This is a genomic window from Desulfosporosinus lacus DSM 15449 (assembly GCF_900129935.1).
GTDB lineage: Bacteria > Bacillota > Desulfitobacteriia > Desulfitobacteriales > Desulfitobacteriaceae > Desulfosporosinus > Desulfosporosinus lacus.
Window position 1 is genome coordinate 1 of the sequence record NZ_FQXJ01000012.1, and the last position, 115,343, is coordinate 115,343.

Sequence of the window (115,343 nt, forward strand, 5' to 3'; positions counted from 1 at the left end):
ATATGCTATACGGTTTCCTGATTTGCCCGGAACCAATAGTCAGGGCAACGATCTTGCAAACGCTATTTATATGGCACGTGATGCCTTAGCGACTTGGTTAGATTATCTCATAGACGAAAATGAGGTCATCCCAAATCCGTCAAGGGCAAGGGATATTCCTTTAGATGACGGACAGTTTACGACAATGATAGATATCGATATGACAGCCTATCGCCGGCATAAGAGTTCAAAGGCTGTAAAGAAAACACTATCGATTCCCTCATGGCTTAATGAAGAGGCGGAAGCTCACAATGTGAATTTCTCAGCCATTCTTCAGGAAGCCTTAAAAGAACATTTAGGAATTCAAACAAATCATAAATAATAAATAAGCAGCCTTAATCGGCTGCTTATTTTCCTTTGTGCGCCACGCATGGCGATTAACATAAGAAAAAATTTATAATATTATTTCCTTAATTTCTTTAATAGTTAAACCTTGTTCTTCTTTCATTAAACGAATTTCCTCTAGCCGTTCAATAGCTCGAACTCGCGGATATTTTCTAGCCATTCTCGTATCCTCTTGTTCAAATGGAAGTAATCCCTCTTCTGTATAATATTTAATAGTGCTGTATCGAACTCCAGAGAGTTGCACGAGTTCACTCATACCCACATACTCCGAAGCTAATATTATATCTAGATTTCTTCTTCTCCCCATTTTTATCTCCTATGTTGTTGCAGCACAAGCAGCAATTAATACATACCTATTTCATGGTCTTGGATTGCTTTCTCAACTTCTCTCCAGTAGGTGTTGAATTTGTAACAGTAATAGTATCATTGTCTTCAAATTTAATTTTGCCATCGATCAACAATTCTACGAAACATGTCATTACTGTATATAATGGAATATACTGGCGAAAAATTGATTTTAGTCTGTTTGTATCACGGTCTAAAGCTAGTAAAGCAAATTCTTGAGGAATGGATAAATTGTTTAACATGATGTAAACCCCTTTCAGAAACTTTACTTATTACTTACTACTTATTACTTGCTATATAGCAATTGATTAAATAAGTCAAATGTATGGAATCAATAAAAATAAGGAGGGAACTGCCGGGATCGCAGCGAATGGATATGGAGGATATTTCAGATCATGGAGGCTCAGCTTCCGGAAAGGATAGTAGGATGTCGAAGAAATATATTATGTTAAGACCTGAAGAAGAGACTGCAGCGGAAGCGGAATCAACTCTCAAAGAGATGATTTGCTTTGGGGAAAATTCCAGTAATTATCGCTTTCCGGATATGGAGGTCAATGATGAGAATCAAAACAAATTGCAGAAGCTGGTAGATGAATACAGCGCCCTGATTGGCCAGGAAGAGAACAAGGACCTGGATCTGAAGGCATTCTTTGCAGGGAAACAAATCAACATTGAGCATGTGGATGAATTTGAGGAGCCGCGGGATGTATTCATCCTGCTGGTCTATTTCAAAGAGGTCTGCAAGCTTACGGATTTTGAGCCTGTAGCCGTTATTGAGACATTTGCCTAGTCCGGTATCTGATAATGAACTTTGGAGGATTTGAAATGTTCAAGGTGCTTTCAGTTCATTTGACAAGTCATAAGCTAAAATACATAGCCTTAGTATCATTGATGATTTCAGCAATTCTCGTAAAGGAAGTTCTGATCGATGTGGTTTATATTGGTAAGCAATATGAGAAAAATAGAATTATCACTCCTTGGGGTGAAAAAATAAAATCGGGTAATCTTTCAGTGGATTATTCATTGGAACAGGCTTTGATAGATATTGAGGCTCTTGGCTTAAACACTGTCAATGTACCGGTTCAAATTGATATTCCATCATTAACGGCAAATTCAGCAACAATAAACACGGAAAGTAAAAAGAAAGCTACTCAGCTAATCAAAAAGCTTAGGTATCAGGGAATCAATGTGATATTAGAGCCCTACCCCTACATTAAAAACGGGGAACTTTATGAAACACAATTAAATCCTGATGATAAAGATGAATGGTTCAGGAATTGGAAAGAGGGAGTGCTCAAGCCACTTATTCAGGATATAGCCAAACCTTACAAAGTTTATGCTCTTTGTATAGGGTCTAATTTTGACAAGTTTGAAAAGGAATATGCTCTTTGGAATGATGTAGCAAATTTTGTTCGAACAAATTACCAGGGGCGTATAACATATAAGACAAATTGGTGGTACACCGCAGAATGGGACACCGAAAAGAACGGTCTACACGACACATATACAGCGAAACTAAATAACCCAGTTCTTGAAAAAGTTGATTTTATTTCAGTTGCAGCATACTTTGAACTCACTGATCAAGACACAAATACTGTGGAGAATCTAGTAAGTTCGATTTACAGTACCAAAATTTTCAGTAGACACCAGAATATTTATGAAGAGCTGAAGAAATTATCGACCCAATGGAATAAACCGATTTTTTTTGGCGAGCTAGGTTTTCCAAAACGGAATAAAGCGATGGTTCATCCTTGGAATCCAGAGCCTTCAACCATACTTAATGAGCAAGAGCAAGCAAATGGATTCCAAGCATATAAAGAAGTATTCGAGAAAGAGAGTTGGAATTTGGGTTTATCAGTTTTCGCAATTGGCAAAAACGATGAGTTTAAAAACTATTATCCAAGTGACCAGAGCATCAACGTCATTAATAGTTGGTACAAATAGATGCCATTAAGGAGAAATGCTTAGGTATGCTTTGGGTCGTGTTCCTTCATACGACAGCGAATTCCCGAAATTTGAGATGGTATGCTGATCTAGCCTCAATGATCAGGGAATATAACGAGTGTATTCCGAACCTAAATACATCAACGGTACCACCGAAGTGCAACGGCCAACATCGCCCCCTAATACGACATAGCCTGCTCCTGAAGGCAATACTGACAGTACAACCTTTGAAAGGGAGATTGTATATGAAATGGAATGAGCAATTCAACATTAACCGGGAGCCGTCTTATGAAGACATTAAACAATATATTGGAGAAGGAGAACCGATCTGGTCGGAACTTCTTTCAAATATTGAAAATGCATATCAGGTTCAACCAAAAATGTCTTACAGTAAATGTTCGGCACAGCCAGGTTGGAATCTGAAATATCGAAAGAGTGGTAAGTCACTATGTACGCTTTATCCAATGGAAGGGTTTTTTATTGGGCTAGTTGTGGTAGGGGCAAAAGAGGTAGAACAAGTAGAAATGGAGTTAGGAACATTTACTCCCTATGTGCAAGAATTATATGGTAAAACATCTTTTTCCTGTGGAGGACGTTGGCTAATGATAGAAGTAAAAGACAAATCTGTGATCAATGATATACAGAGCCTAATAGCAATAAGAGTAAAGCCCAAGAGATAAAGTCATGAGAATGATTCAGACATTCCAATAGATCCATGCAGTTTTTGTCCGAACCCTCTCTCTTACAAACCCATCCGGAGAGATATCTTTGAGATAATTCTTAATTAGCTTGTTTTGATCATCAGCGGGGTCATTTTTAAGTTCAAAAAGTGTGCCATAATAACTATGTGCTTCTTCGAGTGAGCGGACATGCTCTCGATCCGTATCCACATAGGTAATGTGGGGATAATAGCCCATTAGCCAAAGAATATTAAAAATACAATAGACTGTATTAACATAAAATTTTGGATCCTTAAGCTGAAGGATTTCCGCGCGAATAACGTCCTGAACAGAGTCGGAACGACTCACGAAATTTGACAAAAAGCAGTATCCCTTGCTGGCGGCAATCATCTTCTCCAGGGTGGCTTGATCATGGATTCCTGGACTGTTGATGGCCGTAACTAAGTCAAATCGTTTTTTCCAACCGTATTCCTCAAGATTGACGTCATCCCAATTTAAGTTTTTAAAGGAGATATTGGTCAGGTTGGCGGCGGCAGCATTTTTATGGGCATGGTCCAGCATTTTAGAGGATATGTCCAGGCCGGTAACCTCACTGGATGTCTTAGCAAATTCAAGGGCAAATCCTCCCGGACCGCAACCTATGTCCAGAACACTGCTGTCTTTAGCAAAAAGATTATGATCAGACATGAATTCAAGAATTTTCCCAATTCGTTGGTCAGAAGTTTTTGGGGAAACTAATTTATTGAACTCATCGGCTCGATTGTCCCAAAAGGTCGTCGCTGAGGCCCTGGCAATCTTTCCTTCGCTCCACAGATCGGTATAATATTGTAGATTCATTTCCTTACCACCCTCTCGAATAGTCCATGAAGCAGTCCAGGCACACTTTTTTGCCGTCATTGATTCGCACCTTGTGCTCGGGAGCGCCTTCTCCGCAATTCTCACAAATTACGGTAGTAAAGAGTCTGGCCTTTTCGGGCAACTCAAAGGACGGTTTGGAGAAGTTAAAAAGTTCTTCGGCAGGTGAGTTCAGAAGGTATTCTTGACGTTGCCGGCGATCCATTTCTTCATTTAAAGGCTTTACTATCATTCTCAGGCTTTGGCCATTGGAGCAGTTAAAAAAGCTGAAGGCCATTTTGCCTGTGCCTTTGTACAGAAGATTCCCCTTACCAAAAGTACAGCCGGTGATCACCTGTACAGTATCAACTCCGCAAGCGTCGTTTTCAGTGACACAGACAATTTCCTCATCCGCAGAAAACCGAATGCCCAGCTTCTTAATGGCGGCTTCACACGCTTTGTAGCCGATTGCCAGCCCTGGGCACTCATGCCCATGAAATTCTACTGCTTTTTCCCACTGTGTTAACTCTCTGCACATACATTTAATCCCCCTTTTTATATAATAAAAAAGACCAAGGGAAAACTGACCTATCAAAGTCAGACCTCCATGGTCTTCACCAACATCTTCATGATCTTGTGTGCTTATGATGATATTTAGTATTCTACAAGATTCCATGAATTCCTGCCGGACATATGTTCAAAATAATTAAAAGAATCAGTAGAGGAAAGCAAGGTTCTGCAGTATTTCGCAGAAACTGTTTTCTGACAAAATATTTCGGACTATACATATTTTGTAGTTTTATGGTAAGATGAAATTAACTGAATATAGGGATAAGTGATTCTTTCTTGAGAGAAAGAATTGAAAAGGGAAGTCAGGAAAAGCTGACGCGGTACCCGCCACTGTAAAAGGGAGTCTTTTCACAAATGTCACTGGAAAGTATTTTCCGGGAAGACGTGAATAGATAATGATCTTAAGCCAGGAGACCTGCTTATGCCAAAGATCAAACTACCTACGGGATTGTTAGGGGGTGTGCCTGTGTTGTCAGGAGTGCTGTTGTTGCCTGATACGGATTAAGCTCTTAACCCTTCTATTGGTGAAGGGTTTTTTATTTTACTCTAAAAAAGAATACTTATTATTCTCTGCGGATGCTGCACAGCCCGACCCGAGTCTGCTTTTCATCATCTGTTGGCGCCGCAGCAGCGGCATTGGGACCAGGCAGAAAGAAAGTTTAACTTTCAGATGGGAAGTTAAACACCTAAAGGGAGATGAAAATAAATGGATTTAGAGTATTTTGACAAGCTCTGGAGCAAGGATCAGGCTTCCATGGAAGAAAGCAGGATGGGGTGGGACTTTAGGGCCAAAGAGTTTAAGGAAAATAAGTCTCAGGAAATGGTCAGAAATGTTATCAAGTTCTTTATGGACAAAGGGATGCTTGCTCAGGGGTGTGATGTCATAGATATTGGCTGTGGGGCGGGGAAATATGCCCTGGAGTTCTCCAAAACAGCAAAAAGTGTGACAGCGCTGGATTTTTCCCCTAAGATGTTGGAATTTGCTCGACAAAATGCCGCGGAAGAAGGGGTAACTAATGTGGAATTTTTAGAAATGCCTTGGGAAGGAATCGATTTAGATGCCCTGGGGTGGAGAAAAAAGTTTGATTTTGCGGCGGCGATCATGAGTCCTGCTATTAACAGCAGAAAAAGCCTTGAGAAACTGATCAATGTTTCCAAGGGCTATTGCTTCATGAGCGGACACTTAGACAGACATGAACAGGTTAAAGAACAAATCGAAAAAGATGTCTTAAAGCGGGAGCCAAGGGTCATCGATTATAGCAGGAATGTGTACTGCAGCTTCAATATTCTCTGGCAAGCCGGAATTTATCCGGAGCTGGCCTATTACGACATGAAAAAAGAAAACGTCCGGTCTCTTGAAGATGCTTTCAGCTATTACAGTTCTCAATTCCAAGGGAAAAATGAACTAAGCAGCGAGGAAAAACAGGAGGTTAAGCAGTATTTGACGACAATCACAGAGGATGGAATTGTCAAGGATCGTTTCCAATCAAAAACTGTCTGGCTGTACTGGAAAAACAAGTAAATGAGGAGGAGATTACACATATGTGGAAAGGATATTTCAAAAAGCTTGCAGCAGTCATGTTAATTGCGGCAGTTACTCTTACTGTTGCCGGATGTGGGAAGCCTTCCGAATCGGCTTCGGCCGGGACTGACCCCACCTCCTCCGGATCTGCAAAAGTAGAGGTCTTAAACCTCGCCGGTGGGGATAATGGTTATCCCTCTCCCTTCACTCACAGCTCCAGAGGGCCGGGCTTTTCCAAGATGTGGTTGGTTTTTGACAGTCTGCTGGAACGAGGGGAGAAAGGCCCAATTCCCTGGCTTGCGGAGAAGTGGGAGATATCTTCTGACGGAAAGGAATACATCTTCACACTCCGGGACAATGTGCAATGGCAGGATGGACAACCTTTAACGGCAGAGGATGTAAAGTTCTCCTTTGAATACTTTGCCAAATATCCTCCCGTTGCTAATGAAACACTGATTGATGGAAAGAGCTTCATTGAGAAAATTGAGGTTTTGAATCCGAAAACCGTCAAAATAACAGTAGAATCTCCCTTGGCCGTGGCCCTTGGAAAGATAGGCGCGACCAGGATCATACCTGAACATATCTGGAAAGAGGTGACTGAGCCTCAGAAAAATATGACTAAGGAAGCCCTCATCGGCTCTGGCCCCTATGTCTTAAAAGAGTATGACAAAGAGCAGGGAATGTATAAGTTTGAAGCCTTTAAAGAGTACTGGGGTCCCCAGCCGAGTGCGGAAGTGATCCGATTTTTGCCTATTTCTGCCTCCGGCAACTCTGCTGCCGCTAACAATATTGTGTTGGCCTTTGAACAAGGGGGCTTAGATATTGCCGAGATAACCCCGGATATTTTGGCGAAGTACCAAGACAAGCCGGACTATAAGGTCCTGGAGAATCCCTCCTTTTTCGGATATCGTTTGTTGCTCAATATGGAAAAACGAAGTGAATTAAAGGATTTGCAAATCCGCCAGGCTCTGGCCTATGCCATTGATGAGCAGGAATTAGTGGAGAAAGTGTTCCGAGGCGCGGCAGTGCCGGCCAGTGCCGGCTACCTGTCTGCAGAGCACATCTGGTATAACCCCGAGGTGAAGAACTATGAATTCGATCTTGAGAAGAGCAAACAACTGCTGGCCGGGAAAACCCTGCGCTTCAAGCTGTTGCTTGGCAATTCTAATGAAGAAATCCGCATTGCCGAGCTGATGAAAATAAGTTTGGCTAAGGCAGGAATTGAGCTGGAGATTAAGAGCGTCGACACTAAAACAAGGGACGCCGCTGTTAAAAAAAATGACTATGAATTGGTTTTGAACAGCGGAGGGGGCTTAGGCAATGATGCGGATGTGCTGAGAACTGTCTATACCAGGGAAGCATCCGCGCCGGGCAGCGTCACAGGCATACCGGGGTACAGCAATCCCGAGCTTGAAAGGTTAGCCAAGGCTCAACTTTATGAAATGGATCCGCAAAAGAGGAAGGAGATCGCCCTTAAACTGCAGGAGCTGATTGCCCAAGAAATACCTCTTCTTCCCCTGATCAACACTACCGGTTATGTAGTATACAAGCCTGTCAAGTATGAGGGCTGGAAATACATGTATGACCATCACAATGTTACCCACTCCAAAATATCCTTTGTTGATGTGAAATAGGCCATGAAAAAGAGGGTGCTTTGGAAATGGACGGAATATCTCATGACGTTCCTGCTGATTATTACCCTGAATTTTATGATTCCCCGGCTGATGCCGGGGGACCCCTTTACGTTCTTGTCTGCTGAGGAGGAGGGGCAGGTTTTCATTTCCTACAGCCAGGAGCAGATCGACAAGTATAAAGCTTATTACGGTCTGGATAAACCCCTCCCCGTCCAGTATGGCAACTATCTTGTTAATCTTTGCCGTGGGGATATAGGGTACAGTATCTATTACAATGTAAGTGTCTTAGAGATGATTGGCAAGAGACTGCTCTGGACTGTGGGGATTGTGCTGGGAGCTATCCTGATCAGCACTGCGGCAGGTACGGTGATGGGGTGTTTTTCCGCTTGGTACAGGGACAGTCTCTTGGACAAGTTATTATATTTTCTCATGATTACAATATCCGAAATACCGGCTTTTTTGGTGGGGATACTGCTGCTCTTCATACTCGCAGGTCAGTTCGGTTGGTTTCCCCTCTTTGGAGGCATGAGTTCCTTCGCCCAGTATGATACCTCTTTGGAAAGGGCCAAAGATATCCTTCACCATGCTTTTTTACCGGTTCTGACACTTTCACTCACCAGGGTCGGAGGGTTTTATCTTCTTTCCCGCAACAGTATGTTAGAAGTTCTGGCCAAGGATTACATGCGGACAGCCAGGGCTAAAGGCTTAGCAAGAGTTCGGATTATTTTTCGTCATGCTCTGAAGAATGCTTTGCTGCCCGTGATTACGCGAGTCTTTCTCAGCTTGGGAGCTATGTTTGGCGGTGCAGTTCTGGTGGAAAATGTTTTCAGCTATCCCGGACTTGGCCGTTTGATGAGGGAAGCTGTCATGCTTCGGGATTATGTTTTGATTCAAGGGATCTTTTTATTTGTGGCCATATTGGTGTTGACCATGAATCTGCTGGCGGATACTGTTTATAAGAAATTGGATCCCAGGGTGAATTATTATGATGGATAAAAAAATGCTGAACAGTAATTTGCCTATGATCAATACCGGCTCTGAGCATGGTCACAGCAAATTTGCCGGATTACATTTACTGGTGAGGGCTGTGAAAAAATTCTCGCCAATAGGCAAGGCAGCTCTTGTGATAGCCGCTATAATCGTTATGATGGGTATTTTTGCGGAGCATTTATCCCTCTTTTCCAACAATCTCCCTTCGGGTTATGCCCTGGAAGCCCCGGGAAAAAGCCATTGGCTGGGGACAGATGACCTGGGAATTGATCTCTGGGCCCAGATTTGCTATGGAGCAAGGGTAAGCCTTATGGTAGGGTGGGGAACAGCGCTATTAGCGGGAATAGGAGGAAGCCTGATTGGGGTTGTTTCGGGTTACGCCGGAGGGATTACAGATAAAGTAATCATGCGCCTTACGGATTTGATCATTGTTTTGCCGGAACTTCCTATGATGATTGTCTTGGGTGCTTTTTTTGGTCCCAGTCTGAAGAACGTTATCTTGGTGCTGGCCCTTTTTTCCTGGACAGAACCCGCCAGGATTGTGCGTTCCAAAATTCTTTCTATCAAGCAGGAGCACTATGTCAGAGCGGCCAAGAGCTATGGTGCAGGTGTCTGGCACTTGATAAGAGTGCATTTTTTACCAAGCCTTCTGCCCTTAGTCCTGGTAAGTATGATTCGCCTGATGGGAAGAGCCATAGTGGCTGAAGCCGGACTGGCCTTTCTCGGTCTCGGAGATCCTCTGTCCAAAAGCTGGGGCCTTATTCTTAATCATGCCATTAACTTTAAGGGAATTTACTTCACAGAATTTTGGAAATGGTGGGTTGTGAGTCCTATCACGGCAATTACACTGATGGTGGTCTCCATCGCCTTTATCAGCAGGGAACTGGAAAAACTGGTCAATTCAAAGATGTGAGGGGATGCTGAGTTTGAAAAAATCGGTTTTAAAGGTAGAAAATCTGTCAGTTCATTATAAGACCGACAGCGACCAAGTCTTAGCAGTGGAGAGTGTCAGCTTTTCTCTGGAAGAAGGAAGCTGTCTGGGGATTATCGGTGAGTCAGGCAGCGGCAAAACCTCAGCCGCCATGGCCATCATGGGTCTTTTGAGCAAAAAGGCAGAGATTTCCGGGCAGGTTTGTTACTATGATAGAGAGCTGGACGGTCTTTCTGAACAGGAATGGCAGCAATACCGCTGGAAGAAGATAGCCATGGTCTTCCAGAACGGTCTGGATGTCTTGAACCCTGTCCTTACGGTGCAGGAGCAAATCTATGAATGTCTAAGGCGGCATACTAAGCTTTCCAAACAGGAGGCTAAGGACAGGGTAGCGGGGCTTCTGGAGATGACAGGTCTGGATCCGGACTGGGGGAAAAATTATCCCCACCAGCTTTCCGGCGGAATGCGCCAGAGAGTATTGATTGCTATGGCCCTGTCCTGTGATCCTGAAGTGCTTCTTGTGGATGAACCTACATCTGCTTTGGATGCCGTGGCCAAGGATGAAATTATTACACTGCTGGCCAAGCTTAACAAGGAACGACGCTTGGCCATGCTGGTAGTTTCCCATGAAATCCCGGTAATCATGAAACTGACCTCCAAGGTGGCAGTGATGTATGCAGGGCATATTGTGGAAGAAGGCATTACTAAAGATGTGATCAAAAATCCTCAGCATCCTTATACCCGGGGCTTGCTCTACTCTGCTCCTTCCCTCAACCCCTATCGTGACTTGTGGGGCATACCTGGAGAAACGGGTGTCAGTAAGAAGGAACAGTGTTGTTTTTATGGAAGGTGTAATCAAAAGCTGGAGCTTTGCAGGACAAAGGCCCCTTTGCTGGAATACGTCTGGGTGGAGAGAAAGGTGGCTTGCAATCAAGGGGGGATTGTGACCCTACTTCAGGGCCAGGGTATCTGCAAGAACTATGAATTTAAGGGTGAGACTGTGAAAGCCTGCGCTAACTGCGAAATCAAGATTCGCTCGGGAGAAATAGTGGCCTTGATCGGGGAATCCGGCTCGGGAAAGACTACCTTAGCCAGTATCTTAGCCGGGATCAGCTTAGCCGATGAAGGGGAAGTTCGGTTCCTGGGGGACAGAGTGCAAGGCAACAATTTTACCTCCCGTATCAAGGGAATACAGATGGTCTTTCAGGATCCCTTTTCTGCAGTCAATGAGCATTTGACCGTCGGACAGGCGGTGAGAGAACCTTTGGATATATTGAGGCTGGGGAGCAAGGAAGAACGCAGAATGGCAGTCCTTAAGGCTTTGCAAGATGTGCAGTTGCCGAGAGATGAGCTGTTCCTCGACAGAAGATGCCATAGGCTCAGTGGTGGACAGCGGCAGAGGGTGGCTATAGCCAGGAGTTTGGTTATGGAGCCCAAACTCTTGATTGCCGACGAAATAAGTTCTATGTTGGATTCTTCTACTCAGGCTAATGTCTTAAGATTGCTGAAGGGATTACAAAATTCCTTAGGGTTTTCCATGTTGTATGTGACCCATGACCTGGCTTTGGCTCGCAAAATAGCGGATAGGGTGTACGTCATGCAGAAGGGGAGAATCATCGAGCATGGGACGATTGCGGATGTATTCAGTTCGCCCAAAGAGAAGTACACTTGCAAATTAGTTCAGATGATGATTTAAGATGGGTTATAGAGAGGGGAGATAGTTTATGCGTATTCACCGCCGAAACATTTTGTTGCCTAAAGATTTCACTTAAATGGCCCAAGGGATAAGTCTGTCTTTTTTAAGAATACCGAGTTTAAAGAAAGGTAATTAGATTAATTTTGACGAAGTAGTATTATTCAGATTCTTCCAATTTGCTTGGATTAATCTAGTTTTCACTTCAAAATTAATATAGGCAATCTTTTTAAAGGGGAATTCAGAATTGAATCCCCATAGAAGGCTGTGGCGGCTTCGTTCAACAATAGTGTATCTGAAATTGAGGGTGAAGCGAGATTATGGAATCAACAGAAATTTTAAGGAGAGCTTTTTGTGAAATATTCAGGTGAAGATTTTTGGAAGAACTATATGGAGAATTGGTTTGGGGCAGAAATCATTAGCAAATGGAGTGAATATGCAACTGAAGTAAGACAAAGGGAGTGGTCAAAATAAGTTGCTTAAAACCATATAATGGGAAGGTGCCTGCGTGCGGATGCTTTTGTGGTGGATGCCCCAATTTTATACGGGATGTAAGACCTTGCCTGGGAGCTTCCTTCACAGATAGATGTGAAGGTTGTACTTCATATCATCTATGTTGTAAAGAAAAAGGAATTAATCATTGTTATGAGTGTGAAAAATACCCATGTAAGAGATTTAAGAGTTTTTCTAAAAGGTGGCTCAAATATGGACAGAATTTCATTGAGAATCAGGAATTGTTAAAATCAGTAGGCGAGGTTGAATTTATAAGGATATGGAATTCTAAGATGGATAATAAGGATACATAGCATGTTGCGAATGAAAAAGCCATTGATCAAAATAAATTTGATAAGCAGGGATTTCCAAGTCATTGTAGAAGTAGTTAATGATTGAATAAATAAATAATTTAAAATGCGCGTAACGAGTATACTTTCTGATGGAAGTATTAAAAAGGGAAGTCAGTAAATCTGACGCGGTCCCGCCACTGTGATAGTGAGCGGCCTTATATAATGTCACTGGGTAACCGGGAAGACATAAGGCGGCGATGAACTTAAGCCAGGAGACCTTGTTCGTTACAGATCAACACAGGAACCTACGGAAGATAGGGGAGGTGCCGTTTATGTCGGGAAGCCAGCGAATGCTGTCCGGCTAGCGAAGTCAACCATATCCCTTTACAGGTGTCTGTAGAGGGTTTTTTGTTTTCTCAGGAAAAGAGATTGAACGTAGATATGTGTAAATACAAAGTGTATGGGAGCGAATTGTTATGATTACAGCCACTGTTCATAGTTTAGAAGGTGTTGTCTGCAGACTGGGGCTAGACCCACTCACAGCTAACCGCTTTATGGAGGAGTGGTTACAAACTGCACGCGAGGTATCTTTTGAGGAGGCTAATGAGGTAGCTTGTATATTGAACAAAATGAAAGGATGTAAGTACTACTTAGCCCCAGATCCTACCCAAGAGGGTTATCAAGTCGTGCTGATCGTGAGGAGAAATCGAGTAATTACTATTCTAACTCAGATAACTAATTCCTTTTACGGTGTACCTGAGGCTAAGACGGTGGATGGTACACGTATGATTAGGACATTAGGGGGAGAGATGTATGAAGACTATGGCAATTGGGTTAGACAACTTAGAAAAAGACGCGAAAAGTCTTTTAATAGAAAAAAACTCAGATTCTAAAAATCAAAAGCAAATTCTGAGGGTGGGATGGTTACTGATATCACTAAATAGAGTTTGTTAAGCATAACTAAAAGGGTTCCAGAGGAAACCAGCCTGCAAGCTTAAATGTCTTGTTCAAGCGGGATCTGCTTCAAAAATGCGAATGCGACTTGCAAGCGGAGGAGAACGCGCCGTCTGAGACAACCGATACATTGCTGTCTTAATGATTAGTGATGTTAAGTTGTCTCTTTATTTTATGGTAGCGTTGTATATCTAATGAAACTAGATACTTGAGGAAAGGAGAAAGAAGCATGCAACCAGGGCTTGTTCATATTTATACCGGTGCAGGGAAAGGGAAGACAACAGCAGCAGTCGGATTAGGGATTAGGGCCTACGGACAGGGACTTAAGGTCCTCATGGTGCAGTTTTTAAAAGGATGGGATACTGGAGAAATGAAGGTCATCGCCGGTTTAGGGTCCTACTTTCAACTCTTTCAATACAGAGCAAATGGCAAATTCACTTGGGGAATGTCAGATAAAGAATTAGGAGGACTAAAAGGAGAGATGAGAATTAGTCTTAACTATTCTACTGAGGCGGTCATGAGCGGGGAATGGGATATGATTATCATGGACGAGATTATGGCCGCTGTGAACTATGGGTTCCTGCCAATGGCTGAAGTAGTCGAGCTTGTTAAGAAGAAGCCACTAAAACTAGAGCTCGTTCTGACAGGGAGGGATGCCCCGAAAAAGCTCATCGAGTTAGCTGATTATGTCTCGGAAATAGTTGCTCGCGAACATCCTATTGAAAAGGGCATAATAGCGCGAAAAGGAATAGAGTATTAAATAAAAGAGTGACCAAGATAAGTTACAGGAGATTGAAAAGCGGAGGCAAGTGCTACAAGATGCGCGAGAAGAGATATTAGGGAAATTTATATCAGAAAGGGAACAGCGCTCTCAGTGGCTGGTTAAGCTTCTAGATATTGATGACGAACTTGAAGAATTATCTTCTCAGCAAAGCAAATCGATCTGATGAACATGAGTTTTCGGCAAGAAACTGAAGTCCAAAAAAGTAATAAAAAAAGAAGGAATTTATAAATTAATGTAGAAATACCAATATCAAACAAAATACATTAAAAATTTGACCATGGAGGTCTGACTTCGCTACGAAGTCAGCTTCCTGGTCTCTTTTTTTACTGAAATTAAGGGAGCGATGAAAAGATGGAGAAACAAATTCAAATGGATTGGGAGCGTTGTGTAGAGTTTCACGGACATATTTGCCCTGGGTTGGCAATCGGTTTCCAAGCGGCCCAGATTGCCTTAAAGGTGTTGCCCAACTTCGAGGGGGAGCCGTACAATCCGAAAAGCGGAGTGGTCAGCATCGTGCAAAACGACGCCTGTGGAGTGGATGCTGTGCAGACCTTGCTTTCGAGTACCTTTGGCAAAGGAAATCTGATGTTCAGGGATCATGGAAAGCACGTTTTTAGTTTCATTCGCCGTCAGGATGGGCGTGGTGTTCGTGTAGCTCTAAAATATGGCGCTATGGAAAATGAACGACATCAAGCTTTACGGGTCAAAATGATGGACAACACTGCAAGTGCAGCTGAGGCTGAAGAATTTTATCAGCTTCACGGAGAGATTTCCAGGCACCTGGTGGAAGCACCGCCGGAAGAGCATTTTGATTGGCGGGAAATCACATTTGAGCTACCCAAGGGCCCAAAACTCAATCCAACGGTGCAATGTGCTTTCTGCGGTGAGGGAGTAATGGAGCAGCGGGCGAGTGTTCGTGATGGACGCATCGCCTGTCCGGAGTGTGTGGAACAGTATGAATCACGACTCCTTGTCTTAAATAAATAAAGCTCGCTTTTAGTAAAGTAGCTTTTCATGGGCAAATACGCTTTTGAGAGGATGAGTTTAATGAGAAAACTGACATCGCTACTTTTGATACTAATGACGTCCTTATTACTTTTAACGGGATGTGGAGGATCTTCAAGTACGAAGGAAGGGGGAACAGTTCCGACCACAGCTCAGGCTCATAAACAAAAAATTACGGATCTGGTCGGCAGAGAGGTTGAACTAACGGTCCCTGTCCAAAGGGTGGTGGCCATTGGACCGGGTGCGCTCCGGTTAGTGACTTATGCCGAAGGAGCGTCTATGGTGGTCGGGATCGAAGAGACTGAGAAGAAACCTAACCCAGGAAGATCCTACATGCTCGCTTATCCCGACTTGAAGAAACTCCCCAGTATCGGGCAGGGAGGCCCGGATACTGCACCGAACGAGGAAAGCTTAGTCAGCGTCAAACCGGATGTGATTTTTGTCTGTACCCTTGTAGATAAAGAGAAGGCTGATCAATTACAAGCCAAAACAGGTATTCCGGTAGTCGCTTTAAGCTATGGGGATTTAGCGACGTTTGGTGAGAATCTATACCGTTCCCTAAATATAATCGGCTCGATCATCGGCAAGGAGAAGAGGGCACAAGACGTTGTGACCTATCTCAAACAAAATGAAAAGGATTTGGCAGATCGGACGAAGGGTATTCCAGAGGGCGAAAAAGCCAAAGTTTATGTAGGCGCTGTGAGCATGAAAGGAGCGCATGGGATTGAAAGCACTCAGGCCCAATACCCTCCATTTAAGTATATTGGGGCAAAAAATGTCGTTGATGAAACAGGCAAAAACGGAACTGTTATGATCGATAAAGAAAAACTCATCAGCTGGGAGCCGGATTTTTTGTTTCTTGATGCAGGGGGGTATGCACTAGTCACAGAAGATTATAAGAAAAACCCTGCTTTCTACCAATCCCTGCAGGCTTTGAAAACTGATCGAGTCTATAACTTGATTCCCTTTAATAACTATAACCCCAATATCGACACAGCATTTGCAGACGCCTATTACGCAGGAAAAATAATCTTTCCTGAACAGTTTAAAGACATCGATCCGATCAAGAAGAGTGATGAAATTTATCAGTTCCTGCTGGGTAAACCCCTGTATGCGGATATGGATAGGGATTTTGGCGGCTTCAAGAAGTTGGAGCTAGGAAAATGATATGAGGTGATTTGAGTTGGTTGGCAATGAGATCGTGCCTGAAGGCGGAGTAAGCCATTATCTGAGATATACATGGAAGAAGAAATTAATTATGTTAGGTCTGTTGGGGATGACTGCAGTGCTGGCACTTTATGCCATCAGCGCCGGCTCAGCTGAGCTTTCGCCTTGGCAGGTCTTACTGACCTTATTCGGCCAAACCGAGGGACAGTCTCAGATTATCATTTGGTCAATCCGCTTACCCCGTGTGTTGGCAGCGATGGTGGCAGGGATAGGCTTGGCAGTTGCCGGTGCGGTCATGCAAAATATCCTCAGAAACCCCTTAGCTTCTCCGAGTACACTCGGGATTGCTCAAGGCGCAGCCTTTGGGGCTGCACTGGCCATCATTGGTTTGGGAGCAGGAAGTACTCCCAGTACAGGCGGGGGAGCGCTGCTGATTAACAACCCTTATATTGTCACAATTTTCGCCTTCGTGGCGGCAATGCTTACGACCATGATCATTCTCTTTTTAGCTCAATATAAGGGAGTTTCACCGGAGTCCATGGTCTTAGCCGGGGTCGCTTTAGGGTCTCTCTTTTCGGCAGCCACTATGCTGTTACAGTATTTTACCAATGATGTTAATGTAGCGGCTATTGTCTTCTGGACTTTTGGCGACATTGGAAGAGCATCCTGGGGGGAATTGGGGATTATGTCCTGTGTCGTCTTTGGCTCCTTGCTCTTTTTCTTGTTTAACCGCTGGAATTACAATGCTCTGGACAGTGGAGCAGAGACAGCCAAGGGTCTAGGTGTCAACGTGGAAAAAACAAGACAGTGGGGGATGTTTTTCGCTTCTTTGATTACGGCTACAGTCGTTTCCTTTTTAGGAATCATGGCCTTCATTGGTCTCGTGGCTCCTCATCTTGTGAAGCGCTTGATTGGCGGGGACAATCGCTTCCTCATTCCTGCATCTGGGGTGGTGGGTGCTTTGCTGCTTCTGGCTGCGGATACTCTGGCCAGGCGGATCATCGCCCCCGTGGTCTTGCCTGTAGGAGCAGTAACCTCCTTTCTCGGGGCACCGCTCTTTCTCTATCTGCTGGTGAGGGGGTCTAAGTTGCGATGATCTTATCCGTCAAAGGGATCGAATTTAGTTACAGCTCCCGAACAATCTTGGATAAGGTGGGCTTTTCTGTGCAAAAAGGGGAGTTCCTCTCCATATTAGGGAACAATGGCGCTGGAAAATCCACGCTACTCAAGACTTTAAACAGGATTTTGCTGCCGAAAAAGGGCAGTATTCTATTGGACAATCAGGAGGTGTCTAAGCTTAGTCGCTTGGCAATAGCTCTAAAGATGGCGTATGTCTCACAGCACTACGAGAGCAATCGCCAGACTGTCTTTGACGCTGTGCTTTTAGGCCGCAAGCCTCATATAAAGTGGGAGGCGACGGCGTCAGATTTGGCGCTGGTGCAAGGATTATTGGTAAAGACTGGTCTAAAAGAGTTTGCTCTTCGCTACTTAGATGAATTGAGTGGAGGGGAACTGCAGAAAGTCGTGATTGCCAGGGCCTTGGCTCAGGAACCCGAGGTTCTCTTATTAGATGAACCAACCAGTAACTTGGATCTAAGAAATCAAATCGAAGTGTTGAGAACCATTCAGGCCGCTGCTAAAGAGAAGAACATTGCAGTGGTTGCTGTGATGCACGACCTAAATCTGGCCTTGCGTTTCTCAGATAAATTTTTGTTATTGCAGAACACCAAGGTCTTTGCTGCGGGAGGATCGGAAGTGATGACAGCTGAAAATATCTCTCAGGCCTATGGGGTCTCTGTTAGTGTGGAGCGGGTACAGAACCAAATTGTTGTGATTCCAAGTTAAAGAATAAGTTCAAAGGGGTTGTCCTAAAATAATAAAACACAAGCGTCCTCACTCCACTTTGATAGTGAAAGGAGGACGCTTTTTGATTGTTGTAACCACTTGGGATTTTGGAGGCTGAGTTTTCAACACAACCTCTTTTTATACTAGAAGCAACGTTTGGTTAGGCCAGACCCAATAACATTGTGACGGTCAGATCAGAATATCATCAGTCTGAAGTTGATAGCTCCCTAAGGATTCAAACTTTCTTTAGGGATTTTTGGTTGGCATTTTCGCAGGTAAGATGCAGGTGGTAAGATTTTCAAGGGGCTTTGGAGCGTCGAATTCATGTTGCGGACTTTTGGAAAGTCGTCTTGACCATAGCTGGTATGCATTAATCACCTCCTTATAAAACAGAAAAGACCCTGGAGGAATAACTAGACTTAAAGTCTAGTCAAGACCTCCATGGTCTTTAATATTTAGCAATTTGTAGTTAGGGCATAGTATTCTACATAAATATTATAATTCCTTCTTTGGTTACAATAATTATTTTCAGTTATTTCTAAGACTTCTCTAATATCTTAGAAGTGGTTCAAGCGGTAAGTGACCGAGTTGCGGTGATGCATCAGGGCAAGTTGATAGAAATGGGGAGCAGGCAGCAGATTTTCAGGCAGCCTCAGCATTCTTACACTAAATATCTGACTAGTACCATTTTAGAGATGCCAACTTCAATAATGAGAAATGATGTCGCTTGTCAATGAGTTAAGTCATTGGAATTCTCGGCAAGGGGATAAGATAATTTGGCAAAGTATAATTTTTTCCTTGCAGGAAATCTCAGATGATTGTAGAATTGTATCAAGTAAATATATTTGTAGAGCAAGATCATGAAGGTCTTTGCAAAAACCATGGAGGTTTGACTCATTAGGGTCAACTTTGTGGTTTTTTTGTTTATTCTGAGTGGAAGGGAGAGTTACATATAAGCTGAATAATCAAACTTTTTAGAAAATTATCCCGAGAAGACTAAAATATGATATTATTTATAATAATTGGAGGGATACTTATGCATATGGCAGATGCCTTGATTTCACCGCTGGTAGGTGGAACCATGTGGGTGGCAACAGCGGGTGTTGCGGCCTATTCGATTAAGAAGATTCAATCCGAGATGGATGAAAAGAAGATTCCTTTGATGGGAGTTATGGGAGCGTTTATCTTTGCTTCCCAGATGATAAACTTCACGATACCAGCGACTGGCTCAAGTGGTCATATTGGAGGAGGTTTACTTCTTGCAATCTTGCTTGGTCCGTATGCGGGTTTCCTGACTATTGCTTCCGTTCTCACAATCCAAGCGCTGTTTTTTGCAGATGGAGGCTTGCTGGCCTTAGGGAGCAATGTGTTTAATATGGGCTTTTTCTCCTGCTTTATTGCCTATCCCTTGATCTATAAAGGGTTTATGGGAAGAGGGTATACTACAAAGCGCATTTTCTTTGCTTCGATCCTTGCAGCGATCATAGGGCTTCAAATGGGAGCTTTCGGGGTCGTGTTAGAAACCCTCTTCTCTGGTAAGACCGAGTTGCCTTTTGGGACATTTGTACTATTAATGCAGCCTATTCATTTGGCAATTGGGGCAGTAGAAGGCCTTGTCACAGCTGCTGTTGTAACCTATATTTGGAACGCCCGGCCGGAAATTCTTGAAGGGGCTGCCTCTGGAAGAGCTCTAAGTAATGTCTCCATAAAGAAGGTGGCTGCAGGACTGATCGCAATTACGCTGATTACTGGAGTAGGATTATCCTGGTTTGCCTCTTCCAATCCTGATGGCTTGGAATGGGCCATGATCAAGACTGCCGGCACAGCCGAACTGGAGGCTCCGGATGGCCTGCATCAGCAACTATCTGACCTACAGACTAAAACAGCCTTTTTGCCTGACTATTCCTTTAAGACACCGGAGGATGAAACGGAGCTGGGTGCCGGAGAAGAGGAAGAAGCATGGCCGGCCATAAGCGGCGGGACGAGCACTTCCGGAATAGTAGGCGGTGGGCTGACTCTGGCCTTAGCGGTCCTTGTGGGAGTGGGTATCAGTTCGCTGAAGCGAAGAAAGTATGGAGCTAATTCTTAAATCCGTCGTTTAGTTGACGGCGGGCGACCAGACCGCCCTTCCTAACCCTTGTCGCAGGTATAGTTTTATCAATTCCGAGACTCCCACTTCTTTAAGTGGGTGTTCCGATTTCTACTTCGGTGGGGGTAGAATCCCCTACCGAAGCCCCGATGTTCAGCTTTAGCTGAACGAGTTCACTGATAAAATTGGATTGGATTGTTGATATGGCAAACATCATGAATTCATTGTATAATATGCGGCTTCTTGATGATTTGGCTCGGCAGGAAACCGTGATACACAAACTGCATCCACTTATGAAATTATTAACCACAGTTAGTTATTTAACTGTGGTTGTATCCTTTGGAAGATATGAGATTGGTGGTTTACTGCCATTGTTGCTCTACCCAGTAATAGTCTTTACTTTGGCAGAACTGCCTGTTAAGCCCATACTTTTAAGGATCTTACTTGTTTCTCCATTTATTATTGGGATAGGTATACTAAATCCTTTCTTCGATCATCAAGTTTATTTACTGGGTGGAAGAGAAATCTCCAGAGGGTGGATTACCTTTCTTTCAATTTTGTTAAAAAGCGGACTAACTGTAACCGCAGCCCTGCTTCTTATAGCGACCACGGGAATGGACCGATTAGCAGGGGCCTTAAGGATGTTGAAAATTCCTCGTATATTTGTGCTCCAACTGCTCTTAACTTATCGATATATTTCTGTGCTGATGGAGGAGGTAGCCCGAACCTTAAGGGCGTATTCTTTACGGGCTCCTAGACAAAAAGGTGTCCATCGAAGTGCCTGGGGCTCATTGGCCGGACAACTTATCCTCCGCACCTTTGACAGAGCTCAGCGAATTTATGAAGCAATGTGTTTAAGAGGGTTTACAGGGGAGTACCATACAGGAGGGTTCAAAGAAATTAGAGTTTGGGATTTATCCTATTTTATCGGATGGGTATTTTTCTTTGCGGTGGCGAGAATGTACAATATTCCGATGTTAATAGGTTCATTGATAACGGGAGTGATAAGATGAGTCATCATAAACTTGAGGTCAAGGATTTGCATTATAGTTATCCTGATGGACATAAGGCGGTCAAGGGGATGTCCTTTTGTATCCATCATGGGGAGTCCGTGGGAATCATAGGAGCGAACGGGGCAGGAAAATCCACACTGCTGATGTTGCTTATGGGAGTGCTTTTTCCAGACCAGGGCGAAGTTTGTGTCGGTGATGTCCATGTCACTAAGAAGACACTTCCGATGATTCGCCAAAGTTTGGGTATGGTTTTTCAGGACCCTGATGACCAGTTATTCATGAATACTGTCTACGATGACGTAGCTTTCGGACCTCGTAACTATAAACTTGATGAAAAGGAAGTTGAAAAGCGTGTTTTCAATGCCTTAGAACTAGTGGGCATCCTTCATTTAAAAGATCGCGCCCCCTTTAAATTGTCAGGCGGAGAAAAGCGAGCCGCGGCTATTGCCTCAGTGCTTTCGATGCAACCCGATATTTTGATTATGGATGAACCTACAGCGGCTCTTGATCCTAAATCCAGACGAAAAGTTATGCAGCTCCTTACGAGTTTTAAGCATACAAAAGTTATTACCAGTCATGATTTAGACATGATTTTCGAAATGTGTGACAGGACTATTGTTATTAAAAATGGTGAAATTGCGGCGGATGGGGTGACGTCTGAAATTTTGGTGAATGCCGAGTTGATGGATGACTGTGGCCTTGAGATACCATTGTCACTGCAGAACTGTCCCGTTTGTGGGACTGAAAAAGTTTAATACTGGCTATTCAGCTAATATTCATGTAGAAAATCCTCTATATTCATAGAAGCGTTTTTGTATAATCCTTCATAAATACAACTATATATTCACTTGTGATGTGTCAGCCCTGTTTCTTGTACATGGCTGATATTTTTTTTATATAGAATAATGGCGAGCCGCAAAAGAAAGAAATTAAGGGAAAATCTTAAGGGGATTTCTTGCAAATAAGGTAAAATAAAAAAATCAAGACGTTGATGAAGGTTACATGTTTTTGGTTTAAAACGGGAATTTTATATTAAGAGTAAAACAATGAATTTAGCGGAGGTGCCTTGTAAATGCCAATGATTAACTTTGATGGACCTGTCCTAACTATTGATCAAAAGAGGAGTCTGATTCATGGAATGAGTCAAGCTGCTTCCCAGGCCTTGGGAATTCCTATGGCAGCCTTCACAGTTACCTTAGATGAACACGAATACAGCAATATGGGTATTGGTGGGGAAGTGCTAACCGAAACTGCCTATTGGGATAAATACAAAGAGAGAGATTAACATTTAATTTCTAAGATCAAAAAATAAGCGGCCTCAGGGAGGCCGCCTATTTTTTGATCTTAGAGGTTGTTCTAGTGAGTTGGGCGTACAACGGGGCCGCCTCGTTGCACGCCCAACTTTATTTCGAGAGCTTTTTAGGACTGCTATTTTATTTACACAGTTTAATGAAATTGTGATAAGATGATTCTTAATAAGGAACCAATAAAAATAATTAAGGAAGTTTTGCACTTGAAGAGGGTGTAGAAAATATGTAGAAGAGAGAAGGGGTGTCCAATGCCGACTAAAAGAGATGTAGAACAAGTTTTAGAGAAAAGGGATTGGAATCAACTTAGTATTTGGGCTAAAGAACATAGGAATGTCTACCGACAATTAATGACCCGAATTTATGTTAAGGATGGGCTTATATTCTGGAGAGCTGTAGATGCCTTAGGTTTTTTAGTTCGTGAAATCGAAAAGGAAAAGCCCACATTTGCGGTAGAGCTTGTAAGACGCTATTTTTGGATGCTTAATGAAGAATCTGGGGGGACGGCTTGGAATGCATCTGAGGCCATAGGGAGTCTCCTTGCTCATTGTCCGGGGACTTGTGGACATTTTAATTGGATGCTTTCTGGGTTGTTAGAAGATGAGAGCTTAAGGGATGGAGCACTATGGGGATTAGCGCAATTGGCACAGACTGCCCCACAGTTAGTATATCCTCTGGAAGAACGCATAAGCCCCTTCTTAGAAGCTAAAGAACCCTTCGCTCGGGGATTGGCTGCCTTGATTTATGCCCTGATGAGAAAACCAGCGGATGACTTTGAACTTTACCGTGAACAAGGACCTAAATGGAGCGTTTCCAAAGAGCTGGATCAGCGCTTAAAAAATGATCAGCACCATCTTGAAATTTATCAAGATGGCAATTTTGTCAGTTATACTGTTCAGGAACTCTGGCAGGTTCAAACTCTTGCGTTTTGGTCTGAGCAGATGAATATCAAGGATATGGAGGTTGAAATAACGGTTGCCTCCACTGAGGAGGGGTTATGTTGGTTAGGACTTGGCTCGATGGTTGAGGAGGAACAGTCCTTGAGAACATGGGCAGCACGCTGGTTCCCAAAGGGGTTTTTGATTCGAAAACGCGAGCCTAATACAGAGGCTTTTCGTCAGTTGCAAGAGTATTTGACAGGGAAAATTAAGGACTTTAGCATCCCTCTTCATCAAGTCGGTACCCCTTTCCAACTTCAAGTTTGGAAAGAGCTTTTGCGTATACCATATGGAGAGACACGCAGTTATGGTGATATTGCTGCGAGAGTGGGTAATCCAAAGGGGCAAAGAGCGGTGGGCATGGCCAACAATCAAAATCCAATTGGAATTGTGGTTCCCTGCCATCGAGTGATCGGCAAAAACGGAAGTTTGACAGGGTATGCCGGGGGGTTAGACATTAAGGAAAGGCTGTTAGAATTGGAAGGTTTTATCCGAACCTAAAGGGGAAGCTTAAAGAATTATTGATCTTCAGTTGAACGAGTTCACTAGAGACGGTTAATAAATAGCATCTTAAACAACTCGGGAAAATAAATAGATAAATGAGAAGGCAGGGAACAGATATGGAGAACAAATCCCTTTTTACTGGAGTCGAACATATTGGAATTAAGGCCTTGGAAATGGAAAAGGCCATTCGATTTTACACAGAAGTACTTGGCTTTAAGTTTTTAAACCGGATTAAACCAGGCGAGGTGGAATTGGTCTTTCTGGAATTAGGGGGTACCGTTGTGGAGTTGGTGGAAGTCGTTAACGGCCAAAAGTTTGAGGATGGAGTTGTCAATCACTTGGCAATCCGTGTATCCGATATTATGAAGGCTATTGATCATTTAAAAGACCATCAGGTTGAGTTGACTGCTTCGGAACCCATGTCGATAGGAGAAGGACGGTATAATTTCTTTTTTCGGGGTCCGAGCGGAGAAAGACTCGAGCTATATCAGGTGTAACCAAGAAGGTCCGCATAATAATGTTGATCAAAGATGGCCGGCCCGCCTCCAGTGTGCCAAAAGACAATCTTCTCAGGGAATTCTTGGCTTTTCTGTTGCATCAGGTGTTTAACTGCTGCCACACCTTTGGAAGTGTAAACGGGGTCAAAAAGGATGCCGTCAGTTCGAAAACACTCAATGATGACCTTAGAAGACTCTGGAGTGGGTAGGCCGTATCCCGGTCCGATAAAATTAGCAGTAATTTCAAAAGATGGCAGCGAACAAGGAATATGAAGCAAATCCAAGACCTCGGCAGCAAGTTTTTCAACCTGTGTATGAAGTTGATCCGAACTTTGGATTACATTGACTCCCAGTACGCGAAGAGGGTGTGGGAGAAGAGCATTGGCGGCGATCAACCCCGCTAGAGTTCCGGCGCTACCGACTGAACAAATCAGGGTATTTGGGGCCCATCCTTGTTCTTCAGCTTGTTTAAGCAGTTCGAAAAAAGCGAGAAAATATCCCAACGATCCGAGAACATTAGAGCCCCCTAGAGGGATTGTGTAAGGATGGAAACCCTGTGATTTCTTTTCAGTGGAAATGCGGTTTACTGCTTGATCAAGAGGTTCTTCTCCACAAGCTATAATTTCTGCCCCGGCTAGACGATCCAGAAGCAGGTTGCCACCCCATTCAGTGGGTGTCTCTCCTGGAATAACAATCACGGGTTTAAGCTTTAACATTGCGGAAACGACAGCTGTGAGACGAGCATGATTGGATTGAGGTGCACCCGATGTTATAATGAGATCTGCCTTTTGACTTAGTGCTTCAGCCATCAGGAATTCAAGTTTGCGCAGTTTATTCCCTCCAAGGCCGTAGAGAGTCAGGTCGTCTCGTTTCCAATATAATGCATCCTCACCCCAAGCAAGGCGGCTTCTTTCAAGGGGTGTAGGGCCGCCCATCAAGGGGATGCGAGAGGGAATGGGTAAGCTTTCCAGTAATGATTTGTACATTTGACACCTCCTGGGATTATCATTCTATCAGTTATCAAGGAATCCCTTCTTGAAATCCCTTCAGAAGATTTAATAATCTTGCAATGCCTGCTTTATGTGGTAATATTATCCTGTACCTGCCTGCCTTTCGTATATTTACAATTGATGTTTAGGGTCAATAATTGGAGGGGTTTATTTACATTACAAGGGGACCAAAGATATGGTCGACCAGATATATATACCGAGGATGATAAGATTAAGGTATCTATTTTTTCGGATCTCTTGGTTGATTTAAAACCGATTTTTGATAGTATCAGCAGCTAAACAAGATCATTATAAAGAATGGAAGCAACTATGCAAAAGAAACGATATCTTACGTTTAATGAACACTTGCGCAATCGATTTAGGGAGAAAGTTTTTAAGGTCTCTTTGGACGCTGGATTTACATGCCCAAATCGAGATGGAACTTTGGGGTGGAGCGGGTGTGTCTATTGCAGCGAGCGAGGATCCGGGGATTTTGCCGGAGATCAGAAGTTATCCCTTCATGATCAATTTGTTGAAGTTTCAGAACGGATGAAGAGGAAATGGCCAAGCGCAAAATATATCGCTTATTTCCAAGCGTATACCAATACCTATGCCTCGTCGGAAAGGTTACGCCAGGTTTATGAAGAAGCCCTGGCAGAAGAAAATGTCATTGGATTATCCGTCTCAACAAGGCCGGACTGCTTGCCGGAAGATGTGCTCGACTATCTTGAGGAACTGAATCGGCGGACGTATTTATGGGTAGAGCTGGGTTTGCAAAGCAGTCATGATCGAACTATGGAATGGATTAGAAGAGGTCATGATTATTCCCAATTCCTTAAGGGTCTAGAACAATTGCGATATAGAGGGATACGGGTTTGCGCTCATATAATTCTAGGCTTGCCTGGAGAATCAAAAGCAGAAATGCTGGAAACAGCGCGGGCAGTTGCCGGTCTGCCTATACAAGGGATTAAAATTCATTTGTTACATGTGCTCAGGGGCACTCCATTGGCAACAATTTATGACAAGGAGCCATTTGAACTCATGACGAAAGAGGACTATGTCTCTCTTGTTGTGGATATTCTAGAAATTTTACCGCCAGAGATGGTGATTCATCGTTTGACCGGAGATGGCCCCCCAGATGATCTAATCGGGCCTCTTTGGAGTCGGAAGAAGTGGGAAGTTCTCAATGCCATCGACGCTGAGTTAGAACTCAGAGATACATGGCAAGGGAAAAGGGCAGAGAAATAGCGACCCTGAAGGATCGCTAAAGAGAAGGAGAAATGTGAAGTGAAGTTCGGATTAAGGCCTAAGCTTAGGCCGTGATAACTGATCTGGCTGCATGGATGCATTATAACAGGAGTTTTTAGGCTTAGACTGGGGTGGTGTGAGTTTAAAGCTAGGTGCTAAATTCAAGTAACGTTTAAGATCTGAATTTGTAGCAATTATTCGTTGGCTTATTTGATCATTATTGAGACGTTCCATGTTGCACTCACCCCCTTGTTCTTATAACTATTTCTATTATGGGGTTTCGTACTGGACAAGTTTTCCTTCCCAAGTACGTAAAACTGCTTTGTTTTCATCAAGAGATACCAGGTATTGCGGTAATATGGGTGTCTTACCTCCGCCCTTCGGGGCATTTATAATATAAGTTGGCACCGCAAGGCCGGAAGTATATCCTCGTAACTGATCCATTATGGCAAGTCCGTCTTGAATCCGAGGAACAAAATGGCGTGTTCCCTTGACGTTTTTGGCATGGAAGATATAATATGGGCGAACCCTGATTTTGAGGAGTTCATGATTTAGTTTCTTCATGACCTCTGGTTGATGGTTTATGCCTTTGAGTAAAACCGCTTGATTACCCAAGACCACCCCGGCTGCAATAAGTTTGTCAGCCGCTTTTTTAGCATCTTCAGATACCTCTTTGGGGTGATTAAACTGTGTGTTAATATAAAGGGGTGGATATTTAGCTAATATTGAGCACAGTTCGTCCGTTATGCGCATAGGAAGAGTCACTGGAGCCCTTGTGCCAAGTCGCTTGATTTCTACGTGAGGAATTGAGTGAAGTTCTCCCAGAAGCCAATCCAGAGTGAGATCACTAAGAAGCAAGGCGTCTCCGCCAGTTACTAAGACGTCTCGAATCTCGGGATTTGCGCGAATATAATCTAGAGCTGCTTTAAGTTCTGTTCTTTGTGTATGAGTATCGGTTTCCCCAATATTACGTCTGCGCTGGCAGTGCCGGCAGTACATAGCACACATATTTGTGACATTTATAATTAACCGATCCGGATATCTGCGCGTAATCCCGGGAGCAGGAGATGTGATTTCTTCGCCCATAGGATCATCTTCGCCAAAGTCTTCGACGAGTTCAGCTAATGCAGGCAATCCTTGAAGCCGAATTGGGTCCAGAGGGTCCGTATCACTCATTAAACTTAGATAATAAGGGGATACAGCCCAACGATAGGTTTTTCCTACGCGGTCAATTTCCTCACATTGATCTAAAGTTAATCCGGGAAGCAGAGCCCTCAAGACATGGGGGTCTGAGATTCTATGCGCCATTTGCCAGTGCCAACTTTCCCAGTCTTCAAGTGTGGCGTTGAAATAGCTTAGAATATCTGCACGGCGGGATTCGTAGGTTTCTGTAAGCGAAAATCCTGTAGGAACTTTTTTCGAGTTGTTGAGATATGGAATAACCATTTGTTTAAGCTCAACTGCGCGCTTAAGCGCATATTGTCGAAATGTACCTGAACGTTCTTGGAGTTCGACAGCCATATATATTCCTCCTTTATCTGTTTCCAGTTGAAACTTAATTCATCCAGATGTGCTTTTCTCTAGTAATGGGGGTGTTTTGTACGCCATCCGTGGCCCAACGCATAAGTGTCGCTAGGGCTACCGCTTGGGCGGAAGCTTGGCGCTTAGCCACGCATTCTAAAAAACAAAAAAGAACCAATCAAATCATCGGTTCCCAAAAGAATTAAACGCGAAATATCACGCTAACGTGTTTCAACGCTTACGAGGTTAGCTGTCGGGTTCGAGCTGAAAACTGCTCTACGCCATTTTGGCGATTCACCCCAAGAAGTGGTTCCCCCGTTTTCCTTTTGGAAATTCAGCAAGGTAAAAATATTTATTTTACTGACAACCTTATATTAACACAAGAGTTGTTACCTGTCAATAGCATGATGTAACCAAGATTTGGCTATGTTATAATAGGTTAGAATTCGAGTGGATATTTTATTATTAGTTATTCAAACCATGAACTATGAACCAAGAATCAGCGAGATTGGATAAGGGGTTGACATAATTGGAAAAGGCTCGGTATCAGGAAATTGCAATCGATATAGCTCACGCAATCATGATGGGAGAATATCATGAAGGGGTGAAAATTCATGGCCGTTCGACGTTAGCAGGACGGTATAATGTTTCTCCAGAAACTATTCGCCGGGCCATCGCAGTTTTGCAAAATGTCGGTGTAGTTGTGGTCAGTCAAGGAGTAGGGATCACCGTAACCTCAAAGGCCATGGCAGAAAAATTTGTTAAATCCTTTGATCAAAAAGGGGAAATTCAAGTCTTTGTTGAAGATCTTAAGAAGCTTATGGATCAAAGGCGTGAAATTGACATAAAGATTGAAAGTCATCTTAATAAATTCCTAGGTTATACTGACCGTCTAATGTCTCGGTGGCTGGATGTTGGAGAAATCGAAATCGGAAAAACATCCCCTGCCATTGGCAAGACTTTGAGAGAATTAAAAATTCGAGAGCGAACAGGGGCAACTATTGTGGCGGTGGTTCGAGACGGATTGGAACAATTTTCTCCAGACGCCAGCTTTGTCCTGCGTGGAGAGGACGTCCTGCTGGCAGCAGGTTCAGCAGAGGGGCAACAGAAGCTAAGGTCAATTTTATAAGTTGGATGGAGTAAGTTAAAAATGTATCCTGGCATTGATATTATAGAAATAGAACGAGTGGCACAGGCGTTTAAACGTCAACCTAGACTAATTGAGCGCCTTTTCACAATTCGAGAGCAGGAAGCCTTAATTGGGAAAGGTATTCAAAGTTATGCAGCACGTTTTGCTGGAAAAGAGGCAGTTCTTAAGACTTTGGGAACTGGCTTACAAGGATTGTCTTGGCATGATATAGAGATTTTGAGTAATGTAAAGGGAGAACCGCAAGTTTTTCTTAGTCTTAAAGCAATGGATCAGGTATCTGCCAGGGGCGGATCAGAAGTTCGAGTTAGTTTATCCCATAATCGAACTCAAGCGATGGCGTTCGCAATTTTAAGCTAATATAGAGAACTGGGGTGGGGAAAGTGCGTGTGGTCAATGCAGAACAGATGCGGCAGATAGAAGAAAATGCCATTCATCATTATGGTATTCCGAGTTTGCTCCTTATGGAAAATGCAGCCTGGGCAGTCGTCGAAGAGATTCGACGTTGTATCCCCAAAGGGAAGGAGGGGCTAAACGGTCGAAAAGCAGTGATTCTTGTTGGCAAAGGAAATAACGGCGGAGATGGTTTGGCTGTTGCTCGACATCTGGTTTTTCAAGGGATGGATGTTACGGTTTTAGTATTTGCTCCACTTAAGGAATTAAAGGGAGATGCAGCTTTAAATTTGCATCTTTTTCAAGGCACCACCGGTAAATTATTTGTAATCGAAGGAGAGAAACAGCGGCGGTTAACACGATTGGCTTTGGCGCAAGCAGATGTCGTTGTAGATGCACTTTTTGGAATTGGAATGCGTGGGGCTTTGCCTGGCCTGATTGAAGAATATGTGGATGAAGTGAACTGTGCTCCCGGTTGGGTGGTTTCTATTGATATTCCCAGCGGGGTTGAGGCTAATACCGGTAAAGTTTATCGAACTGCGGTTCGAGCCCAAACTACAGTTACCTTTGGGCTCCCCAAATGGGGCCTTTTTCTCGGTGAAGGGCCCGAATATTGTGGACGGGTTGTAGTGGATCCCATTTCTATTCCAGAATCCTACCTGGTAGAAGAAGGAATTTCTACGTTTGTATTGATGGATGATGATGTGCGTGATATGATCCCTATTCGTCATCTCAAAGGGCATAAAGGAACCCATGGAAAAGGTATTCTTGTGGCAGGGTCTAAAGGGATGAGCGGGGCATCAGTGTTAGCAGGACAAGGAGCTTTGCGAAGTGGAATTGGGTTGTTACAAATCGTTGCTCCACAAGGGATTGCGAAAGAAGTGGATGCAAGCATCACGGAGGCAACTGTTTGGTCTGCGCCTGGAGAAGATTTCTTGAATGAAGAAGCTTGGCAGGTAGTCTTAAAACAATCTGAGAAAGCTAAAGCCCTTGCTGTAGGTCCGGGTCTAGGTGAGAATATAGAGTTTATTTCTGTTTTAGAAGAAATTCTTAAAAATATTAGTTGCCCAATTGTCTTGGATGCTGACGCCCTTAATCTCATAGCATTAGAACCGGGTCTGTTGAGTTTGAGAAATGGAAGAGGCGGGTTGATACTTACACCTCATCCCGGTGAAATGGCTCGACTCTGTCAATGCAGTGTTGAAGATATTGAGCGGAATCGGTTAGATATTGCGGTGGCAAAAGCAGTTGAGTGGGAAGCTGTGGTCGTTTTAAAGGGTTCTGTGACTATTATTGCTTCCCCTGATGGTCGTGCTTTCTTTAACCCAACCGGAAATCCCGGACTTGGCGCAGGGGGGACGGGAGATGTTCTTACCGGCAGTATTCTTGCTTGGTTAGCCCAAGGAGTTTCACCGCTGGAAGCGGCTTGTCTGGGCGTATATTTACATGGTAAAGCAGCGGATGAGTTAGCAAAAGAGTTTGGTTGGTCTGGATTTACGGCCTCGGAAGTAGCAGATCAAATTCCTAAAGTGAGGCGTGCATTAGAGTATAAGGGCTTAGAGGGAAAGAAGGGATAAACTATGGGAGGGAGACCGGTCTGGGCTGAGGTGAATCTGCAAACCCTTAGAGAAAATTTCTACAAGCTTCAGACATATACCAAAAGTGAAATAATGCCGATCGTAAAGGCGGATGCTTACGGACATGGCGCGATTCCTGTTGTAAAAACGCTTATAGCCTGTGGTGCACAGCGTTTTGGAGTTGCTCTTTTGCAAGAAGCCCTGGAAATTAAAGCGGCGTTTCCTGAGGTTACGGTCATGGTCATTGGTGCTACGGAGGGGAATGAGTCGGATACTTTAGTTGAAAGAGATATTATTCCCACTGTTTTTCAATTAGCTCAGGCTCAGGCACTTTCCGAGTCAGCTGTGAGGCTTAACCGAAGGGCGAGACTACATATAAAAATTGATACAGGGATGGGGAGAATTGGATTTTGTGAGACCGACGTCGCTGAGATTCTAAGGATTGCCGATTTACCCAATCTGTTTATTGAAGGTATTTTCACACATTTTGCGACTGCGGACCAAAGAGATTTGTCATTTGCCAGAAAACAGTTAAAATGTTTTAAGACTGTTTATGAAGAGCTAAAGAGGGCCGGGCTTACTATTCCGATCCGCCATGCGGCTAATAGCGCGGGGATCATTCAATTACCGGAATCACATTTTGAGCTTGTTCGTCTGGGAATTAGCCTCTATGGACTCACTCCATCTTCTCAAATTGACGGGAATATTGGACTAGAGCCGGTAATGGCTTGGAAAGCCAAAGTGTCACATGTCAAAACTATCAATACCGGAGAGACTGTAAGCTATGGCCGCACATTTCAAGCGGCTTACCCTACCGTTGTGGCAACTGTCCCGGTAGGTTACGCGGACGGAATGCGCAGAGCTCTTTCCAATCAAGGGGAAATGCTGATCCATGGAAGACGTTCAACAATTATAGGGCGGATCTGTATGGATCAGTCTATGCTGGATGTAACGAAGATTCCGGGAGTAAAAGTAGAGGATGTCGTAACTATTTTAGGAAAAGATGGCAACGAACAGCTGACAGCGACAGAAATGGCTGATTGGATGGGTACCATTAGCTATGAAGTGGTTTGTGGAATTTCTAAACGGGTTCCGCGAGTTTATATTGATCCAAGGGAGCATTGATGCGATCCCTTGTTTCATGTCCGAAGTGATCTAATTATTAAAAGTCAAACTCTTTGAGACATAAAACCCTTTGTTGCCTCATAAATTGTGGCAAGGGGGTGCCATGTCTATGTTTGATCTAACGACTGGGTTGAGTTATGCCTTTTTTATGCTTTGCCTGGTGCTCGGGTGGGGTGCCGCTGGAGCTTTGGATTACGATGGTATCCTGCGTCGTTCTACATCCCGTTGGGGGAGATTTTTACTGCGTATAGGCGTAGCGCTAGTATTGGCTGAGGGATTTCGAATTTTCTTAAGCTTTGTCTTGGGGCCGGTACTCGATCTGGTTGTAAATAAAAGTATTAATGGATTTAAAGCTTTTTAAATTTCACGTACAAGACTTGATCTGTGAATTGATTTAGGTACAAAATGAGCCCCTCCAGAATTGAAGTGAGACTACACTTCAATTCTGGAGGGGCTCTTCGAAGTCCTATCAACCTATAAGAAACCTAGGCCGGTATAAAACCAAAATACATAAGTACAATGATTCCGAATACAACTCGGTAGTAACCAAAGGGCTTAAAATCCTTTTTGCTAACGTAACTCATGAATCCGGCAATTACTAACCAAGCTACTATAAATGATATGAAAAATCCGAAAGCTACCACTAGAAACTCATGTGAGTTGAGGGCGAGTCCATTTTTTAACAATGTGTAACCAGAAGCAGCGACCATAGTAGGAATGGCTAAGAAGAAGGAAAATTCTGCAGCTACGACCCTTGAAGCACCTAATAACATGGCCCCTATGATGGTTGAGGCTGAGCGTGAGGTTCCTGGTATCATAGCTAAACACTGGATAAACCCAATCAAAAGAGAAGTTCTGTAAGTGAGTTGTTTCATGGATTTAATATTGAAGGCAGGTTTCTTGCTTTCAATATATAATAAAATTAATCCGCCGATTATGAGGGCTATAGCGACAACTGTCGTATTAAACAAAAGTTCTTCTATGTAATCCCCTACTAGAAATCCAATTCCAAGGGCAGGGAGAACCCCGACCAGGGTCTTTTTCCATAGCTCAAATATTTCTTGATTTTTGGCTGACTTATAATTGCCGAAGGGAATAAGTCTATGCCGAAAGTAAACAACGACGGAAAGAATTGCCCCCAGTTGTATCACTACATCGAACATATTTGCAAATTGTTCCGTAAACCCAACAAACTGGTTCACTATGATTAGGTGCCCTGTCGAAGAAATCGGGAGGAATTCGGTAATTCCTTCTACGATCCCTAAAATCAAGGCGCTGACATAATCGTTCAAAGCATCATCTCATTTCTAAGTATTGATCACACACCTGACCATTATCCCATAGTTTTAATAAGCGAGTCAATGAATACAAGCCCGTAATTATTGGCAGGAAACGACAAATTAAATAGATTAAAAAATAATATTAACATCTGAGTATCTCATGGTAAAATAGTCATATTCAAATAATTATTGAATTCATAGTCTGCCAGTAGCCCGGAAAGTGCTTGCTAGGGTTTGGGTGGTTGAAAAGATAGGTTTGTTTTGAGTGGATTTTGGTTGATAATACACATAAGAGTGCTACAATGTATGAGATAACAGTGAACTCGTTCAACTAAAGCTGAACATCGAGACTTCGGTGACGATAGTCTCCAGTACGATACTCTCCACTGGAGACTATCGTTACCGAAGTAGAATAAGGAACACCCACTTGAAGAAGTGGGAGTCTCGGAATTGATTAAAGGAGTAAACATGAAGCGAACATGGCGTTTTTGGCTTGCCTTATGGGCTGGTAAGATAATAACTATGGGGCTGTTAGTTACAGGGAAAAAAGGGACGACCCTGCCCGGAAAGATTGCCAACTGGATTGACCCGCAGATCATGCGCCACTTGAGTGTGGCCTATACTGATGGAATTATCATGGTTACCGGGACCAATGGAAAAACCACAACGGCTAATCTCCTGGCAAGTATTTTGCGTCAAGCCGGAAAAGTGTTTGCCTTTAACCAAGCGGGGGCGAACCTAGTGACTGGAATTACGGGAGCTTTAATACAGAATACAGGGTGGAATGGTTTATCACAAGCGAGTTTAGCATTGCTGGAAGTGGATGAAGCGACAGTTCCTAAGTTTTGTGAACAAGTGTCTCCCAGTCTAGCGATTGTCACTAACTTTTTCCGTGATCAGCTTGATCGCTACGGAGAATTAGATACTACAGTACGTATGGTTAAAGGATCTTTGCCGAAAGAAACGGTTCTTGTCTTAAATGCGGACGATCCTTTAGTTGCTCAGTTTGGTACGAATCATAATCAGGCAATTTATTATGGGGTGGAGCGCACCCCAGACAGCCAAGGGGATAGTCAGGAGACAAGGGAAGCCAGATTTTGCCCCGGATGTGGAACGGCCTTAGATTATACGCTGTTTCACTACGGCCAATTGGGGATTTTCAAGTGTTCAGGGTGTGGTTTCCATCGTCCTGAACCTGAAATACTGGCGAAGGATGTTCATCTGGATGAAGGGTTGATGCTGTTTCAGGTTGATGAGGTTGCCTTTAGGATAGCTCTGCAAGGGTATTATAATCTGTACAATGCACTTGCAGCTCTTACAGCAGCCCGTGAATTAGGTTTCAAGGATAAAGTTATTGAAAAGGGGCTGCGAGTGTTTATCCCTCAAGCCGGACGGATGGAACGGTTTAGTCTCCCGGAGGGGGACATCACCTTAACTCTCGTTAAGAATCCCACAGGGTTTGATCAGGTCATTCAGACAATGATTGGTGTCGATAGACCCCTGGGGATTTTAATCGGAATTAATGACCTAGCAGCGGATGGGCGAGATATTTCTTGGCTTTGGGATGTGAACTTTGAACGATTAGGAACGCATGAGGCACGCATACAGAAAGTGGTATGTACAGGTCTTAGAGCAGAAGACATAGCCTTAAGGCTAAAATATGCCGGCGTATCCGTCGAGAAACTTATACTTGAACATAGTTTGACTGGAGCCCTTAAGATGTTGACAGGAAGTCGGGCAGAGGGCGAAGCTTGGTTTATATTACCTACGTATACTCTGCTCTTTCCGCTTCGGGAGATCGTGGAAGACCGTCAAAAGAGTGCGGGGCTGTCGAATTCGGGAGCTAAGGAACGTGGAGAGGAGGCAAGGGCGTGAAACTTGCTATTTGCCATCTGTATCCGGATTTACTAGACCTTTATGGAGATAGAGGTAATATTTTAACGTTAGCGGCTCGGTGCCGCTGGAGGGGAATTGAACCGGTAATTCAAAAAGCCTCCCTAGGGGAAGACCTGGATTTCATGGGTATGGATATTCTGTTTATTGGCGGCGGTTCTGACCGTGAACAAGGCCTGTTGGTTCAAGATCTTATGCGTCGGGAGAATGAACTTAGAAAGGCCATTGAAAATGGTCTTGTCGTGCTTTCTATTTGTGGTGGTTATCAAATGCTGGGAAAATACTATCAAATGACTAATGGGGAAAGAATTGACGGGTTGGGCATCTTGGATATCTGGACAATTGCTGGGGCAAAGCGTCTGATTGGAAATGTGGTTGTGGAACTTGACGAGAAAAAATCAAGCGGTAATTCCAATAAATTTAGGACAATGGTTGGGTTTGAGAATCATTCAGGCAAAACTTATTTGGGTGAAGGGATCAGCCCTTTGGGCAAAGTCTTATTCGGTCATGGAAATAACGGTGAGGACAGTGGGGAAGGGGTACGTCACCTCAACGTCTTTGGAACGTATTTACATGGACCCCTCCTCCCTAAGAATCCGCATCTCGCCGATTTGTTATTAGAATTGGCTATTCAAAGGCGTGGAGTGGACACTTCCTTGATGGAACTTGACGATTGCTTGGAAGATTTAGCGCATAAGGCCATGGTCAAAAGGCTATTGAAACAGGCCTAAAATCATGGCTATGATTGGTTAATAACAAAAATCAGTATATCAAGAGTGATATACTGATATACTATAGTTAATGAAGGATTCTTGATAAAAGTTCTCATCCATATTGTCTCTTACCATAATTTACATGGTGAAATAACCTTGATTTCGAGGGGTTTTGGTTTATTTACCTGTGGAATTCGTTGACACTTTTTTAGATTACTGTCTATAATAGAGTATAGCTTTAGCTAAATGACTTGGGGGTGCTAATGTGGCAGAAAGTAAGCGAATTATGATTAGTTTGCCGGAGAGTTTGCTTGCGGAGGTTGATGGGATCGTCACAGTTGAAAAGCGTAATCGCAGCGAATTTATTCGAGAAGCATTGAATAGCATCCTTCACGAACGCCGGAAGAAGGGAATCCATGAGCAAATGCGTAAAGGGTACCTCGAAATGGCGCAACTGAATTTATCCATAGCTAGAGAATTGTTTCAAACGGAACAAGAAGTACTAGAGTATTATGAAGAAACGATGGTGGCGTATCAGAGATGATGATAAAACGCGGGGAAATTTATTACGCTGAGCTTAACCCCGTCGTCGGCTCAGAACAGGGAGGAACTCGTCCCGTCCTCGTGGTCCAAAATGACATAGGGAATCAATTTAGCCCGACGACAATTATTGCCGCGATCACTTCACAGATTGCTAAAGCGAAGTTACCGACTCACGTAGAGGTAAGAGCTAAACGCAGCGGATTAGAACGGGATTCGGTCATCCTTACGGAGCAGATCAGAACGATTGATAAAAGTCGGCTGAAGGAAAAAGTAGCGGTATTGGATGAAGAAGTGATGCTAAGAGTAGATCAAGCCATCGAAATTAGTTTAGGGCTTGCGGATATTTAATATATAGTTTCTGAAGAGGCAGCGCTGCGGAATGAATACCGACGCTGTTTTTGTTTGGCATAGATGACAAGTACAAAAAAGAGACGACTACTGTCGTCCCTCTTTGTACGGGTTCACCTGCACACATGTCACAGATAAGAATATCTTTACAAACATGAGTTCCATAGCAGATGTTATCTCCGATTTTTGTCGCGCCATTTGCGCGATCTCAATGTCAGCTCACCTTTTAGTTTAGAACAAGTGCAAGTTTTTGTCAACTTTAAAAGAGTGTATACAGTATTCCTTGTTAATTAATAGAGGGATTTGTGGATTTGTGACGAATAAATTGTACATAACTGACATACTTTAAAGGAACTAAATGGTAAAAAAATACAAGAAATGGAAGGAGAACCCGCTTGATTCAATTAGAAGGGGTAAATAAACATTTTGGTCATTTGCATGTCTTGAAAGATATTAATCTAACGGTAAAGTCGGGAGAAAAATTGGTGGTCATTGGCCCCAGTGGATCAGGCAAGAGCACATTAATTCGATGTATGAACCTGTTAGAAAAGCCAAGTTCAGGTAAAGTTACGGTGGACGGGGTAGACATAACTGCTCATAAGGCATTAGTGGCTAAAGTTCGTCAGTCAGTTGCTATGGTCTTCCAGCAATTTAACCTCTACCCACATAAAACAGTTTTGGAAAATTTAACTCTTGCTCCTATGCTTATTAAGAAAGTGCCTCAGGCGGAAGCAGTTAAGGCTGGTCTGGCTTATCTTGATCGTGTGGGATTAAAAGAAAAAGCTAATGTATATCCGTCCCAACTTTCTGGGGGTCAGCAACAACGTGTGGCCATTGCTAGGGCCTTGGCAATGCGGCCTAAAATTATGCTTTTTGATGAGCCTACATCGGCTCTAGATCCGGAAATGATCCAGGAAGTTCTTGATGTTATGGTTGATTTAGCTCATGAGGGAATCACAATGGTGGTTGTCACCCATGAAATGGGTTTTGCTAAAACGGTTGCAGATCGCGTCATCTTCATGGATGATGGACAGATAGTGGAAGAGAATTCTCCCCAACGCTTTTTTGAAAACCCTACGCATGAACGCACCAAGTCATTCTTAAGCCGGATTTTACGCTAAACTTTAAATTCGGTTACTTCATAGGTGTAATTATTCTGGTTTAATATGGAAAGCGCAGGTAAGCTGTGACTATAGAATTGGAAGAGGGGGATATATATAATGAAGAAATTTGGTATTATTTTAACAAGTTTATTATTAGTTGCCGGTCTGGTAACAGGATGTGGGTCTACTCCGACTACCCCAGACAAAGGCGCCGGCGGATTGCCTGCAGATGTACAGGCCATCAAAGACCGGGGGGTTCTAAAAGTAGGGGTTAAAGTCGATGTCCCTAATTTTGGATATAAGGATCCAAAGACGGAAGAAATCACTGGATTTGAAATTGATTTAGCTAATGCCATCTCTAAAGAAATTTTGGGAACTGAGAAAATCGAACCTGCTGCCGTTACGGCGAAAACTCGAGGTCCCTTAGTGGACAGCGGGGATGTAGACCTAGTTATTGCCACATTTACCGTTACGGAAGAGCGAAAAAAGAGTTACAACTTCTCTGACGCGTATTTTACCGATGGTGTAAAATTAATGGTTAAAAAGGATTCCGGTATTCAAGGTCTCAAAGATTTAAACGGTAAAAAGATCGGTGTAGCCCAAAGCGCCACCAGTAAGAAGGCTATTCAAGAGGCTGCTGATAAGATTGGAGCAAAAGTCACCTTCATGGAGTTCAGTACCTATCCGGAAATTAAGGCAGCTTTGGATTCTGGCCGAGTTGACTGTTTCTCCGTAGATGGATCTATCCTATCTGGTTATTTAGATGATTCAACGGTTATTCTGGCGGATAGTTTTAGTCCTCAAGATTATGGAGTTGCCTCTAAAAAAGGAAATGACGGATTAGCTAAATTAGTAAATGATACGATTGCAAAGCTCAAAACATCTGGAGAGCTTGATAAAATGACACAAAAGTGGGGTCTTAAATAGTGGTTGGTCCTTTTGCTTGGTTTAAATGGGAAGCCCTTTTTCGCGATTGGACGGTATTTGCTGAGGGGTTTAAAACCACCATTATGGTGGCCGTCCTTTCCCTTGCATTGGCCCTGATACTGGGAATAGTGTTTGGGGTGCTAGGGACTTCTCAGTGGAAACTCGCCAAGCTGGTAAGTCGCGTCTATGTGGAATTCATTCAAAATACGCCACTCGTTATCCAAGTTTATTTCCTCTATCATGGGTTGCCTCACATGGATGTTATGATACCTGTCTTCGCAGTGGGTGTTTTAGGTGTCGGCGTGTATCATGGCGCTTATATTGCGGAAGTGGTCAGGGCTGGAATCGACTCGATCCACAAGGGGCAAATGGAAGCAGCTTTATCTCAGGGCTTTAGTTTTTGGGGAGCTATGCGGCACGTTATCTTGCCGCAAGCATCCCGAATCGTTTTACCACCCCTCACTAATCAAGCGGTTAACCTGATTAAAAACACATCCGTACTTGCTATGGTTGCCGGCGGTGACCTGATGTATCGTGCGGACTCCTGGTCAAGTGACAATCTCTACTATGGGCCTGCGTATGTTGCAATTGGTCTGCTTTATCTCCTTCTTTGTTTGCCTTTAGCGACCTTGACACGCCGCTTAGAAGGTAAAACGGGGGTGTCATCATGATTCAAGAGGTCTTTAAACCTGAACTTATTCGTTTTCTTGGTCAAGGACTATTGACGACTATCTATATTGCAGTTATGGCTATTCTGATTAGTTTTGTCTTCGGAACTGTCCTTGGCATTGCTCGTTACTCTAAACAACCTATTCTGGGTAGAATCGCTACAATTTATATTGAATGCGTTCGTAACATTCCTATGCTTCTTTTTATCTTAGTTTTTCGTTTTATGACCACTATGAAACCGATTAATTCAGGAATTGTCGCAATCGCAGTCTTCACTTCGGCCATCATTGCCGAGATTGTCCGAGGGGGGTTAACCTCCATTGATAAAGGACAGTGGGAAGCCGCCAAGTCACAGGGCTTTTCTTATCGTCAAACCCTGACGAATATTATTCTGCCTCAAGCTATGCACAAAATGATCCCGCCTTTAGTATCTCAGTTTATAACAGTTATTAAGGATACATCATTTGTATGGGTTGTGGGTGTAGAAGATTTGACAGGTAAAGGCATGATTATTTTAGGACAATACGGTACAACTGCTCAGTTCTTTGCTATCTTTGGGATGATTGCATCAACGTATTTCGTTCTGAATTATTCACTCTCAATTATAGCCCGTCGACAACAACTTAAAATGGTACACCAGAGTTATTAAGTTGTTTTAACGAGTTGTTAGTAAATATTTTCTGAAAAAAATTATGACTCTTCTTAGTGGACGACCCTAGATTAGGGTCGTCTTTTTTATAATAAAGGCAGTTTTATCACAAATGTAAGATTCTTTACCGACTTAAGGCGGATGAACTAAAAGGATGACATTTTCGCTACTGAAAAAGGCGAATTTAATGTCCGAGATCCCTGCGGAACAATTTGAGCATAGTGATCGTGATTTAATCAAGACCGCAGAGGACAACTTAAGCGGGTCAAATGAGTAATGGTATGATAATCTAGTTAAGAGAGTAAATTGATAAAGAAAACCCACAACTTTTCAAGCGGAACAAGAAGCGATGGTATCTTAAAGGGACTCTGATTTTTTAAATCAGGGTCTCTTATTCATAAGAAATTCACAACTTTTTCATGAGTTAATCGTATCAGAGAGTTAGACTAAGGACATAGAAGGACAGCAGATTCACAGGAAACGTAACAGAAATTAATAATCGATTGGGAGGAATATTCAATGAAAAAATTCAGTAAAAGAATTACCGTGATCGTAGGTACTGCAACATTAGTTCTAGGTCTCATGGCTTTGCCGGCCTTGGCAGAAACGTCTCAGCAACAAGGAAGTGGATGGTTTGGACAAATGAATGGATACATGCAGAAAACCTTTTCACCGGAACAACACCAAACTCTTATGAATTCGACCGAAATGCAAAACCTTCATAATTCGCAGGGTATGCAGAATGCAATGCAAACAGGCGATTTTGAGAAGATGCAAGAACTCATGAATTCCAATCCGGTAGTTAAAGCTCAAATGGGTCAAGAGAACATAGATAAGATGAATGAATTTATGAGTAAATCTGGAGGGAGCATGATGACCAAAAGTAGTGGTATGACCGGTACCCGCGGTTCTATGATGAATGGGAGTGTAAATGGAATGGCATCTCAGTCAAATAATTAAAAGGAGAGAGAGCTTAAATGATGATTGGTTTAATTCTGTTAGCCGTTATTGCTTATTATATGTTTAGTCCATCTAGTTCTGGAGCTTCATGCTGTATGGGCCATCAATCTCAAGCGAATACACCACTGGATATCTTGAATGAACGATATGCACGCGGTGAGATTCAAAGAGATGAATACCTTGAAAGGAAACGAGAACTCTCTGGGCAAAAACGGTACGTATCTATTAAAAAAGAATAAACAGCGTTTTATATTCGAAAGGGAATATCGAAGGCTGTATTTATAGAAAATCAAAAATATGTTTGAAGGAGGAATTTACATGATGGGTGGCTGGGGTAATATGATGGGTGGTTGGGGATATGGTGGTTACGGAAGCGGCGGCTATGGGATGATGGGTATGGCGGGAATAGGAATGCATCTCATCTTCGGGATTGGGATTATCCTTCTGGGTATCTATCTATTTCGTCGAAATGCCTCACCTGTTCATAACGGGGCAACAGGTAAGCATAGTGCTATGGACATCCTGCGCGAACGATATGCGCGTGGCGAGATAGATTCAGAGGAATTCCAGAGCAGGAAACGGGATTTAGAGATTAAATAATTAAAAACCATAAAAGCGGCTGAGGATGAACTGATCCTCAGCCGCTTTTATGGTTTACTGATGAATGAAATAACTCTGCTAATCTTAACTTTGTTTCGACTAAAGCTAAATTACAAAATTCCTTACCCGTTGTAACATTTTTTCACATTTTCGCAAAACATTTTCATAGTTTAGTAAATACCAGTTAATATGCCTTCAGTATAATTGGCTTCGAAAGGAGGAATAGTTCTTATCTTAAGGAAGGGGAGGTATTATATGTGAATAAGATGATTTAATCGTTAAATTCAATAAGGAAACAATTACGTTTTCTGGCTGAAACTGAAACGATAGGTAGATAATGAAATCCATACTCCAGTGGACGAAGAAGAAGCGGTGGATAATGAAATTCCTGCTCCTACGGACCAAGGACAAACGGTAAATAGAAGGTATGCCAAGCTCCTCCCCTCTTTAAGATAAATTGCAGAACATTTACGACAATCTGTTAAGTATTTTTGGAACAACTTTCACCCAATAATCGGATTACCAGAATAAAAATTTTATACCTAGGCAGCATAGGAAGGATATTCCTGGCTCCTAAGGGTTGACATATGCTCAACTGACAACTTATAATAATCATATCAGTTGTCAGTTGTTCCAACTAAATAGTTAAGGACGCGCTGAGTTCCGCACAAATGGGGAAACGGGGGACCCATCTTTTTGGGGTGAATCCGGCTTTTGCCGGTAGGGTTGTATCTTTTGCCCGAATCCGTCAGCTAACTTCGTAAGCGCTTACAAGAGAGAAAAAACTTCGTAAAGGGTCCTGCGTCTAGTTCAACGCGGGACCCTTTACGCATTATTGAGAGGAGGGAAGGCGCATTCCTCTCCCACTAATAGAGAAGATGGGGGAGGAATGCGCCGACGTTGTTGAAAGAAATTAAATTTAGAGTTTGGGACAAGGTTAGGCTGAAAATGTTTAAGCCACAAGCTATAACATTCGATACACAGATGCAAGCTCCATTTGCTATAAGTATTCCCGGTCGTTCGTGGGAACCAGCGGAAAAATTTGAATTGTTGCAGTGGACCGGTTTATTTGATGCCAATGAAACGGATGTCTATGAAGGTGATTTTATGAAAATTTCATCTGCAATTTACAAAGTGATTTGGAATAAATCAATAGGGAGTTTCGAACTTGTTGAGATAGGAAGCTCTTTAAATCGAAAGATCAGTGATGTAGAGATTGGTGATATTGTAGGAAATCAGTATCAAAATGCTGATCTCCTACAAATAGCAGCTCCATGATTGAATACGAATATAACCGGAATTATAGGCAATTAGTACAATCCAGAGAAAGATTGGTACCATCGCATCAAAGTATTTAGATGGAAAAGGATACCGCTGAGGGAGGGTAAAATGTCTTATTGTGGTAAGGTTCTGTTGGTTGATGACGACCAAAATGTATTGGAACTGGTCAAGTTATATGGTGAAAGGGAAGGTTTTAAAGTTATTGGGGTAAGCAACGGTGACTTGGTGCTAGCGGCATTCGACCGAGAAAATCCTGATGTGGTAATACTGGATATCATGCTTCCGGGTCAGGATGGGCTTACAATATGCCGCAATCTAAGGTCGATACGCATGGTTCCTATCATCATGCTTACAGCCAAGGGAGAGGAAGCAGACCGTGTTTTGGGACTGGAAATGGGAGCCGATGACTATGTTGCTAAACCTTTCAGTCCCCGAGAATTGGTAGCGAGAATTAAAGCGTTACTGCGCCGTACTCAACCTGTGGATACAGCGACGAATTGGAAATTGAAATACCCCGGGTTAGAAATCCTGGCCGATTCCAGGACAGTTTTGATTGAGGATCAACAAATTGAAGTCACTCCCAGAGAATACGATTTGCTCTACTACCTGGCCCAGAATCCGCGCCGGGTTTTTAGCAGAGAGGATCTGCTGGCGGCTGTCTGGGGGTATGATTTCTTCGGTGATGAGCGTACGATAGATGTCCACATTCGCAGGTTGAGGACCAAGCTGGCACCTTTGCCGTTTGAATACTTGACAACTGTATGGGGTGTGGGATACCAGTTTACACCTCCTGCAAAAAGGGGAGAGACCGTGTCGTGAATACTTATCGACAGCAGGGCAGGGAAAAACTTCAGTTGATAATCCGTGCCCTGCATCAGTTTTTGCTCATTAGTAAACGCATACTTCAGGAACAATTCAACAAAAATCTTTACACCAGGATACTGTTCACCAATGTTACGGCTTTTGTTATCGCTCTGATTGTCCTGATGATGTTTTCCAGCTTTGTGGTGAAGCAGGTAACCTATGATCAGGTTCAACAGGAATTGTTACGTAAGGCCAAACGAGTAAACTTTGCCTTGCTCCAGCAGACGGACAGCGCGTGGAGTATTCCACCTGACCAGCTAAAAAGCAGTCAGATTCAGGCCCAACAGGATTTCTTGAAATATCTGGCTGATATCTTTGACGCTAAGATTACGATTTTTGACATGACAGGAAAGATTACGGCTACCTCGGCAGAGCAGGAAATGGTGCCCGGTAGCAAGATAGAGGAGAAATACATTGAAATACTCAAAAACAAAAATGGTTCAATTGCGACGACCCAAACAGTAGATTCTGATACCGATCAGCCGATTTTTGTCACCGTTGTGCCCATGGGGAACAACAAGGATGCCATTGAAAACGGGATCCTGCTGGAAACGAAATCATCTAATCTTGACCTTGCTTTAAGCAAAATGCGTTTGTACATGGTTATCGGGGGAATGATCATCCTGCTGTTTATTATTTTCATTTCCGTCTACCTGGCTATGTATATTTCCAGGCCGATTTCCCGTTTGACTGCCACTGTGGCAGAGATCAGCAGAGGGAGTTATGTTCTGAGCGATAAGGACCAGCCTCTGGATGAAATCAATGACCTTGGCGGACAGCTTAATAAATTGGCGGAAAGACTCCAGAAGGTACAGACTGAAAGTCGCAGGGTGGAAGAAGAAAGAGCCCGTTTATTTGCGGAGATATCCCATGAGTTACGTACCCCGCTGACTGCCGTGCAAGGCTTTGTCGAGGCTATCCGGGACGGTATCGTGCAAGATGAGGCTATACAGGAGAGGTATTTAGACACGATTTACACGCAAACGATTCATATCAGCAGACTGATAGATGACATCTTGGAATTAAGCCGCCTGGAAAGCGGCAATCTAACGGTTGAAAAACTACCTGTGGACTTGAACGCTCTGGCCCACGGTGTGGCTATATCCATGGAGCCTCTGGCTAATCGCACGAACACCTCGATCCTTTTGGACCAAAAAACAGAGAAAGCCATCGTACTCGGGGACGCTGACCGGATGGAACAGGTTATCAGGAATCTACTGAAAAATGCGACTAGGGCCACGGAGAACGGCACCATCAGGGTTGGCGTAGAGACCCGACAAGGTAAAGTGGAACTGAGCATTGAGGATAATGGTATTGGCATATCGCCCGAGGATCTGCCTCACATATGGAAAAGGTTTTATCGGATCAAGAACCAACGTGCTGATCACATGCAGGAAAAAGGCAGCGGTCTGGGGCTGGTGATTGTGAAAAAGCTGGTTCAGTTACAAGGCGGCAACATTGATGTGGCAAGCCAGTTAGGAAAGGGGACAACTTTTCACATAAGTTTCCCATCTTTTGAGAAGAATTAGACTGTTTTTCCTCTGCTTGGTTCAGTGCATGCTGGACTGGGACAACCCACGTAAAGCATAGATGATAGGAGTGTCTATCTCAAAGGAAATGCGTGGTCAAGGGCTGGGAACAGAATTGATCGAAAAAAGTTTGCAAGCGTTAGCCAACGAGAATATAGAAGAGGTTGAATTGACTGTGGACGCGACAAATGTTGCTGCCAACGGTTATCGGTCATTACTGTCCGGAAACCGTTGGCATTTTTATGTCTTTGAATGGTTGTCTCTGGGCTATCCCAGTCTTGTAACATTTATTAATATTTTAGAAAAGAATTTTTAAGGTTAGGTAAAAGCCGGTTAATATTTCTTGAGTATAATTAAAAGGTCAGCTCCTCTCCTCTCATTTGTATGACCCCTGGCGCGGGAAGCAGATTTCCGGCGCTGGGCGGTCTATTCTTAATCTCGAGCACAGAAAAGATATCCCCTCCTTGATGCAAAGTTAGGCGCTGTGAATGATCATTGTCCTGTGCAGGTGAGCGAACATGGTTATCCGGACTAAACACAAGTTATTAGGGAGTTGATAGCATTGACTTGTCCCTTGTGCGGAGCGCACGACACTGGCCGCATCGGCCGTAACCGTTATTATTGTCACGAGTGCTGTCTTGAATGGACAAAGAACAGTGGTGAGCTGAAAATTTATCACATTGGTCCAGACGGGAAAGCTTTCCAGCTGAAAGGCGAGCAGGCCCTTGAAGCTGCGATTCGCTATAGTCAGAGGTTAAGATTTGTTTATTTGTGAACTATGCCAACGGTTATCGACTATTGTTCTATGATCAAACGCTGAAACCTTTGTAAAGAAAGCATTTAGTGAAAAACAAAAAATGATTCTGAGAAAAGATGGAATTAACTGAGGCTACAGATTTTTGTACAGGAGTTAGTAAATCTGATATCTCAATGTTCTAAAAGTGGCTGAGGATCTATTCCTCAGCCACTTTTATCTTTTTAGGAAGCTTGATGACGAATTCCGTCTCCTGACCGACTTTACTCTGTACTGAGATCGTACCTTGATGGAGGTCCGTAATCTGACGGACCAGCGCCAGACCAATTCCGGTCCCCCCTGTCACACGGGTTCGGGATTGGTCAGCTCGGTAAAAACGCTCGAATATTAAAGGTAGGTCGTCTTCCGAAATGCCTATACCTGTGTTCATAATCTTGATTTCAGCATAATCCGGCGTTTGTGCAAGAGTAACGCTAATCTGACCGCCTGGGTTTGAGTATCGATAGGCATTGTGGAGCAGATTATAGAAGAGTCGAGTCAGAAGGCGTTCATCCCCCACCGCAGTAACGGGTTTCTCGGGAGTGTTCCAATTTAGAGTCAATTCTTTTTCCTGGATAAGAGGGTAAAGGCTGTGTGTGATTTTCTCAAGAAGATGTGTTATGTCCACAAGTTCAAGCTTTAGGTGTAATCCGCCTATTTCAGCAACATTTAGGTCTTTTAGATCGCTTGACAAGTCAACTAGACGGTTAATCTCCTCATTTATAGAAGAGAGATTTTCATGATTGGCAGGAAGGACGTTGTCTTGGAAGGCTTCAATATAGCTTTTGATCGAGGTCAAGGGAGTGCGCAGTTCGTGGGCAATATCGGCGGTAAACTGTTTACGCATGGTTTCTTGCCGATTTAAATTGTCAGCCATCGCATTAAAAGCGTCTGCCAGTTGCCCGACCTCGTCTTTGGAACGAAGGGAAACGCGTTCCTCAAGATGTCCATGACCAATACGATTGGCGGCTTGTGTTAAGCGTTTGAGTGGAGCGACGAGCCTGCGGCTTGTAAAGTAACTGAGAAGAATCCCAAATAGAAGGGCCAATCCTCCAGCGAAAAGCAGAGAGCGAAAGACTGCAGATTGGAAGCGGAGATCTTGGGGATTGAGACTCTGTGCGGTAGCAGGGTAGCGGACCTCTGCTATGGCTAAATTGCCGAGGGGTCCTGACACTGTGAAGGTTTTAGTTTTCCAATTTGTAGTGGTTTGGGAAGACATACCCATGCCCATACCCATACCCATTTGGCCCTGACCGTGCATCATATTATCCATGGGGTTGCTTAACGTGGCAATGAGCTTGCCCTTGGGATCTGTTAGAGTAACAACTGTACCCATCGGGAGGGTATGACTTACTTCGTTTAGAAGTGCAGGATCCCAAGTGCCTGTGGTCTGATATAGCGAACTCAGACGTAAGGGTAACTGTTCCAAAGTCGCTTCATTAACCTGAGTCAAGTAATTACTAAACTGCTGTTTGAAGACAAAGTTCACGGAAAGCATGCTGAAAGTTAAGGTTATCAGCGCGATGATCAAGGTGGAAAGAAACAATTTTGTGCGCATTTTATCCCCCCGCATTCGGGTTAAACTTATAGCCAATACCGTAGACAGTCAAAATAATTTGTGGGTTGCCGGGAGTAGTTTCAATCTTTTGGCGGATCTTCTTAATATGAGCATCAATCACTCGGTCATCTCCGTCAAAGTTGTGCCCTTGAACAATTTCTACCAACTGACCTCGAGATAACACTCGTCCAGGATTTTTCGCTAAGGCACCCAGAATCTTAAATTCGGTTGGGGTCAACGAGATTTCTTGATCCTGCAGCCGAATCTCATACTGTATGTTATCAATGGTGAGGCCATTGTCATAGGAAATTACGTCTGCAAGGGGTGCAGTATCATTATTTGCCCGACGTAAGACGGCACGTACCCGGGCAACCACTTCACGAGGGCTAAAAGGTTTTGTAATGTAATCATCTGCACCGATACTTAAGCCTTGGATACGATCTTCTTCTTCGACTTTAGCAGTGAGCATGATAATGGGTACGGAGGATATTTTGCGAATCTCGCGGCAAATTTCTGTTCCAGACATGCCAGGGAGCATTAGATCCAGAATCAGTAAGTCAAAGGGGTTTTCTTTAAACATGGTCAGAGCGACAAGTCCGTTAATAGCAGTGCTGACTTGAAAACCTTCTTGTTGAAGGTAAGCCTTAAGCACGGTGGTTATCTTTTTTTCATCATCAACCAGTAAAATCCTCATCGATGGACTCCTCTCACTGACCCCGGCAATCCTGTTAGTCAGATGTTTCTTTACTTATATCAGAAGCTGGTTACCTGCGTGGAAAGATTAGAATTACGGCAATGGTACGCGGCGGTGTGGCGGAAGGGATCCATTAAGGTTTTCCTAAGGGATAATCAAACGAAGAAAAAATATCCTTGAGAGGGGGTAAAAGATTAAAATTAGTTCAAATCCAATTGACTAATTATATTTATTTTAATATAATAATTAATATAAGGTGCTAGGTAGAAACCAATTAACATGTACAGGCAATTTTTCAATATTAGCTAATGTGATCCGAGTCACGATTAATTAGACAAGGGTTTGATATATTTGAGACAGGTTTTAGAATGCTAAGGAAGTTGTAATAAGTATACTATTTTTTCATTATAAATTTAAAAATAAATTTCTAGGGAGGGGTCTATATCGAAGGGCTAGATTTATTGGTAACATCCGTATGCTTCTCAGTTTTGGGTTATGTATTATGTTACCTTACTCTTTCAAGTAATAATAAACTCAAAACCCATAACAATAACTCAGAAGAATCCTTGGAAAGATGAGAATGCAGCTATTAGATTGCTAACTCCTTCGCGTGAAGAAGTATAAACCCAACACTATGAGCAGGCTGCCGCTCAGATAGGTAAAATAGTGCCCCCATTTTTGTAAACGGGGTAAACTCTTTAGAACCGCAGTAAAAGTTCCCGCAATAATCAGCGGCAGCCCATGACCAAGGCCATAGATAAAGAGCAATAAGGCGCCATACCAAAGCATACCTTGACCAGCTACATAAGTCATCAGAACTGCTAACACGGGAGTGGCACAGGGGGAAGCTACCAGACCAAACAATAAGCCCACTCCAAAAGAACCAAAAACTCCGCCCCTTTTCTCGGGCATAGCCTGTAACCCCGGCAAATTAATATTGATAACGCCAATTAGCTGTAATCCCATGATAATTGAGAAAAGACCAATAATATAAATCCAGGCAGGGCCAATCTGGCCAAAAGCTTTACCTAAAAGTGCGGCTGCTGTACCTAAGATAGCAAAGGTAACAGCCAGGCCTAGGACGAAGGACACTGAAGTAATAAAGCCTTTTGTTTTAGAGGGTTTTTCCAAGCCGCCGATATACCCTAACATGACAGGTAACATCGACAATATGCAAGGACTCAGACTGGTCATTAATCCCCCTAAGAAAACCAAAAGTATGATGGTTAAACCACCATTAGATAAAGCACGCGGGAGAGTGTCTTTAAAGAAGGATCCGTACCAAGTATCATTTGGATTACCGGAGTTGAGAGCATTGTCTAAGGTACTTTTACTTTGAGGGCCAGAATCGTTATAAGTAACTTGCCCTTGCTCATTTATCACGAAAAAAGCAGGGATATAGTAGATGCCAAATTGCTTAGCAAGAGCCTGTCCTTGAGGATCATCAATATCAACAACAATAAAGTTTATATTATTACTATATTTTTTCTCTAGAGCCAGCACCACGGGCTCCATGCTCCTACAGCTGGGTCACCATTTAGCATAAAACTCCAAGAAAGTTGGTTTGTCAGAGTTCTGGGCGTCCTGGAAAGCAACCATTGGTTGATTAGTTACGTGAAATTCTGAGGGACCAGTGTATCTGGGAATGACTAAAGCCATTACGGATAAAATTGCAACCGTTAGTATTATAAGCAATTTGATTTTTGTCTTTATAATAACACCCCATTATTATAATTTTAGTTTGCAAGTGTCGCTGCAACCAAGGATGGCGAGAAGCGACCGCCGGCCAAGGACGGCCAAGTGTCGCTGTAGCCAGGGATGGCGAGAAGTGACCCGCAACTATCGGGATAAATCTAGATAGCGGATAGTGCCTCTAAGGGATCTAACTGTACGGCTCGCCGAGCCGGAATAAGAATCGAAGCTACCCCTATTATGACAGAAGCACTGATTGCGGTCAAAGCAATGAAAGGGTGGAATTCAAAGCTCACTGTTTTTTGGAAAGCGATTGGAGCAAGAAGAGTGGGCGTCAAGATCCCTATAAAATATCCCAAAACTCCTCCACAGAGACTTACTAAAGATATCTCGCGAATCAAAATGGAAAAGATATGCTGACGACGAAAACCGATGGCTCGAAAGATGCCAATTTCCGTAGCGCGATCGTTGATATTACCTAAGGTTGTGACGAATACGATTAAGACCCCGATAATTCCCAGTAAAATAGAAGTAATTAAGGAAAAACTAGAAAAGCGATCCACACTTTCTTTGGCTCCCTGAACTAGTTGAGATATTTCGGAGACTTTAGCCTCAGGTAAGAGTTCACTCAACAGGGTCACTGCTTTAGTTGGTTGAGCCGTATTGAGCTCGATCATTGACCAAGAATCTATTCCGGTAATCGATCGTGCAGTGTTAAAATTCGTAAATACTCCACTATCCTCTGAGCCGCCTGTTTCTTGCATTATCCCCACAATGGGATAACTCTTCTGGTTAAGTTCCAGAGCATTCCCCATCGCTAAGTTTTCTGTCTGGGCCAGGTACGAACCAATAATAATTTCCTGTTCACTAGGTAATTGGCCATTTATACTCCACCAAGGTTTCATTTTCAGTTCTGTGGGGAAATCCACTCCGATGATCAGATAACGATTGATCTCTCCCGTGACAGAATCTCCAGTGGCGGAACCAATAATCTTGGGGGCAATTCCGTTTAACATAAGAGCAGGGGTATTATTCAATTTAGCTAAACTATCGTAATCTAAATGCTTAATTTCATAATTAACCCCCGGAACGGAAAGACCTCCGTAGCTGAGTGTAAAATGTTCGGACTTGGGAGTAATTACGACGTTAGCACCATAATGGGTTAGGCTTTTTTGTAAATCATCCCGCATACCTTTAGCTAATGAATTTAATGTGACAGTTATGCCTACTACTAATATAAAAGTAAGCATCAGAAAGAAAGTTTTCCCTTTCCGACGACGCAAATTTTGGATTGCAATATCAGTGAGTGTCATCTTGTTCTCCTTTGCCGAACAGCGGTTTTCGAATTTCGAAGATCGCTGTACTATTTCATCCTCCACTTTTAACTTTCCTTTACACTCTACATATCTCGTACTTATGCTTAAATCCGACGATCAGACAACTTTGACCCCCGCGGTCGTTCCTCAAGAAAGACAAGACTTCTGACGTCTCGCATCGCTCAATATATTGAACCTCGACCTAAAAACTATGCTTGCCTCTGTCTACAGCCTCATGCATTGCTTGCTCGACCCCGAACCCCGAACTGTGATCCGACCTCCGGCTTCTGATCTCCGGCCTCTGAAATCACAGATAACGCAAAGACTCAGTCGGGTCAAGTCTTGCAGCTTTGAGGGCGGGATACAAACTTGCTGTCAGTCCAATTATTAGAGAGGCACTTAAGGCATAGATTAGCAAATTAGGTTGCCAAGAGATATGAACTTGAGCTTTCATGAGCTCTGATCCGGAGCTTACGGCCATACTCATGCCAAGAATGTACCCCAATAACCCGCCCAGAAGACTTAAAAAACCTGCTTCCCCAAGGATGATTATAATAATATGACGTTTACGGAAACCAATGGCCCGAAAGATTCCAATTTCCCGGGTCCGTTCTTCCACAGAAGACTTCATCGTTATAGTTATAACTAAACTGCTAGCTATTAAGAGAATCAGGGATACACTTCGAGCAAATAGGTTAAATCTATTGACGGTATCATCCCGAGATTCCAAGCTGGACATAAGCGCGGTAACCTTAGTCCCAGGAAGTTTGTCACTTAACTGTTGGGTAACTTCTTCGATTGGGCAGGTATAACATAAGGCAGCCGTTTCGATAAGACTTATGGCGTTGGGTCGGTTTGTAAGTTTTTGGAGAACAGCTAAGTCCATAAATACAGCTTGGTCATTTTCTGTTGACCCTGTAGGTTGTATGACTCCAGCTATCTTAAAGTCCTGTCCTAGGATAGTTACAGTTTGAAGAGGGATAAGACCAAGGGAACTTGCAATGTCACTCCCTAAAATGACTTGGTCTGCGCTGGGAATTTGGTTCTTCTCCAGACCATCCACTTTCCACCACTTTTTTAGTTGGAATTCTTGAGGAAAATCAACTCCTAACAACAAAATTTCTCGACCTTTAAGCTTAGTATTTGCTAACAGTTTAGGGGCAATAGTAGCCAAGGTTTCTTTATTCTTAATGGTTTGCATAAGCGGAATAAGGGACATATCCAGTTCTTTGATCTGAGTTGGAGCTTCAACGGTTATACCACCAAAGGTTAAGGATTGTTCTGTGTCAGGGAGAACGAGGATATTAGAACCGAATTGATCAAGCTTGTTGGCAACATCTTCTTGCATGGCTTGAGTCGTCGTGTAGAGGAAGATGATTGAAGCCACTCCAATAATCACGCTGAGCATCAATAATGAGGAGCGCATTTTGCGGCGACGTAGGTTTTGCACCACGATATTTGTTAGACGCATTGAATGCCCTCCTTAGAACTCTTGAGGAATTTGGGATAGAAATCCATCACGAATGTAAATGGCACGGGTGACCCAGGCCAAGTTTTCTTGATTATGAGTTACCATAATAATGGTTAAACCGTCCTGGTTAAGGGCTTGGAATAATTCTAACAGCTCCTTGGCGGTTTTTGAGTCCAGACTTCCAGTGGGTTCATCCGCAAAAATTATTGCAGGTCTGTTAACGATGGCTCGAGCAATAGCTACTCGGTTTTGTTCTCCACCGGATAATTGATTGGGGAGACGAAGGGATTTCGTACCGAGACCAACTTTGGCTAAAACTGTCTGAGCCATATCTCGTTGTTCTTTACCTGAACGCGAGGTTATGGACAGAGGGAGCATAACGTTTTCCAAAGCGGTAAGATAGGGAATCAGTTGATATTGCTGGAAAACAAATCCGACGTATTCATGACGAAAATCTGCTAATCGTTCAGAATTGAGAGCATAAACATCTATGTCATCAATGATGAGTTTGCCGGAGGTAGGGGGATTTAATCCTCCTAGAATACTGAGCAAGGTGCTTTTTCCAGAACCGGAAGGGCCCATTAAAGCCAAAAATTCTCCTTCGCGGATCTCTAGATTAATATTGGTTAAGGCTTCAACGGCCCCGTCTCCACCTTCATAGGACTTGCTAACCGCACACACCTTTATCAAAGACATTTAGCCATTTCCTCCTAAATTTCTAGAAATTGAGTTCTTAGCTCTGATTAGAGCTCTGGTTAGAGTGAACGCACCCGTAAGAACGAGTGCGTTTAATAAATGTTATAAATAGAAGATGGGAAAACTTCGATAAATGAAAGTATTCTTAATATAACTAAACTCTAGGTTCCCACGCATCAAGTACAGCTTGTGGAATCTCAAGGTTGTCGCCGTTTAAAGAGTAGGTGAGCGCTTCGGGGGGATAGGCTTGACAACCACCGCTCAGGCCTTTGAGCGTCTGAAGATCCCATGTTGTCCCACAGACGTTGCAAACTATTTGGTTACCTGTGATGTGAAAGGTTTCGCCCTTGCAGGGCTCACAAAAGCTGACGGCCACCATGACTTTACCATCGGGTTGGACAAAGGCCGTTAAGGGAATTCTTTTACCGTTTGCTTTATACTCTGTCCAAATAAACTTTTCTTCTTTCACCGCACTGAGCGTCGTAACAATGGCCTTTCCGTTTTCAACCTTGCTTTCAACGTTTGTTTGCTCTAGTTTACTATCTGGGCTATAACTCATTTTTTGACCGATTTCCGCTGTCGCAGTGACAGTGACGCCAGGTTTATTGCCATTGGCAACTATGAAATAGGTACCTATCATAATTACAACGGTTATTAGGCCAACGATACTGTAAAGCAGGGCATTGCTTTTAGAGGGTTGGATAAATTTCTGGTTTTTCCCCGCGTGGTCTTTATTCATCTGGAAACCTCCTTGTAATAATAATTTAAGCCAATTTAGGAATCTCAGTTCAGGTGGAGTTTTAGCTCCACCTGAAGTTTAGTTTGAACTTATAAAGGGAGCAACAATCCATTATAGGATTTCTTACTAATTTAATACAGATGAAAATCTTGGATCCTAAAATTCTATAACCTGCAATCTGACTTCCGGCTTCTGACCTCAGGCCTCTGGCACTACATCCGCATATCCATTCTTACCACGAAGGTAAGAAAGTTCAGTATACCGAAGATCAAGATGAGGACTAAATAAGGCATAGCGACGGATAGGGCTTTTTTGGTTCCGTAATTCTTTTTAGCAATCCTATAGGCAGTGTAAAGAGAACCGAGAGTTCCCGAGATAACCAAGACGAATTGCATGATTTGAATTGTTGGGTCAGACACGAAAGAAGTGGGTCCCTCAATGTGTTTGCCGAATAAGCCCATGAAGGTGTAGTAGATTGATTTTCCTTCCGCCAGAAGATGGAACAGGTTGTGGGCCATGTGGGCGGCTAAGTCTAGCGGGATGACTGCATAACCAAAACGGGCGAAGGCAGTACGCAACGTCTCCCCAGTAAATCCCTTGGAAATCGCCGTGGCTAAGAAAAGTAACAAGACTGGGGTGGTCATAGCGAAAACAAAGAGAATTGTAAAGGCTATATCCTTGTTAACAATTCCTAAAGACAGCTCCGTCCATTTAAGATAGGACTGGTAGAACTCTAACATGGTGATATTTTGGACAAAGACAATGCCGACAATGACAATTGCTAAGAAGGATTCTTCGAAGCGTGCCCTAGTCATCGACCAAAACTCGCTGGTTGGTTTGCGGGGAGTTAAGCGGATAGAATCATGAGGACAACTTTTGATGCAGTTTCCACAGAGATTACAGTTAGCATTATTCTCCATAGCCATAGGGAATTCAAACATCGGACAGCCGGGCGACTTTGAGTTGCCTTTGTAACAATCACGAGTAGTACAAGTTTTGCAAATTTCCTTATCGGCACGTAATTCCAGCATGCCTGCTCGAGAGTAGTTGCCTGATAAGCTTCCGAGAAAACATAGATAACGGCACCAAGTACGTCGTTCGAAGAGCATAGCCGTGACCATAACGCCACCTAAGATGAGTAACAGCAGAGTTCCGGAACCCCTGGGAGATTCGACAACTCCCCAGATGTGATCGGACCAAGTGATGAAAATGAAGGTAATATCAATGATCCATAATCCATATTTTCTTAAAAAGTTGGGAACTTTGCGATTTGCCCCAAAAAACTTCTGCGTCAAATCACTCACCCAGGCAAAGGGGCAGATGGCACACCAGAACCGACCGAAAATAAAGAAGAAGAGAGGGAGGAGTGGCCACCAGAGAACCCAAGTAGCGGCAGTACCGAAATTATCATGGGCGCTTGTGGGTCCGGCTAGAGTTTCAATCATAATGACCGCAAATATCAGAACGGCCAGCCATTGGAAAATACTTGGATAGAGTGAACTTTGCAAAAACCAATTGAGAGGTTTAAACTTAAGAAAGTTTCTTTTTTGTGGAGATTTAGACGGGGTTGATTGACTCATTATTGAACCTCCCTCCCTGAGGGCTGCTTTCGTTTGAGAAATTGAGCAATAATACCAGCCAGTACTACCAATCCGCCAACACTTCCAATGAGGATCCAGTTGGGGCTGGACTTAGAAACAATAAGAGGGACAGTAATGGTGGTTTCCCCAAGAGACGGAGAACTAATATGAATGTCTTGGTTCCATTCTCCTTGTTCCGTTGGGATGAGAGTGACAGCGTACATTCCCGGTTCCATGTTGTCTGGTTTGGCTTCTCCTTTGAGAGTAGTGGCCGAGTCCATATTCATTCCTGACATGTTGCTGTGGGAATCACTTTCCATGAGCATCATATCCACATTCACGGATGCATCGAGGACAGGTTCTCCAGTGGTTTGGTTTTTTACGATAATCATAAGGGTAACGGGTTTATTCGGTGCTGGTTGCTCAGGGTCAGCCTGAACACTCACTTGAAACTTATCGCCCTTGGCAACGGTCACTTCAGTTGAAGGCGAATCACCGTGAGCAGCTTCAGAGGAAGGACTGCCAGACATGTCCATATCAGACATGTTATTGGATGTGGCTGGTTTTGAATCAGCTAATGCGGGAAGGGTAAAAATTAATAAAGAGAACAGAATTAGTATTACTAGTGACGAAAATTTCTTTTTCATTAAAAAACACTCCTAAAATTTATTACGGTTTAGGAATATGCAAAAGTTGTGCCAAGTTGAGATTCGAATTCAACGTGGGATTTGGAATGACATAACGGAAGGCTTAATTACCCTTTCAGAAAAGTTAAAAGATACTCGATAATGTAGCTGTAGCTGTTCCTATATGAACAGGCTGTATTATCAAGTAGACATTGTTAGTATGTTTGACCAAAGTAATAATTACGGTAGAAATTAATTTGCATCAATTTAATTAAGGGTTCATCGTATAGCAAAAATTGCTATGTAATGCCTTAGGGTTAAAAAGTTGCGGGATTTCCCACACTATGGTGTGGGAAATCCCGCAGGCGAGGAGGGTGAAACTTGCGAAGGGTATTAGTTGCAGACGATGAAGCAAATATGCGCTGGGTCTTGGAACGAGCATTAAGTAAAGTCGGTTATGATGTGGAAACTGCAGAGGACGGGAAGATCGCCATAGATCGAGCCTTGGAAGAACGTCCGGATCTGGTCCTTGTAGATTTGAAAATGCCGAAAATGGATGGCTTGAGTGTTCTGAGGACCTTGAAAGAGCATTATCCAGATTTAATGGTTGTCATGATGACTGCACACGGCAGTACCGCGACGGCGGTCGAGGCCATGAAGGCCGGGGCACATGATTATTTGATGAAACCCTTTGATATTGATGAACTGCTCATCACAGTTGCTAAGGCCTTTGAAGTAGAAAGCTTGCGTGAACAGGTAGATTATCTCAAGGGAGAGGTCCAAAGCTCTGGATGGCAACTGGTCGGGAATAGTGAAGCAATGAAAGCGGTTAAACACTTAGTAGAAAGGGTTGCTCTTACGCCGGCGACAGTGCTTATTGAAGGGGAATCGGGGACGGGGAAAGAACTGGTTGCCCATGCCATACATACTTTAAGTCCGCGGGTGAATGGACCGTTTATTCGAGTGAATTGCGCAGCGTTGACGGAGACTTTGCTGGAAAGTGAACTGTTCGGACATGAAAAGGGAGCATTTACGGGAGCTCATGCTCGAAAGACGGGACGTTTTGAGTTGGCCGATGGCGGTACACTCTTTCTTGATGAGATCGGAGAACTGTCTTTCAACGTCCAAGCTAAGTTATTAAGGGTTCTCCAAGAGCGGACCTTTGAGCGGGTCGGCGGTGAAAAAACCATCAAGGTGGACGTCAGGATTATTACTGCGACGAACAGGAATTTACTGAAAGAGGCTCAAGAAGGGCGTTTTCGTGAAGACCTTTACTATCGCCTCAGTGTCTTTCCGATTTCTATTCCTCCCTTACGGGAACGTCGGGAGGATATTCCTTATCTAGCCGATCATTTTTTGAAGAAACTTAGATCTTATGGGCAAACCAAGACTCTGAATTCAGAAGTCCTAACTCAACTCATGGAGTATGACTGGCCAGGAAACGTGCGTGAGCTGGAAAATGTGGTGGAACGTATGGTGATTATTTCCCAAGGAGCAGTGATAGAAGCAGATGGGTTGACCGTCTTTAGCACTCCCTCAAAAGAGGAGAAATGCCCCGAAGCATTTGTCCTGCCTCCTGAGGGGGTTTCCCTGGAAGAGCTAGAGAAATCCTTCCTCCAACAGGCCATGGAACAAACGGGGGGGAATCAAAGTCAGGCTGCCAAACGCTTAGGTCTTTCCAGGCATGCTTTTTTATACCGTTTAGAGAAGTACGGAATAGATCCTCATTGGGGGATTTAGAGAAGGAGGGCCTCTATGCTAAATAACGACCCCCCTGAACCAAACCAAGCCCGAGTTCTCTTTGACCTCATTGCAATTGGGCTCGTCGTGGCGGTTCTCACTATTATTCATTACACGAATTATCATTACGAAGTGGATTATCACATTCTTTTACAATTCGCCTATTATCTCCCGGTGATTTATGCAGCTATGCGCTTTGGACCTGCCGGGGGGATCATATCAAGCTTTATTATAACGTTGCTTTTTATACCGCTTATGTGGCATATGCAAGGCGATTTAAGCCCAGCCGCTAAGTATACACAGTGGGTGGAGGTCGGCTTAATCAACGTCATTGGTTGGTTAACGGGCATTTTGACTGAAGAGGAACGGAAGGCGAAGCGTAAATATAAGCTGGCGCTAATGATTCAAAAAGAATTGGTAGAAAAGTTAAAGCGAGAAGGGCAGGAACGTGAACGATTAGAGGGTGAGATTCGGCAAACTGAACGAGTAACCGCCCTAGGGCATATGAGTGCCGGCTTAGCTCATGAAATACGAAATCCCTTGGGGATAATGAAAGTGAGCATCCAAATGCTGGCCCAAGAAAAATGCGACGATGGGGTTGTTTCGGAATACTGTCGGGTACTTCTGGAAGAATGTGAACGGCTAAATCGCTTGCTGAGCGAGTTTTTGTCCTTTGCCCGACCTAAAGAGCTGGTGCGGGAAGGGATTACGCTGGGAAAACTCTTGGACGAAGGAGTAACACTAGTCCAGCCAGCCCTGAGGCAAAACAATATTAAGTTAGAACAAGCACGAAGCCAGGTTGACTTGCAAGAAGTTGAGGTGGACCCGGACCAGATTAAGCAAGTCATACTCAATATTTTACTTAATGCCATCGATGCCCAGGGGGAAGGCGGAGTGATTCTGCTAAGTGGGGTTCAGGAAGAGGGTTTTGTAGGCTTCGCAGTTAGTGATGAGGGACCCGGCATTTTGCCAGACGCCTTGCCGTACATTTACGACCCTTTTTTTACGACGAAGGAAACAGGGACTGGATTAGGGTTATCCGTTGTGCACCGTATCCTTGATCAGCACGGGGGGAAGATAACAACTTTGAACCTGAATGAGCGAGGGGTTCGGGTTGAAATCCTGTTGTCCAAACAAGGCTAGAAGCATCTTATTGCTTTCTAGCCTTGTTGCTACATTAACATCTTATTTTTTAACACCGTATTTTTCTAAATGTCGATATAATGTTGTCCGTGCTATCCCTAATTGACGAGCTGTAGCAGAAAGATTACCGCCTGATTCCTTAACAAGGTTGAGAAGGACCTCTTTTTTGTAACTGCTCGTAAATTCCTTCCAGTTTGCTGGGGAGACTATATTCCTTGTCCAAGAGGAGTTATCAGTTAACGTTTTTTGGATACTTTGCGGAAGGTCTTCAATTGCGATAATGCCATTTAAGCAAAATAACACTGCACGCTCAAGACTATTCTGTAATTCTCGAACATTACCCGGCCATTGATAGGCGTTAATCAGAAAATCCCTGACTTGCGGATCAAGCATAGGAAGTGGTTTACTGTATTTAGAAGCGAATTGTTCCAAAAAGTGATCGATTAACAAGGGGATATCGTCTCGACGTTCTCTTAGAGGTGGGATAGTGATACTTACAACATGCAATCTGTAATAAAAGTCCGCGCGAAATACCCCATCATTTACGAGTTGTTCAAGATTGTGGTGGGTAGCAGCAATAATTTTCACGTCTACCGGTATGGGAGTTGAACCCCCCAGTCTAACGATTTCCCGTTCTTGGAGAACGCGTAACAGATGAACTTGAAATCTAAGAGGCATTTCTCCAATCTCATCGAGGAATAAGGTTCCCAGATGGGCCTCTTCAAATTTTCCCTTACGTCCACCTTTGACTGCCCCTGTGAACGTACCCGGATCGTAGCCAAAAAGCTCACTAGCCAACAGCTCATTCGGCATAGCTCCACAATTTAAGGCAACGAAAGGTCCTTCTCGGCGATCACTGATTTCATGGATCGCTTTGGCAAAGAGTTCTTTGCCTGACCCGCTTTCTCCAAGCAATAAAACTGGGACGTTTGTCTGAGCAACTATGTTGCATTGGGATATTGCGGAAAGAATCTTGCTCGATTTTCCAACGATTTTACTCCAAGAAGCACTCTGGAGTTTGGTCCAAGTATCATTGTGAAGGGCTCGGCTTGGGGTTGTTCTTTGGTCTAAGGGGATTAGTAACAGGATAGAACCTATGCGTTGGTTTCCTCGATAGATTTCCTGAATTAAGCATGGAGTTCCAAATTGCTCAATGAAAATTTTGTAGTCCTCTTGCGGTTGACCGGATTTATGCAGTTTTACTAAAATCGCAGTAAACGTTTGCTCTTTCCATATTGTTTCTAAATCTTTGCCCGTCAAGTTATGAATAAGTCTACGGGCACAAAGGTTAGCCTCGATAGGGTTAAAGACAGCATCAAGGGCAATGACTCCATTTTGCGGATACCGAAGAACAAATGACGAATAGCTTTCCAAAAGCTGAAGTCTATTAAGGAGTGATTGTTCATAAAGCTTATGTTCAATCACTCTAGAAGCCATAAAAACCAGACCGAGGGTATGGGCCTGAGCTTCTTTCCAACATCCTGTAATGTCAATAACGCCCAGAACTTCCTTTGTTACAGGATCACGTACCGGAGATGATGAACAGACCCAGTCATGAATTCCTTCGCAAAAATGTTCAGCTGAAAAAATCTGAACTGGATAACCTGTTTTTAAGCTTGTGCCAATTGCATTAGTTCCAATTGCTTCTTCACTCCAACAAGACCCTAATACAAAATTCATTTTTTCTGCCTGCTTTTTGACTTGGCGATCCCCTCCAAGATAGATAATCCTTCCGTTAGCATCACATAAGGTCATAAGATACTTAGTTTTTTCGGCCTGAATTAATAACTCATTCAAAGTTGCGGTTGAATACTTATGAAGTATAGAACATCCAATTATGTTTTCAAGGTCTGCGCCATTAGGAGGATCTTCAGTCTGATGACGTCGAGGATCAATCCCAAATTGGCGACAACGTATCCATGAATCATAAACTATCGGCTGTATGGGCTGAAGGCCTGGAGAGTGATCCAAAAATCTGCACCGATTCTCTTCAAGTAGTTTCCTGTGCTTAATAAGGCCTCTTGGGGAGGATGTCTCTAATTGCCAACTCATAGAAACCACCACCACTTTTAGAATAATACTAAGTCAGAAAAATCAGATAATTTTGACTTATTTATTATTCTATTCTAAGTAATCGTGATTATCAAGTGTTTTGGATGTAAATATGTGTAATTAGCAATAGGCAAGGCTCTGTAAATATGGAGTCTTGCCTATTGCCTGCTGGTAAATTGTACAACTAAAGTGAAACATATCTTAATTATAATTAGGCATCTGCTTTGAGTACGACCTTAATTGCATTGTCACGTCGCTGTTCAAAGATATCGTATCCTTCTGCAACCTGGGATAAGGGTATAGTGTGAGTTATAAGTGGCTTCATATTAAGTTTTCCCTCTTTAATAAGATCGATTAGCTCGGGAATATGATTAGCCTTGACTAGCCCCATTTTCAGTGTGATGTTTTGAATCCAGAGGTTTTGCATTTCAAGAATCTGTGGTTTCTCAAAAACTCCGATCACAGAAACAGTTCCGCCTGGTCTTACGCCAGCGATTGCTCCTTTGAAGGTTGGCTCGAATCCATTGGCTTCAATAGTTACATCAGCTCCACGACCACTGGTAAAATCTTTTAGGGCCTGCGTAACGTCTACTTTTTGAGGATTCAACCCGTAATCAGCCCATCCTTGCTTAATAGCAAACTCAAGCCGGGATTCATCAATGTCTACAGCCACGATTCTGGCTGGACCCCATAGGCGGGCGGTTGCCATAGCACACATTCCGACTGGACCGGATCCAAACACAGCTACAGTGTCACCAGGTTGAATACTGCCATTTTCTGCTCCAAAATAGCCCGTGGAAAGAATATCACCGACGAACAAGACGTCTTCGTCTGCTAAACTGTCTGGAATCAGGTACATTCCGGAATCAGCATAGGGAACTCTAACATAATCTGCTTGGCAGCCATCAATTTTGTAACCAAAGATCCAGCTGCCATTTTCACATCTGGAGTAGATTCCGCGTTTACAATAGTAACATTCCATACATTGTGTAATGCAGGAGACGGCAACATTATCCCCTTTTTTAAACTTATTAACACCTGCTCCAATTTCCACAACTTCGCCACAGAATTCGTGTCCTATGACTCTTCCCGCCTCCACTTCGGGTAATCCACCGTTTCTGATGTGTTTATCTGTTCCACATATGGTTGAGGTGGTTACTCTAACTATGGCATCCGTCGGTCTTTGAATAACGGGGTTGGGTACTTGGTCGAGGCTCATATTTTTAGGACCATGATAAACAAATGCTTTCATTTTATACCCCTCCAGTTTTTATTTTACAAATTATAAATCTTAGCATAGGGATCGTATCTGGTATCTATAGATCATAACTCAAAACAGGCCATGAACTTGATTTCTGGAACATAAATCACTCCCTTCGCTAGATAAAATAACTGAATATTCTGTTAGAAGTTATTGCAATATTAATGCCAGCTTTAAAGAGGTTTCATTATACCGTAAAGCAGTGGCTAGACTGCTCATTATACAAATTCGTATGCTAGGATTATGTTACAAAAACAATACAAGTGTAGCCTTACAAAACTGTAGCGCTACACTATTGAGGATTCATCGCTGCTTCTTGAGGGTATATCGTTAAGATTGTCATCTTAACTTAGTTCGTCATATAAAATGGGTATACTGATTTTAAAAGTCCATTGAAAGAAAAAGGAGAAGAAGAATTTGGAGTAGAATTCTTATTCATTTGAGACAAATAGCTTGATAAAAGGAGCTGGGAAACTAAACTGCCATCGAATACTCAGAATGAAATTATCGCTGTTCTATGGAAAAAAACTAGTGCGAAGATTACCTGGAAAGACGTCTAGCCCCTGGTCTACCCTTGACCTGTGACTCTTGCAAAAATTCGACAAAATTGCAGAGAATCGTGTAACATAGGAGTAAGATCTAGAAAATAAAAAAGGGTGAAAAGATTTGGATCAAAACAACAGTAATGGCGTTTTTGAAATAAATCCCTATTCAGTTGAGACGAATAACTGGATTAAAAGGGGCTGGGACATACGCGTAAATAATTTTCCGGCCGAGATATACTTTGATTATCCGACCAAAACAAAAAGTATAAGTTTAACCGGAACTGCTTGCTCTCTCAATTGTGCACATTGTGGGGGACGTTATCTCAAAGGAATGACAGATGTCAAAGAGCTAACCTCCCAGTTGTGCTCGGAGCTTTCTTTTTCCAGCGCATTAATCAGCGGTGGATGTACTCAGGACGGTAAGGTTCCTTTTTGGAACCGCTTAGACCTCTTACAGGAGCTAAAGAATAGGAAGGTTCGTCTAAATTTCCATGTAGGGCTGATTAGCGAAAAGGAGGTTCAGCTGCTTAAAGGGTTAGCAGATGCAGTTTCTTTTGATTTTGTTGGAGATGAGGATACTATACGTGAAGTTTACGGTCTCGAGCATAAATTAGAGGATTATATTCGGGTTTATAAGGATTTGCGTAAACAGGTGAGGATTATTCCCCATTTAACACTTGGCTTAAAAGGGGGGATTTGGAGTGGAGAGGAAAAGGCATTGGATATTCTTGAGGATTTAGGCTTGGACGGATTGGTGTTGAACGTATTTATTCCAACTTCGGGCACCCGTTACGCTGACCGAACTCCCCCGAATTTAGAAGAGGTCATCTCTTTTCTGGCTAAAGCAAGGGTACGCTTCCCTAAAACTTCTCTTGCACTTGGTTGCATGCGCCCCAAAGGAAGTTATCGTCAAAAGCTTGATGAGGCCTCGGTGGCCTTGGGAATCAATAGAATTGTGATACCTACTCCGAAGGCGCGACAATTGGTCAAGGAAAAAGGACTGATAATCAAACGAGGTGAGGAGTGTTGTGCTCTATGATTCGTTGTTCGGTAGGAACTGCCAAAGTATTAGGCCTAAATAATATAAAAACTGATGCCTTGCCAACGACTGCCTATCTAATGGTAGGAGAACATTGTAAGTTTAATTGTGCCTTTTGTGCTCAAGCTCGCGAGAGTAGGTCGAAAACTAACTTACTGTCCAGAATAGTTTGGCCGGAATTTCAAGAACACGAGGTTGTTCAGGGCTTGCAAATACCCGAGGCCCAAAAGGTCATGCAAAGGGTTTGCTTTCAGGTCGTCCAAGATGGCAAGGCCTTAGAGGAAGCCAAAAATCTGGTTACAACCATAAAGAATGAGAGTCCCAATATGCCAATTTGTGTCTCGGCAGGGCCGCGAAGCCTTACTGAGATTCAAGATTTGCTAAAGCATGGTGTGGACAGGGTAAGTTTAGCACTCGATGCTGCTACTCCAGAGGTTTTTGCTTTGGCCAAAGATGGATCGTGGGAAAACCGCTATGAGTTGCTCATAGAAGCCGCAGGTAAGTTTCCGGGACATATTGGCACCCACCTTATCGTAGGGTTGGGGGAAACCGAAGAGGAAATGGTCAAAATCATACAAGACATGTACGATAAAGGAATCAATGTAGCCTTGTTTGCATTCACACCGGTAAAAGGGACCCGCATGGAACAATCACCTAAACCAGAGTTGAATCATTATCGCCGGATACAGGTTGCCCTTTATTTAATCCGCAGGAAATATGCTCGAGCAGATGAGTTTATCTTTCGAGCGGGCAGGATTGTAAGTTTTTCCATGCATTTAGACCAGCTTTGGGATTATCTCTCCTCAGGTGAGGCCTTTCAGACCTCTGGTTGTTCAGGATGTAACCGTCCTTATTATAATGAATCCCCCAGGGAAGAATTTTATAACTATCCAAGACCGCTTACCCCTGAAGAAACGAAAAAATCCTGGCAGGAACTCGTTTCTGGTTTAGAAAAGTAGGTGAAAAAATGAAAACGTGGAGATATCTGCCTTACTCGGTTTTTACGGGCCCTGAAAACATGGCCATAGATGAATCTATCATGGAACTTATGAAAAAGGATAATAGTAACCAACCAGTTTTGAGGTTTTATGGCTGGAAGCCTGCCGCTTTATCTCTGGGTTATGCTCAAAGTTATGCTAAGGAAGTGGATGAAGAGGCCTGTCGTGAGGCTAATATTGATGTTGTTCGGAGGCCGACTGGTGGCAGGGCTGTGTTACACCAGTATGAACTAACCTACAGTATTATTGTTCCGGAATCTGAGGAACATGTTAAGGGGACCATCATTAAATCCTACTTGAAAATAAGTGAGGCATTATTAAAAGGAATAAATGCAGTTGGGGTGCCGGCTGAAATAGTTGCTCAGGCAAATTCTTCGCACACGGGAACAGCGGCTTGTTTTGATGCCCCTTCGTGGTATGAACTAGCAGTAGCCGGAAAGAAGCTTGTAGGAAGTGCCCAAATGCGCAGAGATGGAATTCTCTTGCAACATGGCTCTATAATCTTGCATTTTGATACAGAACTTCTATTCAGCCTTCTGAAATTACCAAACGAAGAAGTCCGGCAGCGTTTGGTAAATAGCTTTAAGGCCAAGGCCTGTGCCTTAGATGAAGTATGGACGCGACCAGTGACGATCGATGAGCTGGAAAAAGAGATATGTCTAGGATTTGAGGAAATTATGGGTATAAAACTTGTCCCTGCAGTTCTGAGCAAAGAAGAGAAACTTATGACAGAACAACTAGTTAAGAAATACAACTCGCAGGAGTGGACAATGAAAAGGTAAAATGACGAGAATATGTCTCGGAAAATTGTACGGAAGATATATAATACCTTCTGGACAAAGGTGGCACCGATTGTTAGCGGTTATCATCATAACTAATATGCAAATAAAAAATGGAAGATTTGCGTTTGGTTTAATTTCAATATCATCGAAAGGAGCCATTGCATTAATTGAACTGCAATGGCTTCTTTCGATGATATTGGTGGTCCTTGAAGGTTAGTGACAGGAAAGAGCTACTGCAATATTTTAAGAAAAGAATGGATTTAAAAAACATTGTAAAAAGCAATTAAAGGGTTTATATTAAAGGGTATCTATTTTATGGAAGAAACATTAAGCAAAGACTAAAGAAATGAAGATTTCTCGAAAGGGCTCCTTATCGAAAGCACTTGAACCAAGCTTAAAGGAAATTTGCCCGAGTCAATTGCGTTAGAAGGGACGTTAAGCCTACATGACTGTTATGTTGAAAATATTAAGTACCTTGTTCCTCGTCGTTTGGCTTCTTCGGAGGCGCGTTCAAATTGGGCATGCTATGTTAGCTGGCTCGATGATCTTATTTTTAATTGCTTCGCCAACGTGGGAAAAAGCATCTACTGCGCTCCGAGCCACCTTACTGGAAACCAGCACCTGGGAAGTTATGCTGGCGATGTTTTTTGTCATGTGTCTTGAGTTCCTATTGAGAACAAGTGGAACCATAGAAGGTTTTATGACTTCTATGAAAGCACTGTTGCGAAGTGATCGCGTGCTGCTTGTCCTTATGCCTGCTTTCCTGGGTCTGCTTCCCTCACTGGGTGGAGCGATGTTCTCTGCCCCCATGGTTGAGCACGCAAGTAAAAAGTACTCCCTCACTTCGGAAAACAAGGTGACAATCAACTACTGGTTTCGCCATATTTGGGAATATGCGAACCCCATTGTTCCAGCCTTAATCCTCGGCAGTCAAATTACATCGATTCCCTTAGGTTCATTAGTCACTCACATGGGAGGATACACATTCCTGGCACTGATCCTGGGGTGTTTATTCCTTTTAACTGGGAAGAAATTTCGTTCTCAAGAGCAGTTCAAAAATCAAACGGAGCTCGAAGTTTCCGCTTCGTTGGAAACCACACTTGTTGACGCTTCTGAGATCAGAACTTCCTCGCGGTCTATGCGTTACCTACTCCTCGCTCTTGGTCCTATTATTGTGAACATCATCCTTGTTGTCAGCTTCCACTTTAGTGCAGCGGTATCCATGGGGGTAGTCGTTCTTGGAATGGTTGTAATTCTCCGCATACAACGGGAACAAGTAATTCGGATGTTGAGTAAGTCCTTTGACTTAAAACTTCTTTGGGGAATTCTCAGCATCATGTTATTTCAACATACCCTGACGGCTTCAGGCTTAGTTCAGGAACTTGTCGCGCTTTTGCAAGGAGTGAGTCTTCCCATCTCAATTATGATAGGACTCTGTGCTCTAATGGTCGGAGTTCTTACAGGATCACCTCAAGGCGTTGTCGCCATTACCTTTCCCATAGTCGCAGTCCTAGCGCCGGGGAATGTGAATACCGCCACAACTGCGTACGTGATGGGCATAGCCGGATCGATGCTCTCACCGGCACATCTTTGTCTTATTGTAACGGGAGAGTACTTCAAGGCAGACATATTCAAGGCTCTGCGCCCTGTACTATTTCTTGAGGGTATCATCGTTGCGATTGTTATCTTAACTCAGTTCATATAATGTGTATATTGGTTCCCTATTAACTAGTTCTAAGATGAATTTTGCTTACAACTCTGAACATCGTGACCTTTTACCCATAAAATGGTATAATGGCAGCATGGGAACGTGTTAATCGATGTGTCTGATAAGAGCATTTGAAAATAAAAGGGGAGCTAATTATGCCATTATCTCGAGAAGATAAAAAGTACACGTTTGCAGACTACTTGACATATCCAGAAGATGAGAGATGGGAAATCATTGACGGAGTACAATATCTGCAAGCATCCCCGACACCTGTACACCAAGAAGTACTTACGGAATTAGTAAGACAAATTGCTAATCATTTGATAGGCAAACCATGCAAAGTATATCCTGCTCCTTTTTGTGTAAGATTGCCATTAGGCTCAGAAAAAAATGAGTATGAAGTAAAAAACATTGTTGAACCCGATATATCCATTATCTGTGGCAAATCTAAAATTGATGATAAAGGATGCAATGGAGCACCAGATATGATCATTGAAATTATTTCTCCTTCATCAATAAAAATGGATAGGGTTGTCAAGTTCAATAAATATGAAAAAGCTGGTGTTAGAGAATATTGGATTGTTGAACCTGATCAAAAACTTGTGAGTGTAGTTGTACTGCAAATTAATCAAAGATATGGGAGAACTGAGATATATACCGAAGAGGATAAAATAGCGGTATCCATTTTTCCGGATTTAGTAATAGATTTGAGTGAAGTTTTTACTTCACAATAGATTTACAACGCACATGCCAAAGGCCACACTTGAAGTGTGGCCTTTGGCATGTGCGTTGTAAAAATCGTTTAATCAATTCCGAGACACCCACTTCTTCAAGTGGATGTTCCTTATTCTACTGTAAAGCTAAGAATAACATTTCGATCATTTTGATACTTAAATTGATCATATTAAGGGTAATCTACTAACAGAAATAGGGATTGACAGTGCATTCTGAAAAAGCTAAAATTATATTATAAATGTAACCGTTTACATTAGGTTTGATCCTTATATTAGTTATAGAAGAAAAAGCTTAGCAACTGGGATGGAACAGGCTATTTTATGACCATTTTCAAGAAAAATGTCATAGAATACATTTGTTTAGGGTTATCTATTTCAAGATGCAGAAACAGTGGAATTAAAATAATGTAACCGATTACAATATAACCGGATTGAGGGTGTTCTCTATTGGCAACGATTAGAGATGTTGCGCGTTTAGCGGGAGTGTCTGTGGCTACAGTCTCTCGAGTGATTAACAAAACGGACTCTGTGAATCCTGAGACCGCAGGACAAGTGCTGAAAGCCATCGAGCAACTGCAATACGAGCCAAATGCTGTAGCTCGGGGCTTGGCTGGTAAGAAGATGGGGATTATTGCCTTAATCTTACCGGATATATTAAATCCATTTTTTCCTGCATTGGCACGAGGAGTCGAAGATGTAGCCCATAAGAAAGGCCTGACGGTTATCTTAGGTAACTCGGACGATCAAGGCCTAAAAGAGAGCTCATATATCAAAGTCCTTAAAAAAAAGTATGTAGATGGTTTCATATTCGCTTCTAATACGATTCTTGAAGAAGATGTTGAAGCGTTAAGAAAGGAACAGATTCCGATCGTCTTATTGGATAGAGGCTTGAATACTGCATCCTGTGCAGTAATACGCTCAAATAACCGAGAAGGTTCGAAACTGGCTGTCAAGCATCTAGTAGAACAAGGTTGTCAAAAAATCGCTCATATCTACGGGCCACAGGAATTTATCACCGCTCGAGAGCGCATGCTAGGATATGAGGAGATTGCCGGAAGATTGCGAGAGTATTCGCCCAGTCTGATGGAACAGGGTAATTTTGATATCGAGAGTGGACAGAAGGCTGTGGAACAGCTCCTTGTCCGTCATCCTGACTTAGATGGGATTTTTGCCGGTAATGACCTTATGGCGGTTGGGGCCCTCAAGGCCTTGCATGAACGAGGAATTCCAGTCCCGGAACAGGTCAAAGTATGCGGCTTCGATGGAATTGGCTTGACTGAGATTACCGAACCGGAATTGACGACCATAGCCCAGCCAGTTTATGAGATGGGAGGATTAGCTGCTCAGATTTTGCTGGACGAGATCGAGAGCGGGACCCGTGAAAATAAGCTTATCGAACTAGATGTCACTTTAATTCCCAGAAAATCGACCCACAAGGAGGAGTCCTAAATGGATCAGCGGCCAAAGGTTGTTGTTATTGGCAGTCTGAATATGGATTTAGTTGTTAAAGCTGTTCGAGCTCCAAAACGTGGGGAAACGGTGTTGGGGGAAGAGATACATTTTGTTCCCGGTGGTAAAGGTGCCAACCAAGCAATAGGCCTAGCTCGTTTAGGTGCTGAGACGACTATGATTGGAGCAGTTGGGTCAGATGCTTTTGGGGAAGAACTTAAAAAAGCCTTACAAGCAGATGGAGTAAGTACATCGAGTATTAAGGTGCTCGATTCACAAGCTACTGGAGTAGCCTCAATTCTCCTGGCTGAAGGGGATAACAGTATTGTGGTGGTTCCGGGAGCGAATGCCCAGTGTTTACCTGAGGATTTGGACCAGTATGAAGGCATAATTTCCGAAGCAGATCTTGTGCTCCTGCAACTGGAAATCCCTCTGAAGACCGTGGAGTATGCCATTAAGCTGGCACGAAGGCACGGGACGCTCGTAATGCTTAATCCGGCCCCTGCCCAAAGCCTTTCCCAGGATCTGCTCAGGCAAGTGGATTATTTAACTCCCAATCGCTCTGAACTCGCCTTGCTGACAGAGATGTCCGAGGAGTCTGCCATTGATCAAGGAATTCAAGGGCTATTTGAGGTTGGGGTTTCATGTTGTGTCACGACTCTTGGAGCTGAAGGAGTCGCTTTCAAGGAATCAGGCGGCAGTCTGGTAAGTATTTCGGGTCATATGGTCCCTGTTGTGGATACTACGGGAGCGGGAGATGCTTTTAATGCTGGCTTGGCCTATGCGCTGGCCCAGAGGAAATCTATTCGAGAAGCGGCTGAATTTGCAGTTAAGGTTTCGGCTCTTGCAGTTACAAAATTTGGCGCTCAGGGTGGGATGCCTTCTCTGGCCGAAGTAGAAGCTTATTTTCAGGAGGGAAGCAGATGAAGAAAATCGGCATCTTAAATAGTGAAATATCACGAGTGATAGGTGAGTTGGGGCATATGGATCGGATTGTCATCGCAGATGCGGGCTTACCTATTCCTTCTCATGTCAAAAGAATCGACTTGGCCTTAAAGAAGGGAGTCCCATCGTTTATTGAGACCGTGGAGACCGTTCTTCTGGAAATGTGTGTAGAAAATGCCTTTGTAGCTCAAGAAATGGAATCAGCCAGCGCTGCAACAAAGGAAGAGTTACTCAGGCTATTACTCGGTGTTCAGACTAGGATCGTCACCCATGAAGAGTTAAAAGCCTTAACTCAAGAGGCAAAGGCCGTGATTCGTACAGGCGAGTTTACTCCCTATGCCAATGTCGTGCTGGAAGCGGGCGTTATCTTCTAAAAATTTCAAAGGGGGGATTTAGGTATGACAGATCTCTTGACGATGGAAGGTATCCACAAGAGCTTCAGCGGAGTCAAGGTGTTAGAAGATGTTCAGTTTTCGCTCCGCCAAGGGGAAGTTCATGCCTTGATGGGAGAGAATGGAGCCGGGAAATCAACCCTGATGAAAATTCTTTCTGGAATTTATAGTAAGGATGCTGGCTCTGTTCAGATTCAAGGAACTGAGTCTGCAGCTAGTTCACCTAAAACTGCCCAAGCTTTAGGCGTGGCGATCATTCATCAGGAACTTAATATGATCCCCGATCTAACCATCTCTGAAAACATGTTTTTAGGACGCGAGTTCAAATGGGGTCGGACGGGTTTTATAAACTGGTCCAAAATGGGTGCTGAAGCGAATAATTATTTACAGCAACTGGGGATGGATTTGAACCCGGACAGCTTGGTAGGGGAATTGTCAGTCGGACAACAACAAATGGTGGAAATTGCTAAAGCACTTTCTATGCACGCGAAAATTTTGGTTCTTGATGAGCCCACAGCGGCTTTGACTAAACGAGAAATCGAGAAACTCTTCCAGCTTATTGAGGCTTTGAAGACCCAAGGAGTGGGGATGATCTATATATCCCACCGTATGGAGGAAATATTCCAAATCAGTGATCGGATAACAGTTTTGCGTGATGGACGTTATATTGGCACTAGGGATACCAATATCACAACAATGGATGAATTAGTACAGATGATGGTTGGCAGAGAGATCAAAGAGCGTTTTCCTAAGGTAGAATCGAAAATCGGAGAAGAACGTCTTCGTGTAGAAGGACTTGCTCAAGACGGAAAACTTTATAATATCAACTTTAATGTACGGGCCGGAGAAATCTTGGGAATTGCAGGTTTAATGGGAGCTGGTCGGTCTGAATTAGCGAAGGCATTGTTTGGAGTAGGGAAGTATCACGGAAAGATCTTCGTGAATGGTAAACTGGTGACGATTAAGGGGCCTGCTGAAGCGATTAAGGCTGGGTTGGCTTTGATTACGGAGGATCGAAAAGGGGAAGGGCTTGTCACTGATTTGTCAGTTCGAGAGAATCTGGCCTTGCCCAATTTACGATCACTCTCACGCTTTGGCTTCATAAGTCATCGCTCGGAACAGGAGTTTGTGGACGATAGTATTCGGAAACTGAAAGTAAAAGTCCATCATTCTGGACAAGAGGTAAGCTCTTTAAGTGGGGGAAATCAGCAGAAAGTCGTGATCGGTAAATGGCTGGCGACTCAGCCTAAGGTCTTAATCCTTGATGAACCGACAAGGGGTGTAGATATCGGGGCGAAGCGAGAAATCTATGACTTAATGAATCAGCTCGTTCAAAAAGGGGTTTCAATCATCATGATTTCTTCAGAACTTCCAGAGGTTCTCGGAATGAGCGATCGAATTTTAGTCATGCATGAAGGACGAATCACTGGGGAATTCGCACGCGAAAATGCTTCTCAAGAAACTATTATGGTTGCTGCAACAGGAGGGAAAAGTCATGGGTAAAGTCCAAGGAAACAGTGGGATTCTGCAGCGCATGGGACCCCTTGTGGGTTTGATCCTCATCGTCTTCATCTTATCAATGGTCAATTCAGACTTTCTGACCGTAAGCAATATTTTTAATGTACTTCGTCAAGTTTCGATTAATGCCCTGATTGCCTATGGGATGACGTTTGTCATTCTAACAGGCGGGATTGACCTCTCTGTAGGTTCGATTATTGCACTTTCAAGTGCTTTTGCCGCAGGGATGATGGCCTCAGGTACAAATTCTTGGCTGGCAATCGGGATAGGCGTTTTGTCTGGGACGTTGATGGGAACGGTAAATGGGGTAGTCATTGCCCGAGGAAAAGTCGCACCGTTTATTGCTACACTGGCGACTATGACGATTTTTCGTGGCTTAACCTTGGTTTATACAGAAGGAAAACCCATCACCGGTCTGCCAGATGCCTTTGGTATGATTGGACGAGGGTATCTCCTCGAAATTCCAATGCCCGTTATCTGGATGTTAGTAGCTTTTGGAGTACTCTATGTTATTTTAAAATTTACATCCTTTGGACGTCACGTATTCGCTTTGGGAGGGAATGAAGAAGCAACACGCCTCTCCGGTATCAATACCAATCGAGTAAAAATTCTTGTTTACAGTATGAGCGGTTTAATGGCTTCTTTAAGTGGAATCATCCTGACTTCGCGCCTGAATTCTGCTCAGCCCACTGCAGGGACGTCTTACGAGCTTGATGCCATTGCAGCTGTAGTGCTGGGGGGAACGAGTCTTTCGGGCGGAAAAGGGTGGATCGTGGGAACCTTAATCGGGGCTATGATTATTGGAATACTCGATAACGGCTTAAATCTCTTAAATGTCTCATCTTTTTACCAACAGGTTGTCAAAGGCGGAGTTATTCTTCTGGCGGTCTTGCTGGACCGCTCCAAGAAGAAATAATACTTCTGGGTGAGTGAAGCAAACTTTCGGATCTCCAACTGAATGGAACAACCAGTTTTATCAGTTGTGGATATAGGTTCTCATAAAGGAGGATGATGCGAACGCTGGAAATGTTCTTGATTTATATTAAATAATGGAAATCATGGCGGCAGGCCGCCCTATAGAAAGGAAGAAGAAAAATGAAAAGAAGAAATAGTATCTGGATGATAATGCTAGTAGTTCTCATGACTATTAGTCTGATTGGTTGTGGAACGACTCAATCCAACTTAGAGAATAAAGAGGCAGCTAAACCAAATGAAAAAGTAACAATTGGTTTTTCTATCTCCACATTAAACAACCCCTTCTTCGTAACCCTCAAGGAAGGTGCTGAAAAAGCTGCTACGGAAGCTGGAGCAGATCTGTTAGTAGTAGATGCTCGCGACAATACAGCTAAACAAATTAGCGATATAGAAGACTTGATTCAGAAAAAGGTCAATGTAATTCTGGTTAACCCAACCGACAGTGCGGCAGTTGTCTCAGCCGTGGAATCGGCTAATAAAGCCAACATTCCGGTTATCACAGTGGACCGGGCTTCCAATGGAGGGACAGTGGTTTCTCATATTGCTTCTGATAACGTAAAAGGTGGCAGCATGGCTGCTGACTATATTCTAAAAACTTTAGGCAACAAAGGTAACCTTGTGGAGTTACAAGGGATCGCGGGAACATCGGCAGCCCGTGATCGAGGTCAAGGCTTTCATAATGTTGTTGATGGCAAAGACGGAGTGAAAGTTGTAGCTTCTCAACCGGCAGATTTCGATCGTGCTAAAGGATTAAAGGTCATGGAAAATATCCTGCAAGGGAATAAAGATATTAAAGCCGTGTTCGCCCATAACGATGAAATGGCTTTAGGGGCCCTCAGTGCCATTCAAGCGGCAGGCAAGACTGACATTATGGTAGTAGGGTTCGATGCAACCGATGACGCTGTAAAAGCCGTTAAAGAAGGAAAAATGGCGGCAACAGTCGCTCAAAAACCGGATTTGATCGGGAAAACGTCATTAGAGACTGCCCTGAAGGTAGCTAATGGGGAAAAGGTTGACTCTAGTATCCCAGTTGAGTTAGAGCTGGTTACAAAGTAAAAAGAAACAAGGAAAGAGGTTGGAGCAAGTGCTTCAGCCTCTTTTTCTTGCATTATCTGATTAATGCTGGCCGCTAGTGAAGTATTGTGGAACCATCTGCCATTGACAACGGAACAAGCTGAGGCTGATAGCATCCCTATGAGCTAATGGATAAATAAGAATATTATTGGTATGTTCGTTCTTGAGGTCAGCTCTACATAGAAAAATTTTGAAAGGTTACAATAGAATAATCTTGTACTTTGATGAAAATGGGAGTCGAAAATGTTAGAAAACGGAAAAATATCTACCCGGCAATTTACTTTAATGCTCTTTTCTCTTTTGTTAAGTACAATTATGTTTGGTTTACCTCGAATTTTGATTGAACAAAGCAGACAAGACGTTTGGCAAGTAATGCTTATAACCTTCGTTATAGATGCTGCACTTGCTATAATTTATTTTATCCTCGGCATGAGGTATCCTCGGCAGACGATGATTCAATACAGCGAGACAATTCTGGGCCCATGGCTGGGTAAGATTTCAGGCCTTTTATTTGTCCTGTTTTTTGGGTACATGACACTGATAGTCTTAAAAACCGTCAGTAAATTTATTGATACAGTACTCTTGACAGGCACTCCGGAACTAGCTATCAATTTCATTCTGCTTTTGATTACCCTCTATGCAGTCAATGCCGGTTTAGAGGTAGTTGCCAGGCTGAGCGAAATCATTGCTCCACTGATGATTATTGCATTGCTGATCATTTTGACCTTTAGCGTGAATCGGGTCGAACTAGGAAATTTGCGACCGGTTTTTCAACATAACGTCTGGGAATTACTAAAGTTAAGCCTTTTACCCATTAGTTTGTATGGGGTGTGCATCACAATGGGGGTATTTATACCGTATCATAACAACCCTAAAGAAAGTCTTAAAGCAAAATGGATTGCCATTGGCAGTGGGACTATTCTGTCCATTATGACATTGATGTCCCTGATCACCATTTTCGGTACAAGTTATAGCAGCCAACAAGTATATCCGGTATTTCGTCTTGCTCAGATCATTAAAGTTGGTGATTTTTTTGAGCGTATTGAAACTGTAGTCATTATATTTCAGATTGCCGGTGCTTTTGTAAGCATGGTCATACTCTATTATTCAAGCGTTCTGGGACTAGCCCAGATTTTCAAAATACAAAGGTATCAGACTTTGACGCCATATTTCGGAGTTATCATGCTAATCCTATCGGTGTTTGTATTTAGCAATATTACGGAAATAAATCAGTTTACGGAGACAATTTTCCCTTTCTTGGCTATATTTATCGAAGTTTTCTTGATCATAATGTTACTTATTGTCAGCTTAATTCGTCACGGAATAAAGAAGACATGAATTTGGGGAGGGGGCAGCGCTAAATTGTTAAAGAACTTAAAAAAACTAAGGGATCTAAAAAAAACACCAGCTAACGGCCAACCGAAAACAGAGAATGATAGCCGTCCTTCTTCTAATGAGCCTGAAACTGAAGTTAATAAACTTACTTCTCTCTTAACATCCAATCTTACCGTTCTGAAAGAGCGGTTTCGGGGTAGCGTAGATATTGTTTTTCGTGAATTCAAGGTCGGTTTTGACCCCAATAAGAGCGCGGCCCTAATCTATATCGACGGTCTGGTTAAAGCCGAATCAATCAATGCAACTATCTTAAAACCCTTAATGTTTGATTTCGCGAGGGAAAAACTATGGCAGGAGCTTAATCAGCATAACTTGCTCATGTTCATCAGGGATTATGCTGTGCCCAATAACAGGGTGCAGGAATTTAGTCAGCTTCAAGATGTTATTGACAGCATCTTAAGAGGAAATGTAGCTTTACTTCTTGACAGTTTTAATTCAGCCTTGATTTTCGATAGTAAAGGGTTCGAAGGTCGTGCGATAATAGAACCAGCTACCGAATCTGTTGTGCGGGGACCCCGGGAAGGGTTTAATGAGCGTCTGGGGATAAATCTCTCTTTATTACGGCGTAAGATTACTAATGAAAACTTAATCTTAGAACAATTAAATCTGGGGACTCGAACGAGAACAACTGTCTGTTTTGCCTATTTAAAGGGAGTCGTCAACGAAAAATTAGTCAATGAAGTAAGAAACCGTTTGCAAAGAATTGATATCGACGGAATTTTGGAAAGCGGCTATATCGAACAATTGATTGAAGATGCTCCGGTCTCAATCTTTCCCACGGTTGGCAATACGGAAAAGCCGGATATTCTAGCTGCGAAGCTACTAGAAGGGCGCATTGGCATATTTGTAGATGGCACTCCTATTGCTTTGACAGTTCCTTATCTTTTGGTTGAAGCTTTGCAAAGCTCTGAGGATTATTATTCTCGGCCTTATTTTGTTACTATAGTTCGCTGGCTTAGGATTGCTTCCCTGATATTTGCTCTTTACCTGCCGGCATTGTATATTGCTATCCAGAGTTTTCATCCAGACTTAATTCCAACTCCCTTGTTAGTTAGCATGGCAAAATCCAGAGAAGGGACACCTTTCCCTGCATACGTGGAAGTTTTTATCATGGGAATGATCTTTGAAATATTACGGGAGGCCGGAGTTCGCATGCCTCGTCCGATCGGGCAAGCGGTTAGTATTGTCGGAGGCTTAGTAATTGGTGAAGCTGCATCAAAGGCGAACTTGGTCAGTGAGACAGTGATTATCTTTGTAGCCTTAACTGGTATCGCTAGTTTTGTTATCCCATCTTTAGGGGATGTTGTTCCTCTTAGTCGCCTCTTTCTCATGACTTGGGCTTCGCTTCTGGGCATATTTGGCCTCTTGATGGGGAGTATGGTCCTTTTTATTCATTTAACAAAACTACGCTCTTTTGGGATCCCCTACCTGGCACCTTTGGCCCCGGCGAATCTAGACGATTGGCAAGATGTCCTGGTTAAAGCTCCTGCTTGGACATTAAATACCCGTCCCCGGCTTTTAGGAGCCTGGAATTCTATTAGAGGACGTTCAACCAGGCCATCTCCAAAGAAAAAATGAGGTTAGAGCATGCAAAAAGGGAAAAGGGTAATCTATTTATTTTTAATCTTAGGGATTTCTTGGCTGATAACCGGTTGCTGGGACCGTAAGGAATTAGAGGGACGTGCAATTGTTACGCTGATTGCCCTTGACAAAGGAGAAAATAATGATATCAAATTTTCCGTTCGAGTTGTACGCACCTCTGATTCCCAGGAATCAGGTACTGGAGGCAGTTCAGGAAGCGAAAGAGCCAGTGTTATAATGAGTAGCACTGGAGATACCGTCTTTGATGCCATAAGAAATCTTGTATTAAAGTCTGGGCGCAAATTATATTATCCTCATAACACTGCTATCATTTTTGGTAATGAGATAGCTAGGGAGGGAATCCTGCCGATACTCGATGTTTTCAACCGGGACGCCGAAATGCATCCACTTACTTGGGTATTAGTTACCCCGGGAGAAGCAGCCGATATCCTTGAAGCCCAACCCACTTTGGAGAGTCTGTCGGCAAAACAGCTTGATATGATGCTTAATGATTTTGGAGCAACATCAAAAACAGTAGCTACCAACCTACTCGACACCATGAAGCAGCTAGCTTACGATTCGCCAGGGGTTGTCCTCAGTAACATTGAACTCGATCCTAATAATCCTAGAAAAGCCTTGCTTCTTAACGGTGCTGCGGTCTTCCAGAGAGACAAGCTCATCGGAAGGCTGGATCCACTAGAAACTAGAGGTTATTTGTGGAGCCAAGGTAAGGTTGAATCGGGAGTAATTACCTTTCCCTGTCCGGGTGAGGAAAATAAAAAAGTTTCCATGGAAATTAAAAGGGCTAACCGGAAAATCGAATCGGATATAAGCGATGGCCAATTGAAATTCACGATTACTATCAATGTAGAATCTCGTTTGGCTGAGCAGGCGTGCCTGACAGATTTGGGCAATCCGGAAAAACTTATGGAGTTAAAGAAGAGCCAGTGTGAGGTAATAGAAAAAGAAATCAGGAGTATTGTTGATAAAGCCCAAGAAAAATACAGTACCGATATTTTGGGGTTTGGGACTGAGTTAAGCCGAAAATTTCCGCAGGAATGGCAAAACATAAAAGAAAATTGGGCAGAGGAGTTCCCGAAGGCTGAAGTGGATATCGTTGTTAATTCCAAAATCTTCGATATTGGTTTGATTAAGCAACCGCTTTAATCGATTTGAAAGTTAAGCATGATATAACGGAACCTGTAGGAACTACCTGGAATTTTATTTATTCGACCTGTAGTTTTTACGGATGTACAAATTCTGGAACAGTCTTATAATAAATCAAGATCTATGCAGTTTAACTGAAAATGGTAAGGGATTATAAGATAGTTCATCTCTAAAGATAGAGAAGGCTAAATGTAGAGAGGAGAAATTCACTCCATGAAAAAAATAAACAAGGTTTTAGCTTCACTAGCCATTGCTGGTATGGCACTTACTATGATCCCTTTCAATGCCTTCGCAGAGGGTTTAATTCCTACTGGCATTAGCATAGGGGCGGCAACTGTTACGCAAATTTCCGTACAAATCGCTGACCAAGGCGGTTCGTCACATACGGCAACTCTTGACCAAATCGTGACTGAAATTATGTCCTATCGCGGCTATCTTAATCCTAGTGAAAAGGACTCCATCAATGAAGCAAGAACAAATTTCTTGACTTCAGTTCAAGATGGGACTTTAAGCGATAGCGCTGATGGAATTTTGACGGACCAAGTAGTTGCAAGATTTCAAGCGAGTGGTTTTACGAGGTTTGATGCAAAAGTGGCACTCATTAAGGCCCTCCGTGATTTTCAAGCGGTCCGCTATTCTGATGACACTGCTACTTTGGAAAGTGCGCTCGTAAATTTTAAAATTGAAAATGAAAGAACAATCAGAACACTTTTCGGAGATGACTTTAAAGTAGAATTATTCTATGGTTTCATGATGGCTACGCAAGATGAGCTCCAAAAAGAGATCAAAAAAGAAATTAAGAAAAATCCATCCGTTATATTAGGCCTTGTAGGCAGTTCTAACACAGAAATCAAGGATACATTCGTTGAATGGCTGAAAACGGCCTTGCACAATGTTGCAGATCCTCAGAATAGTAAGTACCACGTCTTTGATCAAAAGCTCGCAGATATTGGCTGGAATATAGATTTGCTTGTTGATACGCAACGTCAGATTGGGGCGGTCATTGATCCATCGAATGCCGCTGAAAAGGCCGTAGGAATGTCAATAATCCGCTCTCAAATCCAATACAAAATCAACGGGACTATCTACGATCCCTTGACGCCTGTGAAATTGAAAAAAAGTGATAATAAACTTAAACTTGTTTTTTCTGTCAAAGGGATAGATACTGGCGCATTTAACCTTGCAGGTCTGCTTGCTTGGAAGACCGACAATTCAGCGATTGCGACTGTTGCCGAGGATGGCTCTTCAATTAAAGCCGGTACTACAAAAGGTACAACAGTCATAACTGCTTATAGAATTAATGATTCACAAGTAGAAATGAACGAGTTAATTAGGATCACAGTGGTTGTAAATTAATTGGGATTTACTCAACGCGTATTACACTCGCTAAAGTTGCGGGAGAGGACAAATGGATTATACAGAGAGTTGGGGATTCCAGCTCTCTGTTTTTAATTAATCTTTTCAAGACAAAGATTTCGATCAAACTTATTGAAATTTGATCGAATGTTTAAGGGGGATAATTTACGACATGCGTAAAAAATGGCCACGGCTATTCTACACAAGCATGGCTATCGGCTTGGCGTGCGTTTTGGGTTTTTCAGAACAAATTTTCTCCGCCACGACTGCAACTCCCTCATTATCCAGTTTCAGTGGAACAGCAGTCACTCGCTTAGAAGGCATAGACCAATATGAAACCGCATCAAAAATTGCTGGGCATGTGATGTCATCTCTGCCACTTCCTCTGCCAGGATCTACACAGCCGACTGTTAAGGTTCTTAAGATTCAAATGCATACGGTTCCTGCCTACAACTCAGATGAAATGAGTAATGACTTAACCTTTGACATGAGTGGTGCTCAGGATAAGACTCAAGTGACTGGCTTTAGTGTCACCGTCGACCAGCCTTGCGACTTGCAATTGGATAAGATCGATAAAATCATTCCTCTTTCAGGAGGACAGGCCACCTTAGTGAACCTCGATGACTTAATTTCGGGAACACACGGCGGAAATGGGATTAGCCTAAAAACATTTAGAGCGTTTTACGGCGATAGTGTTTCAATTCAAGGGGAGCTCAAAAAGAATGGCAGTGTCGTTGGAAATTTGTCGATAACAATAAAGCTTTAGGCAGAGGCTATTTAGTGGAATTATTGTAAAAAGTTAAATAGCAAAATGTTGAACAAGTTTACGGGACTGATTTGGGAGGTTGACATGGAAGAAAAAATAGAATTGCGGCAGTATTGGGACGTGTTGCGAAAACGTTGGATGATCGTGGTGGCCTTGCCGCTCATCGCGGCACTCACCAGTGGAGTTATTAGTTTCTTTGTGATTAAACCAGTTTATCAAGCTTCAACAACGCTGATCGTTGGAAAGAAAGCTTCGGAGTCTGGACAAGCGGCAGTACAAATGCTAGATAATAGTGTGCTTCAAGCTAATCAACAACTTGCTAAAACTTACGCAACGATCGCACAGAGTCGCACTGTCGAACAAAATGTGATCAAGGACTTAAACTTACCACTGACGGTCGAAGGACTCGACAGTCTGATCTCGATAAATCCAGTAAAGACTACGGAAATTTTGGAGATCCAGGTGACCAATACAAACTCAGAGCTGGCGGCCTCGATTGCTAATACAATGGCGCAAGAGTTTTCTAAAGCTGTTATCGAAATTAAAAAAGTGGACAGCGTAAGCATTGTGGATACTGCAGTAATTCCGGATAAGCCCATTAAGCCCAGAAAAACCCTGAACGTACTGATTGCCTTTGTTGTGGGCCTTATGGCTTCTGTTGGGCTGGTCTTCCTACTGGAATATCTGGATAACACTGTAAAGACCTCGAGTGATGTAGAGAAGCTTTTGGGGATACCAGTACTAGGCATCATTCCAGACTATGAAATGGGAAAATAAGGGCAAGAGAGGGAGGTTTGATTGGTGTATTCCTTAATTACTTTCGAACAAACGAAATCTCCAATCTCAGAAGCCTATCGAGTGCTTAGAACAAATGTCCAGTTTACGAGTGTGGATTCAGAGACTCAGATAATAATGGTCACAAGCTCAGGTCCTCGGGAAGGAAAATCTCACACCGTCGCTAATCTTGGGGTTAGTATGGCTCAATCCGGAAAATCCGTTCTTATTATTGATGCTGATTTGCGTAATCCAACTCAGCATAAACTATTTGGATTGGATAATGGAGAAGGGTTATCAGTTTCCTTGGTTCAAGATCAAGACTATCATAAATATATAAGGGAAACGACTGTGCCCGGTGTCATGGTTCTCTCGGCAGGTCCTGTTCCTCCAAATCCTGCAGAACTCGTCGGATCAAAACGGATGAAATGCCTCATCGAGGAAGTCGGTGACCAATTTGAGATAGTCCTCATCGATACTCCTCCCATTATTGCAGTCACTGATGCAGCGATTCTCGCCCAGGAAGTTGATGGAGTCATCCTAGTATTAGCCTTCGGGGAAGTGAACAAGGATTATGCGCAAAAAGCCAAGGGACTGCTGGACAAGTTGGGGATTAAGATCCTCGGGGCGGTTCTCAATAAAGTGGACATGGATACCAACGATTATTACTATTACAACTATCATAACTCTTCGGAGCAGAAATAAGATGTCTGATCTGTAGATAATGATTGGAGCAGAAGGAAGCAAATGTGTAGATTTTCGTAATATTTCCTGAAATAGGAGGAATCTTAGGAATAGGTGTCAAACTTATTCAAGAAGGAAAGGGGTAATTTAATGAACTTTGACAACATTGCTGAATTAGTTCACGAATTAGCTAAAAACCCAAATCACAGCTCAGTAAAACTACCACAGTTAAAAGCTAACAGGGAAATGACCAACCGGGAATTGAACGCCATAGCCAAAGTGTTCTCCCAAGAAAAATTGTCGGGCAATTCTTTAGAGGCTATCATGAAACCGACTCTCTATTGGGTATAAAAGGGGCTTAGTTATACCATGGATATGGACGGAAGTATTACGAAGGAAATAGAATCGCTTTTGACCGAATCAGGTCTGAGCGAGGGTGTAGTAAGCATCATCAATGGTTGGCTTGATTCCAGTTTTGGAAGCAAGGGCAGGTATGGGTGGGCCCAATTAACTCTAATAACCTGCGATAGCACTGGGGGAGTCCCGGAAGAAGGGCTCCGAGGAGCAGTCGCTATGGAACTTTACGCCTTGGCAGCGGATATTTTGGACGATATTCAAGACCAAGATAACAACGATCTTCCTTGGCGTAAAGTTCCTCCTGCGCAAGGGATTAATCTGGCGACTTGTATTCTGGTTCTTAGCTACAAAGCGCTTTCTGGGTTATCTAACCCCAGGCATTTCGAGGAAGCAAGTAAGGTTTTTAACCAAATGGGGTTACAAGTCTGTGATGGGCAATTTCAGGAGTTTTTGAATGACAGTAAAGATAGAATTACCCTTGAAGAGTATTTTAAGGTTATTAATAAAAAATCCTGTGGATTAACTGCCGGCGCTTGCAAGATTGGGGCGATCTTAGGAGAAGCTGATCAAACACTTGTCGACCGGTTAGAAGAATTCGGAATGTGTTTAGGGATGATGGGTCAAATCAAAAACGATCTCGATGACTTTCTGAATTTGGAGACCAAAAGTGATTTCATTAAAGGAAGGAAAACTCTCCCCTTTGTTTATCTCCTTAATGTTCTGGATGAGATAGAAGCTGAAGAGTTAAAGTACCTGAGTACTTTGGCCATCAAAGGTTTAACTAACTTCGGGACAAATGAAAAAGGACAGTTAAGAGAATTGGTTATCAACGAAGGGACTATTCATTATTGTTCAGTAATTCACGAGATGTATATGCAGCGTGCGCTGGAGATTGTAAACCGTATCCCAATATCGGAAAAAAGTAAAGAGAAGTTGATTCAGCTTGTTGGATAAAACAACGTTTAGGCGGCTAGCACTTCGAACTGCTAATGTCGCCTTTATTATAGTTTGTGTTGTATATGTTACTATTCTGTTCAATCAACCATATGTTGGTCTAAGCCTTAAAAGTAGTGGAGTAAACTGGAACGTAACGTTTAGTGATCCCCATGGCGAGGGTTATCGTTCGGGAATTCGTGCAGGGGATAGGGTTATTAAGATTAATCACGACGACCCCGGAAAGTATCCGTCCACTAAAAAGTGGGGGGAGGCAGAAGGAGCTACAACGATTACCGTAAAAAGTCCTGAAGTGCCCATGAGAGTTGTCCAAATAGAGAATCCGCCTTTTACCTATACAATGTTAAGTGAACTCCCGATGGCGACTTTAGGAGTTGTCTTTTGGCTGGTAGGCCTTGTTACAGTCTTTAAGCGACTCTTCCTGGCCAAGGCTTATGATCTGTTCTGGTTAAATTGGCTAGCCGGTTTAGTCATAATCTTAGCCCCGGTCTCCAGTCGGGGATTGATCTTGGCGAGAGAATTAGAGGCCATTGGTTTCTCTCTGGTCCCAGTCGTCTTAGTGAAGTTTATTTCTGTCTTTACTAACAAGGTTAATCGACTAAACCAACTTATTATTTGGGTCTTAGGACTTATTTCAGCCCTTTTGGTTACGATCCTTGTTTTAAATGGGCTAGGGGTTGTTATTGAGGTTGCTGAAATCAGAAAACTCCCCCTGGTCAATGGGTTGATCGGTACGGTTGCAGTTTTAGGGAATTTAGTTTGGCTGATTAGATTACCCGCTGATAAGCCGGAGAAAAATCAGGCTGCCATTGTGCTTGCGGGTCTGGCCATGGGGTTGTTGCCCTTTGTAATCCTTACAGCGGTTCCCATCCTGATTGATGCCCCGCTTATCGCTAATCCCAAGGTCAGTGCACTTTTTATTGTAATTGTTCCGATTACCCTTAGTTATATTGTTCTAAATAGGAGCTTGCCGGATGGCCGTATGTTTCTGGAGTTCCTCATTATCTCTCTGGTTTCTGGCATTTTAACATGCCTTCTTTTTACTTATTTTTTATTTCTTATAGGAGTGATTAAGGATTTAAAGCTTGAGACTTATCTATTATGGTTGTCTTTGACCGGGATGGCGCTGGTCATCTTTAACCTTTTTAAAGTTTTCGTCCATTATGCCACGGATAAGAGTGTCTTTTTTCATGGCAGGGGTGGAATTGAAACTAAAATCGTTGCATTACACGGGAACCCATCCTCGATGAATGAAGCTTTAATTGTTGAAGAGTTAGTGAGCCAACTAGGGTTGGAAGGTGCCTTTGTTATAGCAGAGGATCAAAAAGGGTGGCACACAAAAAGCGCAGCAGGACGATATCTTGGCAATCCATCAGAACAAGCAATCCTGGAGGATTATTACCGAATAGCTAAAAACACCGGGCAGGCCATCGAGTGTTTTTCCGGCAATTTTCCTGCGGAATTGTACATACCCTTTGTTTCTGAAGAGTTTACCTGCGGAATGTTCCTGGGCCATCGTCGTTCCTATATCAAATTTAAAGCAAATGAAGTACCGTTACTCACTTCAATGTGTTATCAATTAGGTCAACGCCTCAAAGTGATCCATGTCATGAAGCAATTGTCCAGGGAAATCAATGTCATGGAGAAAAAGTCCCGGGAAACACAACGAAGAAGCCAGGGACTGGAAGTAATCAATCGATTATTATTTAGTAACCTGGAGGAAGAAAAGAAAGTTCTGGCCCGGGAAATACATGACGGATCCTTACAGATAGGCTTAGATCTAAACCGCAGGATGAAAGAATTAATTACAAATTTTCCCGCTGGAAGTAATAGTTTTCAAACCATCTCCGTAATGCAGGACATGATAGAGGATTTGAATTATGAACTTCGTTCAATTTGCACTAATTTGCGCCCATCCTCTTTGCGGGATTTGGGGCTTATTCCTGCTGTCGAGGTTATGTTTGAGCAAATTATGCAAAGAGAGCTTTTGGTAATCGTACTAGATGTCATAGGAATGAGTAGAGAGGCTCGCTTTAACGAGGATATTGAACTGGTAGCGTTTCGATTTTTGCAAGAAGGAATTAATAACGTTATAAAGCACTCCGGTTCGTCCAGAGTAAATGTCACCATTACTTTGGTCAATAGGAAAATCGAAATGTTAATGAAGGATTCCGGTAAAGGGTTTGACCCCCAGGAGATAGCAGATTGGTCGTTAACGGGCAATCATTTCGGAATTATTGGCATGAAAGAACGGATAGAAAGCTTGGGTGGGGATTTTTCTATTACTTCAAAGATCGGTCAGGGAGTGATGCTTAAGGCGTCTATTCCGATTTAGAATGGTAAAGAGTCTTAGAACTACTGAAGGAGGAGGAAGGGTAATGCTCGCTAGTTTAGAAAAGACCATAAGAGTTGTAGTAGTGGATGACCATACACTCTTTGCGGAAGGTACTGTATCGTTGCTATCTTCTGAGCCCTATATCTCTGTGGTGGGAACGGCTAAGAATGGAAGGGATTGTTTAAGACTAGTGAAGGTGGAAGATCCGGACGTGGTATTACTGGATATTAATCTTCCTGATTTCAGTGGAACCGATTTGATAGAAAAAATTAAAGAGATCGCTTCAAATGTTAAGATTATTATGCTTACCGGACAAAGCCCTGAGGGGTATGTTAATGCCTCCTTAAAAAAAGGTGCCAGTGGCTTTCTTCTTAAAGACTGTTCAAAAAGGGAAATGACAGCGGCAATATTCCAGGTCTCAAATTGTAGTGGTCAGTACTATTTTTCCCAAAACATGGCCCCCTATCTTAGATCTGTCATTGTTGGGGAAGAGGTTAGAACGGATAGTATGGAGTCAAAAAAAGCCCCTGGTACATTTCTGACTCCAAAGGAACAAGAGATCATAGAATTAATTGCCCAGGGCTTGCGCAATCGAGAAATCGCTGCTGCATTGGAGATTAAAAACCGCACTGTGGATTTCCATGTCAGCAATATCCTGTCAAAGTTAGGCGCAAAATCCCGCTTAGAGGCTGTATTGATTTATACAAAGGATAATGTGATAGGGGATAAGATCAGTTAAAGAATGAGCTTAAGTTTAATAACAAGAGAATGCAAAAGAGTCACACGCAATGTGTGGCTCTTTTGCATTCTGAGGATTAATTAAAGGTTAACCTGTAGGAACTACCTAAAAGTTTATTTATTTTCCCTGTAGTTTCTCCGGATGTGCAAATATTGGAAGGGACTTATAATAAATTCTAACATATTAACCCCTTAATGGTTTGGAGAACTATCTTGCCGTCTTTCTCGACGAAATCAATACAAAACGTTGCACAAAGCAGAAAGGTTTGAGTAAGGAGGAGATAATTCTGTATTTGTACTACTGTAAAGGAAGGTCCATCCATGAAATTTAACCGGAAATCCTTAGCTTTAATGTTGATTGATGCAGTATTAGTTAACTTAGCTGCATTTGGAAGCTTTTACCTCCGTTTTGAAGGAAATATTCCTCAGGAATATTTCTTGACATATTATCATACAGCTTGGGCTGGAACGCTGATTTACTTAGTCATCTTCTCCTTATTTGGCCTGTATAATCGGCTTTGGCAGTATGCCAGTATCAGCGAACTTCTTTCAATTGTTTATGCAGTTACGGTTGGAACGAGTAGTGTAATACTCGTCATTTATTTTTTAGCCCCCATGCGCTATCCAAACACGGTAGCTGTGTTATTATGGCTGACCACCACGTTTTTAATCGGAGGCTCTCGTTTCCTAGGTCGCATATTACAAGATAGTGTTTTCAACCTGCATTTTTCCGGAATGCCGAAGCGGGTCCTGATTATTGGGGCCGGAGATGCAGGGGCCTTAGCGGTCCGTGAATTGAAAAATAGCAATTATCGTGAAGGTTATCCGGTGGGGATTATCGATGATGCTCCGCAAAAGCAAAAACTCAAGTTGATGGGAATTCCCGTCTTAGGAACCAGGGAGGATATCACGCGAGTTATGAGATCCCACAAAGTTGAAGAAGTCATTATTGCTATGCCTTCAGCGCCAGGGGATGTGATTCGGGATATTAATGAGATTTGCGAAAAGAGTGGACTGGTCATTAAGATCATTCCGGGTATTTATAACTATTTAAGTGGAGAAATGGATAGCTTAAAAATCCGGGAAGTTCAGATCGAAGATTTATTGGGAAGGGATCAGGTGAATCTCGATATTGAGGAAGTAGCGGGTTATTTGGCAGGAGAAACCGTCTTAATTACAGGAGCTGGTGGATCAATCGGCTCGGAACTCTGTCGGCAAATATGTAGATTTAACCCCCAAAAGCTTATCCTGGCTGGACGTGGGGAGAACAGTATTTTTGATATCGAGCAAGAACTGCGTTCGGAATGTCCAGGGGTTAAGGTTGTCACAGAAATCCTGGACGTGAAAGATATAGAAAAGGTCGGATTGGTTTTTAGAAGGTACAAACCGGGAGTTGTCTTTCATGCTGCTGCTCATAAGCACGTTCCACTCATGGAGCGAAATCCTGAAGAGGCTTTAAAGAACAACATTTTAGGAACTTATAATGTGGCAGAGATCTCGGATGTTACCCAGGTAAAAACCTTTGTTCTTATTTCCACAGATAAGGCTATCAATCCCACGAGTATTATGGGGGCCACAAAGCGAGTGGCGGAGATGATCATTCAAAGTCTCGATCGACAATCCCAGACGCGTTTCGTCGCCGTTCGCTTTGGCAATGTTCTAGGGAGTCGAGGAAGTGTAATTCCCACCTTCAAGAAACAGATTAACAAGGGTGGTCCTGTGACAGTGACTCATCCTGAGATGGTTCGTTACTTTATGACCATTCCGGAAGCGGCCCAGCTGGTGATTCAAGCGGGTGCCATGGCTCGGGGTGGGGAAGTTTTCATTCTGGATATGGGAAAACCGGTTAAGATTGTTGATTTGGCACGAGATTTGATTCGGCTGTCAGGGTTTGAAGTGGATGTGGATATTAAGATTGAATATACAGGCATCCGTCCCGGGGAGAAGCTGTATGAGGAGCTGCTCACGGCAGAGGAGGGGGCTGCCAGTACAAAGCATCAGAGAATTTTTGTGGCAAAGCCAAATGGAATAGATGTTGCAGGGATTGAGGGCTTGGTTCAGATGATTAGGGAGAGAGGTTCGTACTTGACGAGGGAAGAGATCGTAAAAGAGTTGGGTGAGGTTGTGCCGGGGTTTAAACAACTTCCGGGGAAGAGAGAGATAGGGAGGGTTTTTAAATGATTCCGTTAGCAAGACCAGATATCACTGAGAAAGAAAAACAAGCCGTACTAGCGGTTTTGGACTCGAATCTGTTAAGCTTAGGGCCGAAATTGAATGAATTCGAAGAAAAAATGGCAGCTTACGCCGGAACACAGTATGCCATAGCCTGTAATAGTGGAACCAGTGGTTTACATATGATTATAGCTGCGCTGGGAATAAAGGATGGGGATGAAGTAATTACTACGTCCTTTAGTTTTATTTCCTCTAGTAACTGTATGTTATTTGAACGGGCCAAACCTGTGTTTGTTGATATTGATGAGAAGACCTATAACTTGGATACAACCCAGATTGAGGAGAAGATTACGGAAAGAACCAAAGCAATTTTACCGGTTCATGTCTTCGGGCAACCTGCCAACATGAATGACATAAGACGTATTGCTCTTAAACATGGCTTAGCTATTATTGAAGACTCTTGCGAGGCAATTGGGGCAGAGTGGAATGGTAAGAAAGCCGGGACGATGTCTAATGCCGGGGTCTTCGCCTTTTACCCCAATAAGCAAATGACAACGGGTGAAGGTGGAGTGGTTGTTACGAACAATGAAAACCTGGCTAAGTTATGTTATAGCCTTCGGAATCAAGGACGAGGAATTGATACTCAGTGGCTCGATCATGTTCGGTTAGGTTACAACTATCGGATGAGTGACATTAGTTGCGCACTTGGTATTGCACAATTGGAACGTATTGATGAGATCCTCGCTAAACGCCAACGAGCTGCTGATTTCTATATGGAAAAGCTTAAGGATGTGGAAGGGGTTATTCTTCCGACCATTGACGAGAGAGCGAAAATGAGTTGGTTTGTTTTTGTCATAAGGTTTGAACCTTGGATCAATCGAAATCTTGTTATGCAAACCCTCTTAGATCAGGGTGTCGGATGTAGGCCATACTTTACTGCGATTCACCTTCAGCCTTTCTATCGAGAGATGTTTGGGTATAAGGAAGGGGATTTCCCGGTGACAGAACATGTGGCAAGCGGTACTTTGGCTATTCCATTTTTTAATAACATCACTGAGGAGCAAATCGATATGGTCGTGGCTGAGGTTAAGAAAGCTATTCGGTATGCCTCTATACCTGATTCTAAAGCACGGCTTAAGAGATGTAAATTAGGAGTGTAAGTGATCATGTTATCTTACGTTAAGGTTAAGAGAGTCATGGATTTATTATTTTCAATTATTTTGTTGATTGTAGTATCCCCGATTATGCTTTGTGCAGCAATTGCCATCAAGTTAGGATCCCGGGGGCCCGTACTCTTTAAACAAGAACGGCCAGGTAAAGATAGAGTAATATTCACGATCTACAAGTTTCGTACCATGCGCCTGGAGAGGGAGAAAGACGGTCGCTCCTTATCCGATATGGAGCGTCTGACTCCTGTGGGTGGGATTTTACGAAAGCTTAGTGTGGATGAGTTACCTCAGCTTTTTAATATTTTAAAAGGGGATATGAGTTTCATTGGTCCCCGTCCTTTGATGGTTCGGTATTTAGAGCGTTATACCCCTGAACAGATGCGACGGCATGAGGTGACACCTGGAATATCCGGGTGGGCACAAATCCATGGTCGTAATCAGGTAGGCTGGGAGACACGATTTAAATATGATGTGTGGTATGTAGACCATATTTCCTTTTGGCTGGATTTAAGGATCTTCCTTAAGACTTTGGGGATTGTGCTTATCAGGAGCGGGGTTAATCAGTCCAAGAATCAAACCATGGAAGAGTTTGGTGTGGCTGAGAATAGGACAATAGGATGCAAATAAAGCGTTATTGGCTAATGGTAAGAATGGCATTTATAAGAAGTGGATTTCGGAGAGCGGAGTTTGCTAAGAGGAAAGGAATCTATAACGCAATGGGTGAGAATGTTATGATTCAGTCCAGAAAAATTCCGCTCTATTCACAATTAATTCGTTTCCATCACAATATTATGGTTGCCTCGAATGTGACGTTTCTCACACATGATGTAACCCATAATATCCTTAATAATGCATTTCCTGATAACAAGTTTACAGAAAAAATTGGCTGTATTGAGATTATGGACAATGTCTTTATTGGTGCCAATTCTACGATCTTGTATAATGTTCGAATTGGTCCTAAGGCAATTGTAGCGGCAGGGAGTGTTGTTACAAGAGATGTTCCGGAAAATTCTATTGTTGGGGGAAACCCAGCTAGGGTTATAGGTACCTTTGACGATTATGTGAAAAAAAGATTGTTAGACTTAGATGCCTATTCAGAAGCTTTAAAACCCAAAGATCAAAGAATCAAACAAGAACTGGTGGTGCTGGAATGGGCGAAGTTTCAAGCTAAAAACTAGAAAATAAATGAGGGTATGCAGTGAAAGATCTAATTATTGTTGGTGCCGGAGGGCACGGGCGGGAAGTTCTGGAGTGGGTGATGGACATCAATGAAGAGAAACCAACTTGGAATGTGTTGGGTTTTATTGATGACGATTTAAATAAATTGGATGATAAAAAAAGCAACTATAAAATCATCGGAAAAATAGTGGACTGGACTATTGAGAAAAATCAATGCTTTGCTTTGGGCATTGCTTCACCGGTCATTAAAGAAAAGGTGACTCAGCTGCTGATGGATCGGGGTGCTGAATTTGCCTCAGTTATTCATCCCACCGCTAGAATTGCCGAAAGCGCAACCTATGGGATTGGATTTGTTGCCTACCCCAATTCAGGGATAGGGCCGGACGCCTATGTGGGGGATTTTGTCACACTGTTGTCTTCGAAAATCGGTCATGATGCTTGGGTGGGGGATTACACCACAATATCTTCCCACTGTGGGGTTAATGGAGAGGTCAAATTGGGCAAGAGGGTTTTCCTAGGCAGTCATGTAGCAATTGTGCCCAATAAGAGAATTGGGGATGACGTGTATGTCGGACTTGGTAGTGTTGTGATAAATGATGTAGAGAAGGGTGTAAAGGTTTTTGGGAATCCTGCCAGGAGAGCACGATAAAATCATCGCAACTAAGGAGATGGACAGATATGAATAACCTGAAGAAATACAATAAGGTTTTTACAACGTTATTTAATATAAGTGACAATCAGTTAAACAAAGACTTTACCTTTAATAATGTAGAGGATTGGGATTCAATTGTTCACTTGTCGTTGATAACAGAGCTTGAAGATACCTTTAATGTAATGTTAGAGACCGAAGATATACTCTCCTTTGGTTCCTATGAGAACGGTATGAGGATATTGGAAAAGTATGAAATTTCGTTTACTGATGTTTAGGAGGTTAGAATGACTGGTTTATTGCGAGATAAAGTATGTATTGTTACCGGTGCGGGAAAAGGCATCGGTCGAGCAATAGCTGAAAGCTTTGCTGCGGAAGGCGCTTATGTGTATGCCAATGACGCAAGAGAAGGTTCTGTAGATTCTTGGCTTATAGCAAGTGAAATGCGGCATCGAATTATGCCGCTTTATTTTAACATAACGGATTCGGCAGGGGTTAAGAATGCTTTAACTCACATAAAAAAGGAAAAACAACGGCTGGATGTGCTTGTGAACAATGCAGGGGTTGAATATAACGAGCTTATTGGCATGATATCCCAGGAAAACATGGAAAAAATGTTTTCTATTAATGTCTTTGGAACTATTGAAATGCTGCAAATGGCAAGTCGGCTGATGTCAAGACAAGAAAGTGGGGGCAGCATTATCAATATATCCTCATTGGTCGGAATCAGAGGCAACCGAGGGCAACTTGTCTATTCAGCAACCAAGGGTGCGGTTATAGCTTTGACAAAATCTGCAGCTAAAGAACTTGCCTCGAAAAATATAAGGGTGAATTCCATTGCTCCGGGCCTCACAAAAACAGAGATGATGGAAGCCGCAGATATTGAGAAGTTAAAAGGCAGGATTGCCAACATTAGCATGGGGCGCATTGCGGAACCTTCAGATATAGCACGAGCCTGCGTTTTTTTTGCTTCGGATTTGTCAGGGTATGTGTCGGGACAAGTTCTTGTGGTGGATGGCTGTACGATAATGTGAGGAGGGATATACATGCATTTAGGAATTGATAGACACCGACCAGATAGAATTGCCGCCATTGATGATACGGGCACGGAGTTAAGCTATGGTGGATTGTGTGATTTTGCCCTAGAGTTCGGATCCATGATGCCACGACGGTCTATCGTTTTTTGTTTATGTGAGAATACAATTGGTGCTCTATCCGGATACATAGGCTGTTTATCCAATCATATTGTTCCTCTTTTGATTGGTGCTGCCATCGACCGCAAGTTACTGGTTCATTTGATGGAGGTATACACACCGGCTTACATGTGGATGCCCGAGGGGCTCGTATCTGAATTTAACTATCCCATATTATATAAAGGGTATGGATTTGTCCTTGTTCGTACGGAACATGAACCATATCCCATAAATGACGACTTGGCGATGCTTCTCACCACCTCCGGCTCAACGGGCAGCCCGAAATTGGTACGTCATAAATACATCAATCTTGTTGCCAACGCCAAAAATGTTGCCGCATTATTTGACTGGACAAAGAAAGACCGTGCGGTTGTGGATTTGCCGATACAGTATACTATGGGCCTTAATGTCATTAACAGTCATCTGTATGCAGGCGCATCCGTGCTGCTTACGGAGCACAATCTTATGAGTCCTGATTTCTGGCGGAATATTAAGGATCAGCGGGCAACTAATTTTACAGGAGTTCCTTTCAGTTACGAGGTTTTATTTAAACTCCGTTTTACTCGAATGGATTTGCCATATTTGACCACCTTCGCCGAAGGAGGAGGAAAGCTAACTGATGGAATGTTTGCCGATACTGCCGACTATGCAAGCCGTACCGGAAAGAGATTCTTCGCCACCTTTGGCACAACCGAGACCTCGGCTCGACTGGCCTTTTTACCTGCGGAGCTTGCGAATTCTAAGATTGGAAGCATTGGTCAAGCGATACCTGGAGGGGAATTGTTTTTGCTCGATGAAAAGGGCAACGAAATAAAGCAAAAGGAAGCCGAGGGCGAGTTGGGATATAGAGGGCCAAATGTGACTATGGGGTATGCTTATTGTCGTGATGATTTAATGCTTGGGGATGAATGGCAGGGTGAATATCGTACGGGGGATATTGCTAGGAGAGATAGGGACGGATGCTATTACATTCTCGGTAGGAAAAGTAGGTTTTTAAAGCTCTATGGACTACGGGTTAGCCTGGACAGATGTGAAAGGTTAATAAAGGATGAGTTCAAGATAGATTGTGTCTGTACAGGCACGGACAAAAGAATGGATATTTACATCACAGAGGATAAATACAAAGATGAAGTTCGAAGATTTATCAGTATAAAAACTAGGATAATTATGTCTGCCTATGCTGTGTTTATTGTTGAGATTATTCCACGCAATGAGTCAGGTAAGGTTCAGTACGAGGCGTTAGATAGAAAGCTGGCATTGCGGTTGATTTGAATCAGGGTATTTATCGAGCTGAAGGATAGTTATAAAGGGCTGATAGGAGCTCGATAAAATGGAGGATGCATATGGAACTACAGCTGGAGCGGAAGCAAAATGTGACTGCCGTTAAATTTTCTATATCAAAACAAATTCTTGCTAATATGTGTTTTATAATGTTTTTTGCCTCGGATACGATTTCATTTTGTACGACCCGGCTTTTCAGGTTTTATGGATTGGAAGACTCTGCCTGGATTTTAACCTCTATTGTTATTTACTTTCCTCTTCTATTGATGCCATTTGTAATTGGAGAAAGAAGACGGACACGTGATTTCTTTATACTTTGGGTGACTGTATTAGTAGCATTCATAGTTACAATTATCGTCCACCCTGAATATGAAACTTGGTTTAAACATCCGCTTTATGGTGTCTTTGATTACATTTTTAGACCAGATCGTGCTTTGTATGCTTATTTTATGGTGCGGATTATTAATGATCCTAAGCAAATCCTCTTAAATTTGAAATTTGTTTCATATATTTTTGCGATTTATGGATTATATAAATTTACGAATGCCATGCAAGTTGGCAGCTGGTTAACCTTAACGGCAAATGGATATGAAGAACTTTCATATAGTATGAGCTTTGGCTATGACATGATGTTACCGTCAATGGTGTTTCTGTATTATGCAATGAGAGATAAGAAACCATTACACTGGGCACTTAGCATCATGTGTATATTTATGATTTTAGTGGCGGGTTCTCGAGCGCCTTTGTTGTGGATTATCGTATTTTTTGCAGTGATGCTGATCAAAGGTTTTATAACCAGTAAGGTCAAGGTAATTTGGGGTTTGACTGTACCTGTCTTTTTGTTGATATATCTGAAGCTTGAAGACTTAATTGGGTTTCTTGTGTTTTTTTTGCAAGATCGAGGTATATCAGCCAGGAGTATAGACATGCTGTTATCCGGCTCCATAAGTGATGATAACGGAAGAGCAGTAATCTATGACATGTCAATCGAGATGATCAAGAACATGGGCTTCTTTGGGTATGGACTGTACGGAGATCGTTATGTTATCGGAAATTATTATTTCTGGGGGTATCCACATAATATCTTCCTGGAGATTTTGATAACCTTTGGTGTCATATGTGGGGGATTTTTAATAGTCTTCCTGTTATACCATGTTGTCAGGACACTAATAAAATGCAAAGACGATGATTGGCTGGATTTGTTTTTAATCTTTTTGGTTTGTTCCTTAAAGCTGCTGCTCTCTGATTCCTACTGGTATATACCTGAGTTTTGGGCTGCAATTGCAGTCGTATACAGTTGGAACAGACAGCAAAAAATTAATAAAAGTGAAAGGATGAAACCGATTAATGTCTGATGAGATTAAGGTTAGCATTAGTTGCTTGACATATAAACATGGAAAGTACTTAAGGCAAGCCCTTGATTCTATGTTGATGCAAAAGACAAGGTTTGCCTATGAAATAATTGTGCATGACGATGCCTCAGCGGACAATACGGCCGCTATTATTAGGGAATACGCTAAGAGGTACTCTAATATCGTCAAACCAATTCTCCAAACGGAGAATCAATATTCTAAGAATGTATCTATAACCCATAAGTTTATTCTTCCCGCAGCCAGGGGTAAATATATAGCCTATTGTGAAGGGGATGATTATTGGACTGATCCCTATAAATTACAAAAGCAAGTGGATTTTCTGGAAAAGCATCCTGAATACATTGCTACCACACATGAATGCTGGGAAGTTGATGAAAATGGAAAAATGTTGTCCAGCCGCTACTTTTATGGCTACAGAAAACGTGGGGTTTATACCTTAGAAACCCACCAAAAAAAGAGATTATTATTCGGACAAACCGCTACTCTGATGCATAGGAAAGAAGCAATTGAGCTCAATGATCCTGAGGTGGCAGATAAATATGGGAAGATAAAAGCAACAGGGGATGTAAAGAAAGCTATGCTCATTTCTATACGAGGGGACACTTATTGTTTCGAGGAAGTAATGAGTCATCATAGGCGTATTTATTCGGGCGGTGATAGTTGGAGTGCCCAGCTATCTAAAATCAATGTAAATAGATTTGTTTTCGACGAATGCCTGGCTATGGAGGATTTTGCAAGAGAAGTGATGGGGGTTAAGCTGAATTACTCCAAGCTTCTGATACTATACACTACTATTGCCCTGGGCAAGACCATATTAAAGCCTGATAAAGACAAGTGGGATAACTTCATATATATGTGTAGTATGTTTCCCAGTAAAACATATATTGTCGTCAAAATTATCCTGACATTGATTAAGTATCCTTTCCTTGTCTTAACCACAAGAGTCAGCGGTTTGCGTCACAGGCTGTTATATGGTAAAGCCTCAATCTAGGATGCAAATACATACAACTAGATTAACTGTCCAGATAGCAACAACTTTGAATACTCGCCCCACTCACCGGTAGAGTTAGGGCATTGTTAGGAAGTGTTGAAATTAATAATTATGAAAATAATGACACAAAACACACAGTCATTTCATCCTTATTTTGGAAGATGCTTGAGAGCTTAGGGGTTCAAGGAATCCAATTAATAATTCAGCTTGTTCTAGCGCGCTTACTCATGCCTAAGGATTTCGGGATCATTGCTTTGATTACTATTTTCATAAACTTGTCAAATATACTTCTGCAAAGAGGATTTACTTCGGCGCTGATACAGAACAAGGATGTTGACGAGACCGATTTTTCCACTGTGTTTTTCATAAGTATTGCAGGTTCGTGCCTATTGTATTTTATCCTATTTTTCTCAGCCCCTTTGATAGCTGACTTTTACAAATCCATGGAGCTTTCCATTGTCTTGCGTGTTTTGGCGATTTCCCTGCCCTTTAGTGCTGTAAATTCAGTGCAAATAGCCTTTGTATCCCGAAATATGCAGTTTAAGAAACTGTTTTTTAGCAGTATCGGGGCAATTGTCTGTTCCGGAACAATAGGGATTGTGATGGCTCTTGGGGATTTTGAAGTATGGGCCCTGGTTTTTCAACAGATATCCTATGTAATATTGAACTGTTTCTTTATGGCAAAGGTTGTGAAATGGCGGCCTAAAATGCTATTTTCCACAAAAAAAGCTGCAGGCCTTTTTTCCTTTGGCTGGAAAATGCTGCTTACCGCTTTGATAGACACAATATATATTGATATTTACACGATTGTCATTGGAAAAATATTCAGTACCCAGATGCTTGGATATTTCAACAGAGGAAAACAATTTCCGGCGGTAATAGTAACAAGTCTTAACGGCTCTATCCAAGCGGTTATGTTTCCTGCATTTTCTCGGGTCCAAGATGACAAATTGAAGCTTAAGAGTATGATGCGCCGCTCAATAGTCACAAGTTCGTTTATTGTGTTTCCCATAATGGCAGGACTGGCCGCAGCGGCGACTCCTATGGTGAAGTTAATTTTAACCGACAAATGGCTGTATAGTGTGCCCTTTATTCAGATATATTGTGCCTATTTTGCACTTTATCCGATACACACAGCAAACCTTCAGGCAATTAGTGCAATTGGTCGAAGTGATATTAATTTAAAATTAGAAATCATAAAAAAGTCCCTAGGTATCATCATACTCATAATGACCATACCCCAGGGAATATTTTCGATAGCTATTGGCGGAGTTGTCACCAGTTTAATCAGTTTAGTGATCAATTCCTATCCAAACATAAAGTTACTTGGTTATCCAATCCATGAACAGATCGTTGACATCTTACCATCTTTTCTTCTTTCCATTGCTATGGGAATGGTTGTTTACTCAATTATGCTTTTCCAGTTGCCGATGGGAATGACGCTGATCATGCAAGTGCTGGTGGGTGCTAGCTTTTATTTTGGAGCGGCCAGATTATTAAAGTTTGAATGTCTAAGCTATGTTGTAAAAATGGCAGGATTTACTTACCGGAATCCTTCCAAAGAACAAAAGGAGGATATGATATGAAAGACCTGATTATTGTAGGAGCTTCCAATGCAGGTAGGGATGTATTACAGGTCGTAAAGGAAATAAATAAAGTTAAAACGACATGGGATATTAAAGGATTCATTGCGGATAGTGGATTAGATATTCACAAACTCACAAATGGAGAATTCGATATTCTTGGTACGATCCATGAATGGACTCCAAAACCAGCAGAAGACTATGTGTGTGCCATAGCTGATCCTAATTCCAAGAGAATTGTGACACAACGATTAATGGAGAAGGGCGCGAAATTTGCTAATATCATTCACCCGAATGTTGAAATAAATGACTACTGCTCACTCGGAGAAGGAATCATTCTTTACAGGGACGCAGTTATAGGGCCGAATGCTGTTATAGGCAATCATGTTCATGTAAACACAAAAATTGCCCATGATTGTCAGATAGGGGATTATACTACGGTAAGTATTTTAGCGGCAATTCTAGGAAATGTGAAGATTGGTACGGGTGTTTTTGTCAGCGCAGGTTCCACAGTTATTCCGCATGTAACTATTGGTGACAATGCGTATATTGGTGCGGGCAGCGTGGTAATCAAGAATGTTGAAAATAATACCAAAGTATTCGGTAATCCTGCAAGAGCAACAAGGTGAAGGTTAAAGGAAATTTGAAGATGACCAAACTGTATTTATTAAAGAAAGAAAATGCTGTTAGTTACTCAGAACTATTTACCAGAAAGGTTTTAGGTAAATGGTTAGATGTGGATGGAAGTAGTTTATCTATCTGTATTGATGAGTTTGGTAAACCCTACCTAAGGGACTATCCAAATCTACACTATAATCTATCTCACAAAAAAGGGGCTATAGTTTGTGCCGTGTCAGAGGAACCGGTGGGGGTGGATATTGAAAGTGTAAAAAAATTTGATAAACGGGTTGCCGAGCGTTTCTTTACTCAAAATGAGCAAACTTATATTTTTGCGTATAAGAGAAATCAAGATAAGAGATTTGCCAAAATATGGACTAGAAAAGAAGCTTATGTTAAATGGATAGGCAAAGGGATGATGATCCCCTTTAGGTCCTTTGATGTTCTCAAAACAGATCGTAATGATGTGTGTATTTATACGGAATATATCGGTGGATATATTATATCGGTTTGTAATTCTTCTCTGGATAAAATGAACTAGTATTGTATTTAAACAATTTGCACTTGTTGAGAGGATATCGGACTATTTTTTCCTCGTTTTTAGTTCAATTATTTGCTAATTGACATCATACCCTTGAATGTGCAATTGGCATTTAACTTAAAGGGAGAAATTATTTAATGAATAATATCTTTTATGATTTAATGAACTCTTGGCTCACTAAGGAAGGTGTTAATTCAACTGAAGCCTTACTCCAATGGATAAATGAACAAAACAGGAATCTAGAAGTGAAAATAGAGAGAATATCGCTAGAGGAAAGCAATTTTTGGTTCTTTGATAAGCATTCTGGATTGATAAAGAATAAAAACAATAGCTTTTTCTCGATATCTGGAATTCAACAATATCAGAAGGATGATCTGCTTATAGAGCAACCCATTATTATACAGAACGAAATAGGATTTTTAGGGGTTATCTTCCAGAAGATAAATGGAGTACTTCACTTCTTAATGCAAGCTAAAATAGAGCCCGGTAACATTAATAAAGTACAAATTTCGCCCACCATACAAGCAACCAAGAGTAATTTTACCCAGAAACACGGAGGCAAGAGACCTGATTTTCTTGACTATTTTATAGAAGCAAAACCCCATCAAACACTTGTCGATCAGATTCAATCTGAGCAGTCTTCTCGGTTTTTAAAAAAAAGAAATAGAAACGTTATTCTATATTTGGACAAGCAGATTACTGTACCACCCACTCACAAATGGATGACATTAGGTCAAATTAAAGAATTAATGCGTTTTGATAACTTGGTTAATATGGATACACGTACAGTTCTTTCTTGCATTCCTTTTTCGCTGATGGATACGGAAAACGGGGGATTGGAGGAAATTGGGGAAAAATGCAAGGATAAAGCCCTGTTACGTTCGATTAGTGGCCCTGCAAGCCAGCCTATATTAACAGATATCTACCATTCTTTTAATAACTATAAAATGTTTAGTGAGACGGATACAAGATTGGTAGGCCTGGACTCATTAAAGAACTGGCATATGGAGAAAGACAGATTTGTTTGCGAGGATCCTTTTCCCTTTCGTTTGATTTTTTGTGACATATCGATTGAAGGACGTGAAGTGGTTAACTGGACACAACCACTTTTTGAGGCCCAAGGGATTGCCACTTTTGGACTCGTAAGTTGTGAAGATAATGGCATAAAGAAGTTTCTTGTCAAGGCTAAGCCTGAAATTGGGTGCCTGGATGGAATAGAATTAGGCCCAACTGTTCAACATGAAGTGACTCATGACAGGGATGAGGATGAGATTACTAGTTTATTTTATGAAAAACTTTCTTCGAGTAAGAGTGTTAGGGTTGATGTATTGCTTTCTGAAGAAGGCGGACGCTTTTACCATGAACAAAATCGAAATGTAATTATTGAAATTCAGAAAGATGAAATCCTCTGGGATTTGCCACGAGGTTATTTTTGGAGTGATTACAAAACACTAAACACTCTTACCCAGGTAAATAATTGCTTAAATATACAACTGCGAAATCTACTCTCATTGTTGGAGGTGTGAAATGAAGAAATTAAGAATCGGGATATTAGGCCCCTCGGATATTGCTTTCCGTCGTTTTTTACCGGCACTTAAAAATAGCGAACACTTTGAATGTGCAGGAGTGGCTATTGCAAAACCTCATGAGCGAAATCAATCCTACAATGACCATGAACTAAAAGCCATGCTCAAAAAATCCATGCAAAAAGCTGAGGACTTTTTAAAGAATTATCAAGGTGCTATTTTTAACGGCTATGAAGAGCTGTTGTCTTCAAGCATTGAAGCCATATATATTCCATTGCCTCCGGCTTTACACTATGTCTGGGCCAAAAAAGCTTTGGACTATGGGAAGCATGTGTTGCTGGAAAAACCTTTCACAACCAATTTGGCTGATACAAAGAAGTTGCTTAAAATAGCAGAGCGACAGGGATTGGCAGTCCACGAAAACTATGCCTTTTGTTATCATGCGCAGATTAATAAAATTCGTCAGCTGATTGAGGATAGTGAGATCGGAGAAATAAGGCAGATAAGGGCCGCTTTTGGTTTTCCCTACCGGGGAGCTGCTGATTTTAGATATGACAGAGAACTAGGCGGAGGAGCTTTGTTGGATAGTGGGGGTTATCCTATTAAATTGTCAACCCTGTTTCTTGGTAAAACGGCACAAATTATGACAGCTGCACTGCAATCTGCCAAAAAACACAATGTCGATGTATTTGGAAGTGCCACTTTAGAAAATGCTGATGGTATTACGGCCCAGGTTTCCTTTGGGATGGATAATTCCTATAAATGTGAACTGGAAATATGGGGGAGCGAAGGTAGTATTTATGCTCCAAGAATTTTTACCGCCCCTGCCAACTTGACAGCTACAGTACTGGTGAAGAAGCAGGAAGTGAGAGTCTATGAGATTGCCGGGAACGATCAGTTCCTGGGATCCATTAATCATTTCTATCATTGTATGGCAGATAACACTCTACGTCTGGAATCCTACGCTGAAATAGAAGCCCAAAGCAGACAGATTGATGACATTTTAAACTTGACTAAAAAAGCAGGGGGTAACTATGAATCTGAAATCAATACCGGTTGTTAGACCATCCATGCCGCCTTATGAGGAGTATATTCGTGAGATCGAAGATCTATGGAACAGTCGATGGCTCACTCATTCCGGGCCAAAACATCAAGCTTTAGAGAAGAAACTATGTGAATATCTGGACGTGGATAATATCTCCTTATTTGCTAATGGGCATCTGGCCCTTGAACTGGCCATTGATGCCCTAGGTTTGTCCGGCGAAATAATAACCACTCCATTTACTTTCGCCTCTACCACCCAGGCTATTGTACGTAATCGCTTAACTCCGGTGTTCTGCGACATAAATGAAGAGGACTATACCATTGATGTGAGTAAGATTGAGGCGCTTATAACTGAAAAAACCTCCGCAATCATGCCGGTGCATGTGTATGGCAATGTTTGTGATGTTGACAGGATTGATGAGATAGCCAAAAAGTATAATCTAAAGGTTATCTACGATGCAGCCCATGCCTTTGGTGTGAAGATTAAGGCTAAGGCTATTGGAAATTTCGGGGACATGTCAATGTTTAGTTTCCATGCTACGAAGGTCTTCCATACTGTTGAAGGTGGTGGTTTGACATATAGTAATTCCAAGTACTCGCCGATACTTGCAAGGCTTCGTCAGTTTGGCATGGTTGGGCAAGAATCAGTACCAACCGTCGGAACCAATGCCAAAATGACGGAAATGCATGCGGCAATGGGTCTGTGTAACCTGAGGCATATCAACGAGGAGATTGCCAAGAGAGGTCTGGCAATGCACAGATACCGTGAATTGCTGTCGGGAGTCAAAGGATTGACGATATGCAATCCCCAGAAGGATATTACCCCTAATTATAGTTATTTTCCTGTGCTATTCGATAAAAAAGAATTTGGCATGAACAGGGATGATGTTGCTGCTCTGCTTGAGAAAAATAATGTATTGGCCCGAAAATATTTTTATCCCCTTACCAATAATTTTGAAGCCTACGAAGGGATGTTTGAACTTCAGAAAACACCAGTGGCAATGAGGATAGCAGAAAATGTATTAACCCTTCCCTTATATGCTGACTTGACAGTAAAAGACGTGGATATGATTTGTAAGATTATCTTGCAATGATGGCTAAGCAGGTTGTTTGAAAAGGAGTGAAAAGCTCGCTGAGGTCTTAACTATAGAAATTGGAGGGAAAAGGATGAAAGGTATAATTCTTGCGGGAGGCAAAGGGACCCGATTGTATCCTATGACCCGGGCCGTGTCCAAACAATTATTGCCTATTTATGATAAACCCATGATATATTATCCTCTTTCAGTCTTAATGATGGCCGGTATTCGAGAGATACTTATCATCTCAACCCCAGAGGATACACCTATATATGAAAAGCTATTTGAAGATGGTTCTAAGTTAGGACTTAAACTTTGTTATAAGGTACAAGAAAGTCCCAGAGGGCTTGCGGATGCATTTATACTTGGTAAAGAGTTTATTGCCGACGATAGGGTTTGCTTAATTTTGGGCGACAATATTTTCTATGGTCAAGATTTTGTGCGACTTCTTCATAATGCCAGTGATTTAAAGGAGGGTGCCTACATCTTTGGATATCCTGTGAAAGATGCCCGATCCTTTGGGGTTGTTGAATTTGATAAAAATAGAAAAGTGGTTTCTATTGAAGAAAAACCAAGCAAACCAAAATCAAATTATGCTGTTCCGGGATTATATTTTTATGACAACAAGGTTGTAGAGATAGCTCAAAGTGTTAAGCCTTCAGAACGTGGTGAAATTGAAATTACTGCTGTTAATAATGCTTATCTTGAACAAGGGGAGCTTAATGTTATTTTGCTTGGCCGTGGTATGGCTTGGCTGGATACAGGTACTCCTGATGGCCTGCAAAAAGCTGCTGAGTATGTTGAGGCAGTCCAGTCTAGGCAAGGATTCTATATTGCATGTTTAGAGGAAATTGCCTGGCGTAGAGGATTCATTGGGGATCAGGAATTAAAAGTTATTGGCGAAAGCTTGAAGATGACAGATTACGGACAGTATATTTTATCGTTATTAAATGATTGAAGGATTAAATTCTAAAGTTAAATCAAAGTTAGAGTGAGAGTAAGTGTAAGAGTTAGAGTTAAGATTAAGAGTTAAAGGGGAAGGTTTTGACAAATGAAATTTATTTTAGTCACAGGAGGCGCTGGCTTCATTGGCAGCAACTTTGTAAAAACAATGTTGTACAAGCACCCTAACTATAAAATTATTAATGTTGATGCATTGACCTATGCAGGAAATCTAGAAAATCTACAAGCTATATCTGATAACTATAACTACTCATTTATCAAAGCAGATATTAGGGACAGACAAAGGATGGAAGAAATATTTTTAACCTACCATATCGATACAGTTGTAAACTTTGCTGCAGAATCACATGTTGATAGAAGTATTGAAGAACCAGAAGTTTTCCTAACGACTAATGTTATTGGGACACAAGTATTGCTTGATGTGGCAAAGAAGCATTGGAAAATAAATCCCAATGATAAGCATTGCAAGAAATACAAACCTAGAGTAAAGTTCATTCAAGTATCAACAGATGAAGTGTACGGAGCTTTAGGTGAGACGGGAATGTTTGTTGAGACGATGCCGCTAATGCCAAATAGCCCATATTCTGCATCCAAAGCAAGTGCTGATATGATTGCAAGAGCTTATCATGAAACCTTTGGTACACCAGTCAATATAACAAGGTGTAGTAATAATTATGGGCCAAATCAGTTCCCTGAAAAACTGATTCCTCTTATGATCAATAACTGCCTTAAAGAAAAAGAGCTTCCTGTTTATGGCGATGGCATGCAAGTAAGAGACTGGCTTCATGTATCAGATCACTGCACTGCTATCGATGAAGTTCTTCATAAAGGAAGGGACGGAGAGGTCTATAATATTGGTGGAAATAATGAAAAAGCCAATCTAGAAATTGTAAAATTGATTATTAATACTCTTGGGAAGTCTGAAGACTTGATTAAATACGTCAAAGATCGTCCTGGACACGATAGAAGATATGCCATTGATAATACTAAAATTACAACTGAGCTAGGTTGGGAACCGGCTTATACCTTTGAACAAGGGATAAAAGAGACTATTGATTGGTATTTAGAGAATACTGAGTGGATGGAAAATATTGCCTCTGGTGATTATGCAAATTATTATAAAAAAATGTATGGCTACATCAATGATAAGGTTGCAGCAATTAATGGATAACAGGGTTATATAGTATCCAACAACCCAGTTAAATTTATATTTGGCAAAGTGTCCTTCCATTAAATATACAACTAAGAGAGGACTAAAATTGTTGTGTTGTTACCTTTAAAGATCGCGTGGCGGTTTCTACTTGATAAAAAATTACAAACAATCTTAGTCATTTTAGGTATCGCCATAGGAGTCTCTGTTCAGATTTTTATCGGTCTGGTCAGTCAAGGACTTGAAAAGACATTAGTGAATAAAATATTAGCTTATACCCCCCATATTACCATGTACTCCAAAAGTGGAGGATTTAGTGACTGGCAGAAGGAAGCGGACAGGATCAGAAGCAATTTCCCGGAAGTTGACGCGGTATCCCCAAATGTCAATAGCCAAGCGTGGATAAAACTTGGCAAAATGACGATCCCTATACTTATACGGGGGTTTAATATCACAGATACCGAGCGTCTATATAACGTTACATCGGCAATTTACGAAGGAAGTTCACCGCTTAATGATAATGAGATTATACTCGGCAAAGAATTAGCTGAGCGATTAGGTGTCAATGTCGGGGATGAGGTCAGTATATTAACCCTTGGTAGACAAACGGTGACTATGAAAATTGTTGGTTTGTATGATTTCGGAGTTACTAAGATTAATAAAGCCTGGGTGATTACGAATTTGACCACCGCGCAAAACTTCATCGGTTTTGGGGATAAAGTGACTGAGATCGAATTAGTGATTAACGACCCGTTTCAAGCAGATGTTGTCAGTGACCAAATTAGCAGCGCCTTGTCAGGGGAAGAGTTAGCTCTTTCTAATTGGAAAGACCAGAATCAGTTAATGGTTAGTGCTATCTCAGGCCAAAAAATAGTGACCCTTGTCATCCAATTCTTCATTATGCTGGCGACCATTATAAGTATTGTCAATATATTGACCATTAACGTCTTTCAAAAATCAAAACAAGTTGGTATCTTAAAGGCCATGGGTCTTACGGATGTTTCGGCAAGCCTTGTCTTTTTCTATCAAGCCTTAATACTTAGTCTTGTAGGAATCGCGTTTAGTCTCGGTTTCCTTGTCGGCTTTCTTAGAGGATTCAATCGATACATTGTGACTGCTCAAGGATCACCTGTCGTTAATGTTACCGTGGATTATAGGTTTATCGTGTTATCTATCCTTATTTTCTTTGTGGTTTCAATGTCAACTGCCATTTTCCCTGCGCTTAGGTGTATCAAATTAAATCCAATTGAGGTAATTAAAAATGCCTAATGTCATTGAATTGAAAGATGTTAACAAGATCTATGGGACTAGGGTAAAGTCGCAAATTCTTTATGATATTAATTTAGAAATTGAGGAAAACAGCATTAACTCGGTTGTCGGAGCCTCTGGAAGTGGTAAAACAACGCTTTTAAATATCATGGGTACTCTCGATAGGCCTACTAGCGGGGAAGTCATTATCGATGGATCTAATACTAAAAATATGGCACAGCACAAGTTAGCTAAATTGCGGAATCAGGCTATAGGATTTATTTTTCAATTTCATTTTTTATTACAGGAATTCAATGTCTTTGACAATGTTCTCATGCCTAGTAAAATACAAAGAAACAGCCGGACAGAGGTAAAGGAAAGGGCGAATCGCTTATTAGATATGTTAGGGCTATATAAGTATCGCCAATACAATGTCCTAGACCTATCCGGAGGGCAACAGCAACGTGTAGCAATTGCCAGGTCGCTGATCAATAACCCTAAGATTATCTTGGCTGATGAGCCAACGGGAAACCTCGATTTACATAGTTCGGAAGATGTTTATAACATCTTTAAACAAGTGAATAAAGAGTATGGCGTTGCTTTTGTTATTGTTACCCACGACAAACACTTAGCTGGCCGCGTTATTAAAATTCAAGATGGAGAAATCTTGCTTGTTTCACCTTCCGCTCGGTAGGAACAGGTACTTCTCGAATACCTTGTCAAACCCCCTTAGGGGTCGACAAGGTGTTTTAGTTATTTCTTCATTCCAGTTAATGCGGTGTAACTATTAGCCTCGCCAGCACCAAAGAGCGCATCGGTACCGGGTTTACCTAGATCGACTGCTGTCTGTTGAATCAATGCAGTCACTTGGGCTGGGGTTAATCCCGGATTATGAGCTTTAATAACTCCGGCAATTCCTGCAACTTTCGGTGAAGCCATTGAGGTACCTTGCAGCAGAGCATAGCCCCGAAGATTTGATGTGACATAGGGTTCCATATTAGTCGGATAAGTACTAAACGTATGGTAGTGGAGGTCCCGAAGGTTGAGATCACTGGTTTGGTCATAGAGTGGTCCATAGTCACCACCGGGGGCGGCTACATCGATGGAGCGGGATCCATAATTAGAGTAGAAAGCGATTTTATCTTTAGACCATTCATTAGAAGAGGATACTGTTATAACTCCCGGGGTCTGTCCAGGTACTTCGCGAGATGCCCCTTTAAACTTAAATCCTAAGTGACCGTATGTTTGATTCATGTAGCTTGTGATTACATTCGGATTGTTTAAGTTAAGAGACTCATTCCCTGCAGCAGTGACGACTGTGACATTATGATCTACAGCGTATTTAATGGCACGTCTGTATAAAAGTGCATCGGCAACGTCGCTATAAGCATTTTTGTCATCTAAGTATGTATAACGAGAGATACTATCAAATCCACCGATGGACATATTTATGACGTCTACTTTGTCTTTAGCCGCTTGTACAATAGCCGAAATAATCCAGGGTGTCTGGGTGTTGCCGCTAGCAGAGAAGATACGATAAGCACGGATTCCTAGATCCGGTCCAATCCCGTGCATTTTGCCATTAGATGCAATAGAACCCGCAACGTGCGTACCGTGTCCGTAGCGATCCCCATAGTCATTAGGATCATCAGTTTCGGTTGCGTCTCCGTCTGCATTGGCCGGTACAAAGTTTTGTCCGCCAACAATGTTATTTTTTAGATCTGGATGGTTAAAATCAATCCCAGAGTCAATGATACCGACAATCGCCTTATGGATTACTGTTCCGTTAATTTCCACACCGCCAGTCTCCAGTGCATAAGAATCTCCATGATGGGTAATCCGTTGAATATCCCATTGATAGTCCCAGTAACTATCGGTTTGATCAGCTTGAGGAATATCTGTAACTGGTTGACCGTTAGCAGCCACAGGGGTGATCTGCTTATCATCTAATTTTAAAAACAACGAAACGTTTGCGGCTTGGATCCCTTTAATTGCTTTCAGATTATTTAAAAAGTAAGGGTTATCGGATTGTACCTCGAGTCCTGATACCTCAGGCAATACCCTAAGTATCTTACCTCCAGCCTTGGAAATAACTGGATCATAGTCAGCGGGAATTTGTTGCTGGAAAGCAATCGTGTAGGTGTTTTTTGTCGGAGATGCCCCGGCTGGAGCAATGAACGCAGCCGTGATTAAGCTTACCGCGACTGCCAAGCTAAGAAACTTCCTATTCACTTTTCTATACTCCCTTTCTAAAATTATTCTTTTCTGCATCTTCCAACTAGATTGTCAGAGAGCACTTGTTAAATTATACAAATAGATTAAGTGAAATGCTATGAAATTTACCAATTCCTAATGGGAACGTCAGGACTGAAAACTTTACTTCATAGGTATACGGAACTTCGTAACCTTTAGGAACCGCCTAGTGCGGACCGCATGCTAGGTGGTGTGAGAGGATGGGGCTAGCCGACCCCTCCTACTCCAATGTTATTTTTTTGAGAATTCATTGGACATTGCACAGTAAAATTGCATGTGTATCGGTATAAAAAATAATTTTCTCCACCGTATAGGTTGAATCTCTTTTTAAGAGCAGTTCATCTTCTGTTTGAATGTTGCTGATACTTTTTAAACAAGCAGCGTTAAAATATTTTGGGACTTTTAAGATAAATAGTACATCACCAGAGTATTCGATATTACCGTTAAAAAATAAAGTAGTACTTGAATAACCCTTTTCAAGAAACTTTGCTCCATTATAGATACTTAAAAAATTAGTGAGCTCTTGGAAACCTTCTAAATCGATCCATCTAAAAGTAATTATATCCTCAGGAGTTGACGCTTTTTCTATAGCAGAATCTAGATGCATAATTCGATTTTTATACCTCGGATATCTACAATGACGCAAATGCTCGTTATATTTGAAGGAACATGAAGTATATAGTTTGATAGTTTTAATTTCTTCCTGAGTTAGGTGTTGTTCCCATGAACTGTAGTTCAGTTTACTCCATTGTCTAATCTCGTCTCTAAGTTCAAATATACGGAATGAATCATTAACTTTGAGGTACTTAAGTAAGTCAAAAACGTCCTGTAAGGTGTCGGAAAAGTCCTTGTTATTAAGTTGAGCAGATATATTTTCTTTTCTAAAGATTGATTGCCATATTTCTTTAACTTTTATAAATATAAAACATAACCTCCTTTGCTTAAAGGGTAGTTATGTTTCATATTTATTTGGATAGCACCAAGAAATGACTAATGCTGCTTTAGTTTATTATTGAGGCAAATTCTAACTCGATATCTAGACCAAAGAAAAAGAGCAACAACATGCGTTGTTACTCTTGAAAAGTTATTTTCATCTCTATTAATACCTGCGAGCACCAAGATAACGAGAGGAGTAGAAGCTGTCACTAAGACTGGATGTTTTAACATCGCTTTGGGGATTGCTGGCGTGAACAAAACGTCCTCCACCGATATAAATACCTACATGAGAGGCACCTTTAGCATAGGTTGAAAAGAATACTAAATCACCTGCACGAAGGTCATTTTTGCTAACTGGAGTTCCGGAAGCGAATTGTGCATAAGAGGTTCGAGGAAGAGATATACCAGAACTTGATAAGACATACTTTGTAAAACCTGAACAGTCAAAACCACTTTTTGTCGTTCCGCCAAAAACATAAGGGGTACCTTGCAAGCTAAGTGCCCGGTCTACGATATTTGAAGAACCGCCGCTTCCGCGAGACAAGGTAGAAGCTACCATGACTGGTTGCTTACTGGGGCCCTGAGCAATGACGCGATTGACTGGATTTTGTGTTACTTTTTCATCTACTACCTGCTTGGTAACGTCGATGCCATTTTTTTGAACATAAGAATAGGTTACTGTTTTTGAGCCATTACTGCCTTGCTCAATTACTTTTGTTTGTCCAACCTTTAGACTATTGTCTTTCTTTGTTTCGACATCATAGGGAATAGCTTCTGGACCTGTAAACGTTCCTTCACTTACAACGGTAAGATAGGGAGTTGTAGAAACTAGTTTAATAATTTGGCCGGGCTGCAATTTCGTATCCTTGCTCGTTCCCGGATTACCAGCTAATACTTCATCTGTTAACATATCGTTTTTGCGGGCAATTAGCCACCAAGAATCGTTTGGTTGTACAGTATAATCCTTTGTAGTTACTTTGCCGTCAATCAACTCTTTGAAAGCTTGTTCAAGTGGTTTCATTTGATCTGGTTGGACTTCTGTTGCTTCAACACTAACCTGTTCGGCAAAACTAACGGAAGTTACCTTATTTTCCTCACTGGGTTTGACATAATAGTCTTCATACTCTTCAAGAAGTTTATCGGAATCCTCTTTACTAGGCAGATAGGCGACAACTGAACCGTCTGCTTCTAACCTATAACCTTCAAGATAAAACCCTAATTTAGCTTCTAATGTCTCTTCGTTTAAAGAAGATTCGAAATAGACTGCGGGATTAACTCTGAGGGTTTCATAGGTGATTTGGTCATGAGTTTTGGCAACCACTCCAAATGGCTCACCTTGTTGTTTTAGAATTGTTTCGACGAGGTTTTTACCGGCATCAACATTTTTAACTAACCCAATTTGTTGGCCGTTAATCATAACCGCAGCAGCGGCAGTCGTTGTCGAAAGATAATAGGTGAGACCGCCAGTGAGGATAACCACAATAGATAAACCACCAATGACGCGCGGTGATTTCCATGAGACTTTTTGTAAGGTACTGTTGAAAAATCGTTTGAGCAACGTTTTTTTCTGAGTCCAATTGAAATGTTTGATTCTAGTATGTATCGAACCTTTTAACCGTAATATGACTGGAGACAAATGCATATTTCTTTCACCTTTCTCAGCTTACGAGGTTAGTTGACGGATTCGGGCACAAGGTGTAAGCCCTACGCATATTGGTATGCGTTTCACCCCATAAAAAAAGATCCCCCGCTCTAGGTATCCTAGATTCAGCCTTTGTTTTTTGCGTCGACATAATATATTCGACATGATACGGAGATTTCCTCTAAAATTAATCGTAGAAATAAATGGTAATTGGCATTCCAAGACTTATTAGGAACCTAATTTTAGATCAACTTAGTACAAGATTTTATTGAGAGAGGCCTCCATCGATGATTTTCCTGACCCTTTCCGGCAATTCCGCGGCTTGCTCCTTGGTTAGTTTGGCAGTTGGGATGGGGTCAAAAATAGTTATCTCTACATGGGCTGGCTTAATTTTAAAGCCGTTTTGTTCCATTATCTTATACGAACCGCGTATCCTAATCGGAACAATGGGAACACCAGCCTTAAACGCTAACTTCAAGCTCCCAGGTTTAAATTCGCCTAAAGTTTCACCTTTGCTGCGAGTGCCTTCAGGGAAAATGACCATAGAATATCCTTCTTTAAGATGTTCTGCAGCCTGGTTTATAACTTTAAGAGATTGTCGAATATCTGAACGGTCCATAAAAACACACTTCAAATGAGTCATCCAGGTTCGAATTAGGGGTAATTTTAGAAGCTCGACTTTTGCAATAAAGGCCTTTGGCTTATCAATATAACCGAGGAGAATAGGGATGTCAAAATTCCCCTGGTGATTGCTGACGAAAAGAACTGAGCCATCAGTAGGGATGTTCTCCTCCCCACTGATGGTAACAGTGACTCCTGCAAGCTTAACGAGAGAATGAGCCCATTTCTTTGCCGTTTGGTTTGCGAGCTGGTCATGTTCAACGGTTTTTCCCATTTTTTCTAATAGGTTAACTTTTAATAGTGTTGGTTGAATGGCCATGAGGTGTATCCAAAAATATGTAAACCATAGAATTGTTCGAAACATAAATGTACTCCTCATCCTTGTTTTTAGGATATTATACCAAATACTAAGATCTACAGGAAATATAAACATAAAATTCCTTAGTAACTATTTCATAAGCTGTCCGTATAAGTTCCGGACGCCGGATAGGTTATTGATAAATTTATATATGTGTTAGTTAAGGAAGTCTTTGAATCCATTACCATAATAGGTGTTGGTTTCTGTTATCCACCACTTGCTTGAGTGAAGTAATAATATAAACAATAAAAATAAAGGCAGCCAGTGACAATATAGGAGCAAAGTAAGCAAAGGGCTGCGCCCATAAGAGTGTACCATGTGCATACAAGTACCATAATGGCATAAAACAAACCTCCAATCTGTAGATATTTATTATTACGCACTTTATTGTTTGATTCGCTTCGATTATCACCTATTCGCGTGTCGTTTCTCCATAAATATAAATCTGACCAGTAATAAAAAGACCCACTGAAAGCAACAATACTGCCAACTGTAGTGGAAAGGGTGAGTAAAGATCCAAAAATCTTATTATGCTATGAAGGGTTTCGTTGGGCTCGAGAGCTTGCTTAAGGCTGATTTCTACGTGTCTTAAATCAAGATTTAGAAGACCCAAGGACGTACGTCTGCCAAGAATAGGATAATAAATTGATATTCTGGGAGTTAACGTGAATGGATCACGAGAATAAAGTAAGTCTTGAGGTTCTTGCTCTTTGGTTGTCTCGATCACTTCTTCCTGTTGGTCAACAAGTAAACTAGAATAACCGTAAATGGTTTCTTTTAGATTATTTAGCTCATTCGCTAATTCCAATTGAGCTGCCTGAACCAATCTGTTAGCCCCATCAGTAATGGCAAGACCAAATGCAGAAAACATTAGCAATAAAGTAAGAGGAAATGGGGGTCTTAAATCTATTATTTGGAACATAAGGTAAACGGTCTCGTTAGGATCTATCTGTTGCCGCCAATGAACGCCGACTTCTCTAAGACCTAAAATTGAAATGCCAATGGCGTTGTAAGGTTGAATTAAGAACCAAAAATAGATGGAATGAGGACATAGGTTGAAAGGGTTTAGCTTATCAGCAAAGAGTATTCGTATTTTTTTAAGCACTGTGGAGTAATGCTTCTCGAAAGCTCTGCGCTCCAATTGCAGTGACTTAAAAAGGATGGGATGCTTATAAAAGTATTTATTTAGATAGTCTTGTAAGACGTTGCTTATTTTAAATTGGGAATGCAATCGCTTCACTCCGTCCCTAAAACTGTTCGATGATTCTTTCTCCGGCTTTTTCAATTGGTTCCACCGTATAGCCAACTGTGTTTAAAATAAGCCAAGTCCAAAAAAGTGAATTTACGATGGCCAAGACGGTGGGGACTGGTAGCCAAATACCCCAGAACTTGGTGTTTGGATTTGAAGATTGAGGCAAGTTGCCCTGTATATGGCTTGGCATAGCTTTCTTGTCATTTAGCTGGTTTTGTTGATTACATCGTAGATTGAAGGTAATATTCATGATCATTTTCCTTCTTATCGATTAATTGTTGCATAATTTCGGAATACGACGCCCCCCAAGATGATCGAGACGATGAAAGATCCGACTAACCAAATAACCCAATAACTTTGGATGACCCACAAGGAATATTCTGGCAATATCAACGTCTCCTTTCACGATATATTTACATAATATTCCAATATAACGAACTTTGTGCGATATAGTTGCTATAAGAGCACTTTTTTAGAAGTGCAGAGATTCATGGAGGGCCTCTAGGGCAACGTTGGCAAGTAAATTAATCGCGAAGACTTGACAGCTGGCGTCAAGAAAATTATTATTAGTATAATAAAGATACTATAATTAGTATACTTACTTTCAGGAAGGTAATTCACAATGACACGAAAGTACAACCATTATTGTCCTGTGGCTTTTTCATTAGAGGTAATTGGTGGCAAATGGTCTTTTACTATCATTCGAGATTTGCTCACTAGACCCCAACGGTTTAGTGACCTATTGCAGTACTCGAGCAACGTCACGCCTAAGGGACTTACGCTTGCACTCCGGCAACTTGAGGAGACTGGAATTGTCGAACGAGAGGAACAGCCGGGCCATCGCGAGGTCTGGTACAGGCTAACGCGTGCAGGTCAAGACCTGCGTCCTGTGGTGGAGGCGATGAAGGAGTGGGGCCTGAAACATGCAATGCGGCCACCATTGCCAGGCGAAGTGGTTCGTCCTGATCTAGCGATGGATGTCCTTACAGATTCTCTCAATAAACGAGGCCGTAAGTTGCCTCAACCCACAACATGGTTGATGTGTTTCACGCATGGGGGAACCCATGTCTTATCCTTTGATGGTGATCGATGGTCAACAAGTAAAGGAGAGAAAGCAGATCCGG

Annotated in this window: 114 protein-coding genes and 5 riboswitches (1 of these 119 running past the window's edge); of the genes, 90 read left to right on the plus strand and 24 right to left on the minus strand. The window is 42.4% G+C overall.

Going from position 1 to position 115,343, the window contains the following annotated elements; translation table 11 throughout:
* The coding region (locus BUB11_RS15905) for a type II toxin-antitoxin system HicB family antitoxin (protein ID WP_073030747.1) at positions 1–361 on the plus strand (361 nt) is incomplete at its 5' end.
* Positions 362–433: 72 nt separating this feature from the next.
* Here the strand turns inward: BUB11_RS15905 and BUB11_RS15910 are convergent.
* Both BUB11_RS15910 and BUB11_RS15915 read right to left on the minus strand, forming a co-directional pair.
* Positions 434–691 (minus strand): MerR family transcriptional regulator, encoded by a 258-nt coding sequence (locus tag BUB11_RS15910; protein WP_073030748.1) that lies wholly within the window; start codon positions 689–691, stop codon positions 434–436.
* A 46-nt stretch (positions 692–737) separates the two neighbouring features.
* A complete protein-coding gene (locus BUB11_RS15915) occupies positions 738–971 on the minus strand; it encodes a GOLPH3/VPS74 family protein (protein WP_073030749.1) in 234 nt (77 codons plus the stop codon).
* A gap of 185 nt (positions 972–1,156) precedes the next feature.
* On the opposite strand from BUB11_RS15915, the gene BUB11_RS15920 reads away from it, so the two are divergent.
* The 3 genes from BUB11_RS15920 (at position 1,157) to BUB11_RS15930 (ending at position 3,353) form a co-directional block, all read left to right on the plus strand.
* Positions 1,157–1,519, plus strand: coding sequence for a hypothetical protein (locus BUB11_RS15920; protein WP_073030871.1), 363 nt, complete (start codon positions 1,157–1,159; stop codon positions 1,517–1,519).
* Between the two features lie 35 nt (positions 1,520–1,554).
* On the plus strand, positions 1,555–2,673 hold the full coding sequence (locus BUB11_RS15925; protein ID WP_073030750.1) for a glycoside hydrolase family 113: 1,119 nt from the start codon (positions 1,555–1,557) through the stop codon (positions 2,671–2,673).
* 245 nt (positions 2,674–2,918) lie between these two features.
* On the plus strand, positions 2,919–3,353 hold the full coding sequence (locus BUB11_RS15930) for a DUF3788 domain-containing protein (protein WP_073030872.1): 435 nt from the start codon (positions 2,919–2,921) through the stop codon (positions 3,351–3,353).
* Between the two features lie 15 nt (positions 3,354–3,368).
* Here BUB11_RS15930 and BUB11_RS15935 read toward each other — a convergent pair whose 3' ends face one another.
* Both BUB11_RS15935 and BUB11_RS15940 read right to left on the minus strand, forming a co-directional pair.
* Entirely contained in the window at positions 3,369–4,190 is an 822-nt protein-coding gene (locus BUB11_RS15935) for a class I SAM-dependent methyltransferase (protein WP_073030751.1), read from the minus strand.
* Positions 4,191–4,194: 4 nt separating this feature from the next.
* Positions 4,195–4,725 (minus strand): FmdE family protein, encoded by a 531-nt coding sequence (locus tag BUB11_RS15940; RefSeq protein ID WP_073030752.1) that lies wholly within the window; start codon positions 4,723–4,725, stop codon positions 4,195–4,197.
* Between the two features lie 278 nt (positions 4,726–5,003).
* Positions 5,004–5,194, plus strand: a riboswitch (cobalamin riboswitch).
* Between the two features lie 269 nt (positions 5,195–5,463).
* On the opposite strand from BUB11_RS15940, the gene BUB11_RS15945 reads away from it, so the two are divergent.
* From BUB11_RS15945 to BUB11_RS16030, 18 genes are all read left to right on the plus strand, one after another.
* On the plus strand, positions 5,464–6,279 hold the full coding sequence (locus BUB11_RS15945) for a class I SAM-dependent methyltransferase (RefSeq protein ID WP_073030753.1): 816 nt from the start codon (positions 5,464–5,466) through the stop codon (positions 6,277–6,279).
* Positions 6,280–6,299: 20 nt separating this feature from the next.
* Complete coding sequence (locus BUB11_RS15950; protein WP_073030754.1) at positions 6,300–7,913, plus strand: ABC transporter substrate-binding protein; 1,614 nt, start codon at positions 6,300–6,302, stop codon at positions 7,911–7,913.
* A 3-nt stretch (positions 7,914–7,916) separates the two neighbouring features.
* Positions 7,917–8,909 carry an ABC transporter permease gene (locus BUB11_RS15955; protein ID WP_073030755.1) on the plus strand — a complete coding sequence of 331 codons (993 nt, stop codon included), beginning with the start codon at positions 7,917–7,919 and terminating at the stop codon, positions 8,907–8,909.
* Positions 8,899–9,816: an ABC transporter permease gene (locus tag BUB11_RS15960; RefSeq protein WP_345788584.1), complete on the plus strand. Its 918-nt coding sequence runs from the start codon at positions 8,899–8,901 to the stop codon at positions 9,814–9,816. Before BUB11_RS15955 ends, BUB11_RS15960 begins: the two co-directional genes overlap by 11 nt.
* Before the next feature lie 4 nt (positions 9,817–9,820).
* Entirely contained in the window at positions 9,821–11,530 is a 1,710-nt protein-coding gene (locus BUB11_RS15965; protein WP_073030756.1) for a dipeptide ABC transporter ATP-binding protein, read from the plus strand.
* A 900-nt stretch (positions 11,531–12,430) separates the two neighbouring features.
* A riboswitch (cobalamin riboswitch) is annotated at positions 12,431–12,612 on the plus strand.
* 176 nt (positions 12,613–12,788) lie between these two features.
* Complete coding sequence (locus BUB11_RS15975) at positions 12,789–13,205, plus strand: hypothetical protein (RefSeq protein WP_073030757.1); 417 nt, start codon at positions 12,789–12,791, stop codon at positions 13,203–13,205.
* 290 nt (positions 13,206–13,495) lie between these two features.
* The gene (locus BUB11_RS15980; RefSeq protein WP_073030758.1) at positions 13,496–14,026 is read left to right on the plus strand and encodes a cob(I)yrinic acid a,c-diamide adenosyltransferase; all 531 of its coding nucleotides are present in this window, start codon (positions 13,496–13,498) and stop codon (positions 14,024–14,026) included.
* Positions 14,027–14,075: 49 nt separating this feature from the next.
* Positions 14,076–14,213, plus strand: a complete 138-nt coding sequence (locus BUB11_RS27605; RefSeq protein ID WP_159436947.1) for a hypothetical protein — start codon at positions 14,076–14,078, stop codon at positions 14,211–14,213.
* 188 nt (positions 14,214–14,401) lie between these two features.
* The gene (locus tag BUB11_RS15985) at positions 14,402–15,037 is read left to right on the plus strand and encodes an FmdE family protein (RefSeq protein ID WP_073030759.1); all 636 of its coding nucleotides are present in this window, start codon (positions 14,402–14,404) and stop codon (positions 15,035–15,037) included.
* A 60-nt stretch (positions 15,038–15,097) separates the two neighbouring features.
* Positions 15,098–16,222, plus strand: coding sequence for an iron ABC transporter substrate-binding protein (locus BUB11_RS15990; RefSeq protein ID WP_073030760.1), 1,125 nt, complete (start codon positions 15,098–15,100; stop codon positions 16,220–16,222).
* A 16-nt stretch (positions 16,223–16,238) separates the two neighbouring features.
* Entirely contained in the window at positions 16,239–17,318 is a 1,080-nt protein-coding gene (locus BUB11_RS15995; protein ID WP_073030761.1) for a FecCD family ABC transporter permease, read from the plus strand.
* Complete coding sequence (locus BUB11_RS16000; protein WP_073030762.1) at positions 17,315–18,067, plus strand: ABC transporter ATP-binding protein; 753 nt, start codon at positions 17,315–17,317, stop codon at positions 18,065–18,067. Before BUB11_RS15995 ends, BUB11_RS16000 begins: the two co-directional genes overlap by 4 nt.
* Before the next feature lie 1,036 nt (positions 18,068–19,103).
* Positions 19,104–20,156: an energy-coupling factor ABC transporter permease gene (locus BUB11_RS16005; protein ID WP_073030763.1), complete on the plus strand. Its 1,053-nt coding sequence runs from the start codon at positions 19,104–19,106 to the stop codon at positions 20,154–20,156.
* Positions 20,157–20,359: 203 nt separating this feature from the next.
* Positions 20,360–21,169, plus strand: coding sequence for a cobalt ECF transporter T component CbiQ (cbiQ, locus tag BUB11_RS16010; protein ID WP_073030875.1), 810 nt, complete (start codon positions 20,360–20,362; stop codon positions 21,167–21,169).
* Complete coding sequence (locus BUB11_RS16015; RefSeq protein ID WP_073030764.1) at positions 21,166–21,924, plus strand: energy-coupling factor ABC transporter ATP-binding protein; 759 nt, start codon at positions 21,166–21,168, stop codon at positions 21,922–21,924. The genes cbiQ and BUB11_RS16015 overlap by 4 nt, the downstream gene beginning before the upstream one ends.
* A 317-nt stretch (positions 21,925–22,241) precedes the next feature.
* A complete protein-coding gene (locus BUB11_RS16020) occupies positions 22,242–22,454 on the plus strand; it encodes a tautomerase family protein (protein WP_073030765.1) in 213 nt (70 codons plus the stop codon).
* A gap of 273 nt (positions 22,455–22,727) precedes the next feature.
* Complete coding sequence (locus BUB11_RS28310; RefSeq protein WP_073030766.1) at positions 22,728–23,915, plus strand: DVU0298 family protein; 1,188 nt, start codon at positions 22,728–22,730, stop codon at positions 23,913–23,915.
* Between the two features lie 119 nt (positions 23,916–24,034).
* The gene (locus BUB11_RS16030; protein ID WP_073030767.1) at positions 24,035–24,415 is read left to right on the plus strand and encodes a VOC family protein; all 381 of its coding nucleotides are present in this window, start codon (positions 24,035–24,037) and stop codon (positions 24,413–24,415) included.
* Here the strand turns inward: BUB11_RS16030 and BUB11_RS16035 are convergent.
* Complete coding sequence (locus BUB11_RS16035; protein WP_073030768.1) at positions 24,406–25,401, minus strand: D-cysteine desulfhydrase family protein; 996 nt, start codon at positions 25,399–25,401, stop codon at positions 24,406–24,408. The two genes, BUB11_RS16030 and BUB11_RS16035, sit on opposite strands and share 10 nt — an antisense overlap.
* A 333-nt stretch (positions 25,402–25,734) precedes the next feature.
* Between BUB11_RS16035 and mnmL the strand changes: the two genes are divergently transcribed.
* Complete coding sequence (mnmL, locus tag BUB11_RS16045; RefSeq protein WP_073030770.1) at positions 25,735–26,652, plus strand: tRNA modification radical SAM protein MnmL/YtqA; 918 nt, start codon at positions 25,735–25,737, stop codon at positions 26,650–26,652.
* A 270-nt stretch (positions 26,653–26,922) separates the two neighbouring features.
* Here mnmL and eam read toward each other — a convergent pair whose 3' ends face one another.
* Entirely contained in the window at positions 26,923–28,173 is a 1,251-nt protein-coding gene (gene eam / locus BUB11_RS16055; RefSeq protein WP_073030772.1) for a glutamate 2,3-aminomutase, read from the minus strand.
* 220 nt (positions 28,174–28,393) lie between these two features.
* Positions 28,394–28,523, minus strand: a riboswitch (cyclic di-AMP (ydaO/yuaA leader).
* A gap of 179 nt (positions 28,524–28,702) precedes the next feature.
* Here eam and BUB11_RS16060 point away from each other — a divergent pair.
* From BUB11_RS16060 to BUB11_RS16080, 5 genes are all read left to right on the plus strand, one after another.
* On the plus strand, positions 28,703–29,302 hold the full coding sequence (locus BUB11_RS16060) for a GntR family transcriptional regulator (RefSeq protein WP_073030773.1): 600 nt from the start codon (positions 28,703–28,705) through the stop codon (positions 29,300–29,302).
* A gap of 21 nt (positions 29,303–29,323) precedes the next feature.
* Positions 29,324–29,680 carry a holo-ACP synthase gene (gene acpS, locus BUB11_RS16065; RefSeq protein ID WP_073030774.1) on the plus strand — a complete coding sequence of 119 codons (357 nt, stop codon included), beginning with the start codon at positions 29,324–29,326 and terminating at the stop codon, positions 29,678–29,680.
* A gap of 23 nt (positions 29,681–29,703) precedes the next feature.
* A complete protein-coding gene (locus tag BUB11_RS16070; RefSeq protein WP_073030775.1) occupies positions 29,704–31,290 on the plus strand; it encodes a bifunctional ADP-dependent NAD(P)H-hydrate dehydratase/NAD(P)H-hydrate epimerase in 1,587 nt (528 codons plus the stop codon).
* A 3-nt stretch (positions 31,291–31,293) separates the two neighbouring features.
* On the plus strand, positions 31,294–32,415 hold the full coding sequence (gene alr / locus BUB11_RS16075; protein ID WP_073030776.1) for an alanine racemase: 1,122 nt from the start codon (positions 31,294–31,296) through the stop codon (positions 32,413–32,415).
* 109 nt (positions 32,416–32,524) lie between these two features.
* The gene (locus BUB11_RS16080; protein ID WP_242947571.1) at positions 32,525–32,776 is read left to right on the plus strand and encodes a hypothetical protein; all 252 of its coding nucleotides are present in this window, start codon (positions 32,525–32,527) and stop codon (positions 32,774–32,776) included.
* A 124-nt stretch (positions 32,777–32,900) separates the two neighbouring features.
* On the opposite strand, the gene BUB11_RS16085 is transcribed toward BUB11_RS16080, so the two are convergent.
* Positions 32,901–33,707 (minus strand): undecaprenyl-diphosphate phosphatase, encoded by an 807-nt coding sequence (locus BUB11_RS16085; RefSeq protein WP_073030778.1) that lies wholly within the window; start codon positions 33,705–33,707, stop codon positions 32,901–32,903.
* Positions 33,708–34,163: 456 nt separating this feature from the next.
* Between BUB11_RS16085 and BUB11_RS16090 the strand changes: the two genes are divergently transcribed.
* The 17 genes from BUB11_RS16090 (at position 34,164) to BUB11_RS16165 (ending at position 46,549) form a co-directional block, all read left to right on the plus strand.
* Complete coding sequence (locus tag BUB11_RS16090; RefSeq protein ID WP_073030876.1) at positions 34,164–35,570, plus strand: Mur ligase family protein; 1,407 nt, start codon at positions 34,164–34,166, stop codon at positions 35,568–35,570.
* Complete coding sequence (locus tag BUB11_RS16095; RefSeq protein WP_073030779.1) at positions 35,567–36,319, plus strand: type 1 glutamine amidotransferase; 753 nt, start codon at positions 35,567–35,569, stop codon at positions 36,317–36,319. Before BUB11_RS16090 ends, BUB11_RS16095 begins: the two co-directional genes overlap by 4 nt.
* 247 nt (positions 36,320–36,566) lie before the next feature.
* A complete protein-coding gene (locus tag BUB11_RS16100) occupies positions 36,567–36,845 on the plus strand; it encodes a CopG family ribbon-helix-helix protein (protein WP_073030780.1) in 279 nt (92 codons plus the stop codon).
* The gene (locus BUB11_RS16105; protein WP_073030781.1) at positions 36,842–37,192 is read left to right on the plus strand and encodes a type II toxin-antitoxin system PemK/MazF family toxin; all 351 of its coding nucleotides are present in this window, start codon (positions 36,842–36,844) and stop codon (positions 37,190–37,192) included. The genes BUB11_RS16100 and BUB11_RS16105 overlap by 4 nt, the downstream gene beginning before the upstream one ends.
* A gap of 395 nt (positions 37,193–37,587) precedes the next feature.
* A complete protein-coding gene (locus BUB11_RS16110; protein ID WP_073030782.1) occupies positions 37,588–38,313 on the plus strand; it encodes an amino acid ABC transporter ATP-binding protein in 726 nt (241 codons plus the stop codon).
* A gap of 99 nt (positions 38,314–38,412) precedes the next feature.
* Positions 38,413–39,222, plus strand: coding sequence for a transporter substrate-binding domain-containing protein (locus BUB11_RS16115; protein WP_073030783.1), 810 nt, complete (start codon positions 38,413–38,415; stop codon positions 39,220–39,222).
* On the plus strand, positions 39,222–39,893 hold the full coding sequence (locus tag BUB11_RS16120; RefSeq protein ID WP_073030784.1) for an amino acid ABC transporter permease: 672 nt from the start codon (positions 39,222–39,224) through the stop codon (positions 39,891–39,893). Before BUB11_RS16115 ends, BUB11_RS16120 begins: the two co-directional genes overlap by 1 nt.
* Positions 39,890–40,540 carry an amino acid ABC transporter permease gene (locus BUB11_RS16125; protein WP_073030785.1) on the plus strand — a complete coding sequence of 217 codons (651 nt, stop codon included), beginning with the start codon at positions 39,890–39,892 and terminating at the stop codon, positions 40,538–40,540. The genes BUB11_RS16120 and BUB11_RS16125 overlap by 4 nt, the downstream gene beginning before the upstream one ends.
* A 154-nt stretch (positions 40,541–40,694) precedes the next feature.
* Positions 40,695–40,817 (plus strand): hypothetical protein, encoded by a 123-nt coding sequence (locus BUB11_RS28815; RefSeq protein ID WP_282434011.1) that lies wholly within the window; start codon positions 40,695–40,697, stop codon positions 40,815–40,817.
* 242 nt (positions 40,818–41,059) lie between these two features.
* Positions 41,060–41,500, plus strand: coding sequence for a hypothetical protein (locus tag BUB11_RS16130; protein WP_073030786.1), 441 nt, complete (start codon positions 41,060–41,062; stop codon positions 41,498–41,500).
* Between the two features lie 17 nt (positions 41,501–41,517).
* The gene (locus BUB11_RS16135; RefSeq protein WP_073030787.1) at positions 41,518–41,739 is read left to right on the plus strand and encodes an SHOCT domain-containing protein; all 222 of its coding nucleotides are present in this window, start codon (positions 41,518–41,520) and stop codon (positions 41,737–41,739) included.
* Between the two features lie 79 nt (positions 41,740–41,818).
* On the plus strand, positions 41,819–42,100 hold the full coding sequence (locus tag BUB11_RS16140) for an SHOCT domain-containing protein (RefSeq protein ID WP_073030788.1): 282 nt from the start codon (positions 41,819–41,821) through the stop codon (positions 42,098–42,100).
* A gap of 644 nt (positions 42,101–42,744) precedes the next feature.
* A riboswitch (cyclic di-AMP (ydaO/yuaA leader) is annotated at positions 42,745–42,882 on the plus strand.
* A gap of 118 nt (positions 42,883–43,000) precedes the next feature.
* Positions 43,001–43,378, plus strand: coding sequence for a YopX family protein (locus tag BUB11_RS16145; RefSeq protein ID WP_242947572.1), 378 nt, complete (start codon positions 43,001–43,003; stop codon positions 43,376–43,378).
* Positions 43,379–43,489: 111 nt separating this feature from the next.
* Positions 43,490–44,200: a response regulator transcription factor gene (locus BUB11_RS16150; protein WP_073030789.1), complete on the plus strand. Its 711-nt coding sequence runs from the start codon at positions 43,490–43,492 to the stop codon at positions 44,198–44,200.
* Positions 44,197–45,774 carry a sensor histidine kinase gene (locus BUB11_RS16155; RefSeq protein ID WP_073030790.1) on the plus strand — a complete coding sequence of 526 codons (1,578 nt, stop codon included), beginning with the start codon at positions 44,197–44,199 and terminating at the stop codon, positions 45,772–45,774. Before BUB11_RS16150 ends, BUB11_RS16155 begins: the two co-directional genes overlap by 4 nt.
* A 70-nt stretch (positions 45,775–45,844) precedes the next feature.
* Entirely contained in the window at positions 45,845–46,090 is a 246-nt protein-coding gene (locus BUB11_RS16160; RefSeq protein ID WP_200797935.1) for a GNAT family N-acetyltransferase, read from the plus strand.
* A 246-nt stretch (positions 46,091–46,336) separates the two neighbouring features.
* Positions 46,337–46,549 (plus strand): hypothetical protein, encoded by a 213-nt coding sequence (locus BUB11_RS16165; RefSeq protein WP_073030792.1) that lies wholly within the window; start codon positions 46,337–46,339, stop codon positions 46,547–46,549.
* A 178-nt stretch (positions 46,550–46,727) separates the two neighbouring features.
* Here the strand turns inward: BUB11_RS16165 and BUB11_RS16170 are convergent, their stop codons facing one another.
* From BUB11_RS16170 to BUB11_RS16210, 9 genes are all read right to left on the minus strand, one after another.
* Entirely contained in the window at positions 46,728–48,125 is a 1,398-nt protein-coding gene (locus BUB11_RS16170; protein WP_073030793.1) for a sensor histidine kinase, read from the minus strand.
* 1 nt (position 48,126) lies between these two features.
* Positions 48,127–48,819, minus strand: a complete 693-nt coding sequence (locus BUB11_RS16175; protein ID WP_073030794.1) for a response regulator transcription factor — start codon at positions 48,817–48,819, stop codon at positions 48,127–48,129.
* 597 nt (positions 48,820–49,416) lie between these two features.
* Complete coding sequence (locus tag BUB11_RS16180) at positions 49,417–50,532, minus strand: cytochrome c biogenesis protein CcdA (protein WP_242947577.1); 1,116 nt, start codon at positions 50,530–50,532, stop codon at positions 49,417–49,419.
* A 140-nt stretch (positions 50,533–50,672) separates the two neighbouring features.
* Positions 50,673–51,824, minus strand: coding sequence for an ABC transporter permease (locus BUB11_RS16185; protein WP_073030796.1), 1,152 nt, complete (start codon positions 51,822–51,824; stop codon positions 50,673–50,675).
* A gap of 310 nt (positions 51,825–52,134) precedes the next feature.
* Complete coding sequence (locus tag BUB11_RS16190; RefSeq protein ID WP_073030797.1) at positions 52,135–53,298, minus strand: ABC transporter permease; 1,164 nt, start codon at positions 53,296–53,298, stop codon at positions 52,135–52,137.
* A gap of 12 nt (positions 53,299–53,310) precedes the next feature.
* Complete coding sequence (locus BUB11_RS16195; RefSeq protein ID WP_073030798.1) at positions 53,311–53,994, minus strand: ABC transporter ATP-binding protein; 684 nt, start codon at positions 53,992–53,994, stop codon at positions 53,311–53,313.
* Between the two features lie 154 nt (positions 53,995–54,148).
* The gene (locus BUB11_RS16200) at positions 54,149–54,733 is read right to left on the minus strand and encodes a DUF2318 domain-containing protein (RefSeq protein ID WP_073030799.1); all 585 of its coding nucleotides are present in this window, start codon (positions 54,731–54,733) and stop codon (positions 54,149–54,151) included.
* Between the two features lie 212 nt (positions 54,734–54,945).
* Positions 54,946–56,313 (minus strand): 4Fe-4S binding protein, encoded by a 1,368-nt coding sequence (locus BUB11_RS16205; protein ID WP_073030800.1) that lies wholly within the window; start codon positions 56,311–56,313, stop codon positions 54,946–54,948.
* Positions 56,313–56,960: a hypothetical protein gene (locus tag BUB11_RS16210; RefSeq protein WP_073030801.1), complete on the minus strand. Its 648-nt coding sequence runs from the start codon at positions 56,958–56,960 to the stop codon at positions 56,313–56,315. Before BUB11_RS16210 ends, BUB11_RS16205 begins: the two co-directional genes overlap by 1 nt.
* Positions 56,961–57,320: 360 nt before the next feature.
* On the opposite strand from BUB11_RS16210, the gene BUB11_RS16215 reads away from it, so the two are divergent.
* Entirely contained in the window at positions 57,321–58,679 is a 1,359-nt protein-coding gene (locus tag BUB11_RS16215) for a sigma-54-dependent transcriptional regulator (protein WP_073030802.1), read from the plus strand.
* 15 nt (positions 58,680–58,694) lie between these two features.
* Positions 58,695–59,822, plus strand: coding sequence for a two-component system sensor histidine kinase NtrB (locus BUB11_RS16220; RefSeq protein WP_073030803.1), 1,128 nt, complete (start codon positions 58,695–58,697; stop codon positions 59,820–59,822).
* A 42-nt stretch (positions 59,823–59,864) separates the two neighbouring features.
* On the opposite strand, the gene BUB11_RS16225 is transcribed toward BUB11_RS16220, so the two are convergent.
* Entirely contained in the window at positions 59,865–61,874 is a 2,010-nt protein-coding gene (locus BUB11_RS16225; protein WP_073030804.1) for a sigma-54-dependent Fis family transcriptional regulator, read from the minus strand.
* Positions 61,875–62,085: 211 nt separating this feature from the next.
* Complete coding sequence (locus BUB11_RS16230) at positions 62,086–63,126, minus strand: alcohol dehydrogenase (RefSeq protein ID WP_073030805.1); 1,041 nt, start codon at positions 63,124–63,126, stop codon at positions 62,086–62,088.
* A 675-nt stretch (positions 63,127–63,801) separates the two neighbouring features.
* On the opposite strand from BUB11_RS16230, the gene lipS1 reads away from it, so the two are divergent.
* The 42 genes from lipS1 (at position 63,802) to BUB11_RS16440 (ending at position 107,851) form a co-directional block, all read left to right on the plus strand.
* Positions 63,802–64,719: a LipS1 family lipoyl synthase gene (gene lipS1, locus BUB11_RS16235; protein ID WP_084110334.1), complete on the plus strand. Its 918-nt coding sequence runs from the start codon at positions 63,802–63,804 to the stop codon at positions 64,717–64,719.
* Positions 64,716–65,678: a LipS2 family lipoyl synthase gene (lipS2, locus tag BUB11_RS16240; RefSeq protein WP_073030806.1), complete on the plus strand. Its 963-nt coding sequence runs from the start codon at positions 64,716–64,718 to the stop codon at positions 65,676–65,678. Before lipS1 ends, lipS2 begins: the two co-directional genes overlap by 4 nt.
* A gap of 8 nt (positions 65,679–65,686) precedes the next feature.
* Positions 65,687–66,499, plus strand: a complete 813-nt coding sequence (locus tag BUB11_RS16245) for a lipoate--protein ligase family protein (RefSeq protein WP_073030807.1) — start codon at positions 65,687–65,689, stop codon at positions 66,497–66,499.
* Between the two features lie 454 nt (positions 66,500–66,953).
* Positions 66,954–68,204, plus strand: a complete 1,251-nt coding sequence (locus BUB11_RS16250; RefSeq protein WP_282434012.1) for a DUF401 family protein — start codon at positions 66,954–66,956, stop codon at positions 68,202–68,204.
* A 158-nt stretch (positions 68,205–68,362) separates the two neighbouring features.
* A complete protein-coding gene (locus BUB11_RS16255; RefSeq protein ID WP_073030809.1) occupies positions 68,363–68,941 on the plus strand; it encodes a Uma2 family endonuclease in 579 nt (192 codons plus the stop codon).
* Between the two features lie 447 nt (positions 68,942–69,388).
* Positions 69,389–70,390, plus strand: a complete 1,002-nt coding sequence (locus BUB11_RS16260; RefSeq protein ID WP_073030810.1) for a LacI family DNA-binding transcriptional regulator — start codon at positions 69,389–69,391, stop codon at positions 70,388–70,390.
* On the plus strand, positions 70,391–71,317 hold the full coding sequence (gene rbsK, locus BUB11_RS16265) for a ribokinase (protein WP_073030811.1): 927 nt from the start codon (positions 70,391–70,393) through the stop codon (positions 71,315–71,317).
* Positions 71,314–71,709 (plus strand): D-ribose pyranase, encoded by a 396-nt coding sequence (gene rbsD / locus BUB11_RS16270; protein ID WP_073030812.1) that lies wholly within the window; start codon positions 71,314–71,316, stop codon positions 71,707–71,709. The genes rbsK and rbsD overlap by 4 nt, the downstream gene beginning before the upstream one ends.
* Before the next feature lie 24 nt (positions 71,710–71,733).
* Positions 71,734–73,230, plus strand: coding sequence for a sugar ABC transporter ATP-binding protein (locus BUB11_RS16275; RefSeq protein WP_073030813.1), 1,497 nt, complete (start codon positions 71,734–71,736; stop codon positions 73,228–73,230).
* The gene (locus tag BUB11_RS16280; protein ID WP_073030814.1) at positions 73,223–74,161 is read left to right on the plus strand and encodes an ABC transporter permease subunit; all 939 of its coding nucleotides are present in this window, start codon (positions 73,223–73,225) and stop codon (positions 74,159–74,161) included. The genes BUB11_RS16275 and BUB11_RS16280 overlap by 8 nt, the downstream gene beginning before the upstream one ends.
* Positions 74,162–74,340: 179 nt before the next feature.
* Entirely contained in the window at positions 74,341–75,276 is a 936-nt protein-coding gene (gene rbsB, locus BUB11_RS16285) for a ribose ABC transporter substrate-binding protein RbsB (RefSeq protein ID WP_073030815.1), read from the plus strand.
* 261 nt (positions 75,277–75,537) lie between these two features.
* On the plus strand, positions 75,538–76,632 hold the full coding sequence (locus BUB11_RS16290) for a GerAB/ArcD/ProY family transporter (protein ID WP_073030816.1): 1,095 nt from the start codon (positions 75,538–75,540) through the stop codon (positions 76,630–76,632).
* A gap of 24 nt (positions 76,633–76,656) precedes the next feature.
* Positions 76,657–78,267 carry a spore germination protein gene (locus BUB11_RS16295; protein WP_073030817.1) on the plus strand — a complete coding sequence of 537 codons (1,611 nt, stop codon included), beginning with the start codon at positions 76,657–76,659 and terminating at the stop codon, positions 78,265–78,267.
* Between the two features lie 9 nt (positions 78,268–78,276).
* On the plus strand, positions 78,277–79,437 hold the full coding sequence (locus BUB11_RS16300; protein WP_073030818.1) for a Ger(x)C family spore germination protein: 1,161 nt from the start codon (positions 78,277–78,279) through the stop codon (positions 79,435–79,437).
* Between the two features lie 213 nt (positions 79,438–79,650).
* Positions 79,651–80,793 carry a hypothetical protein gene (locus BUB11_RS16305; protein WP_073030819.1) on the plus strand — a complete coding sequence of 381 codons (1,143 nt, stop codon included), beginning with the start codon at positions 79,651–79,653 and terminating at the stop codon, positions 80,791–80,793.
* Between the two features lie 172 nt (positions 80,794–80,965).
* On the plus strand, positions 80,966–81,559 hold the full coding sequence (locus tag BUB11_RS27845; protein WP_200797936.1) for a hypothetical protein: 594 nt from the start codon (positions 80,966–80,968) through the stop codon (positions 81,557–81,559).
* An 84-nt stretch (positions 81,560–81,643) separates the two neighbouring features.
* Entirely contained in the window at positions 81,644–82,336 is a 693-nt protein-coding gene (locus tag BUB11_RS16315; RefSeq protein WP_073030820.1) for a YveK family protein, read from the plus strand.
* A 21-nt stretch (positions 82,337–82,357) separates the two neighbouring features.
* Positions 82,358–83,038 carry a CpsD/CapB family tyrosine-protein kinase gene (locus tag BUB11_RS16320; RefSeq protein ID WP_073030821.1) on the plus strand — a complete coding sequence of 227 codons (681 nt, stop codon included), beginning with the start codon at positions 82,358–82,360 and terminating at the stop codon, positions 83,036–83,038.
* A 129-nt stretch (positions 83,039–83,167) separates the two neighbouring features.
* On the plus strand, positions 83,168–83,368 hold the full coding sequence (locus tag BUB11_RS16325; RefSeq protein ID WP_073030880.1) for a hypothetical protein: 201 nt from the start codon (positions 83,168–83,170) through the stop codon (positions 83,366–83,368).
* 18 nt (positions 83,369–83,386) lie between these two features.
* Positions 83,387–84,328 carry a polyprenyl synthetase family protein gene (locus BUB11_RS16330; RefSeq protein ID WP_073030822.1) on the plus strand — a complete coding sequence of 314 codons (942 nt, stop codon included), beginning with the start codon at positions 83,387–83,389 and terminating at the stop codon, positions 84,326–84,328.
* Entirely contained in the window at positions 84,318–86,663 is a 2,346-nt protein-coding gene (locus BUB11_RS16335) for a sensor histidine kinase (RefSeq protein WP_073030823.1), read from the plus strand. Before BUB11_RS16330 ends, BUB11_RS16335 begins: the two co-directional genes overlap by 11 nt.
* A gap of 43 nt (positions 86,664–86,706) precedes the next feature.
* Positions 86,707–87,402 (plus strand): response regulator, encoded by a 696-nt coding sequence (locus tag BUB11_RS16340; RefSeq protein ID WP_073030824.1) that lies wholly within the window; start codon positions 86,707–86,709, stop codon positions 87,400–87,402.
* 320 nt (positions 87,403–87,722) lie between these two features.
* Entirely contained in the window at positions 87,723–89,582 is a 1,860-nt protein-coding gene (locus BUB11_RS16345) for a polysaccharide biosynthesis protein (protein WP_073030825.1), read from the plus strand.
* Positions 89,579–90,733 (plus strand): DegT/DnrJ/EryC1/StrS family aminotransferase, encoded by a 1,155-nt coding sequence (locus tag BUB11_RS16350; RefSeq protein ID WP_073030826.1) that lies wholly within the window; start codon positions 89,579–89,581, stop codon positions 90,731–90,733. The genes BUB11_RS16345 and BUB11_RS16350 overlap by 4 nt, the downstream gene beginning before the upstream one ends.
* A gap of 6 nt (positions 90,734–90,739) precedes the next feature.
* Complete coding sequence (locus BUB11_RS16355; RefSeq protein ID WP_073030827.1) at positions 90,740–91,369, plus strand: sugar transferase; 630 nt, start codon at positions 90,740–90,742, stop codon at positions 91,367–91,369.
* Positions 91,370–91,392: 23 nt separating this feature from the next.
* Complete coding sequence (locus tag BUB11_RS16360; protein WP_427846319.1) at positions 91,393–91,920, plus strand: acyltransferase; 528 nt, start codon at positions 91,393–91,395, stop codon at positions 91,918–91,920.
* Between the two features lie 20 nt (positions 91,921–91,940).
* Positions 91,941–92,570, plus strand: a complete 630-nt coding sequence (locus tag BUB11_RS16365) for a NeuD/PglB/VioB family sugar acetyltransferase (RefSeq protein WP_073030829.1) — start codon at positions 91,941–91,943, stop codon at positions 92,568–92,570.
* A gap of 29 nt (positions 92,571–92,599) precedes the next feature.
* Positions 92,600–92,848 carry an acyl carrier protein gene (locus tag BUB11_RS16370; RefSeq protein ID WP_073030830.1) on the plus strand — a complete coding sequence of 83 codons (249 nt, stop codon included), beginning with the start codon at positions 92,600–92,602 and terminating at the stop codon, positions 92,846–92,848.
* A gap of 9 nt (positions 92,849–92,857) precedes the next feature.
* A complete protein-coding gene (locus BUB11_RS16375; RefSeq protein WP_073030831.1) occupies positions 92,858–93,604 on the plus strand; it encodes an SDR family NAD(P)-dependent oxidoreductase in 747 nt (248 codons plus the stop codon).
* Between the two features lie 12 nt (positions 93,605–93,616).
* Positions 93,617–95,035, plus strand: coding sequence for an AMP-binding protein (locus BUB11_RS16380; protein ID WP_073030832.1), 1,419 nt, complete (start codon positions 93,617–93,619; stop codon positions 95,033–95,035).
* A 71-nt stretch (positions 95,036–95,106) separates the two neighbouring features.
* Positions 95,107–96,399, plus strand: a complete 1,293-nt coding sequence (locus tag BUB11_RS16385) for an O-antigen ligase family protein (RefSeq protein WP_073030833.1) — start codon at positions 95,107–95,109, stop codon at positions 96,397–96,399.
* Entirely contained in the window at positions 96,392–97,408 is a 1,017-nt protein-coding gene (locus BUB11_RS16390) for a glycosyltransferase (protein ID WP_073030834.1), read from the plus strand. Before BUB11_RS16385 ends, BUB11_RS16390 begins: the two co-directional genes overlap by 8 nt.
* A gap of 161 nt (positions 97,409–97,569) precedes the next feature.
* Positions 97,570–98,994 carry a lipopolysaccharide biosynthesis protein gene (locus BUB11_RS16395; RefSeq protein WP_073030881.1) on the plus strand — a complete coding sequence of 475 codons (1,425 nt, stop codon included), beginning with the start codon at positions 97,570–97,572 and terminating at the stop codon, positions 98,992–98,994.
* Complete coding sequence (locus BUB11_RS16400; protein WP_073030835.1) at positions 98,991–99,620, plus strand: acetyltransferase; 630 nt, start codon at positions 98,991–98,993, stop codon at positions 99,618–99,620. Before BUB11_RS16395 ends, BUB11_RS16400 begins: the two co-directional genes overlap by 4 nt.
* A gap of 20 nt (positions 99,621–99,640) precedes the next feature.
* Positions 99,641–100,150 carry a 4'-phosphopantetheinyl transferase family protein gene (locus BUB11_RS16405; protein WP_073030882.1) on the plus strand — a complete coding sequence of 170 codons (510 nt, stop codon included), beginning with the start codon at positions 99,641–99,643 and terminating at the stop codon, positions 100,148–100,150.
* 137 nt (positions 100,151–100,287) lie between these two features.
* Positions 100,288–101,676 (plus strand): NDP-hexose 2,3-dehydratase family protein, encoded by a 1,389-nt coding sequence (locus tag BUB11_RS16410; protein ID WP_073030836.1) that lies wholly within the window; start codon positions 100,288–100,290, stop codon positions 101,674–101,676.
* A gap of 1 nt (position 101,677) precedes the next feature.
* Positions 101,678–102,739, plus strand: coding sequence for a Gfo/Idh/MocA family protein (locus BUB11_RS16415; protein WP_073030837.1), 1,062 nt, complete (start codon positions 101,678–101,680; stop codon positions 102,737–102,739).
* Positions 102,711–103,814, plus strand: a complete 1,104-nt coding sequence (locus BUB11_RS16420; RefSeq protein ID WP_073030838.1) for a DegT/DnrJ/EryC1/StrS family aminotransferase — start codon at positions 102,711–102,713, stop codon at positions 103,812–103,814. The genes BUB11_RS16415 and BUB11_RS16420 overlap by 29 nt, the downstream gene beginning before the upstream one ends.
* A 73-nt stretch (positions 103,815–103,887) precedes the next feature.
* On the plus strand, positions 103,888–104,754 hold the full coding sequence (gene rfbA, locus BUB11_RS16425) for a glucose-1-phosphate thymidylyltransferase RfbA (RefSeq protein ID WP_073030839.1): 867 nt from the start codon (positions 103,888–103,890) through the stop codon (positions 104,752–104,754).
* Positions 104,755–104,847: 93 nt separating this feature from the next.
* On the plus strand, positions 104,848–105,930 hold the full coding sequence (gene rfbB, locus BUB11_RS16430) for a dTDP-glucose 4,6-dehydratase (RefSeq protein WP_073030840.1): 1,083 nt from the start codon (positions 104,848–104,850) through the stop codon (positions 105,928–105,930).
* A 93-nt stretch (positions 105,931–106,023) separates the two neighbouring features.
* Positions 106,024–107,178, plus strand: coding sequence for an ABC transporter permease (locus BUB11_RS16435; protein WP_073030841.1), 1,155 nt, complete (start codon positions 106,024–106,026; stop codon positions 107,176–107,178).
* Positions 107,171–107,851: an ABC transporter ATP-binding protein gene (locus BUB11_RS16440; protein ID WP_073030842.1), complete on the plus strand. Its 681-nt coding sequence runs from the start codon at positions 107,171–107,173 to the stop codon at positions 107,849–107,851. The genes BUB11_RS16435 and BUB11_RS16440 overlap by 8 nt, the downstream gene beginning before the upstream one ends.
* A 59-nt stretch (positions 107,852–107,910) precedes the next feature.
* On the opposite strand, the gene BUB11_RS16445 is transcribed toward BUB11_RS16440, so the two are convergent.
* The 6 genes from BUB11_RS16445 to BUB11_RS16470 all read right to left on the minus strand — a co-directional run bounded on the left by BUB11_RS16445 (position 107,911) and on the right by BUB11_RS16470 (position 114,469).
* Positions 107,911–109,389, minus strand: a complete 1,479-nt coding sequence (locus BUB11_RS16445) for a S8 family peptidase (RefSeq protein WP_200797937.1) — start codon at positions 109,387–109,389, stop codon at positions 107,911–107,913.
* Between the two features lie 268 nt (positions 109,390–109,657).
* The gene (locus BUB11_RS16450) at positions 109,658–110,332 is read right to left on the minus strand and encodes an ADP-ribosyltransferase (RefSeq protein ID WP_345788585.1); all 675 of its coding nucleotides are present in this window, start codon (positions 110,330–110,332) and stop codon (positions 109,658–109,660) included.
* Positions 110,333–110,509: 177 nt separating this feature from the next.
* A complete protein-coding gene (locus tag BUB11_RS16455) occupies positions 110,510–111,988 on the minus strand; it encodes a C40 family peptidase (RefSeq protein ID WP_084110336.1) in 1,479 nt (492 codons plus the stop codon).
* A 3-nt stretch (positions 111,989–111,991) separates the two neighbouring features.
* Positions 111,992–112,129: riboswitch (cyclic di-AMP (ydaO/yuaA leader) on the minus strand.
* A gap of 124 nt (positions 112,130–112,253) precedes the next feature.
* Positions 112,254–112,973 carry a lysophospholipid acyltransferase family protein gene (locus BUB11_RS16460; RefSeq protein WP_073030845.1) on the minus strand — a complete coding sequence of 240 codons (720 nt, stop codon included), beginning with the start codon at positions 112,971–112,973 and terminating at the stop codon, positions 112,254–112,256.
* Positions 112,974–113,379: 406 nt separating this feature from the next.
* Entirely contained in the window at positions 113,380–114,072 is a 693-nt protein-coding gene (locus tag BUB11_RS16465) for a hypothetical protein (RefSeq protein WP_143187636.1), read from the minus strand.
* Positions 114,073–114,214: 142 nt separating this feature from the next.
* Positions 114,215–114,469, minus strand: a complete 255-nt coding sequence (locus BUB11_RS16470) for a hypothetical protein (protein WP_242947573.1) — start codon at positions 114,467–114,469, stop codon at positions 114,215–114,217.
* 372 nt (positions 114,470–114,841) lie between these two features.
* Between BUB11_RS16470 and BUB11_RS16475 the strand changes: the two genes are divergently transcribed.
* Positions 114,842–115,343 carry the 5' portion of a winged helix-turn-helix transcriptional regulator gene (locus BUB11_RS16475; RefSeq protein ID WP_073030846.1) on the plus strand. Its footprint extends 143 nt past the window's final position, so 502 of the gene's 645 nt are visible here — the first part of the coding sequence; it begins with the start codon at positions 114,842–114,844; the stop codon falls past the right edge of the window.

Excerpts from the sequence above, each read along its gene's own strand:
- BUB11_RS15910 (WP_073030748.1), bottom strand. The coding sequence starts at position 691 with ATGGGGAGAAGAAGAAATCTAGATATAATATTAGCTTCGGAGTATGTG.
- BUB11_RS15915 (WP_073030749.1), bottom strand. The coding sequence starts at position 971 with ATGTTAAACAATTTATCCATTCCTCAAGAATTTGCTTTACTAGCTTTA.
- BUB11_RS15920 (WP_073030871.1), top strand. The coding sequence starts at position 1,157 with ATGTCGAAGAAATATATTATGTTAAGACCTGAAGAAGAGACTGCAGCG.
- BUB11_RS15925 (WP_073030750.1), top strand. The coding sequence starts at position 1,555 with ATGTTCAAGGTGCTTTCAGTTCATTTGACAAGTCATAAGCTAAAATAC.
- BUB11_RS15930 (WP_073030872.1), top strand. The coding sequence starts at position 2,919 with ATGAAATGGAATGAGCAATTCAACATTAACCGGGAGCCGTCTTATGAA.
- BUB11_RS15935 (WP_073030751.1), bottom strand. The coding sequence starts at position 4,190 with ATGAATCTACAATATTATACCGATCTGTGGAGCGAAGGAAAGATTGCC.
- BUB11_RS15940 (WP_073030752.1), bottom strand. The coding sequence starts at position 4,725 with ATGTGCAGAGAGTTAACACAGTGGGAAAAAGCAGTAGAATTTCATGGG.
- BUB11_RS15945 (WP_073030753.1), top strand. The coding sequence starts at position 5,464 with ATGGATTTAGAGTATTTTGACAAGCTCTGGAGCAAGGATCAGGCTTCC.
- BUB11_RS15950 (WP_073030754.1), top strand. The coding sequence starts at position 6,300 with ATGTGGAAAGGATATTTCAAAAAGCTTGCAGCAGTCATGTTAATTGCG.
- BUB11_RS15955 (WP_073030755.1), top strand. The coding sequence starts at position 7,917 with ATGAAAAAGAGGGTGCTTTGGAAATGGACGGAATATCTCATGACGTTC.
- BUB11_RS15960 (WP_345788584.1), top strand. The coding sequence starts at position 8,899 with ATGATGGATAAAAAAATGCTGAACAGTAATTTGCCTATGATCAATACC.
- BUB11_RS15965 (WP_073030756.1), top strand. The coding sequence starts at position 9,821 with ATGCTGAGTTTGAAAAAATCGGTTTTAAAGGTAGAAAATCTGTCAGTT.
- BUB11_RS15975 (WP_073030757.1), top strand. The coding sequence starts at position 12,789 with ATGATTACAGCCACTGTTCATAGTTTAGAAGGTGTTGTCTGCAGACTG.
- BUB11_RS15980 (WP_073030758.1), top strand. The coding sequence starts at position 13,496 with ATGCAACCAGGGCTTGTTCATATTTATACCGGTGCAGGGAAAGGGAAG.
- BUB11_RS15985 (WP_073030759.1), top strand. The coding sequence starts at position 14,402 with ATGGAGAAACAAATTCAAATGGATTGGGAGCGTTGTGTAGAGTTTCAC.
- BUB11_RS15990 (WP_073030760.1), top strand. The coding sequence starts at position 15,098 with ATGAGAAAACTGACATCGCTACTTTTGATACTAATGACGTCCTTATTA.
- BUB11_RS16000 (WP_073030762.1), top strand. The coding sequence starts at position 17,315 with ATGATCTTATCCGTCAAAGGGATCGAATTTAGTTACAGCTCCCGAACA.
- BUB11_RS16005 (WP_073030763.1), top strand. The coding sequence starts at position 19,104 with ATGCATATGGCAGATGCCTTGATTTCACCGCTGGTAGGTGGAACCATG.
- cbiQ (WP_073030875.1), top strand. The coding sequence starts at position 20,360 with ATGGCAAACATCATGAATTCATTGTATAATATGCGGCTTCTTGATGAT.
- BUB11_RS16015 (WP_073030764.1), top strand. The coding sequence starts at position 21,166 with ATGAGTCATCATAAACTTGAGGTCAAGGATTTGCATTATAGTTATCCT.
- BUB11_RS16020 (WP_073030765.1), top strand. The coding sequence starts at position 22,242 with ATGCCAATGATTAACTTTGATGGACCTGTCCTAACTATTGATCAAAAG.
- BUB11_RS28310 (WP_073030766.1), top strand. The coding sequence starts at position 22,728 with ATGCCGACTAAAAGAGATGTAGAACAAGTTTTAGAGAAAAGGGATTGG.
- BUB11_RS16030 (WP_073030767.1), top strand. The coding sequence starts at position 24,035 with ATGGAGAACAAATCCCTTTTTACTGGAGTCGAACATATTGGAATTAAG.
- BUB11_RS16035 (WP_073030768.1), bottom strand. The coding sequence starts at position 25,401 with ATGTACAAATCATTACTGGAAAGCTTACCCATTCCCTCTCGCATCCCC.
- mnmL (WP_073030770.1), top strand. The coding sequence starts at position 25,735 with ATGCAAAAGAAACGATATCTTACGTTTAATGAACACTTGCGCAATCGA.
- eam (WP_073030772.1), bottom strand. The coding sequence starts at position 28,173 with ATGGCTGTCGAACTCCAAGAACGTTCAGGTACATTTCGACAATATGCG.
- acpS (WP_073030774.1), top strand. The coding sequence starts at position 29,324 with ATGTATCCTGGCATTGATATTATAGAAATAGAACGAGTGGCACAGGCG.
- alr (WP_073030776.1), top strand. The coding sequence starts at position 31,294 with ATGGGAGGGAGACCGGTCTGGGCTGAGGTGAATCTGCAAACCCTTAGA.
- BUB11_RS16080 (WP_242947571.1), top strand. The coding sequence starts at position 32,525 with ATGTTTGATCTAACGACTGGGTTGAGTTATGCCTTTTTTATGCTTTGC.
- BUB11_RS16090 (WP_073030876.1), top strand. The coding sequence starts at position 34,164 with ATGAAGCGAACATGGCGTTTTTGGCTTGCCTTATGGGCTGGTAAGATA.
- BUB11_RS16105 (WP_073030781.1), top strand. The coding sequence starts at position 36,842 with ATGATGATAAAACGCGGGGAAATTTATTACGCTGAGCTTAACCCCGTC.
- BUB11_RS16115 (WP_073030783.1), top strand. The coding sequence starts at position 38,413 with ATGAAGAAATTTGGTATTATTTTAACAAGTTTATTATTAGTTGCCGGT.
- BUB11_RS16125 (WP_073030785.1), top strand. The coding sequence starts at position 39,890 with ATGATTCAAGAGGTCTTTAAACCTGAACTTATTCGTTTTCTTGGTCAA.
- BUB11_RS28815 (WP_282434011.1), top strand. The coding sequence starts at position 40,695 with ATGACATTTTCGCTACTGAAAAAGGCGAATTTAATGTCCGAGATCCCT.
- BUB11_RS16130 (WP_073030786.1), top strand. The coding sequence starts at position 41,060 with ATGAAAAAATTCAGTAAAAGAATTACCGTGATCGTAGGTACTGCAACA.
- BUB11_RS16135 (WP_073030787.1), top strand. The coding sequence starts at position 41,518 with ATGATGATTGGTTTAATTCTGTTAGCCGTTATTGCTTATTATATGTTT.
- BUB11_RS16140 (WP_073030788.1), top strand. The coding sequence starts at position 41,819 with ATGATGGGTGGCTGGGGTAATATGATGGGTGGTTGGGGATATGGTGGT.
- BUB11_RS16150 (WP_073030789.1), top strand. The coding sequence starts at position 43,490 with ATGTCTTATTGTGGTAAGGTTCTGTTGGTTGATGACGACCAAAATGTA.
- BUB11_RS16170 (WP_073030793.1), bottom strand. The coding sequence starts at position 48,125 with ATGCGCACAAAATTGTTTCTTTCCACCTTGATCATCGCGCTGATAACC.
- BUB11_RS16175 (WP_073030794.1), bottom strand. The coding sequence starts at position 48,819 with ATGAGGATTTTACTGGTTGATGATGAAAAAAAGATAACCACCGTGCTT.
- BUB11_RS16185 (WP_073030796.1), bottom strand. The coding sequence starts at position 51,824 with ATGACACTCACTGATATTGCAATCCAAAATTTGCGTCGTCGGAAAGGG.
- BUB11_RS16190 (WP_073030797.1), bottom strand. The coding sequence starts at position 53,298 with ATGCGTCTAACAAATATCGTGGTGCAAAACCTACGTCGCCGCAAAATG.
- BUB11_RS16195 (WP_073030798.1), bottom strand. The coding sequence starts at position 53,994 with ATGTCTTTGATAAAGGTGTGTGCGGTTAGCAAGTCCTATGAAGGTGGA.
- BUB11_RS16200 (WP_073030799.1), bottom strand. The coding sequence starts at position 54,733 with ATGAATAAAGACCACGCGGGGAAAAACCAGAAATTTATCCAACCCTCT.
- BUB11_RS16205 (WP_073030800.1), bottom strand. The coding sequence starts at position 56,313 with ATGAGTCAATCAACCCCGTCTAAATCTCCACAAAAAAGAAACTTTCTT.
- BUB11_RS16210 (WP_073030801.1), bottom strand. The coding sequence starts at position 56,960 with ATGAAAAAGAAATTTTCGTCACTAGTAATACTAATTCTGTTCTCTTTA.
- BUB11_RS16220 (WP_073030803.1), top strand. The coding sequence starts at position 58,695 with ATGCTAAATAACGACCCCCCTGAACCAAACCAAGCCCGAGTTCTCTTT.
- BUB11_RS16225 (WP_073030804.1), bottom strand. The coding sequence starts at position 61,874 with ATGAGTTGGCAATTAGAGACATCCTCCCCAAGAGGCCTTATTAAGCAC.
- BUB11_RS16230 (WP_073030805.1), bottom strand. The coding sequence starts at position 63,126 with ATGAAAGCATTTGTTTATCATGGTCCTAAAAATATGAGCCTCGACCAA.
- lipS2 (WP_073030806.1), top strand. The coding sequence starts at position 64,716 with ATGATTCGTTGTTCGGTAGGAACTGCCAAAGTATTAGGCCTAAATAAT.
- BUB11_RS16245 (WP_073030807.1), top strand. The coding sequence starts at position 65,687 with ATGAAAACGTGGAGATATCTGCCTTACTCGGTTTTTACGGGCCCTGAA.
- BUB11_RS16250 (WP_282434012.1), top strand. The coding sequence starts at position 66,954 with ATGTTGAAAATATTAAGTACCTTGTTCCTCGTCGTTTGGCTTCTTCGG.
- BUB11_RS16255 (WP_073030809.1), top strand. The coding sequence starts at position 68,363 with ATGCCATTATCTCGAGAAGATAAAAAGTACACGTTTGCAGACTACTTG.
- rbsK (WP_073030811.1), top strand. The coding sequence starts at position 70,391 with ATGGATCAGCGGCCAAAGGTTGTTGTTATTGGCAGTCTGAATATGGAT.
- rbsD (WP_073030812.1), top strand. The coding sequence starts at position 71,314 with ATGAAGAAAATCGGCATCTTAAATAGTGAAATATCACGAGTGATAGGT.
- BUB11_RS16275 (WP_073030813.1), top strand. The coding sequence starts at position 71,734 with ATGACAGATCTCTTGACGATGGAAGGTATCCACAAGAGCTTCAGCGGA.
- BUB11_RS16280 (WP_073030814.1), top strand. The coding sequence starts at position 73,223 with ATGGGTAAAGTCCAAGGAAACAGTGGGATTCTGCAGCGCATGGGACCC.
- rbsB (WP_073030815.1), top strand. The coding sequence starts at position 74,341 with ATGAAAAGAAGAAATAGTATCTGGATGATAATGCTAGTAGTTCTCATG.
- BUB11_RS16290 (WP_073030816.1), top strand. The coding sequence starts at position 75,538 with ATGTTAGAAAACGGAAAAATATCTACCCGGCAATTTACTTTAATGCTC.
- BUB11_RS16300 (WP_073030818.1), top strand. The coding sequence starts at position 78,277 with ATGCAAAAAGGGAAAAGGGTAATCTATTTATTTTTAATCTTAGGGATT.
- BUB11_RS16305 (WP_073030819.1), top strand. The coding sequence starts at position 79,651 with ATGAAAAAAATAAACAAGGTTTTAGCTTCACTAGCCATTGCTGGTATG.
- BUB11_RS27845 (WP_200797936.1), top strand. The coding sequence starts at position 80,966 with ATGCGTAAAAAATGGCCACGGCTATTCTACACAAGCATGGCTATCGGC.
- BUB11_RS16315 (WP_073030820.1), top strand. The coding sequence starts at position 81,644 with ATGGAAGAAAAAATAGAATTGCGGCAGTATTGGGACGTGTTGCGAAAA.
- BUB11_RS16325 (WP_073030880.1), top strand. The coding sequence starts at position 83,168 with ATGAACTTTGACAACATTGCTGAATTAGTTCACGAATTAGCTAAAAAC.
- BUB11_RS16330 (WP_073030822.1), top strand. The coding sequence starts at position 83,387 with ATGGATATGGACGGAAGTATTACGAAGGAAATAGAATCGCTTTTGACC.
- BUB11_RS16340 (WP_073030824.1), top strand. The coding sequence starts at position 86,707 with ATGCTCGCTAGTTTAGAAAAGACCATAAGAGTTGTAGTAGTGGATGAC.
- BUB11_RS16345 (WP_073030825.1), top strand. The coding sequence starts at position 87,723 with ATGAAATTTAACCGGAAATCCTTAGCTTTAATGTTGATTGATGCAGTA.
- BUB11_RS16350 (WP_073030826.1), top strand. The coding sequence starts at position 89,579 with ATGATTCCGTTAGCAAGACCAGATATCACTGAGAAAGAAAAACAAGCC.
- BUB11_RS16355 (WP_073030827.1), top strand. The coding sequence starts at position 90,740 with ATGTTATCTTACGTTAAGGTTAAGAGAGTCATGGATTTATTATTTTCA.
- BUB11_RS16360 (WP_427846319.1), top strand. The coding sequence starts at position 91,393 with ATGGCATTTATAAGAAGTGGATTTCGGAGAGCGGAGTTTGCTAAGAGG.
- BUB11_RS16370 (WP_073030830.1), top strand. The coding sequence starts at position 92,600 with ATGAATAACCTGAAGAAATACAATAAGGTTTTTACAACGTTATTTAAT.
- BUB11_RS16375 (WP_073030831.1), top strand. The coding sequence starts at position 92,858 with ATGACTGGTTTATTGCGAGATAAAGTATGTATTGTTACCGGTGCGGGA.
- BUB11_RS16380 (WP_073030832.1), top strand. The coding sequence starts at position 93,617 with ATGCATTTAGGAATTGATAGACACCGACCAGATAGAATTGCCGCCATT.
- BUB11_RS16385 (WP_073030833.1), top strand. The coding sequence starts at position 95,107 with ATGGAACTACAGCTGGAGCGGAAGCAAAATGTGACTGCCGTTAAATTT.
- BUB11_RS16390 (WP_073030834.1), top strand. The coding sequence starts at position 96,392 with ATGTCTGATGAGATTAAGGTTAGCATTAGTTGCTTGACATATAAACAT.
- BUB11_RS16395 (WP_073030881.1), top strand. The coding sequence starts at position 97,570 with ATGCTTGAGAGCTTAGGGGTTCAAGGAATCCAATTAATAATTCAGCTT.
- BUB11_RS16400 (WP_073030835.1), top strand. The coding sequence starts at position 98,991 with ATGAAAGACCTGATTATTGTAGGAGCTTCCAATGCAGGTAGGGATGTA.
- BUB11_RS16405 (WP_073030882.1), top strand. The coding sequence starts at position 99,641 with ATGACCAAACTGTATTTATTAAAGAAAGAAAATGCTGTTAGTTACTCA.
- BUB11_RS16410 (WP_073030836.1), top strand. The coding sequence starts at position 100,288 with ATGAATAATATCTTTTATGATTTAATGAACTCTTGGCTCACTAAGGAA.
- BUB11_RS16415 (WP_073030837.1), top strand. The coding sequence starts at position 101,678 with ATGAAGAAATTAAGAATCGGGATATTAGGCCCCTCGGATATTGCTTTC.
- BUB11_RS16420 (WP_073030838.1), top strand. The coding sequence starts at position 102,711 with ATGAATCTGAAATCAATACCGGTTGTTAGACCATCCATGCCGCCTTAT.
- rfbA (WP_073030839.1), top strand. The coding sequence starts at position 103,888 with ATGAAAGGTATAATTCTTGCGGGAGGCAAAGGGACCCGATTGTATCCT.
- rfbB (WP_073030840.1), top strand. The coding sequence starts at position 104,848 with ATGAAATTTATTTTAGTCACAGGAGGCGCTGGCTTCATTGGCAGCAAC.
- BUB11_RS16440 (WP_073030842.1), top strand. The coding sequence starts at position 107,171 with ATGCCTAATGTCATTGAATTGAAAGATGTTAACAAGATCTATGGGACT.
- BUB11_RS16455 (WP_084110336.1), bottom strand. The coding sequence starts at position 111,988 with ATGCATTTGTCTCCAGTCATATTACGGTTAAAAGGTTCGATACATACT.
- BUB11_RS16460 (WP_073030845.1), bottom strand. The coding sequence starts at position 112,973 with ATGTTTCGAACAATTCTATGGTTTACATATTTTTGGATACACCTCATG.
- BUB11_RS16470 (WP_242947573.1), bottom strand. The coding sequence starts at position 114,469 with ATGAATATTACCTTCAATCTACGATGTAATCAACAAAACCAGCTAAAT.